At 73.0% G+C, this 112,946-nt stretch carries 102 protein-coding genes, 1 tRNA gene and 2 pseudogenes (2 of these 105 running past the window's edge); 25 read left to right on the top strand and 80 right to left on the bottom strand.

Annotated elements, in window-relative coordinates:
• The 13 genes from ADJ73_RS10455 to ADJ73_RS10400 form a co-directional block, all read right to left on the bottom strand.
• Positions 1-199 carry the beginning of a glutamine synthetase family protein gene (locus tag ADJ73_RS10455; protein WP_050348217.1) on the bottom strand. Its footprint begins 1,283 nt before the window's first position, so only the first 199 of its 1,482 coding nucleotides appear in the window; it begins with the start codon at positions 197-199; the stop codon falls past the left edge of the window.
• 130 nt (positions 200-329) lie between these two features.
• Complete coding sequence (locus tag ADJ73_RS17845; protein WP_050348216.1) at positions 330-1,199, bottom strand: ABC transporter ATP-binding protein; 870 nt, start codon at positions 1,197-1,199, stop codon at positions 330-332.
• Positions 1,196-2,167, bottom strand: coding sequence for an ABC transporter ATP-binding protein (locus ADJ73_RS17840; RefSeq protein ID WP_050348215.1), 972 nt, complete (start codon positions 2,165-2,167; stop codon positions 1,196-1,198). Before ADJ73_RS17840 ends, ADJ73_RS17845 begins: the two co-directional genes overlap by 4 nt.
• Positions 2,164-3,060: an ABC transporter permease gene (locus tag ADJ73_RS10440; protein WP_082176916.1), complete on the bottom strand. Its 897-nt coding sequence runs from the start codon at positions 3,058-3,060 to the stop codon at positions 2,164-2,166. Before ADJ73_RS10440 ends, ADJ73_RS17840 begins: the two co-directional genes overlap by 4 nt.
• A complete protein-coding gene (locus ADJ73_RS10435; protein ID WP_050348213.1) occupies positions 3,057-4,007 on the bottom strand; it encodes an ABC transporter permease in 951 nt (316 codons plus the stop codon). Before ADJ73_RS10435 ends, ADJ73_RS10440 begins: the two co-directional genes overlap by 4 nt.
• A 10-nt stretch (positions 4,008-4,017) precedes the next feature.
• A complete protein-coding gene (locus ADJ73_RS10430; RefSeq protein ID WP_050348212.1) occupies positions 4,018-5,556 on the bottom strand; it encodes an ABC transporter substrate-binding protein in 1,539 nt (512 codons plus the stop codon).
• A 159-nt stretch (positions 5,557-5,715) separates the two neighbouring features.
• Positions 5,716-6,912: a phosphoglycerate dehydrogenase gene (serA, locus tag ADJ73_RS10425; RefSeq protein WP_050348211.1), complete on the bottom strand. Its 1,197-nt coding sequence runs from the start codon at positions 6,910-6,912 to the stop codon at positions 5,716-5,718.
• Positions 6,913-6,990: 78 nt separating this feature from the next.
• Positions 6,991-8,082 carry a GNAT family N-acetyltransferase gene (locus ADJ73_RS10420; protein ID WP_050348210.1) on the bottom strand — a complete coding sequence of 364 codons (1,092 nt, stop codon included), beginning with the start codon at positions 8,080-8,082 and terminating at the stop codon, positions 6,991-6,993.
• Positions 8,083-8,187: 105 nt separating this feature from the next.
• Positions 8,188-9,855, bottom strand: coding sequence for a S8 family peptidase (locus tag ADJ73_RS10415; RefSeq protein ID WP_082176915.1), 1,668 nt, complete (start codon positions 9,853-9,855; stop codon positions 8,188-8,190).
• A gap of 84 nt (positions 9,856-9,939) precedes the next feature.
• Complete coding sequence (locus ADJ73_RS10410; RefSeq protein WP_082176914.1) at positions 9,940-10,992, bottom strand: oxygenase MpaB family protein; 1,053 nt, start codon at positions 10,990-10,992, stop codon at positions 9,940-9,942.
• A gap of 104 nt (positions 10,993-11,096) precedes the next feature.
• Positions 11,097-11,261: a hypothetical protein gene (locus ADJ73_RS16985; RefSeq protein WP_156188204.1), complete on the bottom strand. Its 165-nt coding sequence runs from the start codon at positions 11,259-11,261 to the stop codon at positions 11,097-11,099.
• 120 nt (positions 11,262-11,381) lie between these two features.
• The gene (gene metA, locus ADJ73_RS10405) at positions 11,382-12,332 is read right to left on the bottom strand and encodes a homoserine O-acetyltransferase MetA (protein WP_050348209.1); all 951 of its coding nucleotides are present in this window, start codon (positions 12,330-12,332) and stop codon (positions 11,382-11,384) included.
• Positions 12,333-12,567: 235 nt separating this feature from the next.
• Positions 12,568-14,259 carry a GMC family oxidoreductase N-terminal domain-containing protein gene (locus ADJ73_RS10400; protein ID WP_050348208.1) on the bottom strand — a complete coding sequence of 564 codons (1,692 nt, stop codon included), beginning with the start codon at positions 14,257-14,259 and terminating at the stop codon, positions 12,568-12,570.
• A gap of 182 nt (positions 14,260-14,441) precedes the next feature.
• Between ADJ73_RS10400 and ADJ73_RS10395 the strand changes: the two genes are divergently transcribed.
• Positions 14,442-15,728 (top strand): glycoside hydrolase family 32 protein, encoded by a 1,287-nt coding sequence (locus ADJ73_RS10395; protein WP_050348207.1) that lies wholly within the window; start codon positions 14,442-14,444, stop codon positions 15,726-15,728.
• Positions 15,729-15,913: 185 nt separating this feature from the next.
• Here ADJ73_RS10395 and ADJ73_RS10390 read toward each other — a convergent pair whose 3' ends face one another.
• The 7 genes from ADJ73_RS10390 to ADJ73_RS10360 all read right to left on the bottom strand — a co-directional run bounded on the left by ADJ73_RS10390 (position 15,914) and on the right by ADJ73_RS10360 (position 22,584).
• Entirely contained in the window at positions 15,914-17,185 is a 1,272-nt protein-coding gene (locus ADJ73_RS10390) for an alcohol dehydrogenase catalytic domain-containing protein (protein ID WP_050349382.1), read from the bottom strand.
• Between the two features lie 90 nt (positions 17,186-17,275).
• Positions 17,276-18,415 carry an ROK family transcriptional regulator gene (locus ADJ73_RS10385; RefSeq protein WP_050348206.1) on the bottom strand — a complete coding sequence of 380 codons (1,140 nt, stop codon included), beginning with the start codon at positions 18,413-18,415 and terminating at the stop codon, positions 17,276-17,278.
• A 79-nt stretch (positions 18,416-18,494) separates the two neighbouring features.
• Complete coding sequence (locus tag ADJ73_RS10380; RefSeq protein ID WP_050348205.1) at positions 18,495-18,743, bottom strand: hypothetical protein; 249 nt, start codon at positions 18,741-18,743, stop codon at positions 18,495-18,497.
• An 86-nt stretch (positions 18,744-18,829) separates the two neighbouring features.
• The gene (locus tag ADJ73_RS10375; RefSeq protein WP_050348204.1) at positions 18,830-19,609 is read right to left on the bottom strand and encodes an iron ABC transporter ATP-binding protein; all 780 of its coding nucleotides are present in this window, start codon (positions 19,607-19,609) and stop codon (positions 18,830-18,832) included.
• The gene (locus ADJ73_RS10370) at positions 19,606-20,574 is read right to left on the bottom strand and encodes an iron chelate uptake ABC transporter family permease subunit (protein WP_050348203.1); all 969 of its coding nucleotides are present in this window, start codon (positions 20,572-20,574) and stop codon (positions 19,606-19,608) included. The genes ADJ73_RS10375 and ADJ73_RS10370 overlap by 4 nt, the downstream gene beginning before the upstream one ends.
• A complete protein-coding gene (locus ADJ73_RS10365) occupies positions 20,564-21,571 on the bottom strand; it encodes an ABC transporter permease (protein WP_082176912.1) in 1,008 nt (335 codons plus the stop codon). Before ADJ73_RS10365 ends, ADJ73_RS10370 begins: the two co-directional genes overlap by 11 nt.
• On the bottom strand, positions 21,568-22,584 hold the full coding sequence (locus ADJ73_RS10360) for a siderophore ABC transporter substrate-binding protein (RefSeq protein ID WP_082176911.1): 1,017 nt from the start codon (positions 22,582-22,584) through the stop codon (positions 21,568-21,570). The genes ADJ73_RS10365 and ADJ73_RS10360 overlap by 4 nt, the downstream gene beginning before the upstream one ends.
• Before the next feature lie 214 nt (positions 22,585-22,798).
• On the opposite strand from ADJ73_RS10360, the gene ADJ73_RS10355 reads away from it, so the two are divergent.
• Positions 22,799-24,067, top strand: a complete 1,269-nt coding sequence (locus ADJ73_RS10355; protein WP_082176910.1) for a cytochrome P450 — start codon at positions 22,799-22,801, stop codon at positions 24,065-24,067.
• A 10-nt stretch (positions 24,068-24,077) separates the two neighbouring features.
• Positions 24,078-24,524 carry a hypothetical protein gene (locus ADJ73_RS10350; protein ID WP_050348201.1) on the top strand — a complete coding sequence of 149 codons (447 nt, stop codon included), beginning with the start codon at positions 24,078-24,080 and terminating at the stop codon, positions 24,522-24,524.
• A 7-nt stretch (positions 24,525-24,531) separates the two neighbouring features.
• On the opposite strand, the gene ADJ73_RS10345 is transcribed toward ADJ73_RS10350, so the two are convergent.
• From ADJ73_RS10345 to ADJ73_RS10275, 15 genes and pseudogenes are all read right to left on the bottom strand, one after another.
• A complete protein-coding gene (locus ADJ73_RS10345; RefSeq protein ID WP_050348200.1) occupies positions 24,532-25,683 on the bottom strand; it encodes an acyl-CoA dehydrogenase family protein in 1,152 nt (383 codons plus the stop codon).
• Between the two features lie 99 nt (positions 25,684-25,782).
• Positions 25,783-27,261 carry a PTS transporter subunit EIIC gene (locus ADJ73_RS10340; RefSeq protein ID WP_216593626.1) on the bottom strand — a complete coding sequence of 493 codons (1,479 nt, stop codon included), beginning with the start codon at positions 27,259-27,261 and terminating at the stop codon, positions 25,783-25,785.
• Entirely contained in the window at positions 27,261-28,181 is a 921-nt protein-coding gene (gene murQ / locus ADJ73_RS10335) for an N-acetylmuramic acid 6-phosphate etherase (protein ID WP_050348198.1), read from the bottom strand. The genes ADJ73_RS10340 and murQ overlap by 1 nt, the downstream gene beginning before the upstream one ends.
• Before the next feature lie 2 nt (positions 28,182-28,183).
• A complete protein-coding gene (locus ADJ73_RS10330; protein ID WP_082176909.1) occupies positions 28,184-29,176 on the bottom strand; it encodes a MurR/RpiR family transcriptional regulator in 993 nt (330 codons plus the stop codon).
• 103 nt (positions 29,177-29,279) lie between these two features.
• A complete protein-coding gene (gene rbsD, locus ADJ73_RS10325; RefSeq protein ID WP_050348197.1) occupies positions 29,280-29,672 on the bottom strand; it encodes a D-ribose pyranase in 393 nt (130 codons plus the stop codon).
• On the bottom strand, positions 29,669-30,622 hold the full coding sequence (locus ADJ73_RS10320) for a ribokinase (protein WP_253272543.1): 954 nt from the start codon (positions 30,620-30,622) through the stop codon (positions 29,669-29,671). Before ADJ73_RS10320 ends, rbsD begins: the two co-directional genes overlap by 4 nt.
• On the bottom strand, positions 30,619-31,578 hold the full coding sequence (locus ADJ73_RS10315; RefSeq protein WP_050348196.1) for a substrate-binding domain-containing protein: 960 nt from the start codon (positions 31,576-31,578) through the stop codon (positions 30,619-30,621). The genes ADJ73_RS10320 and ADJ73_RS10315 overlap by 4 nt, the downstream gene beginning before the upstream one ends.
• Before the next feature lie 68 nt (positions 31,579-31,646).
• Positions 31,647-32,636 (bottom strand): ABC transporter permease, encoded by a 990-nt coding sequence (locus ADJ73_RS10310; protein ID WP_050348195.1) that lies wholly within the window; start codon positions 32,634-32,636, stop codon positions 31,647-31,649.
• The gene (locus ADJ73_RS10305; protein ID WP_050348194.1) at positions 32,626-34,128 is read right to left on the bottom strand and encodes a sugar ABC transporter ATP-binding protein; all 1,503 of its coding nucleotides are present in this window, start codon (positions 34,126-34,128) and stop codon (positions 32,626-32,628) included. The genes ADJ73_RS10310 and ADJ73_RS10305 overlap by 11 nt, the downstream gene beginning before the upstream one ends.
• Positions 34,121-35,152, bottom strand: coding sequence for a LacI family DNA-binding transcriptional regulator (locus ADJ73_RS10300; RefSeq protein ID WP_050348193.1), 1,032 nt, complete (start codon positions 35,150-35,152; stop codon positions 34,121-34,123). The genes ADJ73_RS10305 and ADJ73_RS10300 overlap by 8 nt, the downstream gene beginning before the upstream one ends.
• A 540-nt stretch (positions 35,153-35,692) precedes the next feature.
• Positions 35,693-37,336: an NERD domain-containing protein gene (locus ADJ73_RS10295; protein ID WP_253272542.1), complete on the bottom strand. Its 1,644-nt coding sequence runs from the start codon at positions 37,334-37,336 to the stop codon at positions 35,693-35,695.
• A gap of 143 nt (positions 37,337-37,479) precedes the next feature.
• Positions 37,480-38,790, bottom strand: a complete 1,311-nt coding sequence (locus tag ADJ73_RS10290; RefSeq protein WP_050348191.1) for an MFS transporter — start codon at positions 38,788-38,790, stop codon at positions 37,480-37,482.
• Positions 38,791-38,919: 129 nt separating this feature from the next.
• A pseudogene (gene dgoD, locus ADJ73_RS10285) lies at positions 38,920-40,068 on the bottom strand (galactonate dehydratase).
• A complete protein-coding gene (locus ADJ73_RS10280; RefSeq protein WP_050348190.1) occupies positions 40,065-40,703 on the bottom strand; it encodes a 2-dehydro-3-deoxy-6-phosphogalactonate aldolase in 639 nt (212 codons plus the stop codon). Before ADJ73_RS10280 ends, dgoD begins: the two are co-directional and overlap by 4 nt.
• The gene (locus tag ADJ73_RS10275; protein WP_050348189.1) at positions 40,700-41,659 is read right to left on the bottom strand and encodes a 2-dehydro-3-deoxygalactonokinase; all 960 of its coding nucleotides are present in this window, start codon (positions 41,657-41,659) and stop codon (positions 40,700-40,702) included. The genes ADJ73_RS10280 and ADJ73_RS10275 overlap by 4 nt, the downstream gene beginning before the upstream one ends.
• A 103-nt stretch (positions 41,660-41,762) precedes the next feature.
• On the opposite strand from ADJ73_RS10275, the gene ADJ73_RS17565 reads away from it, so the two are divergent.
• Positions 41,763-41,954 (top strand): helix-turn-helix domain-containing protein, encoded by a 192-nt coding sequence (locus tag ADJ73_RS17565; RefSeq protein ID WP_253272541.1) that lies wholly within the window; start codon positions 41,763-41,765, stop codon positions 41,952-41,954.
• A gap of 63 nt (positions 41,955-42,017) precedes the next feature.
• A complete protein-coding gene (locus ADJ73_RS10270) occupies positions 42,018-42,566 on the top strand; it encodes an IclR family transcriptional regulator (RefSeq protein ID WP_253272540.1) in 549 nt (182 codons plus the stop codon).
• A 134-nt stretch (positions 42,567-42,700) separates the two neighbouring features.
• Here ADJ73_RS10270 and ADJ73_RS16980 read toward each other — a convergent pair whose 3' ends face one another.
• The 3 genes from ADJ73_RS16980 to nrdR all read right to left on the bottom strand — a co-directional run bounded on the left by ADJ73_RS16980 (position 42,701) and on the right by nrdR (position 46,707).
• Positions 42,701-42,853 (bottom strand): hypothetical protein, encoded by a 153-nt coding sequence (locus ADJ73_RS16980; protein WP_156188203.1) that lies wholly within the window; start codon positions 42,851-42,853, stop codon positions 42,701-42,703.
• Between the two features lie 295 nt (positions 42,854-43,148).
• Positions 43,149-46,064, bottom strand: coding sequence for a vitamin B12-dependent ribonucleotide reductase (locus tag ADJ73_RS10265; RefSeq protein WP_050348188.1), 2,916 nt, complete (start codon positions 46,062-46,064; stop codon positions 43,149-43,151).
• Between the two features lie 148 nt (positions 46,065-46,212).
• On the bottom strand, positions 46,213-46,707 hold the full coding sequence (nrdR, locus tag ADJ73_RS10260) for a transcriptional regulator NrdR (protein ID WP_050348187.1): 495 nt from the start codon (positions 46,705-46,707) through the stop codon (positions 46,213-46,215).
• A gap of 656 nt (positions 46,708-47,363) precedes the next feature.
• On the opposite strand from nrdR, the gene ADJ73_RS16975 reads away from it, so the two are divergent.
• The 3 genes from ADJ73_RS16975 (at position 47,364) to ADJ73_RS10250 (ending at position 49,091) form a co-directional block, all read left to right on the top strand.
• Positions 47,364-47,519 carry a hypothetical protein gene (locus ADJ73_RS16975; RefSeq protein ID WP_156188202.1) on the top strand — a complete coding sequence of 52 codons (156 nt, stop codon included), beginning with the start codon at positions 47,364-47,366 and terminating at the stop codon, positions 47,517-47,519.
• A 181-nt stretch (positions 47,520-47,700) separates the two neighbouring features.
• Positions 47,701-48,252, top strand: coding sequence for a DUF6318 family protein (locus ADJ73_RS10255; protein ID WP_050348186.1), 552 nt, complete (start codon positions 47,701-47,703; stop codon positions 48,250-48,252).
• 374 nt (positions 48,253-48,626) lie between these two features.
• Complete coding sequence (locus ADJ73_RS10250; protein ID WP_156188201.1) at positions 48,627-49,091, top strand: hypothetical protein; 465 nt, start codon at positions 48,627-48,629, stop codon at positions 49,089-49,091.
• Positions 49,092-49,216: 125 nt separating this feature from the next.
• Here ADJ73_RS10250 and ADJ73_RS10245 read toward each other — a convergent pair whose 3' ends face one another.
• Positions 49,217-49,609, bottom strand: a complete 393-nt coding sequence (locus tag ADJ73_RS10245) for a LysM peptidoglycan-binding domain-containing protein (RefSeq protein WP_082176908.1) — start codon at positions 49,607-49,609, stop codon at positions 49,217-49,219.
• 256 nt (positions 49,610-49,865) lie between these two features.
• Between ADJ73_RS10245 and lexA the strand changes: the two genes are divergently transcribed.
• Positions 49,866-50,564 (top strand): transcriptional repressor LexA, encoded by a 699-nt coding sequence (gene lexA / locus ADJ73_RS10240; protein ID WP_050348183.1) that lies wholly within the window; start codon positions 49,866-49,868, stop codon positions 50,562-50,564.
• Between the two features lie 84 nt (positions 50,565-50,648).
• Entirely contained in the window at positions 50,649-52,109 is a 1,461-nt protein-coding gene (locus tag ADJ73_RS10235; protein WP_050348182.1) for an aldehyde dehydrogenase family protein, read from the top strand.
• Here ADJ73_RS10235 and ADJ73_RS10230 read toward each other — a convergent pair.
• Both ADJ73_RS10230 and ADJ73_RS10225 read right to left on the bottom strand, forming a co-directional pair.
• The gene (locus tag ADJ73_RS10230) at positions 52,097-53,446 is read right to left on the bottom strand and encodes a patatin-like phospholipase family protein (RefSeq protein WP_050348181.1); all 1,350 of its coding nucleotides are present in this window, start codon (positions 53,444-53,446) and stop codon (positions 52,097-52,099) included. The two genes, ADJ73_RS10235 and ADJ73_RS10230, sit on opposite strands and share 13 nt — an antisense overlap.
• A gap of 63 nt (positions 53,447-53,509) precedes the next feature.
• Positions 53,510-54,391, bottom strand: coding sequence for an NAD-dependent protein deacetylase (locus ADJ73_RS10225; protein ID WP_253272725.1), 882 nt, complete (start codon positions 54,389-54,391; stop codon positions 53,510-53,512).
• A gap of 91 nt (positions 54,392-54,482) precedes the next feature.
• On the opposite strand from ADJ73_RS10225, the gene ADJ73_RS10220 reads away from it, so the two are divergent.
• Positions 54,483-55,400, top strand: coding sequence for a LysR family transcriptional regulator (locus ADJ73_RS10220; RefSeq protein WP_050348180.1), 918 nt, complete (start codon positions 54,483-54,485; stop codon positions 55,398-55,400).
• A gap of 38 nt (positions 55,401-55,438) precedes the next feature.
• Here ADJ73_RS10220 and ADJ73_RS10215 read toward each other — a convergent pair whose 3' ends face one another.
• From ADJ73_RS10215 to ADJ73_RS10175, 9 genes are all read right to left on the bottom strand, one after another.
• Positions 55,439-58,093 carry a DNA internalization-related competence protein ComEC/Rec2 gene (locus ADJ73_RS10215; RefSeq protein ID WP_156188200.1) on the bottom strand — a complete coding sequence of 885 codons (2,655 nt, stop codon included), beginning with the start codon at positions 58,091-58,093 and terminating at the stop codon, positions 55,439-55,441.
• Complete coding sequence (locus ADJ73_RS10210; RefSeq protein WP_253272539.1) at positions 58,090-59,076, bottom strand: helix-hairpin-helix domain-containing protein; 987 nt, start codon at positions 59,074-59,076, stop codon at positions 58,090-58,092. The genes ADJ73_RS10215 and ADJ73_RS10210 overlap by 4 nt, the downstream gene beginning before the upstream one ends.
• Before the next feature lie 232 nt (positions 59,077-59,308).
• Positions 59,309-60,169, bottom strand: a complete 861-nt coding sequence (locus tag ADJ73_RS10205) for a DegV family protein (protein ID WP_050348177.1) — start codon at positions 60,167-60,169, stop codon at positions 59,309-59,311.
• Positions 60,170-60,172: 3 nt separating this feature from the next.
• The gene (gene leuS / locus ADJ73_RS10200; RefSeq protein ID WP_050348176.1) at positions 60,173-63,106 is read right to left on the bottom strand and encodes a leucine--tRNA ligase; all 2,934 of its coding nucleotides are present in this window, start codon (positions 63,104-63,106) and stop codon (positions 60,173-60,175) included.
• A 314-nt stretch (positions 63,107-63,420) separates the two neighbouring features.
• A tRNA-Ala gene (locus ADJ73_RS10195) sits at positions 63,421-63,493 on the bottom strand.
• A 130-nt stretch (positions 63,494-63,623) separates the two neighbouring features.
• Positions 63,624-64,274: a histidine phosphatase family protein gene (locus ADJ73_RS10190; RefSeq protein WP_050348175.1), complete on the bottom strand. Its 651-nt coding sequence runs from the start codon at positions 64,272-64,274 to the stop codon at positions 63,624-63,626.
• Positions 64,275-64,277: 3 nt separating this feature from the next.
• Positions 64,278-64,718 (bottom strand): ribosome silencing factor, encoded by a 441-nt coding sequence (rsfS, locus tag ADJ73_RS10185; protein ID WP_082176906.1) that lies wholly within the window; start codon positions 64,716-64,718, stop codon positions 64,278-64,280.
• A complete protein-coding gene (nadD, locus tag ADJ73_RS10180; protein ID WP_050348174.1) occupies positions 64,715-65,368 on the bottom strand; it encodes a nicotinate-nucleotide adenylyltransferase in 654 nt (217 codons plus the stop codon). Before nadD ends, rsfS begins: the two co-directional genes overlap by 4 nt.
• Positions 65,369-65,385: 17 nt before the next feature.
• The gene (locus ADJ73_RS10175) at positions 65,386-65,604 is read right to left on the bottom strand and encodes a hypothetical protein (protein ID WP_050348173.1); all 219 of its coding nucleotides are present in this window, start codon (positions 65,602-65,604) and stop codon (positions 65,386-65,388) included.
• A 163-nt stretch (positions 65,605-65,767) separates the two neighbouring features.
• Between ADJ73_RS10175 and ADJ73_RS10170 the strand changes: the two genes are divergently transcribed.
• Positions 65,768-66,898, top strand: a complete 1,131-nt coding sequence (locus ADJ73_RS10170) for a glycosyltransferase family 2 protein (RefSeq protein ID WP_082176905.1) — start codon at positions 65,768-65,770, stop codon at positions 66,896-66,898.
• On the opposite strand, the gene ADJ73_RS10165 is transcribed toward ADJ73_RS10170, so the two are convergent.
• The 8 genes from ADJ73_RS10165 to ADJ73_RS10130 form a co-directional block, all read right to left on the bottom strand.
• Positions 66,867-67,559: a class I SAM-dependent methyltransferase gene (locus ADJ73_RS10165; RefSeq protein ID WP_050348172.1), complete on the bottom strand. Its 693-nt coding sequence runs from the start codon at positions 67,557-67,559 to the stop codon at positions 66,867-66,869. The two genes, ADJ73_RS10170 and ADJ73_RS10165, sit on opposite strands and share 32 nt — an antisense overlap.
• Positions 67,560-67,690: 131 nt before the next feature.
• A complete protein-coding gene (locus ADJ73_RS10160) occupies positions 67,691-68,983 on the bottom strand; it encodes a glutamate-5-semialdehyde dehydrogenase (protein WP_050348171.1) in 1,293 nt (430 codons plus the stop codon).
• A gap of 116 nt (positions 68,984-69,099) precedes the next feature.
• Entirely contained in the window at positions 69,100-70,233 is a 1,134-nt protein-coding gene (gene proB / locus ADJ73_RS10155) for a glutamate 5-kinase (protein WP_050348170.1), read from the bottom strand.
• A 6-nt stretch (positions 70,234-70,239) separates the two neighbouring features.
• Positions 70,240-71,763: a GTPase ObgE gene (obgE, locus tag ADJ73_RS10150; protein WP_050348169.1), complete on the bottom strand. Its 1,524-nt coding sequence runs from the start codon at positions 71,761-71,763 to the stop codon at positions 70,240-70,242.
• A gap of 151 nt (positions 71,764-71,914) precedes the next feature.
• Complete coding sequence (gene rpmA, locus ADJ73_RS10145) at positions 71,915-72,169, bottom strand: 50S ribosomal protein L27 (RefSeq protein WP_050348168.1); 255 nt, start codon at positions 72,167-72,169, stop codon at positions 71,915-71,917.
• 46 nt (positions 72,170-72,215) lie between these two features.
• Positions 72,216-72,524 (bottom strand): 50S ribosomal protein L21, encoded by a 309-nt coding sequence (rplU, locus tag ADJ73_RS10140; RefSeq protein WP_050348167.1) that lies wholly within the window; start codon positions 72,522-72,524, stop codon positions 72,216-72,218.
• Positions 72,525-72,716: 192 nt separating this feature from the next.
• Complete coding sequence (locus ADJ73_RS10135; RefSeq protein WP_082176904.1) at positions 72,717-75,953, bottom strand: Rne/Rng family ribonuclease; 3,237 nt, start codon at positions 75,951-75,953, stop codon at positions 72,717-72,719.
• Positions 75,954-76,302: 349 nt separating this feature from the next.
• On the bottom strand, positions 76,303-77,070 hold the full coding sequence (locus ADJ73_RS10130; RefSeq protein WP_050348166.1) for a TIGR03936 family radical SAM-associated protein: 768 nt from the start codon (positions 77,068-77,070) through the stop codon (positions 76,303-76,305).
• A gap of 112 nt (positions 77,071-77,182) precedes the next feature.
• Here ADJ73_RS10130 and ADJ73_RS10125 point away from each other — a divergent pair, with 112 nt between their 5' ends.
• From ADJ73_RS10125 to ADJ73_RS10115, 4 genes are all read left to right on the top strand, one after another.
• On the top strand, positions 77,183-77,959 hold the full coding sequence (locus tag ADJ73_RS10125; RefSeq protein ID WP_253272538.1) for an ABC transporter ATP-binding protein: 777 nt from the start codon (positions 77,183-77,185) through the stop codon (positions 77,957-77,959).
• Positions 77,956-79,284 carry a hypothetical protein gene (locus ADJ73_RS10120; RefSeq protein WP_050348165.1) on the top strand — a complete coding sequence of 443 codons (1,329 nt, stop codon included), beginning with the start codon at positions 77,956-77,958 and terminating at the stop codon, positions 79,282-79,284. Before ADJ73_RS10125 ends, ADJ73_RS10120 begins: the two co-directional genes overlap by 4 nt.
• A gap of 151 nt (positions 79,285-79,435) precedes the next feature.
• Positions 79,436-79,504 carry a putative leader peptide gene (locus tag ADJ73_RS17835; RefSeq protein WP_367379599.1) on the top strand — a complete coding sequence of 23 codons (69 nt, stop codon included), beginning with the start codon at positions 79,436-79,438 and terminating at the stop codon, positions 79,502-79,504.
• A gap of 45 nt (positions 79,505-79,549) precedes the next feature.
• Positions 79,550-80,458 carry a sulfite exporter TauE/SafE family protein gene (locus ADJ73_RS10115; RefSeq protein WP_050348164.1) on the top strand — a complete coding sequence of 303 codons (909 nt, stop codon included), beginning with the start codon at positions 79,550-79,552 and terminating at the stop codon, positions 80,456-80,458.
• A 150-nt stretch (positions 80,459-80,608) separates the two neighbouring features.
• Here the strand turns inward: ADJ73_RS10115 and ADJ73_RS10110 are convergent, their stop codons facing one another.
• A complete protein-coding gene (locus ADJ73_RS10110) occupies positions 80,609-83,467 on the bottom strand; it encodes an FAD-binding and (Fe-S)-binding domain-containing protein (RefSeq protein WP_050348163.1) in 2,859 nt (952 codons plus the stop codon).
• 72 nt (positions 83,468-83,539) lie between these two features.
• Between ADJ73_RS10110 and ADJ73_RS10105 the strand changes: the two genes are divergently transcribed.
• The 3 genes and pseudogenes from ADJ73_RS10105 (at position 83,540) to ADJ73_RS17310 (ending at position 84,951) form a co-directional block, all read left to right on the top strand.
• Positions 83,540-84,109: a YbaK/EbsC family protein gene (locus ADJ73_RS10105; protein ID WP_050348162.1), complete on the top strand. Its 570-nt coding sequence runs from the start codon at positions 83,540-83,542 to the stop codon at positions 84,107-84,109.
• Positions 84,106-84,720, top strand: a pseudogene (locus tag ADJ73_RS17560) (SDR family NAD(P)-dependent oxidoreductase). Before ADJ73_RS10105 ends, ADJ73_RS17560 begins: the two are co-directional and overlap by 4 nt.
• Positions 84,721-84,777: 57 nt before the next feature.
• Positions 84,778-84,951: a hypothetical protein gene (locus ADJ73_RS17310; protein WP_216593624.1), complete on the top strand. Its 174-nt coding sequence runs from the start codon at positions 84,778-84,780 to the stop codon at positions 84,949-84,951.
• Between the two features lie 11 nt (positions 84,952-84,962).
• On the opposite strand, the gene ADJ73_RS10095 is transcribed toward ADJ73_RS17310, so the two are convergent.
• Entirely contained in the window at positions 84,963-85,424 is a 462-nt protein-coding gene (locus tag ADJ73_RS10095) for a GNAT family N-acetyltransferase (RefSeq protein ID WP_050348161.1), read from the bottom strand.
• 40 nt (positions 85,425-85,464) lie between these two features.
• A complete protein-coding gene (locus ADJ73_RS10090) occupies positions 85,465-87,561 on the bottom strand; it encodes a TIGR03960 family B12-binding radical SAM protein (RefSeq protein ID WP_082176903.1) in 2,097 nt (698 codons plus the stop codon).
• A 166-nt stretch (positions 87,562-87,727) separates the two neighbouring features.
• Between ADJ73_RS10090 and ADJ73_RS10085 the strand changes: the two genes are divergently transcribed.
• From ADJ73_RS10085 to ADJ73_RS10075, 3 genes are all read left to right on the top strand, one after another.
• Positions 87,728-88,948, top strand: a complete 1,221-nt coding sequence (locus ADJ73_RS10085) for a toxic anion resistance protein (protein WP_050348160.1) — start codon at positions 87,728-87,730, stop codon at positions 88,946-88,948.
• On the top strand, positions 88,945-90,711 hold the full coding sequence (locus ADJ73_RS16670; RefSeq protein ID WP_253272537.1) for an AAA family ATPase: 1,767 nt from the start codon (positions 88,945-88,947) through the stop codon (positions 90,709-90,711). Before ADJ73_RS10085 ends, ADJ73_RS16670 begins: the two co-directional genes overlap by 4 nt.
• 65 nt (positions 90,712-90,776) lie before the next feature.
• The gene (locus tag ADJ73_RS10075; RefSeq protein WP_050348159.1) at positions 90,777-91,604 is read left to right on the top strand and encodes an SGNH/GDSL hydrolase family protein; all 828 of its coding nucleotides are present in this window, start codon (positions 90,777-90,779) and stop codon (positions 91,602-91,604) included.
• A gap of 51 nt (positions 91,605-91,655) precedes the next feature.
• Here ADJ73_RS10075 and ADJ73_RS10070 read toward each other — a convergent pair whose 3' ends face one another.
• The 5 genes from ADJ73_RS10070 to ADJ73_RS10050 all read right to left on the bottom strand — a co-directional run bounded on the left by ADJ73_RS10070 (position 91,656) and on the right by ADJ73_RS10050 (position 96,345).
• A complete protein-coding gene (locus ADJ73_RS10070) occupies positions 91,656-92,216 on the bottom strand; it encodes a DUF4442 domain-containing protein (RefSeq protein WP_216593623.1) in 561 nt (186 codons plus the stop codon).
• 51 nt (positions 92,217-92,267) lie between these two features.
• A complete protein-coding gene (locus tag ADJ73_RS10065) occupies positions 92,268-93,227 on the bottom strand; it encodes a bifunctional riboflavin kinase/FAD synthetase (protein ID WP_050348158.1) in 960 nt (319 codons plus the stop codon).
• Positions 93,228-93,236: 9 nt separating this feature from the next.
• On the bottom strand, positions 93,237-93,920 hold the full coding sequence (locus tag ADJ73_RS10060; protein ID WP_050349375.1) for an FMN-binding negative transcriptional regulator: 684 nt from the start codon (positions 93,918-93,920) through the stop codon (positions 93,237-93,239).
• A 16-nt stretch (positions 93,921-93,936) separates the two neighbouring features.
• Complete coding sequence (locus ADJ73_RS10055) at positions 93,937-95,781, bottom strand: AMP-dependent synthetase/ligase (protein ID WP_050348157.1); 1,845 nt, start codon at positions 95,779-95,781, stop codon at positions 93,937-93,939.
• Between the two features lie 159 nt (positions 95,782-95,940).
• Positions 95,941-96,345: an alpha-hydroxy-acid oxidizing protein gene (locus ADJ73_RS10050; RefSeq protein ID WP_082176902.1), complete on the bottom strand. Its 405-nt coding sequence runs from the start codon at positions 96,343-96,345 to the stop codon at positions 95,941-95,943.
• Positions 96,346-96,431: 86 nt separating this feature from the next.
• Here ADJ73_RS10050 and ADJ73_RS10045 point away from each other — a divergent pair, with 86 nt between their 5' ends.
• Positions 96,432-97,070: a GntR family transcriptional regulator gene (locus ADJ73_RS10045; RefSeq protein ID WP_172669716.1), complete on the top strand. Its 639-nt coding sequence runs from the start codon at positions 96,432-96,434 to the stop codon at positions 97,068-97,070.
• On the opposite strand, the gene ADJ73_RS10040 is transcribed toward ADJ73_RS10045, so the two are convergent.
• The 13 genes from ADJ73_RS10040 to rimP form a co-directional block, all read right to left on the bottom strand.
• Complete coding sequence (locus ADJ73_RS10040) at positions 97,027-97,779, bottom strand: NAD(P)H-dependent oxidoreductase (RefSeq protein ID WP_050348154.1); 753 nt, start codon at positions 97,777-97,779, stop codon at positions 97,027-97,029. The genes ADJ73_RS10045 and ADJ73_RS10040 overlap by 44 nt on opposite strands.
• Entirely contained in the window at positions 97,776-98,588 is an 813-nt protein-coding gene (locus tag ADJ73_RS10035; RefSeq protein ID WP_050348153.1) for an ABC transporter permease, read from the bottom strand. The genes ADJ73_RS10040 and ADJ73_RS10035 overlap by 4 nt, the downstream gene beginning before the upstream one ends.
• Positions 98,585-99,781 (bottom strand): ABC transporter substrate-binding protein, encoded by a 1,197-nt coding sequence (locus ADJ73_RS10030; protein ID WP_050348152.1) that lies wholly within the window; start codon positions 99,779-99,781, stop codon positions 98,585-98,587. Before ADJ73_RS10030 ends, ADJ73_RS10035 begins: the two co-directional genes overlap by 4 nt.
• Entirely contained in the window at positions 99,774-100,556 is a 783-nt protein-coding gene (locus ADJ73_RS10025) for an ABC transporter ATP-binding protein (protein ID WP_082176900.1), read from the bottom strand. Before ADJ73_RS10025 ends, ADJ73_RS10030 begins: the two co-directional genes overlap by 8 nt.
• Entirely contained in the window at positions 100,532-101,605 is a 1,074-nt protein-coding gene (locus ADJ73_RS10020) for an acyl-CoA dehydrogenase family protein (RefSeq protein WP_156188199.1), read from the bottom strand. Before ADJ73_RS10020 ends, ADJ73_RS10025 begins: the two co-directional genes overlap by 25 nt.
• 10 nt (positions 101,606-101,615) lie before the next feature.
• Positions 101,616-102,137 (bottom strand): DUF4242 domain-containing protein, encoded by a 522-nt coding sequence (locus tag ADJ73_RS10015; RefSeq protein ID WP_050348150.1) that lies wholly within the window; start codon positions 102,135-102,137, stop codon positions 101,616-101,618.
• Between the two features lie 115 nt (positions 102,138-102,252).
• The gene (gene truB / locus ADJ73_RS10010; RefSeq protein WP_050348149.1) at positions 102,253-103,233 is read right to left on the bottom strand and encodes a tRNA pseudouridine(55) synthase TruB; all 981 of its coding nucleotides are present in this window, start codon (positions 103,231-103,233) and stop codon (positions 102,253-102,255) included.
• Positions 103,226-103,855 carry a 30S ribosome-binding factor RbfA gene (gene rbfA, locus ADJ73_RS10005; RefSeq protein WP_082176899.1) on the bottom strand — a complete coding sequence of 210 codons (630 nt, stop codon included), beginning with the start codon at positions 103,853-103,855 and terminating at the stop codon, positions 103,226-103,228. The genes truB and rbfA overlap by 8 nt, the downstream gene beginning before the upstream one ends.
• 70 nt (positions 103,856-103,925) lie before the next feature.
• Entirely contained in the window at positions 103,926-104,936 is a 1,011-nt protein-coding gene (locus tag ADJ73_RS10000; protein WP_216593622.1) for a TRM11 family SAM-dependent methyltransferase, read from the bottom strand.
• 238 nt (positions 104,937-105,174) lie between these two features.
• Complete coding sequence (infB, locus tag ADJ73_RS16665) at positions 105,175-108,219, bottom strand: translation initiation factor IF-2 (RefSeq protein WP_082176898.1); 3,045 nt, start codon at positions 108,217-108,219, stop codon at positions 105,175-105,177.
• A 112-nt stretch (positions 108,220-108,331) separates the two neighbouring features.
• Positions 108,332-108,661, bottom strand: a complete 330-nt coding sequence (locus ADJ73_RS09985; protein ID WP_050348146.1) for a YlxR family protein — start codon at positions 108,659-108,661, stop codon at positions 108,332-108,334.
• A gap of 119 nt (positions 108,662-108,780) precedes the next feature.
• Positions 108,781-109,884 carry a transcription termination factor NusA gene (gene nusA, locus ADJ73_RS09980; protein WP_050348145.1) on the bottom strand — a complete coding sequence of 368 codons (1,104 nt, stop codon included), beginning with the start codon at positions 109,882-109,884 and terminating at the stop codon, positions 108,781-108,783.
• Positions 109,884-110,408 carry a ribosome maturation factor RimP gene (gene rimP / locus ADJ73_RS09975; RefSeq protein ID WP_050348144.1) on the bottom strand — a complete coding sequence of 175 codons (525 nt, stop codon included), beginning with the start codon at positions 110,406-110,408 and terminating at the stop codon, positions 109,884-109,886. Before rimP ends, nusA begins: the two co-directional genes overlap by 1 nt.
• Before the next feature lie 190 nt (positions 110,409-110,598).
• On the opposite strand from rimP, the gene ADJ73_RS09970 reads away from it, so the two are divergent.
• Positions 110,599-111,708 (top strand): hypothetical protein, encoded by a 1,110-nt coding sequence (locus tag ADJ73_RS09970; protein ID WP_156188198.1) that lies wholly within the window; start codon positions 110,599-110,601, stop codon positions 111,706-111,708.
• Positions 111,709-111,713: 5 nt separating this feature from the next.
• Positions 111,714-112,646, top strand: a complete 933-nt coding sequence (locus tag ADJ73_RS09965) for an aminoglycoside phosphotransferase family protein (protein ID WP_082177148.1) — start codon at positions 111,714-111,716, stop codon at positions 112,644-112,646.
• A gap of 39 nt (positions 112,647-112,685) precedes the next feature.
• On the opposite strand, the gene ADJ73_RS09960 is transcribed toward ADJ73_RS09965, so the two are convergent.
• Positions 112,686-112,946, bottom strand: the final stretch of a protein-coding gene (locus tag ADJ73_RS09960) for an energy-coupling factor ABC transporter ATP-binding protein (protein ID WP_367379582.1). The gene runs 642 nt beyond the window's last position; only the last 261 of its 903 coding nucleotides appear in the window; its start codon lies off the right edge, out of view; the stop codon is at positions 112,686-112,688.

The following is a 112,946-nucleotide window of genomic DNA, read 5'->3' as shown; positions in this document are numbered from 1 at the left end:
TCAGCACCCGGTCGAGGTGCTCCCGGGAGGTGATGACGATGTTGAGCTTCTTGAGCCGCCCGTCCCCCGCGACGTAGCGGAAGTTGAGCATCGTGATGCCGTGGCTCTCCACGAACGCGATGATGTCGGCCTTGGTGAGCTCGGCGGCGGGCTTGCCGGTCGCGCGGACCAGCTCGTGGGCGGTGAGGGCGTCGGCCATGGTGCGCTCCTGGTGAGGGGCCACGTCGTCGTGGCGGTGCAGGGGTCTCCTGTCCCCCTCATCGTGCCCACCCGCCTCTCCCGCTCCTCACCCGGGGTGGCCGTATGCCGGGCGCTGCGCGCCGCCGCCGTCACGCCTCGCGCGGGGATGTCCCGTGCGGGGATGTCCCGTGCGGGGACGCGAGGTCGGCCGCCGTGGTGCCGGCGAGCGCCCGGCGCACCGTCGGGACGGCCGCGACGAGGCGCCGGGTGTAGTCCTCGGCGGGGTGGCGGTAGACCTGCTCGGTGGGTCCGGCCTCGACGACCTGCCCGGCGTGCATCACGACGACGCGGGTGCACACGTGGCGCACGACGGACAGGTCGTGGGAGACGAAGACGAGCGTCAGCGCCAGCTCCTGCACGAGGGACTCGATGACCTCGAGCACCTGGGCGCGCACCGACACGTCGAGCGCGGAGACGGGTTCGTCGGCGAGCAGGATGCCCGGGGAGGGGGCGAGGGCCCGGGCGATCGCGATGCGTTGCCGCTGCCCGCCGGAGAACTGGTGCGGGTAGCGGGACGCCGCCGACGGGTCCAGGCCCACGGAGGTCAGCAGCTCGGCCACCCGTCGGGTGCGGTCGCCGGGGATCCCGAGGGCGTCCAGGGGTTCGGTGACGATGGTGCCGACCCGGTGGCGCGGGTCCAGCGAGCTCATGGGGTCCTGGAAGACGACCTGCAGGCGTCGGCGCAGCCACGCGAGCTGCCGGTCGCCGGCGCGGGTGATGTCCGTCCCGTCGACGCTGACCGAGCCGGAGGTGGCGCGGTCCAGCCCCGCCATGATCCGCAGCAGCGTGGACTTGCCGCAGCCGGACTCCCCGACGATCCCGAGCTTCTCGCCGGGCGCGACGTCGAGGGACACCCCGCGCAGCGCCGGCACGACGGGGGCGGGGCCGAGCAACCGGCGGCGGGGGCGCGGGTAGTCGCGCGTGACGTCGACGACGGAGACGGCGGGCGGGGTCGTCATACGAACATCTCCGTGCGGGCGGGGTGGTGGCAGGCGTATCCGGGCCCGTCGGGCACCCCGGTCCACGGCGGCGGCTGCTCGCAGGTCGCCGTGGCCTTCCAGCAGCGGGTGCGGAAGACGCAGCCGTGCGGGAGCTCCCCCGCGGGCGGGACGGACCCGGCGATGGTGCGCAGCCGGCCGGTCGCGGGCTCCACCGCCAGGTCGGAGGCGGCGAGCAGCCCCTGGGTGTAGCGGTGGCGCGGGTGCCGGAAGACCTGCTGGACGGGCCCGGCCTCGACGATGCGGCCGGCGTACATCACCGCGACGGACTCGCACACGGTCGCGACGACCGCGAGGTCGTGGGTGATGAAGAGCAGCGCGGCGTCGCGCGCCTCGACCCCGGACACGACGAGGTCGAGCACCTGCGCCTGGACCGTGACGTCGAGGGCGGTGGTGGGTTCGTCGCAGATGAGCAGCAGGGGGTCGTTGGCGAGCGCGATCGCGAGCACGACCCGCTGGCGCTGCCCGCCGGAGAGCTGGTGCGGGTAGGCGCGCATCGTGCCGGCCGGGTCCGGCAGCCGCACCGCGGCGAGCAGCTCGACCGCGCGGGCGCACGCCTCGTCCCGGGGCCGGCCGTGCACCGTCATGGCCTCGGCCACCTGGTCCCCGACCCGCATCGTGGGGTTGAGCGCGGTCATCGGCTCCTGGAAGACCATCGCCACGTCCCGGCCGCGCACCGCGGACAGCTCCCGCTCCCCCGCGCCGATGACGTCACCGTCGACCCCGGCGAGCCGGATGGACCCCGTGGCCTGCAGCGAGCGCGGCAGCAGCCCCATCACCGCGAGGCTGGTGATGGACTTGCCGGAGCCGGACTCCCCGATCAGCCCCACCCGCTCGCCGGGGCCGATGGTCAGGGACACCCCGTCGAGCAGCCGGGTGGGCCCGGCGGTGATGGAGAGGTCGCGGACCTGCAGGACGGGCTCGGTCATCCCCGGTCCTCCAGGGTGGGGTCCAGCAGGTCGCGCAGCCCGTCGCCGAGCAGGTTGAAGCCGAGCACCGCCACCGCGATCGCGAGCCCGGGCACCCACGCCAGCCGCGGGGTCTGCCACAGCGTGGCCTGCGAGTCGTAGAGCATCCGGCCCCAGGAGGGCACGTCCGGCGGAGTCCCCACCCCGAGATAGCTCAGCCCCGCCTCGGCGAGGATCGCCATGCCGAACGCCACCGAGGCCTGCACGATGACCAGGTTGGCGACGCCGGGCAGCACGTGGTGCACGGCGATGCCGAGGGAGGAGCGACCGGCGGCACGGGCGGCCAGGATGTACTCCCGGTGCATGATCGACAGCACCCCCGCGCGCGTCACCCGCGCGAAGCTCGGGATCGAGGCGATGCCGATCGCGACCATCGCCACCGTGGTCGAGCCGCCCCGGACGGCGGCCAGCATGATCGCGAGCAGCAGCGCCGGGAAGGCCAGCAGCACGTCGTTGGCCCGCATCAGCAGCCGCCCGAGCAGGCCGCCACGCATCCCCGCGACGATCCCGAGCGGCACCCCGACGAGCGCGGCCACCCCGACCGAGACGATGCCGACGAGCAGCGTGGTGCGCGCCCCCACCATGAGGCGGGACAGCTCGTCCTGCCCGAGCCGGTCGGTGCCGAGCGGGTACCCGGGCATCGGCCCCCGCAGCGCGACGGAGCCGTCGGTCAGGTCCGGCGGGTGCGGGGTCCACACGAAGCTGACCAGCGCCGTGACGACGACGAGGCCGACCAGGGCGGCGCCCACGAGCAGCGACGCGTCGACGCGGCGGGCGCGGCGCGCAGCGCCCGGCATACGGCCGCGGGCAGCAGGAGGGGTGCCGGGCAACGAGACCCGTGGGTCGAGGGTCATCGCGTGCCCGTCCGCAGCCGGGGGTCGAGCACGACGTAGAGCAGGTCGACGAGCAGGTTGACGACGAGCACCGCGACGACCAGGACCATCACGACGTCCTGCACGACGAGCAGGTCGCGGTTGCCGACGCTGTCCAGGAGCAGGGAGCCGAGGCCGGGGACGACGAAGACGCGCTCGACGACGACCGCACCGATGAGGGTCGTGGCGAGCTGCAGCCCGAGCACCGTCATCACCGGGACCGACGCGTTGCGCAGGCCGTGCCGGACCAGCGCGGGGCCCGGACGCAGCCCCTTGGCCCGGGCCGTGCGCAGGTAGTCCTCGTGCAGCACGTCCAGGACGGCCGAGCGCACGTAGCGCGACAGCACCGCCGCCTGGACCAGGCCGAGCGACAGCGCCGGCAGGGTCAGCTGGCGCAGGAACATCACGGGGTCCTCCGCCGGTGGGGTCCACCCGTTGGCCGGGAACCACCCGAGCCGCACCGCGAAGTAGCTGATGAGCAGCACCCCGACGAGGAAGGCCGGCACCGCCACCCCGAGCTGGGAGACCGCGGCGAGCACCACCCCGAGCGGGCGGCGGTGGTGGAGCGCGGCGAGCGTCCCGAGCGGCAGCGCGACGACCACCGCGACCAGCAGCGCCGCCAGCACCAGCAGCAGCGACACCTGCAACCGGTCGGCGACCTGCGGAGCGATCGGCGCGCGGGAGACGTATGACGCCCCGAGGTCGCCGGTGACCAGGCCCCGCAGCCAGTCGAGGTACTGCACCGGCAGGGCCCGGTCCAGCCCGAAGTCGTGCCGCAGCGCGGCGACGGCCTCGTCGGTGGCGCCGGTGCCGAGGGCGACCCGGGCGGGGTCGCCGGGCAGCAGCACCATCAGGCCGAAGACCAGGACGCTGCTCACCAGCAGCGAGGTCACGAAGACCCCGACGCGTCGCAGCAGGCCGAGCAGCATGGGGTCCAGGCTAGGACCGCGAGAGGCGGGCCAGGTCCAGCGTCTCGCCCACCGCGTTGGTCGGCAGGCCCTGGATGCCCTTGTCGGCGACCACGAGGTTGGGCATGAGGAAGAGCACGTCGGAGGCGGAGTCCTCGGCGACGAGCCGGGCCGCCTTCTTCATGTGCTCGACCTGCTCCTGCTCGGTGCCGGCGTCCGCCGCGGCCAGCTCGGCCTGCACGGCCTTGTTGTCGTAGTGCGGGTAGTAGGCGGGGTTGCCGAACATCCGGCCGATGTCGCGCGGCTCGACGTGGGCGACGATGGTCAGGTCGTAGCTGCCGCCCTTGAAGACGTCGGTGAGCCACGTCGGGAAGTCGATCTGGTCGACCTTGACCTTGAGGCCAGCCTGCTCCAGGTCGGACTTGACGACCTGCCCGCAGGTGGTGGCGTAGGGCGCCGACGGCAGCCGCAGCCGGATCTCCTTGCCGGCCGCCCCCGCGTCCTTGAGCGCCTGGGTGGCCTTGGCCCGGTTGAAGGGCAGCAGCCCGGTGAGGTCCTCGTACCACGGGTCGGTGGGCGGGACCATCGTGCCGAGCAGGGTGCCGTGACCGGCCCAGCAGGTCTGCAGCAGCGCCTTGTGGTCGATGGCCTGGCGGATCGCCTGGCGCACCGCCTTGTCCTTGAGCAGCGGCGTGGCGTTGTTCATGGTGAGCATGACCTCGCCGTTGGTCGTGCCCTCGATGACGTGGTACTTCGGGTTGGAGGTGAACTGCTGCAGCGACTCCGGGGACTGAACGGTCCCGATCACGTCGATGGTGCCGGACAGCAGCGCGTTGTTGAGCGCCGCGGGGTCCTTGATGTAGCGCAGCGTCACCTGCCGGAAGAAGGGCTTGGTGCCGTGGTAGGAGTCGTTGCGGCGCAACGTGATCGAGTCGCCGCGCTTCCACTCCCCGAGGGTGTAGGGGCCGGTGCCGACGGGCGTGGTGGCGAGGTCGGCCACCCCGGTGCGGGAGAACATCGCGCCCACCCGCGTGGTCATGGCGTAGAGCCAGGAGTTGCTGGGCCGGGACAGGGTCACCTGCAGCCGGGTCGGCGACAGCGCCGTGGCCTTCGCGACGACGTCCATGGACTTCTTGACCGAGACTGCCCAGTCCTTCGTGACGCGCTCGATGCTGAAAACGGCGTCGTCGGCGGTGAAGGGCGCGCCGTTGCTGAACTTCGCACCCTCGACCAGGTCGAAGGTGTAGGTCTTGCGGTCGGGGCTGACCTGCCACGCGGTGGCCAGGGCGGGCTGGATCTTGCCGGCGTCGTCGACGCGCACCAGGCCCTCGTAGACGTTGCCGAGGAGCGCCTGCGGGATGGCGGCGCCGTCGGCCTTGGTGAAGTCCAGGCTCGTCGGCTCGAGCACCAGCCCGATGGCGGCGGTGTCCTTGCCCTGGCCCTGACCCCCGTCCGATCCGCTCTGGCCGCTGCCGGACCCCTGGGTGCTGGACCCGGCGGAGCATGCGCTCGAGGCGAGCAGGGCGGCGGTCGCGAGGGCGACGGCGGCGCGGCGGATGGCGGTGGGCATGGCTGCTCCCGAGTGTCTTCGTCGGTCGCCCGGTGGCGTCCGTGCCCCGGGTGGGCTCAGTGTGGCACGGCCCCGCCGCTGCACCCGACCGTCCTGGGCGTCCGGCCGGGCCGCGTCGGCGTGGTTTTCCTCACGCGGAGCACCAGCCGGCCGGGGCGTTCAGTCGACGATGCGCAGCCGGATCGTCTCCGGGAGCGCCTCCAGCTCGCGCAGCGCCTGCTCGTTGACCGAGGAGTCCACGTCGGTCACGACGTAGCCGAGGTCGCCCTGGGTGCCGAGCAGCTGGCCGCCGATGTTGACGCCGTGGGAGGCGAGGATCTGGTTGACCTTGGCCAGCACGCCCGGGGTGTTGCGGTGGAAGTGCGTGACCCGGTGGTCGCCGGGGATGTGCTGCAGGGTCAGCTGCGGCAGGTTGACCGACAGCGTCGTGGTGCCGTAGGACACGTAGTCCCGCAGCTTGCCCGCCACGAACCGGCCGATGTCCTCCTGGGCCTCCTCGGTGGACCCGCCGATGTGGGGGGTGAGCACGGTGTTGGGCATGCCCTGCAGCGGCGACTCGAAGGGGTCGCCGGACGTCTTGGGCTCCTGCGGGAAGACGTCCACCGCCGCCCCGGCGATGTGGCCGGACTCGAGGCCGTCACGCAGCGCCTCGTAGTCCACGAGGAAGCCGCGCGACAGGTTGAGGAAGAGCGCCCGCGGCCGCATCCGTTCGAACTGCTCGCGCCCGAAGAAGCCGGCGTTGCCGGGCCGCCCGTCGACGTGCAGGGTCACGGCCTCGGCGATGTCGAGCAGCTCCTCCAGCGACGAGCAGCGGCGGGCGTTGCCGAGCGCGAGGCGGTCCTGGATGTCGTAGAAGTAGACCTCCATCCCGAGCATCTCGGCGACGACGGACAGCTGGGACCCGATGTTGCCGTAGCCCACGATGCCGAGCCGGCGGCCGCGGATCTCGTGCGAGCCCTTGGCGTCCTTGCGCCACACGCCGTCGTGCAGCGCCCGGTCCTTCTCGGTGAGGCGGCGGGCCATCACGATGATCTCGGCGAGCGCCAGCTCGACGACGGACCGGGTGTTGGAGTACGGCGCGTTGAAGGCCGGGACACCGCGCGACGCGGCGGCGCCGAGGGCGATCTGGTTGGTGCCGATGCAGAACGCTCCGACGGCCAGCAGGTCCGGGGCGGCGGCGACCACGCGCTCGGTCAGCTCGGTCTTGGACCGCAGCCCGAGCAGCTGCACCCCCTGCAGGGCGGCGATCAGCTCGTCCTCGTCCAGGGCGCCAGGACGGTGGTCCACCTCGATGCCGGCCTCGGTCAGGACGGTCGTGGCGAGCGGGTGGATGTTCTCCAGCAGCAGGGCCTTCATGGCGCCATGGTGGCAGCGGGTCCGGCCCGGGTGCGGGAGGCGTCCGGCATACGACTGCCGGGTCGGCCGCCGTGTGGCTCAGCCCGGCTCGCCGACCACGACGTCGCGGTGCCAGGAGCAGGTGCGGTAGGCGGTCTCCCAGCCCAGGGAGCGGTACAGCGCGTCGGCGCGGGTCGGCGAGTCGTCGTCCACCTCGAGGCCGACCCGGTTGCGTCCCTGCAGCGCGGCGTCCCCGATCGCGGTGTGCAGCAGCGCCTTGGCGACCCCGCGGCCCCGGGCCCGGCGGTGCACCCCGATGTAGTCGACGTAGCCGCCGAGGAAGCCCTCCCGGTCCGGGGCGAGGACCGTGCCGACGAGCGCGCCGCCGGCGAGCCAGCCGTCGTCCCCGGCGTCGTCGCGCACCTCCGCCAGCCACCAGGAGTCCCACCGGTGCCCCGGGTCCTCCTGCAGCCGCTGCACGAACTCCGGGAAGCTCTCCCGATAGCTGTTGAAGTGGTCCGCGAAGGACTCCTCGAGCATCTCGTGGATCAGCTGGATGTCCTCCGCGACGGGAAGTCCGTTGGTGTGCAACCGGACCCGTCGCACCCGCACCCCCTCGCGCGGCGCCGGGAGCAGGCTCGGGTGGTCGCGTCCGCGGTCCACGGGCCGGCTCATCTGCAGCCACGTGCGCGTATGCCGGAACCCCGCGTCCCGCAGCCAGCCGCCCTGACGGTCGTCGCCGGCATACGACCCGGTGTCGATCTGGGTGCTGCCCAGGCGCCGCAGGTGGGCGATGGCGCGGGCGGCCCGCTCCACCCAGGCGAGCAGGGCCCGGGCGACGGCGTCCTCGGTGCCGGCCCCCGCCTGCGCGTCCAGGTCGGGCTCGACGGTGACGTGGGCGAGCACCCGCCCGGCGGCCCGGTCGTGGGCTGCCGCCCAGCCGCGCACGCAGCCGCCCGGGTCGACCGCGACGGCCTGGCGGCGGGTCCACGAGGCCACCCCGGTGATCTCCAGCAGCACGGTGCGGGTGTCGGGCGTGGCGCCCCCGACGGCCCGGTCGGTGACGGCTGCCCGGAGCCCGGCGAGCCGGTGCACGTCCCGCTCGTCGGGGACCCGGAGCGTCCACCCGGGCGGGAGGCCGGTGAGGGGCAGCGTCGAGGGTCGCAGGGACGGTGGCGTCGTTGCGGGCATGGGCCCATCATCTCAGCCGGCCCGGTCGCGGTCGCTGCGACGCCGGCGTGGGCGCCCACCCCCGGATGGTCCGGGGGCGGGCGCCCACGTCGGTAGAGCGGTGGATCAGTGCTTCTTGCTGACCGCGCTCAGCGCGTCGACGATGCCGTCGCCGTAGAAGCTGTTGAACTCCGGCGTCCCGGTGCACGTCGCGGTGTACTTCGCGTTGACGCCCGGGTAGACCATCGTCGCCGGGGAGGGGCAGGCGTGGTCCGTCGCGGTGCGGGTGAGGATCTTCTCGGTCTGGTGGGGGTTGAGCGCCTGGCCGCCCTGCTTGGGGTCGCGGTGGCCCCACCGGTCGATGATCAGCGCAGCGACGCCGGTGGCGTGCGGCGCCGCCATGGAGGTGCCCTGCATGAAGGTGTAGTAGCCGTCGCCCTGCTTGATGACGAAGTCGTTGGTCGGCTCCCCCGTCACCGGGTCGATGTCACCCTCGGCGATCCCGACGTTCTTGGGCATCGCGGCGAGGATCAGGTTGGTGGGCTTGGCATAGCTGGGCGTGCCGTACCAGTCGCGGTAGTCGCCACCCGGCGCGGCCACGTCGACCGAGTGCAGGCCGTAGCTCGAGTAGTAGGCCTTGCGACCCGACGGCCCGACCGACGTGACCGTGAGGACGTGGTCGCCCTCGGTGGGCAGGTCGAGGCAGGAGTTGTCGATGACCCGGTGCTTGGCCGCCCCCTCGGGGTAGTCCGGGGAGGAGTCGTCGACGGTCGGGTTGTCCAGGTCGGTGGCGGAGTTGCCGGCCGCCGCGATCAGGGTGACGCCCTTGCCGCGGGCGTAGCGCAGTGCACGGTTGGTGGCCTCGATGGTGAGCCGCTGCTGCGCCTGCTCCTCCGGGGAGTCGGCGGGGTTGTTGGCGCAGTTGAAGGCCCACGGGTCGATGTAGTAGCTCATGTTGACCACGTCGATGCCGTTGTCGCCGGCGTAGGTCAGCGCCTTGACCGTCGGGGCCAGGAAGAAGTAGCCGGAGTCCTGACCGGCGCGCAGGTTGACGATCTCGGCCTGCGGGGCGACGCCGGCGATGCCCTGGCCGTTGACCGGGGAGGCGATCGTCGACGCGACGTGGGTGCCGTGGCCGCCCTCGTCGACGTCGGCCGGGTCGGTGCAGGAGCCGTCCGGGTCCTCCGCGCAGGGGCCGTCGATGTCGGGCATGTCGACGGTGAAGTTGCGCGACAGCGCGGCGTTGAAGTTGGGGGCGATGTCGGGGTGGTGGCCGTCGACGCCGGTGTCGATGACTCCCACCCGGACCCCGCGGCCGGTGGCGATGCGGTGCGCCTGCGCGGTGCGGATCATCCGCATGTCCCACTGGTAGCCGGCGAGCGGCTCGCCCTCGGTGTCGAGGGCCGGCGCGGGCGCCTTGCGTCCCTTGCCGCGCTGGGCCTTGAGCTTCTCGATGTCGGCGATGCTGGGCTTGGCCTCCTTGGGGGCCCGCCCGATCACCCGGTCGGCGCTGGCGGTGTCGACGGCGGCGTCGGCACGGACCGCGCCGGTGAAGTCGGTGCGGGTGGTCCGGACCGAGTAGAGGCCGATGGCGGCGTCGACCTCGGTCACCTCGCCCCCGGCCTTGCGGATGGCGGCGCGGACGGCGGCGTCCTGCGCGCCGTTCTTGGCGAGCACGAGGACCGACCGGGAGGGTCCCTCCTGGCCTGCGGTGGCGGGGGCTGCGGCGGCGAGGCCGGACAGAGCGGCAGCGGCACTGAGCGTGACGGCGATGGCACGTCGGTGTGTGGTCACGGGAGAGCTCCTGGCGGTGGCTAGGCAGTCATCCGTCCCGGGTTGGGTTGGATTGCCCGATCCTGTCGCGCAGGTCACACCCTGTCATAGCCCCATCTGGGTGGTGTCCCTCTGTTTGGCGTCACGCTCCGCAGTGAGGTCGGGGGCGGTGCGGTCAGGGGCGGTGCGGTCTCGCGAGCCCAGCGCCGACTGTGCCGACTGGGCCGCCTGCGCCGACTGGGCCGCCTGGGACCGGGACTCGTTGGACACCGCGGGGTCGGACATGAGCCAGCGCGCCACGGCGGTGGCGCCCCGACCGGCGGGCCGGCCCAGCACCAGGTCGACGCCGGCCTCCAGCGGCGGCGGCAGGACGCTCAGCCCGAGCATGCGCCGGGCCCAGCCCGGCAGGGTCGCGATGGCGCCTGCCGCGAGCATCCAGTAGCCGGGCCGCGAGGACCACCCGAGCGGCGGCGTCAGCAGCAGGAAGCGCGCAGCCTCGACCGCGGCCGGGGTGCGCCGCAGCTCGGGGCGGTAGGCGTCCAGGGTGGCGCGCAGGTCGGCATACGTGCGGGGCAGGTCGGCCACCCCCAGCTCCGCGGAGACCCGCGCCGCCTGGGCGGTGTACTCGTCCAGCTCCCGCTCCCCCAGGCGTCCCGCCCCGAAGGCCTGGTAGGTCGCGACGAAGCTGTCCGCCTCCGCGACGTGCACCCAACGCAGCAGGTGCGGGTCCGACGCGGCGTAGCGGCGTCCGTCAGGAGCGACCCCCACCACGCGCTCGTGCAGGTTGCGCACCCCGTCGACCATGGCCTGCGCCCGCCGCGCCGTGCCGTAGGTGGTGGTGGCGATGTAGTGGCTGGTCCGCTGCAGCCTCCCCCAGGGGTCGCCCTTGTAGCCGCTGTGCTCGGCCACCCCGGCCATCGCCAGCGGGTGCAGCGACTGCAGCAGCAGCGCGCGCAGACCCCCGCTGAACATCGACGTGTCGGCGTGGACCTGCCAGATCACGTCGTCGGGGCCGAACCACCGCTCCCCGACCTCGCCCCAGATCCGGTCCGCCCGCCTGTCGGCGTCCTCCCCCGCGATCCGCTGCCGCAGGCTCAGCGCCGCGTGCGTCCGCAGGCGCGCCAGCTCGTCCCGTGCCACTCGCTCCCCCGTAGCCATGCCCCCAGCATCTCAGCATCCGGACCGTCTCCGCGAGTGCGACGCACACCGGCGCGGCGCCGCCCCGGGTGGGGGTCGGCGCCGCTCCGGACAGGCTCAGCGGGTCACTGGTCTTCCTCGGGCTCGAAGGTCGAGCCCTTCTCGTCGGCGCCGGCGCCCGCGCCCGCGTCGTTGAGCTCGTCGAGGCTCGTGGTGCCGTCGCTGCCGCCGGTGGCCTGCTCGGCGTCGTCACCGGTCAGGCGCTGGTCCTCGGGTCGCTGCTCGGACATGGCGTGCTCCTTTCTGTCACAACACTTCTCTCGGTGGGCCACCGGCGGTCCTCCTCGCGTCGGACGCCATCGGCCCCGGGCTGTCGGCATACCCACCGGCCCCCGTGGCAGACGGCCGCGTCAGATCACGTAGGTGTCGGCCCGCCGCGGCGCCCGGCGCATCTCGGCCAGGTCGTAGGGCGTGCGCTGGTAGACGTAGTAGTTGAGCCAGTTGGCGTAGAGCAGGAACGCGTGGCTGCGCCAGGTGACCCGCGGTGGCTGCGTCGGGTCGTCGTCCGGGAAGTACCCCACCGGCACGGCGATGGGCAGGCCCTTGGACGCGTCGCGGTGGTACTCCAGGGCGAGCGTGTCGGCCTCGTACTCCGGGTGACCCGTCACGAAGAGCTGCCGCCCGTCGCGGGACTGCGCGAGGTAGAGGCCCGCGGTCTCGGAGGTGGCCAGCACCTGCAGCTGGGGGTGCGCCCGCACCTCCTCCAGGGGCGTGCCCGTATGCCGCGAGTGCGGCGCGGTGAAGGTCTCGTCGTAGCCGCTGACGATCCGCGCGCGGGGGTCGAGCACCCGGTGCTCGAAGACGCCGAACATCTTGTCCGGCAGCTCCACCTTGCCGATGCCGTAGTGCCGATAGAGCCCGGCCTGCGCGCCCCAGCACACGTGCATCGTCGAGTAGACGTGGTCGGCGCTCCAGTCGAGGATCGCGCACAGCTCGTCCCAGTAGTCCACCGCCTCGAAGGGCAGCTTCTCCACCGGCGCGCCCGTGATCACCAGGCCGTCGTAGCGCTCGTCCCGGATCTCCTCGAAGGTGCGGTAGAAGGTGTCGAGGTGCTCGGTGGAGGTGTTGCGGGACTCGTGCGAGCACATCCGCACCAGGGTGATCTCGACCTGCAGCGGGGAGTTGGCCAGCAGCCGCAGCAGCTGGGTCTCGGTGACGATCTTGGTCGGCATGAGGTTGACGATGGCGATGCGCAGCGGGCGGATGTCCTGGTGCCCGGCGCGCTCGGTCGACATGACGAAGACGTTCTCGGACTCGAGCGTGCGGCGCGCCGGCAGGGCGCGAGGGACGTTGACCGGCAACGGGATCGACCTCCTCGATCGGGATGGACCTCGACCGAGGCCCGCGTGACCGCGTCGACGGTGGCCGCGCGGCCGGGTCTGCCCTCGAGAGGCACCGGCGCGGAACCGGGTGCCGAGCGACCTCCTCGAGGTGATCGGTCGCTGCTCTGGACCCAGGGCCAGGGTGCCACACGCGCCCGCCGGCCGCCGGGGCGCGCCAGCCGTCGAGACGGCGCCGGCCGTCGAGACGGCGCGGCTACCGCAGGGCGCCGGTCGTGTCGAGGCGCACGTAAGCCTCGCCCTGCGCCGGCCGCCGGTCCTCCTCGTCGCGTCGGGGCCACAGCGCGCAGGCCCGCTCGGCCTGGGCGGTGATCGTCAGCGAGGGGTTGACGCCGAGGTTGGCGCTCACCGCGGCGCCGTCGAGCACCGAGATGCCGGGGTATCCCCACACGCGCTGGTAGGGATCCACGACGCCCGTCGCCGGGTCGTCGGAGATCACGGCGCCCCCGAGGTAGTGCGCGGTCATGGGCATGTCGACGACCTCCCCGACGCTGCCGCGGGCGTCCGCCGGGACCCCGGTCACGGCCTCCAGCCGCCGTGCGATCGCGCGCAGCGCCGTGTGCCCGACCGGGATCCACGTGGGGTTGGGCTCGCCGTGCCCCTGCCGGCTCGTCATGGAGTGGCCGCCGAGCAGGCCCCGCCGATAGCTGGTCGTCAGGGAGTTGTCGCGGCTCTGCATGACCAGCCCGATGACGGTGCGCTCGCTCCAGCGGCGCAGCCACAGCGACCGGGCGGCGCCGAGCGGGTCGCGGACCACCTCCCCCAGGTAGCGGACGTACCTCGGCACCCGCCCGCCACCCGGCACGAGCAGGGCCGTCAGGGCGCCCATGAGGTTGGACCCGACGCCGTATCGGCAGTTCTCGACGTGCGTGTCCTGGTCGGGGTGGAAGGACGAGGTGATCGCCACGCCCTTGGTCAGGTCCACGCCGGGCGGGACGCGGCGGGTGCCGGCGCCGCCGATCATCTCGGAGTTGGTGCGCGTCAGCCGTCCGAGGGCGGGCGACAGCCGGGGCAGGTCGCCGGTGTGCCGCAGCCGGTGCAGCAGGCGGCTCGTCCCGAAGGCGCCGGCCGCCATCACGACATACGTCGCCGTCGTCTCCTGACGGTCCCGGCCGACCCAGGCGCCGGTGCGCTCGTGCTCGACCCGGTAGCCGCGCTCGGGGCGCGCCGGGTCGATCGGCCGCACCCGCGTCACCGTCCGTCGCTCGCGCACGACGGTGCCGAGCCGCTCGGCGAGGGCCAGGTAGTTCTTGACCAGGGTGTTCTTGGCGCCGACGCGGCACCCGACCATGCAGCTGCCGCACTCGGTGCAGCCCGTCCGCGCGGGTCCCTCGCCGCCGAAGTAGGGGTCGGCCACCGTCTCCCCCGGCCGGCCGAAGTAGATCCCGACGGGCGTCTTGCGGTAGCTCTCCTCGACCCCCATCTCGCGGGCGACGTCGAGCATCAGCCGCTCCACCGGTCCGTCGCAGGGGTTGGTGACGACGCCGAGCATGCGCGTCGCCTCGTCGTAGTGCGGTGCGAGCTCGCTCTCCCAGTCGGTGATGTGCGCCCACTGCCGGTCGGCGTAGAACGGGCCGTGCGGGCGGTAGAGCGTGCAGGCGTAGTTGAGCGAGCCGCCGCCGACACCCGCGCCGGCGAGGACGAGCACGTCGGGCAGCCGGTGGATCCGCTGCACCCCGAAGCACCCCAGCCGCGGCGCCCACAGGAACCTCCGCACGTCCCAGCTGGTCCTGGCGAAGTCCTCGTCCTCGAACCTCCGGCCGGCCTCGAGCACCTCGACGCGATAGCCCTTGGCGGCCAGCCGCAGCGCCGCCACCGAGCCTCCGAAGCCGGAGCCGACCACCAGCACGTCGACGTCGGTCCCCTGGTCGTGGGTCACCTGGTCCATGCGGCACCTCTTCCCCGGGTCGACCCGGCCGTATGACGCGCCCCCCGTCGCGGGGTCGCCGTCCGTCGCGCGGTGACGACGTGCGGGGCAGGTTACGCAGGGGTAGCCGCCCTGCACAGCCCCGGGCCCGCTGGACGAGACACCCACGGGCCGGTCGCGGTCGGCTCGGGCATCCTGGACGCATGTCGCAGGTGCCACCCGTCGTCCCGACCCACCACGTCCGACCGCGCCGCGGCTGGCTCAACGACCCCAACGGGATGGTCCGTCACGGCGGCCGGTGGCACGTGTTCTACCAGCACAACCCGGCCGCGACGGTCCACGACCTCATCCACTGGGGGCACGCGTCCAGCCCCGACCTGGCGCGCTGGACCGAGCACCCGGTGGCGTTCGGCCCGACGCCGGACGGCCCGGACCGCTTCGGGTGCTGGTCGGGGGTGTTCGTGCCCGACCTGGAGCGGCCTGCAGTCGCCTACTCGGGGGTGGTGGACGCGACCTTCGCGAGCACCGTGTGCCTGCGCTGGGCCCTCGACGACGACCTTGACACCTGGTCCGAGCCGATCGTGGTCGGGCGGACGCCGTCGGCGGACGGGGTGGCCGTCATGCGGGACCCGTTCGTCTTCACCCACGGCGGGCGTCGGTGGGCCCTGCTGGGCGCAGGCCTCGACGACGGCACCCCTGCGGTGCTGCTCTACGGCTGCGACGACGTGCTGGCCTGGAGCTATGAAGGGCTGTGGCTGACGCACGCGGACCCCGTCGCGGCGGCGCACGCCCCGGGCGACATCTGGGAGTGCCCACAGCTGGTTCAGACCGAGGGCGGCACCGCGCTCGTGCTGAGCCTGCAGCACGACGGCGTCCTGGACCGCGCGGTCTGGCTCACCGGCGACCTCGGGACCGGCGCCGACGGCCGACCCACCTTCGCGGCGCGCCAGGGCGGACCGCTCGACACGGGCGACGCGTTCTACGCCCCGCAGGTGCTGCACGACGAGCCGGAGTCGCTGCTCATGGGGTGGGTGCGGCAGGACGACCTCCCCGCGGACCCGGTCGACCCGGGCAACCCGGGCAACCCGGACGACCCAGCCGTCGGGGACCGCCCGGGCGGCGACCTCGTGGCCGGGTGCCTCACCTTCGCGCGTCGCCTGCGCGTGGAGGGTGACGCCCTGCGCAGCCGGCTGGACCCGGCGGTCGAGTCCCTCCTCGGCCCCGAGACGGACTGCCCGGACCGTCCGGTCACCGTGGCCGACGGCAGGGTCCGGGTCTCGGGGTCCGGGCCGTGGCGGCTGGCCGGGCGCACCACCGTCATCGACGGCGCGGGTCCGGCGGACCTGTGGTGCGACGGCGAGGTCGTCGAGGTCTACCCGCACGACGGCTCGGCGCCCGCCACCTGGCGGGACGTGGGCACCCGCGGCTGGACCCTGCACGCCGAGGAGGGGCCGGTCCTCCTGCAGCCGCTGACCCCTGCCTCGCCCTGACGCCGCCCCCACAACGACCCTGGACGACCTGCTCTTGCCTCGCCTCGTGGACCGGGAGCGGGTGCAGGAGCACCAGCATCGGATGCTGGGCGAGGTCCGGGCCTACCAGCTGCGCGAGCCCCGTGAGAGCGCGGGCCATACGGCAGCGGCCCCCTCCGCAGGACGGAGGGGGCCGCGTGCACCGGTCAGGCGGTGTGCTCGGGGATCGCCTTGTGCTCGAGGAGGTAACGCTCGGCCTCCTCGTTCCAGATGTTGTTGTTGCGACCGCAGATCTCCGCGAGGCCCGCGAAGAACTCGTCGTCCTTGCCCAGCTCGGCGAAGTCCTCGATCGCGGTGAGCGGCATGCGGGCCCACGGGTAGATGAGCTTCTTGCCGCCCGGGATCGTCGGGTAGGTCAGCACGGTCTCCGGGACCGAGTCCAGGCCGCCGACGTGGGTGACCATGAAGGACGGGTTGAGCTCGCCGCGGGCCGACATCTCCAGGGACTCGACCATGTCGCCGGTCGAGCCGCCGGACGTGCCGACGATGTGGGTCGACTCGTAGTGCACGTTGTAGAAGTTGAAGTCGGCGACGAAGCTCTTGTCGGTGGGGCCGGCGAAGAAGTTGAGGCAGCCGTCGAAGCCGAGGATCTTGTCGCCGAGCTCGACCAGCGCGCGCACCGGGGCGAAGACGAAGACGTCGTCGAAGCCCTTGGCGTCCGGGGTGAGGGCCCGCAGCGTGTCGACCGGGTCGCCCTCGGAGGTGTTGACGTACTGCAGCTCGACGCCCTTGGCGCGGGCGTCCTCCACGGTCAGCAGCGACGCCACCCGGTCCAGGCGCGCCTGGTCGATGTCGACGACGACGACCTGGGCGGGCTTGTAGGGGCCGTTGATGGCGTAGTCGATCGCGCCGATCCCCATCGGGCCGGCGCACCCGAGCAGCGCCATACGGCCGCCCTTGACCGGGCCCATGAAGTGCTCGTAGACGAACGGCTTGGTGTGGTACTGCGCGTGGAAGGCGCCGATGATGCACGACATCGGCTCGGCCAGACCGGCATTCGCGAAGTAGGTGCCGTCGTAGGGCAGGACGCAGCCCTTGTCGATCGCGATCTTGGGGATGATCGTGTAGTGCGTGTCGCCCCCGAAGTAGGGGTAGGAGTAGCCGCTGGAGTAGCCGTTGGGCAGACCCATGGCGGGCTGGATCGCGATGCGCTGGCCGACCTGGTAGTCGTCCTGGTAGTCCGCGCCGACCTCGACGATCTCGCCGGCGAACTCGTGACCGGCCATCACCGGGACCTCGGCGATGTTGGGCGGGACGCGCTTGTGGTCCTCGCCGAGGATGGTGGCCTTGTAGGTCGACATGCAGATGCTGTCGGACATCACCTTCATCAGGATCTCGTCCGGGCCGATGGGCGGAAGCTCCACCTCGGCGACCTTGATCTTGCCCTTGCCGTGGATGACGGCGGCTTCGGTGCGCATGCTGTGCTCCATCCGTGGGGGGTGTCGTGCTCCGCTGACGACAACGGTAGGCGCCTCGACGGCTTTTGTCTATAGGTTGACTAAAGTGGCTCAGGCGAGGGACTCGACCAGCCGGGTCACCCGGGTCGGCTCCAGGAGCGCATCGGCCGCCAGGGTGACCGCGCCCGTCGTGCCGGCGCGCCCACCCAAGAGCGAACCACGGATCCGCAGCGTCTGCAGCGCATAGCTCCCCGCCCCCGCCTCGATCGCGGCGCGCAGCGGCGCCATCAGCACGCCGCCGGCGTCGGCCATCGCTCCCCCGATCACCACGGTGCTGGGGTTGAGCAGCCGCACGACCTCCGCGAGCGCGCGCCCGAGGGCGTCGCCCACCTCCCCGACCAGGGTGCAGGCGAGCGGGTGCCCGGCCTGCACCAGGTCGACGATCTCCAGACTGGTCGAGACGCGAGTCCCCTCTGCGGTCAAGCGATCTCGTATGACGTAACCGCTGGCCACCTCCTCGAGCCGCCGCAGCCGACCGTCCGGCCCGGGCAGCGTGAGGACCCCGACGCCGCCGCGCTCGCCGCGGTAGACGCGGCCGTCGAGGACGAAGGCGCAGCTCATCCCCATCCCGACGCGGACGACGACCGTGTGCCGCCCCTCGCCGACCGCGGCGTGCTCGGCCACCGCCATCAGGTTGACGTCCCGGTCGACCACCTGCACCTGCCCCCGCACGGCGAGCAGGTCGGTGAAGGCGACTCCCTCCCAAGCGGCCTCGCGCAGCGGTGCCCCGATGACCCCGGCCCGCATGTCGACCGGTCCGGGCACCCCGACCCCCACGGCGCGGACGTCGTCGACGTCCTTGCCGAGCCCCGCGAGGAGTCGGGCCGCCCGTTCGTCGGCCCAGCCGGCCACGCCGAGCGGGCCGGTGGCGAGGCCGATGTCAGCGGCGTCCTCGGCGAGGAAGCGCCCGCCCAGGTCGGTGATGGCCAGACGGGTAAAGGCGCCTCCGATGTCCAGCCCGAGCAGCAGCCCGTAGTCGTGGTTGAGCGCGAAGGTCTCGGCCGGGCGGCCGCCCTCGGAGGCGCCGTAGCCGGTGCTCACGACCAGCCCGGACGCCAGCAGCTCGTCCAGCCGCTTGCCGACGGTGACGCGGGACCAGCCGAGGGCGTCGACGAGGCCGCGGCGGGTCGTCGGGCCGAGGGTCCGCAGCTCGGCGAGCACCTCGCCGGCGCCGGTGTCGGATCGGGTCATGCGGCCATGCTGCCACCCCGGGGCGCTGCTGCGACCCACCTCCGCCGCGTTTTGCGTGCCGGTGCCCAGAAGTCGGCCGTCAGGCGGTGGTGAGGCGGCGGTGGCGCAGCAGCAGCAGGGCGAGCGCCCCGACGCCGCCGAGGAGCATCAGGATCACGCCGAACCAGTACATCCAGCCCACGTGCTCGGGGACAACGAGCCGCTCGGCGAGCAGCTCGTGCTCGAGGGCGTAGGCGTAGACCCAGCTGACGACCCCGACGACAGCCGCGGCGAGCAGGGCGGCCACGGCGAGGATCCACACGAGCGGTGGGCGAACGGTCTGGGACATCCATGCCTCCTGTCGAGCCGCGGTGAGCACCGGCGGACCGGACCAGTGAAGCACCTGGGTGCCGCCACGCGGAGGGCGGGGTCGCCTCAGCGACGCAGGTAGTGCCCGACCGGTCGGCCGTCCACGCGACCGACCGTCACGGGCACGGCGAAAACGTCCTCGAGCAGCGGCTCCTGCATCACCTCCTCCGGGGTGCCGGCCGCGACGACCCGCCCCCCGCGCATCGCCACGATCCGGTCGGCGAAGGCCGCGGCGGCGTTGAGGTCGTGCACCACCACGACCACCGTCTTGCCGAGCTCGTCCACCGCGCGCCGCAGCAGCCGCAGGATGCCGAGGGCATGCCGCATGTCGAGGTTGTTGAGGGGCTCGTCGAGCAGGACGTAGTCGGTGTCCTGGGCGAGGACCATCGCGATCAGGACCCGCTGCCGCTGGCCGCCGGACAGCTCGTCGACGAACCGGTCGGCGAGGTCCGCCAGGTCCAGGTAGTGCAGCGCCCGGTCCACGTGCTCGACGTCGATCGGCCGCAGCCGCCCCCCGCAGTGCGGGAACCTGCCGAAGCCGACGAGGTCGCGCACCCGCAGCCGCACCGCCAGGTGGTGCTCCTGCCGCAGGATGGCGAGTCGCCGCGCCAGCACGGAGGATTCGCACCGCGACACGTCCAGCTCGTCGACGTGCACCGACCCGGCGTCCGCGGCGAGCAGCCGCGCGACGATCGACAGCAGCGTCGACTTGCCGGCGCCGTTGGGCCCGACCAGGCAGGTCAGGGCCCCGGCGGGCAGGTGCAGCGTGACGTCGTCGACGACGGGCGTGTCGGCATACGCCTTGGTGACGCCGCGGACGGAGATCCCGGGGGTGGTGGTGGTCATGCGCGGGCCCTTCGGAGCAGGAGGACGAGGAAGACGATGCCGCCGAGCAGCTCGACCACGAGGGACAGCGATCCCTCCAGGCCGAGGAGCTTCTCGAAGACGAGCTGGCCGCCGACGAGGGTGACGACGGCGGCGCCGCAGGCGGCGGGGAGCACGCCGGCGTGCCGGTGCGTGCCGACGGTCTGGTAGGCGAGGTGGGCCACCAGCAGGCCGAAGAAGCTGGTGGGGCCGACCAGGGCGGTGGCGGCGGCGACGAGCAGCGCGACGACCGCGAGCACGACGAGCTGGGCACGCCGGTGGTCCAGGCCGAGGGAGACCGACAGCTCGCGGCCGAGGGCGAGCACGTCCAGCCGGGCGGCGCTGCGCAGCGCCCAGGCCAGCGCGAGCGCCACGATCAGCGCGCACACCCCGATGAGTCGCGGGTCGGCACCGTGGAAGTCGGCGAAGTAGCGGTCCTGCAGCACGATGAACTCGGTGGGGTCCATGGCCCGGGTCAGCAGCGTCGACAGCGCCCGGAAGAGGCCGCCCGCCACGACGCCGACGAGGACCACCAGGTGCAGGCTGCGGCCCAGCCCCACGAGCAGCCAGCGGTAGAGCAGCACCGCGAGCGCCGTCATGACGCCCGCCTGCACCCCGAAGCTCGCGACCGGGTCCAGCGAGGTGCTGGCCGTGATGCCGAGGCCGGCGACGGCGGCGGTCTGCACCAGCAGGTAGAGCGCGTCGAAGCCCATGATCGAGGGCGTGAGGATCCGGTTGGCGGTCACGGTGTGGAAGAGCACGGTGGCCAGCCCGACGGCGGTGCCCACCACCGTCATGGTCGCGAGCGTCGTCTGCCGTCGCGGCAGCACAAAGCTGACGACGGCGTCGGTCAGCCCGCCCGTCACGCCCCACAGCGCGTATGCCGTGGCGGCTGCCGCCGCCAGCACCCACCACCCGGCCACCCGCAGGCGTACCTCACCGGACACCGCGGATCCCTCGCACCAGCATCGTCAGGAAGGCGGCGGCGCCCACGACGCCCAGCACCGTGCCGATGGGCAGCTCGTGGGGTGCCACCAGGGAGCGGGCCAGCAGGTCGCAGCCGAGGACCAGCGCCGCGCCGCCGAGGGCGACCCACGGGACGGCGTGCCGGGCGTTGCCGCCGATGGCGAGGACGACGAGGTTGGGGACCACGAGGCCGATGAAGCCGAGCATGCCGACGGTCACCACGACCGCCGCTGTCGTCACCGCGACGATCGTCATGCCGAGCGCCATGGTGCGGCGGTGGTCCAGCCCGAGGCTCGTGGCCACCTCCTCCCCCAGCCCGGCGACGGTGAAGCGGTCGGCGACCACGGTCGCGACGACGGTGAGCGCCCCGGCCAGCCACAGCAGCTCGTAGCGCCCCTGGATGGTGGCGGAGAAGTCGCCGGTCAGCCAGGCGTTGAGGCTCTGCAGCAGGTCGGCGCGGTAGGCGACGAAGGTGGCGACGGCGCTGACGATCCCGGCGAGCACCAGGCCGATCAGCGGCACGACGAGGACGTCGCGGATCGTGACGGCGCGGACGAGACGCAGGAACACCGCGGTGCCGGCGAGGGCGCAGGCGGCGGCGATCGCCATACGGACCACGACGGGGGCCTGCGGCCAGGTGAGGGCCACGGCGAGCAGACCGAGGGAGGCGAACTCCATGGTCCCGGTGGTCGCGGGCTCGACGAAGGGGTTGCGGGTGAGCAGCTGCATGATGAGCCCGCAGACCGCGAGGCCGGCGCCGGCCAGCACGAGGGCGATCGTGCGCGGGATCCGGCTCACCGCCAGCAGGTCCAGCGCCTCGCCGCGCCGGGCCGGGTCGAGCAACGCGCCGGGGGTGACGTCCGCGACGCCGACGAAGAGGGACCACAGGGCGAGCCCGAGGACCACCGCGGCCCCGGCGAGCAGCAGCGCGCTCTGCCGGGGTCCGCGGCGCCCGGTGGCCGCGGTCGCGACGGTCACAGGCCGGCGGCGGCCTCGTCGACCATGGCCGCGAGGTTGTCCAGGCCGGCGCCGGTGACGTACCACCGCTGCCCGTCCAGGTAGGTGATCCGGCCGTTGGCGCCGGCCGGGGTGGCCTTGACGAGGGGGTTGTCCAGGATCTGCGCGGCCGCCTTGCCGCTCTCGCCGATCGCGGCGTCGCGGTCCACGACGAAGAGGTGGGCCGGGTTGGCGGCCTTGACGAACTCGAAGCTGGCGGCCTGGCCGTGGCGGTCCTCGCTGATCTGCGCCGCGGTGGGCTTGACGCCCAGCACCTGGTGGATCAGGCCGAACCTCGAGCTCGGCCCGAAGGCGCTGACCTTGCCGCCGCTGGTCATCAGGATCAGCCCGGTGCCGGCGTTGCTCGCCTTGGACCGGGCGCGCGTCACGGCCGCGTCGAGCTGGGCGTGCTTGGCGGCGACCTCCTTCTCCTTGGCGAAGATCCGGCCGAGGGTGGTGTTGGCGGCCTTGGCGTTGGTGACGAAGTCGCCCTTCGAGCTGATGGTCAGGTCGATGGTGGGGGCGATCTTGGACAGCTCGGGGTACTTCGCGGTGGCGCGGGCGCCGACGACGATGAGGTCGGGCTTGTCGGTCGCGAGCTTCTCCAGGTCGGGCTCCTTCATGGGCCCGAGGTCGGCGTAGCGGCCGGCGGAGAAGTCCTGCAGGAAGGTGGGCATCGCCTGCTTGGTGACGGCCGACACCGCGTCGCCCGCGCCGATCGAGCGGATGCTGTCGAGCACCCCCATGTCCAGGACGGCGACCTTGCGGGGCTGCACCGGGACCTCGGTGGTGCCCTTGGCGTGGGTGACGGTGACGGTGCGGCCCGAGGCCTGCGACGAGCCGCCGGAGGAGCCGCTCGAGCCGCTCGAGGAGCCGCCCGAGGCATCCGCGGAGCCGCAGGCGGCGGTGGCGAGCGTGGCGGCCGTGAGCACGGCGACCCCGCCGAGGGTGCGAGGGGTGAGGTGGCGCGCGGGGGCGGGCACAGGGGTAGGCATGGCACTCCGATCGGTCTGGGCTATCACGGGGATAGGTAGACCTTACTTAGGCAAACCTTAGTAGAGCCTGGGAGGGGGTCCGGGCGCGGGGAGAGATGGCTCACAGCACCCGGGGTCGAGGGCTGCCCGGGCGGGTAGCCGGTCCACCCGCGGGTATGCGCGCCGGTGATGCCCCGGCGACGCCGAGGCCGCCACAGCCGTGAGGAGAGCAGCGATGAGCACCACCCGGCAGGACCGCACCCTCGACTTCCTCCGACGGGGCTACGGCTTCTCGGACGCGTGGCGGCGTGAGCTGCGCGACCTCGACCCGCGCTCGGTGGCCCGGATCCCGATGCGGCTGCTGGGGCGGCGGGCGCTGCTGGTGCGCGGCGACGAGGGGGTCCGGCTGTTCTACGACACCAGCGCCGTCAAGCGGCACGGCGCGATGCCCCTGCCGATCCGCGGGCCGCTCTTCGGGGCCGGTGCCGTGCACGGCCTCGACGACGAGGAGCACCGGCACCGCAAGGCGATGTTTGTGGGGATCGCGTACGACGACGCGCAGGTGGCGCGGCTGATGCCGCTGGTCGAGCAGGAGTGGCGGCGCACCCTCCAGCAGTGGCGCCGGGACGGTGGGGGCGACGTCTACGACGCCGCGGTCGTCGCCTACGGCCGGGCCATCATGACCTGGGCCGGCGTCGACGTCCCGACCGCGGAGCAGGACCGCTGGGCGCGGCGGCTCGCGCAGATCGTCGACGGCTTCGGCTCGCTCTCCCCCGCCCACCTCGTGGCCTGGCTCAACAGGACGCGCTGCGACCGCTGGGCCGCGTCGCTGGTGCGCCGCGCCCGCAGCGGCGCGCTCCGGCCGCAGCCGGGCACGGCCCTGCAGGTGATCAGCGAGCACCGGGACCTGCGCGGGGAGCTGCTGGACGAGCACACCGCCGCGGTCGAGCTGCAGAACGTCATCCGGCCCACCATCGCGGTGTCGCGGTTCGCGGCGTTCGCGGCGCGGGCGCTGCACGAGAACCCCTGGTGGACCGAGCGGATCGCCCGCGAGTCCGCCGAGCGGGGCACGCTGGTGGGCGGCCGGGAGGCCACGGCCTTCGCCGAGGAGGTCCGCCGCGTCTACCCCTTCGTGCCGATGCTGCCGTCCATCGCGCGGCGGGACCTCACCTGGCAGGACCAGCAGATCCAGGCCGGGGACCGGATCTTCATCGACATCGTCGGCACCAACCGCGACGAGCGTCACTGGGACTCGCCGCGCACCTTCGACCCGCGCCGCTTCCTGGACGTGGACCGCGAGTCGATCGAGCACTTCGTGCCGCAGGGCGGCGGGGACGTCCGCACCGGCCACCGCTGCCCCGGCGAGAAGATCGCGGTCGGGGTCCTCGCCATCACCGTGGCCGCCATGAGCGAGCCTGGGCTGCAGGTGGATCCGCACAACCTGGCCTTCGACACCACCCGGCTGCCGACCAAGCCCCACCGGGCTCGCGTCGTCGCCGACTGAGGGGACCACCATGGCCGAGATCGCGATCACGCTCACCGTCCCGCTCCCCCGGGAGGTCGTATGGCGCCGCCTGTGGTCCCCGTCCCGCCACACCGCTGCGATCCCGCTGACGGTCGTCACGAGCACGAGCGACCCGATGGCCCAGCCGGGTTCCCGGGTCGTGGCGCGCACCTCCGTCGGGCCCGTGGGGTTCGACGACGTCATGGAGGTGGTCGACGTCGCCACCCCGCCGGACGGCGCCTGGGAGTGCCGGATCCACAAGCGCGGCAGGGTGATCCGCGGGGCGATCGCCGTCACCGTTCAGGACAGGACCGGGTCGCAGGACGGCGTCGTGAGCGAGGTCCGTTGGCGGCAGCGGATCTTCGTCGCGGGGCTGCCGGCAGTCCTGGACCCCGTGGTCGGCGGTGCGGCCTGGCTCGCCTACCGGACCGGCATACGGCGCATCATCGGGGGCTGAGGGCTCGTCAGACGAAGGCGTTGATCCCGGTCCGCGCGCGGCCGATGAGGAGCTTCTGGATCTGGGAGGTGCCTTCGTAGAGCGTCATGACGCGGGCGTCGCGGAGGTACTTCTGTGCGGGGTACTCGTCGATGTAGCCGTAGCCGCCGAAGCACTGGATGGCGCGGTTGGCCGAGCGCACCGCGGCCTCGGAGGCGAAGTACTTGGCGGTGGAGGCGGCGACGCCGAAGGGCTCGCCGCGGTCGATGAGATCCGCTGCGCGCCAGGCCAGCAGGCGTGACGCGTCGGCGTCGACGGAGATCTCGGCGATCATGTCCTGGATGAGCTGGTAGGACGCGATCGGCTTGCCGAACTGCTCGCGCTGGGTGGTGTAGTCCACCACGGACTCCAGGCACCCCTGGACGATCCCGACGCACCCGGCCGCGACCGAGACGCGGCCCTTGTCGAGGGTCTGCATCGCGACCCGGAAGCCCTGCCCCTCCTCGCCGAGCAGCGCGTCGGCCGGCACCCGCACCCCGGTGAGGAAGATCTCGGAGGTGGCCTGACCCCGCAGCCCGAGCTTGCCCTTGACCTCCCGGCGCTCGAACCCCTCGGTGTCCGTGGGCACCAGGAAGGCGGAGATGCCCTTGGCTCCCGGTCCGCCGGTGCGGGCGAAGACCAGGCACACGTCGGCCCAGGAGCCGTTGGTGATGAAGATCTTCTGACCGTCGAGGACGTAGTCGTCGCCGTCGCGAACCGCCTTGGTGGTCAACGTGGCCGGGTCGGAGCCGTTGCCCGGCTCGGTGAGGCCGAAGCAGCCGAGCGTGGTGCCGGCGGCGATGCCGGGGAGCCAGCGCTGCTTCTGCTCCTCGGTGCCGTAGCCCAGGATCGAGCCGCCGACGAGCCCGGCCGAGACCGACACGACGCCGCGCAGCGAGGAGTCGGCGCGACCGAGCTCCTCCAGGCCGAGGCAGTAGGTCACGTAGTCGCTGCCGAGGCCGCCGTAGGCCTCCGGGATCGTGAGGCCGAAGAACCCGATCTCACCCATCGCCGGGATGATCGCGGTGTCGATGGACTCGGCGCGGTCCCAGGCGATCCGGTGCGGCACGGCCTCCCGGTCGAGGAAGTCCCGCGCGAGCGCCTGAAAGCTGCGCTGCTGCTCGTCGAGCGACAGGTCCATGGGTGTGGCCCCCTTGGTGCGGTGAGACGACGGTGTCCGCGCTGCGCTGTCGCGGCGGCGTCCCTTGGACGGCTACGCGACGGCGTACCGCCGAGTAGATCACACGGTGGGCGGGGCTGGCTCGGTCGTCGCCTCGGCGTTGAGCCGCTCCAGGTCCTCCTTGCTCAGCCCGAAGAAGTAGGTCGCGAGGAAGCCGGCCAGGTAACCGACGAGGAGGCCGCCGGCATACACGGCGATGGCGGCGCCGATCCCCCGGCTGCCGTTGGTGAGCGGAAAGAGCGCCCAGCCGCTCGGACCGATGGCCGTGGACCCGACGGAGACGCCGAGCTGGTTGAACAGGCCCACGAACCCACCGCCGACCGCGCCCCCGATGCAGGCGGTCACGAACGGCCGCCCGAGCGGCAGGGTGACGCCGTAGATCAGGGGCTCTCCCACGCCCAGGAAGCCGGCGGGCAGCGCTGAGCGGATGGTCTGACGGATGCCGGCGTTGTGCTTGAGGCGCAGGTAGAGGGCGATGGCGGCGCCCACCTGACCGGCTCCGGCCATCGCCAGGATCGGCAGGAGCACGGTGTAGCCGGTCTGCTGGATGAGGGTGGTGTGGATCGGGATGAGCGCCTGGTGCAGACCGAGCATGACCAGCGGCAGGAAGAGGCCCGCCAGGACCAGCCCCGCGAAGGCGCCCCCGTGCTGGAGCAACCCGTTGGCCAGGGTCCCGATGCCGCTGGCGACCCAGCCGGACACCGTCATCAACGGGAAGATCGTGAGCACACCGGCGACCAGCACGACGAACGTGGGCACGAGGAGCATGCTGATCGAGGCGGGCGCCCATCGACGGGCCCAGCGCTCGAGGTAGGCAGCGAGGATCGCCGCGAGGAGCGCGCCGATGACCCCGCCCTGGCCGGGCGCCAGCTTCTCGCCCGCGACGGTGACCTTGGCGACCCCGGCGAAGGGGATGATGGCGGCCACCGCGCCGCCGAGGATGGGCGTGCCGCCGAACTCCTTGGCGGCGTTCATGCCCACGAAGACCGCGATGAGCGTCATGAATCCGCTGGCCACGGCGGCCAGCACCGGCGTGATCGGGGCGGCCCAGGGTGCCGCACCCCGGGTGACGAGGTTGATCAGCACCCCGTTGAGCCCCGCGATGATGCCGCACGCGATGAGGGCCGGGATCAGCGGCAGGAAGATGTTGGCGATGCGGCGCAGGAAGGCCTTCACCGGGGTCTGGTTGCGCCGCTTGCGGTCGCTGCGGATCTGCTGCCCCCGGTCGCGCAGGCTCGCGGCGTCGGTGCCGTATGCCGTTGTCGCGCCGGGCGCCTCGGCACGGTTGGGCTCGGCGCGATCTGCCTCCATGGCGGTGGCGACGTCGTTGACCAGTCCTGGCCCCAGCACCACCTGCACGGTGTCGTCCATGACGACGCCGAGGACCCCGTCGATGGCGCGCAGCCGGTCCTGGTCGACGGCGTCCTGGTCGCGGACGGTGACGCGCAGCCGGGTGATGCAGTTCTCCACGTCGGCGATGTTGCGCGGGCCGCCGAGGGCAGCGGCCGCCTGGGTGGCGATGGTGCGTGGGTCGGCCATCATGACTCCTTCGTCAGGGTGGTGAGGGTGGCCCGCAGGTCCCCGTCGTGCCGGGCGAGCGCGGCGTCGACCTGCGGCGGGGTGAGTCCCGTGAGGAGCGCGAGGGCGGCCGGCTTGGCCCGGCCGTCGTGCTCGTCGAGGGCACGCTCGACCGCTGCGGCAGGCGCCCCGGTGATGGTGGTGACGATCCGGTGGGCGCGGGCTCGCAGCTTGGCGTTGGTGGCGCGCACGTCGACCATGAGGTTGCCGTAGGTCTTGCCCAGCCGGACCATCGTCATGGTCGAGATCATGTTGAGCACGAGCTTCTGGGCCGTGCCCGACTTGAGCCGGGTGGACCCGGCGACCAGCTCGGGGCCGACGACGACCTCGATCGCGAGGTCGCCTGCCGCCGCCAGCGGTGACCCCTCGTTGCAGGCGAAGCCGACGGCGAGGGCGCCGCGCCGTCGGGCCTCCTCGACGGCACGGACGGTGTAGGGCGTGCGGCCGGAGGCCGACAACCCGACCAGGGCGTCCGCCTCGCCGAGCCCGATCCGGTCCAGGTCCTGGACCGCCAGGTCCTGGTCGTCCTCGGCGCCCTCGACGGCGGTCGTCAGCGCCACGTCCCCGCCGGCGATGAGGCCGACGACGAGCGACGGGTCGGTGTCGAAGGTCGGCGGGCACTCCGACGCGTCGAGGACCCCCAGGCGGCCGGCCGTCCCCGCACCGGCATACACGAGTCGGCCACCGGCGCGCAGCCGCTCGGTGACCGCGTCGACGACCGCGGCGATGGCGTCGAGCTGCCGGGCGACGGCGTCGGTCACGCCGGCATCGGCGGCGTTCATCGCGACGGCGAGCTCCCGGGTGGACAGGGTGTCCAGGTCGGCATGAGCGTCGTCGACGCTCTCGGTGGTGAGCGTCGACAGGTCGGGCTGCTCGGGCATCCTCAGGCCTCCTGGTGAGGGTTGCGGTCGGGGTCGGGGTCGGGGTCGGGGCCGCGGTGGCGCGTGGGGGCGGCTGCAGCGGCGCCGTGGCGGTGGCGCAGCGCCTGGTAGGAGTCCGCGATGGCCTCGCTGGCCTGGTCGAAGCAGCGCTGGGCGACCAGGGTGAAGAGGACGTCCACCACGAAGAGCTGGCCCGTGCGTGAGCTCATCGCCGCAGGACGCACCGGCTGCTCCCGGCCGGGCGCGCTCATCAGGACGTGGTGGGCGGCCGACACGGCGCTGCGGGGGTGGCACGTCAGGGCGACGGTGAGGGCACCGCGCTCCCGGGCGATGCGCAACGGCTCGAGGACGTCGACGGTGGAGCCCGAGGCCGAGACCACCACGAGGACGTCGCCCGGACCCAGCAGCACGGCGGCGGTCACTGCCTGGTGCACCTCGGCGGCGCCGCGGGCGGGCAGACCGATGCGCTCGAGCTTGGCCGACAGGTCCAGCGCGACGAGTCCCGAGGCACCGATGCCGACGATCACAGCGCGCCGGGCGGCCACGAGGGCGTCGGCGACGGTGGCGACCGCGTCGGGGTCGAGACAGGCCGCGGTGTCGGTGATCACGGCGCGTTCTTCCTCGGCGAGCGCCGCGAGCACCCGACCCGGCGGGTCGTCGCGGGTGATGTCGGCGGTGAGGTGCCCGTCCCTCCCGGCGGACGCCATGGACCCGACGGCCTCCGCAAGGCCGAGCCGCAGCTCGCGGTAGCCGTCCACGCCGATGGCATCGGCCAGACGGAGCACGGTGGCGTCGCTGGTGCCGGTCGCCCGGGCCAGCTCGCGCAGCGTCATACGAGAGACCGCGGCCGGGTCCTCGAGGATCGCCGCCCCGACCCGGGCGGGGCCCGCGGGCAGGGAGGGCAGGACACCGCGGAGGCGGGCGAGGAGGCCGGACCCGCTGCCGGACCCGCTGCCGTTGCCACTGTCAGAGTTTTGCTCCGCCGTTGGAGTCATGCGTTGGAGCATTGCACCATCGGGGCGCGGGGTCAATAATCGGGGCGCGGGGTCAATCAGGGGCAGCGGAGCATCGACCCTTGGAGCCGTCCGCGGAGCGGGCTCAGAAGGGGACGCCGGCCTCGAGGATCACGTTGGCATAGGGCGTCTGCTCGCCGGTGCGGATCGCGAAGGAGCACTGCGGGATTCGCGCCTTGAGCTCCTCGTGGGAGGCGCTGACGCGCTCGCCCAAGGCCGCCGCGCGATCGTCCAGCCACTCCCCGGCCGGCGAGCCCCACGCCTCCGTCGCCACCACGTGGCGCTGCACCACCACCTCGTGGAGGACGGCGTCCAGCACGGTCCGGAAGTCGAGCTGGCCACCCATGAGCGCCAGGTCGACGACGGGCAGCGAGCGGGGCAGCGGGAGTCCGCAGTCCCCTACCACGAAGGTGTCCGTGTGCCCCAGCAGGGAGAGCTGACGAGAGAGCTCGGCGTGGAGGATGCCTCCCTTCCTCATCGCGCCCTCCGGTCGGGATAGGAGTCCTGGGCGCCTTCGTGCTGGACGGCCTCGGACGCAAAGAGATTCGCCATCTGGGCCGCTTCTCGCAGCCCGATGCGGGACGCGAGTGCAGCGGCCAACGCCCCGACGAAGGCGTCACCGGCCCCCGTGGTGTCCACGACCGCCACCCTGCGGCCAGGCATGGTCGTGACGCCCTCGCTGTCGGCGACCACGGCGCCGGCGCCGCCCAGGGTCATCACGACGGACCGTATGCCGGTGTCCCGAAGCCCCTGCACGAGGCCCGTGGCACCGCCGGCGGACCGGCCGGAGGTCCCCAGGATCTCGAGCGCGCCCGCGCCCTCGTGCTCGTTGACCACGAGGGGATCGGCGAGTCGCAGCACCTCGGGGGCGAGGTCCACGACGGGTGCGAGGTTGACGATGACACGGGCGCCCGCGTCGGTCGCAGCGCGCGCGGCGGCGCCGACGACCTCGACGGGCACCTCCCCCTGCAGGATCAGCAGGTCGGCTGCCGACAACGTCGACAGGTGCGCCAGCTCGGGGTCGGAGACCTGCCCGTTGGCTCCCGGGATGACGATGATCGAGTTCTCTCCGTCGTCGGACACGGTGATGACCGCCAGCCCCGACGGGCCGGCCACACGGCGCACGCCCGAGACGTCGACGCCCGCGCGCTCGAGCCCCGACAGCGCGACCGCGGCATAGGGATCGGACCCAACGGCACCCACCATCGAGACGTCGGCCCCGCACAGGGCCGCCGCCACCGCCTGGTTGGCGCCCTTGCCGCCGGCGCGGGTCTCGCCCCCTGCCCCGATCACCGTCTCACCAGGCCGGGGGTGCCGTTCGACGCGGGCGAAGACGTCCGCGTTGAGCGACCCCAGGACCACGACCCGGCCGGGCGCGACGGGGGCGTCGGGCTCGGCCGGGTCGGAGGCGGCGGGCTCGTCGATCACTTGAGGTACTCGGCCACGTTGGCCGAGGTCACGCTCTTGACCGGGACCGGCACGGCCTTCTCGACGGACTCCTTGTTGGCTGCCTTGAGCGCCATCTGCACGGCCGTCTTGCCGAGCTCCTTGGGCTGCTGGGCGATGGAGCCGACCATCTTGCCCTCCTTGATCGCCTTGAGACCGTCGGCGGTGCCGTCGAAGCCGAACACCTTCACCTGCTGGCCGGCCTTGGCGCCCAGCGCCTGCACGGCCCCGAGGGCCATCTCGTCGTTCTCGGCGAAGATCGCCACGACGCCGGGGTGGCTCTGCAGCAGGTTGGTGGTGACGTTCAGCCCCTTCGTCCGGTCGAAGTCGGCGGGCTGCTTGCCGACCACCTTGATGTCCGGGAAGGCCTTGATGCCCTCCTCGAATCCCTGACCTCGGTCGCGGCTCGCCGACGTGCCCGGCACGCCCTGGAGGACGAGGATCTCGCCCTTGCCGCTGATCGACGCAGCCAGCGCCTTGGCCGCCTGCTTGCCGCCGTCGACGTTGTCGGACGAGACCGAACTGGCGACCTCGGCGCCGTTGACCGCACGGTCCACCGCGATGACCGGCACCTTCGCGTTGAGCACCGGCTTCACCGCGGCGGCTGCGGCGTCGGAGTCCACCGGGTTGATCAGGACCGCTGCCGGCGACTTGGTGGCGGCGTCGGCCAGCTGGTTGGCCTGCGTGGCGGCGTCGTTCTGCGCGTCGACCACGTCGAGGCTGACCCCCGCCGCCTTGGCTGCTTCCTGGGCCCCGTCGCGCACGTCGATGAAGAAGGGGTTGTTCAGCGTGGACAGGGCGAGCGTCATGGACTTGCCTGCCCCGCCGCCCGAGCCCCCCGCGCTCGAGGAGTCGCTCGAGCTCCCCCGGTTGCAGGCGGCGGTGAGGGTGAGCGCCGCGGCGACGGCGACGGCTCCAGTGATCTTGATGAGGGACATGGGTCAGACTCCTTGACTCTTCGTTGAGGTGGATCGATACGTATGCCGACAGCCGGCGCTCGACGGGGTCACCGCTTCTGGCGCAGGACGTCGATGCCGACGGCCAGGGCGATCACGAGGCCGATGACGACCTGCTGCCAGAAGGCCGTGACGTTGAGCAGGTTGAGGCCGTTGCGGATGACGGCGAGGACGAGGGCGCCGACGAGGGTGCCCGACGCCTTGCCGACGCCACCGGACAGGCTGGCGCCCCCGATGACCACCGCGGCGATCGCGTCGAGCTCGTATCCGCTGGCGGCTTGGGGCTGGGCGGAGGCGAGTCGCCCGGCGAGGACCAGGCCCGCGATCCCTGCGAAGAGGCCGGACAGGGCGTACACCGCTGCGGTGGTGCGCTTCACCGGCAGCCCGGCGAGCCGGGCAGCCTCTTCGTTGCCGCCGATGGCGTAGAGGGAGCGGCCGAAGACCGTCCGGTTGAGCACGAACGCCGTCACGAGCGCCGCCACGACGAGCACGAGGATCGGGACGGGCACGGGTCCGAGGTCGCTGCCGAGCCACGAGACGGCGGCGGGCATCTCGATCGGCCGTCCGCCGGACACCACGAGGGCCAGACCGCGAGCGACGGAGAGCATCGCGAGGGTGGCGATGAAGGCCGGCAGCTTGCCGTAGGCCACGGCCGCCCCGGAGACCAGGCCCGCCGCGAGACCGACGAGCGGTCCGACGATCAGGGCGAGCCAGCCCGGCATCCCGCCGCTGGTGACGGCCCAGCCGGCACAGATCGACGACAGGGCGGCCACCGAGCCGACGGACAGGTCGATCCCGGCGGTCACGATCACGAAGGTCATGCCGAAGGCGAGGATGGCGGTGACCGCTGCCTGCACGCCGACGTTCAAGAGATTCTGGGTGGTGAGGAAGGTCGGCGTCGCGATGAACATCACGAGGCAGACCAGGGCAAGGCCGACCAGCGCGCCGTTGTCGGCGAGGAAGTCGGTGGCACGGGCGCGACCGCGGCGTGCCGACGGGGCGGGCGCGTTGGTGGCCGCTGCTGGCGTGTTAGTGGGCACGGGTGGACTCGACCTCCTTGACGGCCAGGGACATGACCGCGTCTTGGGTTGCTTCGGCGGCGGGCAGCTCGCCCGTGAGGCGGCCGCGCGCCATGACGAGGACGCGGTCGCTCATCGAGATGACCTCGGGGAGCTCGCTGCTCGCGAGGACGACGGCGCCGCCGTTGCTGGTGATGGTGTTGATGAGCTCGTAGATCTCGACCTTGGCGCCCACGTCGACGCCGCGGGTCGGCTCGTCGAGCAGCAGGACCCGGGACCCGGCCATGAACCACCGCCCGAAGACCACCTTCTGCTGGTTGCCGCCGGACAGGCCCTTGACGGCCTGGTCCATGGAGGCGCGGCGCAGCCGGAGCGTGTCGGCGACCTCGGTGCCTCGACGGCGTTGCCCGCCCCGGTCCTCCAGGCCGCCCTTCGACGAGGAGCGCAGCGTCGCGTATCCGAGGTTGTCGACGATGGACGCCCCGAGGACGAGGCCGGAGGACTTGCGGTCCTCGGGCACCAGACCCACGCCGGCCCGGACCGCGGCGGCCACGTCGTGCTGCGGCAGGGGGCGGCCGCCCACGGTCACCGTGCCGCCGTCATACCGGTCAGCACCAGCGATCGCCCGGAGCACCTCCGTGCGCCCGGCACCCACCAGACCGGCCAGACCCACCACCTCACCGGCGCGGACCTGGAAGCTGATGTCCTCGAAGAGCCCTGGGCTGGTGAGGTTCTCGACCGACAGGAGAGTCTCCCCGAGCTCGCTGACGCGACGCGGATAGAGATCGTCGATGCTGCGACCGACCATCAGCCGGACCAGCTCGGGCTCGCCGGTGCCACCCGCGACGGTGTCGACATAGGCGCCGTCGCGCAGGACGGTGATGCGGTCGCCGATCTCCTCGATCTCGTCGAGGTGGTGGCTGATGAAGACCATGGCGACTCCGGCCTCGCGCAGCTCGCGCACGATGTCGAAGAGGACGTCGGTCTCGGTGCGGGTGAGCGCCGCGGTCGGCTCGTCCAGGATCAGGATGCGGGCGTCCTGCGAGAGCGCCCTGGCGATCTCGACGAGCTGCTGGCGGGCGATGCCGAGGGTCCCGACAGGCCGGTCGACGTCGACGTCGAGGCCGACGCGGGCCACGGCCTCGCGCGCGATCCGGCGCATGGCGGCGCGGTCGACGAGGCCGTGCTTGCGGGGCGTGCGCCCGAGGGTGAGGTTCTCGGCCACCGACAGGGTCGGGACGAGGTTGAGCTCCTGGTGGATCGTGGCGATCCCCAGCCGCTCCGCCGCCCTGGTGTCTGGGATGCGGACCTCGTTGCCGTCGACCAGGATCCGTCCGCCGTCCGGCTCGTGCACGCCGGCGATCATCTTGATGAGCGTGGACTTGCCGGCGCCGTTCTCGCCGAGGAGGACGTGCACCTCACCGGCGCGCACCTCCAGGTCCACGTCCCGCAGCGCGGGCACGCCCGCGAAGGACTTGCTCACACCCTCCAGCTGGAGCACCACGTCACCCATGCGCCCCCTCCTTGTCTTCAGGTCGTATGCCGCTCGGCTGCCGCTCGCCGCAGGACGCCCGCGCGATGAGCCGCATCGGGACGACTGCGGACGGCGCCGGCTGGTGATCTATCTGGTGCACCAGGCTGGTGACCGCGGCCTCCCCGAGTCCGGCGATGTCCTGGGCGACGACGGTGAGGGCCGGGTCGACCAGCTCGAACCACTCGATGTCGTCCACGCAGGCGAGGGCCATGTCGACCCCTACCTGGATGCCGTGGCGACGGAGCACCATGAAGGCGCCCATGGCCATGAGATTGTCGGCCGCGACGATCGCGTCGAGGGCGGCGCGACGGAGCAGTCGCTCGGTCGCGAGGACCCCGCTGTCGAGCTGGAAATCCCCCTCCACGATCTGGTCGTGCTCCAGCTCGATCCCGTGCTCGGCGAGCCGGTCCACGATGGCCAGGAGCCGCTCGCGGCCGGTGCTCGTCGACTGGGGACCGGCGACGACACCGATCCTGCGACGCCCCAGCCCCACGAGGTGGTCGACCAGGGCGCTCATGCCCGCGCGGTTGTCGCTGGTCACGGTCGGCGTCCCAGGCACCCCCGGGTCGCGGTCCATGAACACCGTCGGCATGCTCGCCGCGGTCCGTCGCAGGACCTCGCTCGCCTCGCCTTGAGGGACCGCGATGATGCCGTCGACCTGGTGGCGGACGAGGACATCGAGGTAGCGATCCTGCTGCTCGGTCTGCTCGTCGGCGTTGCCGATCATGACCGTCAGCCCGTGCTCGGCCGCAACCTTGTCCACGTGGTAGGCCAGCTCGGTGAAGAAGGGGTTGCGCACGTCCGGGAGCAGCAGGCCGATGGTGTGGGTGCGCTGCGTCCGCAGTCCTCGGGCGAGGACGTTGACCTGGTAGCCGAGGTCGGCGGCCGCCTTCGCCACGCGCTCCTTGGCCGCGTGGCTGACCGAGCCGCCACCGGCGAGAGCGCGCGAGGCCGTGGCCGGGGACACCCCCGCTGCCTGCGCCACGTCCCGCAGCGTCGCCATGCCGGCACCTCCTCGAGCCAGACGTTTGGAATCGATTCCATGAAATCGATTCCACATTTTTAGTCCCCTCACAAAGTCGTGTCAAGACGTGAGGGTTCGGCCGGGCGCCGTCGTCGACCTTCGGAGTGCGTTGCGTCGCCAAGGTCGGTCGCGCCGCCCTCGACCACTCGACGACTGACACTCCCGCAGCTGCCCCTCACGCCGGGGAGCGCTTACACGCCGCGGCGGAGTGTCGGACGACGCCGTCTCGCGAGTCCGCTGCCACAGCGCCCAGATCGACCCTAGGATCGTCCCTCGCTCGAGCTTCCGGTCGACCCCCAGCAGCCCGGCGCACTCACAGTGAGCCAACGCCATTGACGTTGCTGCTCGGCCGCGGCGAACGCCGCCTCCAGCAGCTGGCGGCCGACGGTGCTGCGCCATACGCACGTGCCCTCGGTCCCGCCGAGAGGGCGCGGGCACCAGTGAAGCCCAGACCAGACGTCGCGAACGTCCTTGCGGTGCAGGTTGACCCGCGGGGTCAGCGTGCGCTGAGCGCCCAGGTCAGGGCGCGAGGAGGCGGTCCAGGACCGCGTTGCCGGCCGCCTGGCGGATGACCTCGGGGTCGCCGACCACGACCAGCTCGTCGGTGGCTCGGGACATCCCGACGTAGAGCTTCTCCCGGGCACGGTCGCGTGGCTCGGACTCGTTGACGCAGAGCACCACCACGCGTCGCTCGAGCCCCTTGCAGCCCAGCACGTGGCCGTAGAACACGTCGTCGTCCTCCCAGAACGACCGCCAGTAGGCGCGCGGATCCGCCTCGTCGAACCGCTCCACCTGCACGGGGTGGCGCGAGCCCGTGGTGATGAGCGCGACGTCCTGCTGACGCCACCCCCGGTCCAGGAGCTCCTCGACGACGTCGTCGGCGCGACCGACCGCCTCCTCGGCGGAGCACGGCACGAGACGGGCGGCAGGCCCGTCCCCACCCATCGGGCGCATCCGCATGGGCGTCAGCGGCGCGAAGACGTCGGCGATCTGGCGGGTGTTGCGCAGGTTGTGGTCCAGGACCAGGGGCACGAGAGGCACCGGCGGCCGGCCGAATCGCGCGAAGACGCGCTGGTTCTCGTCGGTGTAGACGTACAGCCCGCCGGTCTCCTCGTCCCTCAGCGCGTTCATGAGTGGCCGCCACCACCCGTCGGCGAAGTCCTGCGCCTCGTCGACGATGACGGCGTCGAACCTCTCGTGGTCGGGCAGGGCGGCGGCCAGCTCCGTCATACGGTCGGGCAGGCGACGCTCCCAGAAGTCACCGTCCTGCCGGGTGCCGCCCTCGGCGCCCCAGGACCGACCCAGCTCCTCGAAGGTCCCCACGAAGGCGGGAGCCCGCTTGCGGCTCAAGCCTTTCAGCTCTCGACGGAAGTACTCCGCCAGACCGATCGAGTAGCACAGCAGGGCCACCCGCTGTGGGGCCCGCTCCTCGCGGCCGCGCGTCAGATCCTTGGCCTGGGCGAGCGCCAGGACGGTCTTGCCGCTCCCCGCGCCTCCGCGCACCTCGACCCGGTTGAGCAGCCGCGTCACCCCCAGCAGCGTCGCCTGCTCCACGGTGAGTCGGTCTGCGCGAGAGGCGCGCTCGTCCGCGTCGGCGGTGACATCCTCGACGGGGAGCCTTCTGCCGCGCAGGATCTCGACGATCAGGTCGATGTCGGCGGAGGTCGGGGCACGGCGCCCGGAGTCACGAGCAGGTATGGCGCGCAACCGATCTGCCAGGCCGCCCAGATCCTGACGGCCGTGGATGAGCCACCGCGGGCAGTCCGGCGTCGCGAAGTCGTCGTCGATCGACGTGTAGGGCATGACCACGGCATGGCTCCACCGGATCCGGGTGCGCAACGAGTCGCGCCACCGTGGGTCCTGCTCGACATAACGCCTGATTGCGTATCGGGTCTGACGCGCCTGATCGACGGGGTAGATCCGTCGACGGCCGTGACCCGAGGTCGTCCACCACCGGCCCTCGTCGTCCAGCGAGCAGCTGCCTCCCTTGACCTCGACCACGACGACCCCCTCCCCGGGCAGCAGCAGGATGAGATCGGCCTCGTGGTCCTTGTCCTCGTCGGTGAGCCGCAACCCCGACAGGACCACCGCGTCGTCGGGCAGGGTGCGGACCAGCCGCTCCCACACCTCCCGCTCGCTGTTGGTGTCGTGCTGCGGATCCACCGGAATCGTCCGAGCCGTCATCGCTGCCCCCTCGCAACCCTCGTTGCGTGCAGGGTAGGCAGGGGCGGGGGTCACCCGTGCGGAAACGGCCGGATCGGCCCACCTGTCCTCAGCCCGTCGCGTTCACGGCGTACGACGATCCGTCAGCACTCGATGCGCTCCACCCTGCCAACGAGCAGCAGGTAGGACAGCGCCCCCAGAGCGGACAGCACGGCGACATAGACCAGTGCGGGCGTGAAGTCGGTCTCGGTGACCAGCGCACCGATGATCAGAGGCGTGGCGATGGAGGACAGGTTGCCGATGAAGTTGAAGACACCACCGGTCAGCCCGAGCAGCCGGGCCGGCGCCAGGGCGGAGACCAGCGACCAGGTGATGGAGGCGAGCCCGTTGCCGAAGAACGCGATCGCGAGGAAGACGATCACCAGCGTCGTGCTGTCGGTGTAGTTGGCTCCGATCATGGCGATCGAGATCAGCAGGCCCGTGATGATCGGCACCTTGCGGGCGGTGCCGAGGGAGGCACCACGACGGATCATCCAGTCGGACAGCACTCCGGAGAACAGCACGCCGACGAAGGCGGCCAGGAAGGGCAGCGACGCGAGGAAGCCGGACTTGATGAAGTCCATGCCGCGGTACTTCACCAGGTAGGTGGGGAACCAGGTGAGGAAGAACCACAGCGTGGACGTGAGGCAGAACTGGCCGAGGTAGACGCCCCACAGCTTGCGCTTGGTGAGCACCACCCCGAGGTCGCTCCACCGGAAGGGCTCCTTAGCCTTGCCCTCTTGGTCGACCTCGATCAGCCCGCCGCCCGCCGCGATGTGGTCGAGCTCGGCCTGGTTGGTGCCGCGGAAGTCGCGCGGCCCGCGGTAGACGACGAACCACACGACGCCCCAGACGATCCCGACCAGGCCGGTGACGACGAAGATCATGTGCCAGCCGAAGGTCGTCTGCAGCCAGAGCAGCACGGGCGTCAGCATGGCGAGCCCGACGAACTGGCCGGAGGTGTAGAAGCCGATGGCGCCGGCGCGCTCCCGCTCAGGGAACCACGCCGTGACGACCTTGTTGTTGATCGGGTAGGCCGGTGCCTCGAAGGCCCCCACGGCGAGCCGCAGGACGATCAGCCCCACGAAGCTCCCGACCACGCCCATCAGGCAGGTGGCCAGCGACCACAGGATGAGGGCGGCGGGATACAGGATCCGCGGCGGGACGCGGTCGACCAGCCACCCGCCGGGGATCTGCGCGGCGGCATAGGTCCAGCCGAAGGCCGAAAGGATCAGGCCCTGCTGGAAGGTCGTCAGGTGCAGGTCCTTCGCGATCCCCGGCGCGGCGACGGACAGGTTGCTGCGGTCGAGGTAGTTGATCACCACGGTGACGAACAGCATCACCATGATCAGGTAGCGCTTCCTCGTGGGGCGCTGGGTCATGGGGTCGGCAGCGGTGCGGGCGGCGGTGCTCATGCGGCTTCTCTCTGGAGGGCGCGCGTCTTCGTGCGCACGACGGCAAGGTCGTATGACGCAGCGGCCGACCGGATGCGGCCGCGGCGTCGTGAAGGGTGCTGGTCTAGCGGGCGGTTGACGTCATACGGCTCACCACTCGGCGAAGCTGCTGTCGCGGTGGCGCCAGACCGGGTTGCGCCAGCGGTGGCCCACGGCGGCGCGCTCCTGGACGAACTCCTCGTTGACCTCGATGCCGAGGCCGGGTCCCGTGGGGATACGGACCATGCCGTCCTCGTAGGCGAAGACGCTCGGGTCGACCAGGTAGTCGAGGAGGTCGTTGGTGGTGTTGTAGTGGATGCCGAGGCTCTGCTCCTGGATGAACGCGTTGTAGCAGCCCGCGTCGATCTGCAGGCAGGCGGCGAGGGCGATCGGCCCGAGGGGGCAGTGCAGCGCGAGGGCGATGTCGTAGGCCTCGGCCATCATGGCGATCTTGCGGGTCTCGGTGATGCCGCCGGCGTGGCAGGGGTCGGGCTGGATGATGTCGACGGCCCCGCTGGCGAGGACGTCCTTGAAGTCCCAGCGGGAGAACAACCGCTCGCCCAGTGCGATCGGCGTCGAGACGCCGTGCAGCACGTCGATCATCGCGTCGAGGTTCTCCGAGAGGACGGGCTACTCGATGAACAGCAGGTGGTAGGGCTCGAGCTCCTTCATCAGGACCTTGGCCATGGGCTTGTGGACGCGGCCGTGGAAGTCGACGCCGATGCCGATCAGCGGCCCGACGGCCTCACGGACCGCGGTGACGTTGTCCAGGCACAGCTGCACCTTGTCCCACGAGTCGATGAACTGGATCTCCTCGGTGCCGTTCATCTTCACGGCCGAGAAGCCTCGCTCCACCGCGGCCTTGGCGGCAGCGGCGGTCTCGGCGGGGCGGTCCCCACCGATCCACGAGTAGACCTTGATCTTGTCGCGGACCTGACCACCGAGCAGCTCCGAGACGGGCACGCCGAGGGCCTTGCCCTTGATGTCCCACAGGGCCTGGTCGAGGCCGGCGATCGCGCTCATGTGAATCCCCCCGCCGCGATAGAACGCGCTGCGGTACATCAGGGTCCACAGGTCCTCGATGTGGCGCGGGTCCTGCCCGATCAGCAGGTCCGCAAGCTCGTCGACGGTGGCGGCCACGCTGGCTGCCCGCCCCTCGAGGACCGGCTCTCCCCAGCCGACGACGCCCTCGTCCGTCTCGACCTTGACGAAGCACCAGCGGGGTGGCACCTGGTAGGTCGTGACCTTCGTGATCTTCATGACTGCTCCTTGCTGGTGAGCGCGGCGAGTGCCGCGACGAAATCTGTTGCGCGGTCGGCCACCTCGCTCGGCGTCAGGCCCGCGCGATAAAGCGCCGACCCGATCCCGAACCCGGTGACCCCGATCGGCCACGATTCCTCCATCGACGCCGGGGTGATGCCGCCGACCGGCACCACCGCTGTCCCCTTGGGCAGCACCGACATCCACGCCTTGACGCCTGCGATGCCGACCTGCTCGGCGGGAAAGACCTTGAGCACGTGGGCTCCTGCGGCCAGGGCAGCGAACGCCTCGGTGGGGGTGGCGACTCCGGGGCAGCTGACCAAGCCGGCATCGACCGTGGCGCGGATGATGCTCTGGTCCATCGCGGGCGAGACCACGAGCTGGCCCCCCGCCTCGTGGACGCGCCGGACGTCGTCGACCGTCAGCACCGTGCCCGCCCCCACGAGCGCGTCGCCCGGCAGCGCGTCGCGGATCGCGGTGATCGAGTCGGTGGGGTCCGGGGAGTTGAGGGGGACCTCGATCACGCGGATCCCCTTGTCGTAGAGCGCGGTCGCGACGTCCACTGCCTCGGCGGGGCGGACGCCTCGCAGGATCGCGATGAGACCGTGTCCGGCTCGGGTGGTATCGATGGTCATGCGAGTCCTCCTGCAGGAGTGCGGTTCACCAGCTCAGCGGCCGTGGCGATGCGCCACAGGCCGCGCTGGGCGGACGCGGCACCGAGCGCGGCCGGCGGCCAGCCCAGCTCGGCAGCCGCGAGCTGATAACGGCGGCACAGCTCGTCGGAGCCGGCCAGCGTCCAGACCTCCGGTGCGCCGCAGACCCGCTCGCGGTCCAGGAGCTCGTGCCCGATCAGCAGCCCGGAGAGGTGATCCGCCTGCTGGCCGGGCGCCAGGCGCTCGAGGAGCCCGAGGCTGCGGGTGGAGAAGACGGTCGAGGTGGCCCCCACCCCGGAGTCCCGGGCCAGGTGCACGGCGGCCCGGAAGACCTCGTCGTACGGACGATCGGCGTCCTCCATGGTGCTGGCGAGGATGCTGCCGGAGCGCAGGAGATCGTAGATCTCCCCGGTCATCGTGGTGGCGATGCTGACCACGGCCGGGCCCTCGAGAGACACCCACTTGGTGTGCGTCCCGGGCAGCACGACCAGTCGGCGGGAGGAGTCAGCGCCCGCCCAGACGTGCTCGGCCAGGACGCCCACCAGCTGGGTCTCCTCACCGCGCATGACCGACGGGAGGGGTCCGGCGTCGACCATCCCGGGCACGATGAGCACTCGGGCGCGGGCATGAGGCGCCCGGGCGAGGCGGTCCGGGATCAGACGCAGGTCGGCCGGGGCCGGGACGTAGGGCGTCTCCAGCCAGCCCTGCCGGCTGCCCACCATGCCCGCAGCGAGGATGGGGATGTCCATCGCGTCCGTCAACCACCGGCCCACGAGGCGGTCGAGAGCCTTGGCGAACTCCTCACGCCCGTGCCGCTGCAGGGCGTTGATGCCCTCGCAGGAGGCGGCCTGGTCAAGGACGGCGCCGTCGCTGGCGAAGAGGTAGGCCCGGAAGGCGGTCGTGCCCCAGTCCAGGCCGATCAGTGCTGCAGTGCTCATCAGGTCCCTTCCTCCAGCCCGCGACCGTCGCTGGCCTGACCCGAGCCTGATGCGGCCGTCCCACACTCTCAAGGCGCATCCCTTTATGTGGGATATTTGGCCCGTGACCACGGGACCAGCGAGCCAACCCCTCTCCTCCCCCGAGGCGCGCGCCCTCGCCGCGGACCCTCAGGGGGCACAGACCCTCATGCGTGGACTCGTCCTGGTGCGAGCGGTCGCGGTGGGCGCGCGGACCCTGCAACGCGCGAGCGACGCCACCGGCATCACCCGGTCGACCTGCCACCGGCTGCTCTAAGCTCTTACTCTCGCAGGGTATCTGCGCTACCAGGACGGTGAGTACTCCCTTGGGCCCACTCTGATGGAGCTGGGTTTCCGGGCCGTCGAGGCCAACCCCGTCACGGCCCTCGCCCGCCCCATCCTGCAGGGGCTCGTGGACGCCCAGCACGACACCGTGCACCTGGGTGTGCGCGACGAGGACGCCGTCCTCTATCTGGACAAGATCTCGGGGTCCCGGGGTGCCGAGATGCGCTCCCGGGTCGGCCAGCGCATGCCCCTGACCCGGACCGGTGTCGGCAAGGCCCTGCTGATCGACGCCCCTGGCCAGTGGGCCGACCTGCACGACCGCGACCACGCCGGGCCGGTCACCGCACAGTCACGCGAGGACTTCCTGCGGCGGATGAGCACGTATGCCGATGCCGGCGTCGCCTGGGATCTGGAGGAGAACGAGGTGGGCATCCGTTGCGTCGCCGCACCTGTGCGCGACGCGTCGGGATCGATCGTGGCCGCGATCAGCATGTCCGCGACCAATCCCTACATGCCCGCCGCGCGGATGCGCGCGCTGAGCGGCGTCATGCGGGAAACCGCGCACGCCATCTCCCGGACCCTCGGCCATCAGGTGCACACCTGAGCCGAGCAGGTTCAACCAGACCTCAGGGCGACATGACGTCGGTTGCCGGTCGCCACCTGGGCCCGCAGCACTGAGCCCCCGTCGTCGACGGGGGCCTCAGTGGTCCGGTGCGCTCGGGGCGCGCCTGGCTCGGCTCAGACGGGCTCGACCTCCGGTGCGGTGCGGGCCCGCGCGTGGGCGTAGCGCTCGTAGTGGTCCAGCACGTCGTGGCAGACCTGCTCGCCGGTGTAGCCGAAGACGTCATACGTGACGCCGGTGCGCAGGGCGACCTGCAGCTGCGTGATCATGTCGTCCGCCTTGATCATCCGGGAGCCAGAGCTCGGACACAACGCGTGGCCTGTGGTTACCAGTTTCGCCAAAACTGGTAACCACAGGAACTGAACGACGCCAGTATCTGGCCTGCGGTCGAGCACGAGACCGTGCCCCGGGGTCATGTGCGGCGTCACATGGTCCGTCTCGTCGCGTCGGGGTCGTGGTCGAGTCGCGGGTGCAGGCGGTGGACCTTGCTCAACCGTCAACGTGGCACTGGGCCCCGCGGGAACGAATTCCCACGGGGCCCAGGGCGATCGGCCTGGTCGGCGATCAGCTGCAGCCGGAGGTGCTGCCGCAGCCCTCGCACACGTAGCACGAGCCGGCGGGACGCATCTTGGTGCCGCAGGTCATGCAGATCGGCGCGTCGGAGGCCATGCCCTGCAGCTTCTCCATCAGCTCGGCGGACGAGTGGATCTCCTGGGAGACCTCACGGGCGTCGGCGGCGCCGGCACCGGACTTCACCTCGGCCGGGCGGGCGTGCGAGGCGCCGAACCGCTCGCTCGCCTCGCGGGCCTTCTCCTGGGGCGTCTTGGAGGTGGCGACGTCCTGCTGGATCTCCTCGTCGTACTCGCTGTCGTCCTCGTCGGAGGTCGGCTCGTAGGACCCGGTCTCGAGCTGGCGGGCCCGCTCCTCCGCGGAGTAGATGCCCATCATCGAGCGCGTCTCGAAGTCGAGGTAGTCCAGCGCCAGGCGACGGAAGACGTAGTCCATGATCGACTGCGCCATCCGGACGTCCGGGTCGTCGGTCAGGCCGGCCGGCTCGAAGCGCTGGTTGGTGAACTTGTCGACGTAGGTCTCCAGCGGCACGCCGTACTGCAGGCCCACGGACACGGCGATGGAGAAGGCGTCCATGACACCGGCCAGGGTGGAGCCCTGCTTGCCGAACTTCAGGAAGAGCTCACCGAGGCCGTCGTCGGGGTAGGACCCGGCGGTGAGGTAGCCCTCGGCCCCGCCGACGGAGAACGAGATCGTCTGCGAGGGACGACGCTTGGGGAGGCGCTTGCGGGTCGGGCGGTAGATGACCTTCTCGACCACCTTCTCCTCGGCGCGCTCCTCGATGCGGTCCTCGGTCTTCTTCTTTGCGTCGGACAGCGGCTGACCGACCTTGCAGTTGTCGCGGTAGACGGCGAGCGCCTTGAGGCCGAGCTTCCAGCCCTGCACGTAGACGTCCTCGATCTCCTCGACCGTGGCGGACTCGGGCAGGTTGACGGTCTTGGAGATCGCGCCGGACAGGAACGGCTGGCACGCGGCCATCATGCGCACGTGGCCCATCGGGGAGATGGCGCGGGCGCCCATCGCGCAGTCGAAGACCTCGTAGTGCTCCGGCTTGAGGCCGGGGGCGTCGATGACGTGGCCGTGCTCGGCGATGTACTCGACGATGGCCTCGATCGACTCCTGCTGGTAGCCGAGCTTCTTGAGAGCGCGCGGGATCGTGAGGTTGACGATCTGCATGGACCCGCCACCGACGAGCTTCTTGAACTTCACCAGGGAGAAGTCGGGCTCGATGCCGGTGGTGTCGCAGTCCATCATGAAGCCGATGGTGCCGGTGGGGGCCAGCACGGAGGCCTGAGCGTTACGGAAGCCGTGCTTGTCGCCGAGCGCGAGGACGTCGTCCCACGCCTTGGTGGCGAGGTCGTGGATGGAGGAGTCCATCTCGTCCAGGGTCTTGACCTCGGCGTTGGCGTCCCGGTGCTGGGCCATGACCCGCTTGTGCGCGTCGGCGTTGCGGGCGTACCCGGCATACGGCCCGACCACGGCGGCGAGCTCGGCGGAGCGCTTGTAGGAGGCGCCCGTGAGCAGGGAGGTGATGGAGGCGGCGAGGGCGCGGCCCCCCTCGGAGTCGTAGCCGTGGCCGGTCGCCATCAGCAGGGCGCCGAGGTTGGCGTAGCCGATGCCCAGCTGACGGTAGTCCCGCGTCGTCTCGCCGATCGACTCGGTCGGGAAGTCGGCGAAGCAGATGGAGATGTCCATCGCGGTGATCACGAGCTCGGCGACCTTCTGGAAGGTGCGGGCGTCGAAGGTGTCGTCCTCGCGGAGGAACTTCAGCAGGTTGAGGGAGGCGAGGTTGCAGGAGGAGTTGTCGAGCGACATGTACTCCGAGCAGGGGTTGGACGCGGTGATGCGGCCGGTCTCGGGGTTGGTGTGCCAGGCGTTGATGGTGTCGTCGTACTGGATGCCGGGGTCGGCGCACTCCCAGGCGGCCTTGGCGATCTTCTGCAGCAGCGCCCGGGCGTCGACACGTTCGATGACCTCGCCGGTCATCCGGGCGCGCAGGCCGAAGTCGGTGCCGTCCTCGACGGCCTGCATAAACTCGTCGGAGACGCGGACGGAGTTGTTGGCGTTCTGGTACTGCACGGACACGATGTCCTTGCCGCCCAGGTCCATGTCGAAGCCGGCGTCGCGCAGCGCGCGGATCTTGTCCTCCTCGCGCGCCTTGGTCTCGACGAACTCCTCGATGTCGGGGTGGTCGACGTCCAGCACGACCATCTTGGCGGCGCGACGGGTGGCGCCGCCCGACTTGATGGTGCCGGCGGAGGCGTCGGCGCCGCGCATGAAGGAGACAGGGCCGGAGGCGGTGCCGCCGGAGGACAGCAGCTCCTTGGAGGAGCGGATGCGGGAGAGGTTGAGGCCGGCGCCCGAGCCGCCCTTGAAGATGAACCCCTCCTCCTTGTACCAGTTGAGGATCGAGTCCATCGAGTCGTCGACCGACAGGATGAAGCAGGCGCTGACCTGCTGCGGGCTGGCAGTGCCGACGTTGAACCACACCGGGGAGTTGAAGCTGAAGACCTGGTGCACCAGCGCGTAGGTGAGCTCGTGCTCGAAGATCTCGGCGTCCTCGGGAGTCGCGAAGTAGCCATGATCCTTGCCCGCCTTGGCGTAGGTGAGCACGACGCGGTCGATCAGCTGCTTGAGGCCCTGCTCACGCTTGTCGGTGCCGACGGCGCCGCGGAAGTACTTGGTGGTGACGATCGTCGACGCGTTGACGGACCAGAAGTCGGGGAACTCCACGCCGTGCTGCTCGAAGATCGTCTCACCGGTCTTCCAGTTGGTCTGGACGACGTCGCGCTTCTCCCAGGTCACCTCGTCGTAGGGGTGGACGCCGGGCGTGGTGAAGATGCGCTCGATGGTGAGGCCCTTCTTGGCCGACTTGCGTGCTCCGGAGCGTGCGCCGACGGTCTCGGTCATGGTCCTGACTCCCTGGTTGAAGGTGGCGGTTGGTCTGGTGCGGGTCCCCGTCACACGGCGTGGCGAGGCTGTGGAGCTGGGGTGGAGGCGGGCTCTGGCGTCATACGGTCAAGTGTGGGGGTGACCACTGACAAGCCCTGCTGACCTGCTAGGACGTGCTGGGTGGACGGGTCGGGGTGGGTTCGTGGCCGGTCGGCTCACGCTCGGCGCGCAGCACCGCGATCGCCGCCTCGAAGTCCTCGAGCGACTCGAAGGCCTGGTAGACGCTGGCGAACCGCAGGTAGGCGACCTCGTCGAGCTCGCGGAGCGGCCCGAGGATCGCCAGCCCCACCTCGTGGGCGTCGATCTCGGCGTGACCCTGGGACCGGATGGACTCCTCCACGCGCTGCGCCAGGCGGGCGAGGTCGTCCTCGTTGACCGGGCGCCCCTGGCAGGCCTTGCTCACGCCGTCCTGGATCTTCGCGCGGCTGAAGGGCTCGCTGGCCCCCGACCGCTTGATGACCGTCAGGCTGGCAGACTCCACCGTGGTGAACCGCCGCTGGCAGGCGGGGCACTGACGGCGGCGACGGATGGCGGAGCCGTCGTCCGTGGTGCGGCTGTCGATGACGCGGCTGTCGGTATTGCGGCAGAACGGGCAGTGCACGGTGACTCCTCCCCCGGGTGGCCTGTGGACGGTGCTGTGGATGTCCTGTTGACAACCTGTGGTTAACGAGCCCCAGCCTGGGGACTACATGTGGACGACTTACATCCGTGTAACCACTAGATGTAGTGATCTTATGCCCGTGATGCGCACGTGATCAAACAGGTCACCCGCGTGCCGTGTCGCCGCAGGTCATGCGGCGTGTTGCACCCATCGTGGCTGCGGCTTCACTCTGCGTGATGGGTTGGTGTGGTCGGGCTGGACCGCCTGGGGGGCCAGGTGCGGCGAGGGGGTTGGGCGGCGGGCGCCACCGCACCGGGTGGGAAGCACCACCGACGACGGCGGTCGAACCCACCCAGTGGCGTCGGGGCGCCATCTGGCCGGCCTCCGCGGCCGGACCGGGTGGGAAACACCACCGACGACGGTGGTCGAACCCACCCAGTGGCGTCGGGGCGCCAGCTGGCCGGCCTCCGCGGCCGGACCGGGTGGGAAACACCACCGACTACGACGGTCGAACCCACCCAGTGGCGTCGGGGCGCCAGCTGGCCGGCCTCCGCGGCCGGACCGGGTGGGAAACACCACCGACTACGACGGTCGAACCCACCCAGTGCTGCGGGGCGCGCCGGACTGTCCGGACCCGGGCGTCGTACGCTGCCGCCATGGACCGTCGAGCCACGACCCCGCTCCTGATCGGCCTGCTCTGTTTCGCGGCGGCCATGCTCATCCGCAACAGCGGCATGCGCGGGCTGCTCGTCATGGTTGCCGCTGGGTGCCTCATCTACGCCGTCTCGGTGATGACCAAGGACCGCCGCTAGCCCGCACGTCCGAGTTATCCACAGATGCCCGTATGACGACAACCCCGCCGGCCGCAGCCCGTCTAGGCTCGCTGACATGCGTGGACATCGACGTCGTGGCACCCTCACCGCCCTGGCCCTGACTGCTGCCCTGACAGCATGCTCGAGCACCTCCGCCCCACGGTCGAGCCCGACGCACGAGATGCCGCCGACCACGGCCGGCAAGCCCGTGAGCGCCAGCGCATCCGCAAGCCCCAGCGGGAGCGCCAGCACGACCCCGACCGCCAGCGCTACCATCAGCGGCGCCGCCGGGTCATCCTCGCCAGCTGGCGGGCCGGCCGCCATCCCCGCAGCCGCCCGCGCGCACACCCCCGAGGGCGCCGAGGCGTTCACCCGGTACTGGGTGACCACGGTCAATTCCTCCTGGCGCTCCGCGAACGGTGCAGCGATTAGGGCATTGAGCGCTGGCGACTGCGCGGGATGCACCAGCCTCGCCAAGGACGCAGATCGCTTCATGATCGAACATCGCCGGGTGGAATCGGACCCGTTGTCTCTCATATCGATCAAGCCCCTGGGGACGGACGAGCTCGACCGGACGCGGATACTCCTTGTCACGGAGCAACTGCCAGTCAAAATCATGAACGCGGACGGATCGACCTATCAAACGCTGCCTAGGACGATCAACAAGTCTGACCTGGCGCTCCAGTACACCGGTTCCGGTTGGCGAGTCGCGGAAGTCGGGAGCCCAGGATGACGGCCTGGGTGGTCGCCTTGGTGAGCGCTGATGGTGGGGGGTGGTCAACGCATGGGTCATTGACAGGAGGGGGCGCACAGATCCGCGCTCGAATCACCAAACCAGCCGAGATCGCTCATCGTCCCGCGCCGGCCAGATCTAGCGACAACGTCGCCCCGGAGGCGACACCACGCCAACCGACGTACAGCACCCATAGCGCCCTGGTAACGCCGATCGCCCCATATCGCCTGAGCAGGCCGCTGTTGAAGGCGGACAGCCCGTCGGAGTGGACGCTGGCGGTCCCCGGTTCCATCCCCGACCCCGCCACGCCCGCAGCACCAGGGCCTGCCCCCGCGCCGGCGGCGCCAGGCCAGCCCGCTCCCCCGCCCCAGCCGGTGCTCACCGAGGCAATGATCGTGCAGGCCTTCACCAACACGCCGTTCGCCAAGCCGCAGGCCAACGTCCAGCCGGTGGGTGGACGCACCCTCGTGACGCTGCCCACCTACGTGGAGCTCACCTGGGAGGCTGCGGGATACGAGCCCGGGGAGGTGAACACCGTCGGCCTCCTCGGCCACCGCGTGGCGATCCGGCCGGTGGGCGTCCGCTACGTCTACGACTTCGGTGACGACGGCGTGGTGGGACCCACGCCCAGCATGGGAGGCACCTACCCGAGCGGCGACGTGAAGCATGCCTACACCAAGGCGGGACGCTTCGAGATCGGCATCACCGCCACCTATGCCGGGGAGTACAGCGTCGACGGTGGCGCCTGGACACCCATCGCCAGCACCGTGGACATCCCCGGCCCCGCGCAGCCGATCGACGTGCGCACCAGCCGCAACGAGCTCGTGGACCAGGGATGACGACCCGTCGCGTCGCGGCGGTCACACCCCCTGATGTGACCGCCACGACGCAGGTCCTCGCCCTGACGGCGCGTCAGGTGGTCCAACGCGCGGCCTTCCGCCGGGAGTTCCCGGCGACGATGCGGCTACGGCGCAGGGACGACCAGCCGCTGACCGGCCATGACCTGGTCGGACGGCAGGTGGTTGGCCGCGACGAGCTGGAGCACTGCCTGGTCGGTGCGGACCGAGGGCATCTCCCGAGCCGCGATCTGCGACAGCGACTCCCCCGTGGCGACCGTCACGGAACGGGCGGGGCCGGCAGGCGCCGCAACCGCCCAGGCGCTCCACGCCGAGGCTGCGGCCAGGGCGATCAGCACCAGCACGGTCATGGTCAGGGCAAGACGACCGCGACGGGTGATCCGAGGACGGCGGCGTGCCCGCTCGGTCACGTCGTCACCGGTCGGCACCAGACGCAGGTGGGGACGACCGGGCGCGCATGCCGGGGCGACCGGGTCGCTCCACGCAGCTGCTGCACTCATCGTGTCCTCCTTCTCCGGCGAGCCGGGGTGGCTCGCTCATTCGTTCGATAGAACGCGTGTACGAACGTACCGCATTCCCGGGGGCGAGGGGAAGACTCGCGTCGAACTTGTGTTTGAAACGTCCAATCGACCCCGATAGCCTGGTGGCCACGGGAGATACTCAAGCAGGGACCACTGACATACCCCCTCGGAGAGTGCTTCCGAGACACGAGATCCGCAGGTCAGAGCCCTGTGGCGACAGCGAGGAGCGAGACCCATGGCCAAGGTGACGACCTTGCCGGACCGGGACGGCCGCGACGGCCTGACCGCCCGGCAGCGCAAGATCCTGGAGTTCATCCGCAACACGGTCGAGCGGCGCGGTTACCCGCCGAGCATCCGCGAGATCGGTGACGCGGTGGGCCTCGCCAGCGTCAGCAGCGTCTCCCACCAGCTGCTCACCCTCGAGCGCAAGGGCTACCTGCGGCGCGACCCCAACCGCCCGCGCGCCATCGAGGTCGTGGCCCCCGAGTGGGCGCCGGAGGCCTTCCACTCCACGATCGACGACAGCGTGGACGTCACCGCGTCGGGGGACCAGCGGCCGGAGGCGTCATACGTCCCGGTCCTGGGTCGCATCGCCGCCGGTGTCCCGATCACGGCGGAGGAGGTCGTCGAGGACGTCTTCCCGCTCCCCCGTCAGCTGGTGGGCGAGGGCCAGCTCTTCCTGCTCAAGGTGGTCGGCGACTCCATGGTCGACGCGGCGATCTGCGACGGGGACTGGGTCGTGGTGCGGCAGCAGCCCGACGCGGACAACGGCGACATCGTCGCCGCCATGCTCGACGGCGAGGCGACCGTTAAGACCTTCAAGCGCAAGGACGGTCACGTGTGGCTGCTGCCGCACAACCCCGCCTTCGAGCCCATCGACGGCGACCAGGCCACGGTGCTCGGCAAGGTCACCGCGGTCCTGCGCGCCGTCTGATCCGTCCGTCGGCACCCGCGACGAGCCGGGCCCGCGGATGGCAGGCTGGGCGCACACACCCACCCGACGATGAGTGAGGCCCGCATGACCAGCTCCACAACCGCGCCGTGGGAGCGCGCCATCTGGACCGGCTCCTGGACGGACGGCTCCGGGGAGCCGTCACCCGTGACGGACAAGGCCACCGGCGAGACGCTCGGGCACGTGGGGACCGCCTCCCCCGCCGACCTGGACCACGCCGTCGAGCGTGCCCGGGCGGCGCAGCGCGCCTGGGCCGCCCAGCCCTACCCGGCCCGAGCCGCCGTGATGCTCAAGGCCGCCCAGCTCCTCGAGGCCGAGCCCGAGCGGCTGCAGCCCTGGCTGGTCCGCGAGGCGGGATCCGGTCAGGGCAAGGCTGCCTTCGAGGTCGGGCTCGTCGTCTCCGAGCTGCAAGAGGCCGCCGCGACCGCGTCGGCGCCCTACGGCGAGGTCCTGCGCTCGATGAAGCCGCGCCTCTCCCTCGCGCGCTACGTCCCGTATGGCGTGGTCGGCGTCATCTCGCCGTTCAACTTCCCGGCCATCCTGTCGATGCGCTCGGTCGCTCCGGCGCTCGCGCTGGGCAACGCGGTCGTCCTCAAGCCCGACCCGCGCACCAGCGTCGCCGGCGGTATGGCGCTCGCCCAGCTCCTCGCCGACGCCGGGCTCCCGGAGGGGCTGCTGCACGTCCTGCCCGGCGGGGCCGACCTCGGGGAGGCCCTGGTCGCCCACCCGCAGGTGCCGTGCCTGTCCTTCACGGGGTCCACCGCCGCCGGCCGGCGGATCGGCCAGGCCGCGGCCGGCCTGCTCAAGCAGGTGCACCTCGAGCTGGGCGGCAACAACGCGCTGCTCGTGCTGCCCGACGCCGACGTCGAGGCCGCCGCGTCGGCCGGCGCGTGGGGCTCGTTCCTGCACCAGGGCCAGATCTGCATGACCGCAGGCCGGCACCTCGTGCCGTCCTCCCTGGCCGAGGACTACGCGCGGCTGCTCGCGACCAAGGCCGACGCCCTGACCGTCGGTGACCCCACCGACCCCACCAACGCCCTGGGCCCGATCATCGACGAGCGCCAGCGGGACCGCGTCCACGACATCGTCCGGCGGGCGGTCGACGCCGGCGCCCGCGTCGAGGCCGGCGGCACCTACGACGGGCTGTTCTACCGCCCCACCGTCCTGACGCATGTCGCGCGGGACAGCGTCGCCTTCACCGACGAGATCTTCGGCCCGGTCGCCCCGATCACCACCTACGACACGGTGGACGAGGCCATCGAGCTCCTCAACGCGAGCGAGTACGGCCTGTCCGTCGGGGTGCTGACGGGGGACGCGATGGCGGCATACGAGCTCTCGGACCGCATCGAGACCGGCATGCTGCACATCAACGACCAGACGGTCGACGACGAGGCGGTCATCCCCTTCGGCGGGATCAAGGCGTCCGGCAGCGGCGGTCACTTCGGCGGCGCGCGGGCCAGCCTCGACAGCTTCTGTCACCTGCAGTGGGTGACGATGCAGAGCCGGATCGCGACCTACCCCTTCTGACCGGCCCGATCGGCGCGCCACGGGCCTCGGCCCAGCACGGTGCGCCGGTCGGACCCCCGCACCGCCGCGAGGGCGACCTGCGGGGATGCGACCTCGGGGTGCGGCGCCCGCGCGGGGACGTCGCTCGCGATCAGCTCGGGGGCGTGCTCGCGCACCAGCGCGTCGGTCACGAGGTAGCCGTGCCGCTCCAGCACCTGCTGCTCGCCGACGCTGAAGCCGTCGAGGTCGGTGCGGATCGCGTTGACGGCCTCGACGACGTCCCGCGGGTAGCCGATGACCTCGTCGAGCCCCCAGGTCGCGCCCGCGATCTCGCCGCGCTGCATCGAGGAGTGCAGCCAGCGGACGCGCACCGACGTGCCGCCGTCGCCGGCGATCTGGACGGTCCGCAGCATCAGGCCGAACGGCGTGCGCGTGGACCGCGCCCGGAAGACCCCGCCTCCGTCGGACACCAGCACGGTGGCGTGGTCCTTCCACACCGGCTCCAGCCCAAGGTTGTCGTAGACCCCGCCGTCGGACAGCGGGATGCCGGCCAGGATCGCCTGGCGGGTGGCCGCGGTCTCCCGCCCCGGCGTGCCCCCTTGCAGCCCCAGAGCGCGTCCGTCGATCCGTCGTGGGCCGAAGACCGGCGGGAACGCGCAGGACGTCGCCACCACGTCAGCCACCCGCAGCCACGCCGGCGGCGGGGCGAAGCCCACGCGGTAGTCCCCCATCCAGCCGTACGGCGCGACCGCAGTCGGGTCCCAGAAGCGCCAGTCGACGCCATACGCGATGTCCGTGGCGCCCGTCACCGTGGCCGGTCCCGCGACGCCGACCTCCGCGAGCGGGGTGCTCCACCACTCCACCGCCTGCGCAAACCGGTCGGCCATCGCCCGCACGCCCCCGTCCTGCACGAACCACCGGTCGGGTCGCAGCCGCCCGAGGATCGCGGGGGTGCGCACGTTGGTGCCGGCGAGGCGCCGCAGCGGCTCGGCCACGTGGTCCTCGAAGCCCCCCACACGCGGGTCCGCGGAGCCGGGTCCCGGCCACCGCAGCCGCGGGTCGCACAGCAGGTTGGCGATGATGGAGCCTCCGGACACCCCCGAGACGGTCCGCAGGCCGCCGAGGATGCCCAGCTCGTCGAGCCGTCGCAGCGACCCCAGGTGGAACAACGCGGCCCGGAAGCCGCCCCCGGACAGGCACAGCCCGGCGCCGTGCCGCCCGGCCCACGGGACGACGGGCGGCTGCCCCAGATCCACGCCGGGACGCTGGTGCTTGCCCGCCTCCACCTGGTCCGTGGCGGCCCGCACGGCCTGCGGCGCCGGCTCGAAGCGGTAGCGCTCCCTAGCGGTTTCGCTCATGGGGTCACCTCATCACACGGCACCGACAAACCCCGCGTATGCCGCTTCGCCCGTCACTCGGCGTCAGGTCAGGCCGAGGGGCAGGCCGGTGGCGTACTCCCCGTCCACCACGGGCCCGAAGTCCTCCTCGATGCCGAGCCGCGTCGCGATGCCGGTGAGGGCGGGGCCGAGCGGCGCGTCGAGCTGCCAGGACGCCTCGTCGTCACCCCGGGTGCGGCCCCGGGTGATGATCGCCACCGGGATCCCGAGGGCGTGCGCGCGGCGGACGAACCGGTAGCCGCTCATCACCTTCAGGCTCGACCCCAGCACCAGCAGCGCCTCGGCCGCCTCGACCCGGCGGTAGGACTCGTCGACCCGGTCGCGGGGCACGGGTTCGCCGAAGAACACGACGTCCGGCTTGAGGGTGTCGGCGCCGCAGACGACGCACCGGGCCAGGTGGAACCCCCCCACGACGGCGTCCGGCAGCGCGATGTCCCCGTCCGGGCGCACCTCGTCGCTGCGGACCTGGAAGCCCGGGTTGGCCTCCGTCAGCCGCCGCTGGACCTCCTCGCGGCTGGTGCGGTCCTCGCAGGTCAGGCAGCGCACCACCGCGAGAGTGCCGTGCAGCTCGAGGACGCGGGTGGACCCGGCCTCCTGGTGCAGACCGTCGACGTTCTGGGTGATGACGTCGGTGATCAGGCCGGTCCGCTGGAGGGCCGCGAGCGCGCGGTGCCCGGCGTTGGGCCGGGCCGCCGAGAACCGCTCCCACCCGACGAAGGCCCGCGCCCAGTACCGCTGCCGGGCGGCGCTGGTGCCGGTGAACTCGGCATACGTCATCGGCTGCACGCGGCGCTGACCGTCGGGGCCGCGGTAGTCCGGGATCCCCGACTCGGTGCTCATCCCCGCCCCCGTGAGGGCGACGACGCCACCGCTGTGCACCAGGCGGGCGAGCTGGTCGAGGATCATCGCGTGCACGGCTCCATTATGAGCACGCCGATCCATAGGCTGACGTGCAGATCACAGACGATTTTATAACTCACCGTTATAGACTGGCCTCATGATCGATGCCGCGGGACTCCGAGTCATGAAGGCCATCGCCGACGAGGGCAGCTTCACCGGCGCGGCGGCCGCCCTGGGCTACACGCAGCCGGCCATCTCCCAGATGGTGCGCCGCCTCGAGCAGCGCACCGGCACCGTCCTGATCGACCGGATCGGCCGGCAGGTGCGGCTGACCGAGGCCGGCCAGGTCCTGGCCCGGCACGCCGGCGGGGTGCTGTCCGCGCTCGACGCCGCGGAGGAGGAGGTCGCCGCGATCGCGGGGCTGCGCGCGGGACGGGTGCGGCTGATGTCCTTCCCGTCGGCGACCGCCACCATCGTCCCCGGCGCTCTCGCGGAGGTGCACCGCGCCCACCCGGACCTGACCGTCACCTTCAGCGAGAACGAACCCCCCGAGGCGATCGCGGCACTGCGGGCCGGGGAGTGCGACCTGGTCGTCGGGTTCACCTACGAGGGCACGTCGGTGCCGGCGGACGACGCGGACCTGGACCTGCTCGTCACCACTCCCCTGCTGGTCGACGAGGTGCGGCTGGCGATGCCCGCGGACCATCCGCTGGCCCGGCAGCAGGTGGTGCGGATGGCCGATCTCGGCGACGAGGCGTGGATCGCGGGCTGCCCGCGATGCCGGGTGCACATGGTCGGGCTGGCCTCGGACTCGGGGTTCACGCCCAACCTGAGCTTCGAGACCGAGGACTACGTCGCGCAGCTCGGGCTCGTGGGAGCCGGCCTCGGCGTCGCCCTGATCCCCGACCTGATGCTGCGGCGCGCCAGCAACCCCGACGTCGCGATCCGGGACATGGAGCCCGCGTCCCGGCGCCACATCCTCGCGATCACCACGCCGGACCTGCAGAAGGTGCCTGCGGTCAAGGCCACGATCGAGGCGTTGCAGCACAGCGCCTGCGCGTTCCAGCAGTCCTGACCCCGAGGATCCGGCCTTCACCACCGGGCCGCCCCACCTCACCGGCCACGCCGGGCCAGCCGCAGCGTCGGGCCGTGGCCCAGCACCGCGAGATCACCCGACTCGTCCGTGCGCGCGACCTGGTAGCCGCCTCGACGCAGCGTCTCCAGCGCTGAGGGCGCCGGCTGACCGTAGTCGTTGTCGAGGCCGACGCTGATCAGCGCCAGCGGGGCGTGCAGCTCGGCCAGCAGCCGCTGGTCCTGCTTGGCAGACCCGTGGTGCGCGACCTTGAGCACGTCCAGGTCGGGGTGCCGGGCCAGCTGCGTCCACGCGGTCCGCACGTCCGCAGCGGCCTCGGTCTCGATGTCGCCGGTCAGCAGCAGGGTGGTCCCCGCGACGTCCGCGAGCAGCACGACGCTCGCGTTGTTGGCGACCGATCCCTCCCGGATCTGCCGGCGCGGACCGAGCACGGTGGCCTGCACCTCCCCGAACCTCAGCTCGTCCCCCGCCCCGACCACGACCGGCGTCAGGTGGTGCGCGGCTGCGGCCCGGTCCACGATGCGCGCCTGTGCCTCCGGGTCGCGCGTGGCCGTCACCAGCAGCGTCGACACCGGCCAGCCGTCGAGCACCTCCTCCGCCCCGCCGCTGTGGTCGTTGTGGAAGTGCGTCAGCAGCAGCGCGTCGATCTGTCGGATCCCCAAGCGCCCCAGACAATCTCGTATGCCGGATCGCGGCGTGCCGGTATCCACCACCACCGCTCGTCCCTCACCCGACCGCAGCACAATGGCGTCCCCCTGGCCGACATCGCAGACCACGGCCCGCCAACCGGCGACCGGCCAGGTCGCGCTGGTGGTCGGCATGGTGAGCGCGACGACGAGCAGCACCAGCGCCACGACGAGCACCGGGCGGGCACGCCCCCACCAGGCGATCCGCGGCCCCCCGACCACGGCGACCAGGGTGATCGCAGCCAGCAGCGCAGCGCCCGGTGGGCCGCCGGGCCACGGCACGGCGTTGTGCGGCACGTCGGCCGCCAGCCGGGCGATGCGGGCGATCAGCCACGCCGGCAGCGCCGCCGGCCACGCGAGCAGGTGTGCCACGGGCACGCTCACCACCGCCACGAGCGCGGTGGCGATGCCGAGCACCGTCGTCGGTCCCACGAACGGCGCCGCCGCCAGGTTGGCGGGCACCCCGACCAGGCTGACGCTGGGCTGCAGCAGGATCGTCACCGGGCCGCACATCACTTGGGCCGCGAGCGGGATCGCCAGCGCCGGACCCCAGCTCCGGATCGGGCCGGGCAGGAACCGTCCGATCGCCTCGCCCCACGGGGTGGCGAAGAGCAGCAGGCCGAGCGTCGCCAGCGTGGACAGGGCGAAGCCGTAGGAACGGGCCAACCACGGGTCGTAGCACAGCAGCACCACGATGGCGGCCCCGAGGGCCGGAAAGGCCGCCCGGTGCCGGTTGGCCGAGATGCCGATCACGCCGACGGCGCCCATCGCGGCAGCGCGCACCACGCTCGGCTCGGGCCGTGCCAGCACCACGAACCCGGCCAGCCCGACCAACGCCACCACCGGCCGGAGCCGCCGAGGCAGCCCGACCACCCCGCACAGACCGGTGAAGGCCGCCAGGACCACGCTGACGTTGGAACCCGACACGGCCGACAGGTGGCTCATCTGCACGGCCGTCATCGCGGTCACGAGGTCGGGCGGTGTCAGGGAGGTGTCGCCGATGACGAGCCCCGGGACGAGACCGGCCGCATCCTCGGGAACACCGGCGACCGCGTCCCGCAGCCCGGCCCGCACCCGCTCGGCACCCTGCACCACCGCCGACGCCTCGACGGTCACCCGGGGCGGGCCCCGGACCTGCACGATCGCCGTGACGTCATCACCGGGCTGGGCCGGCTGCAGCCTGCCCAGCACGTCGACCTGCTGCCCCCACCGGACGGCCTTCCACCGGTCGTCACCGAAGGCCAGCACCGGCGTCGACAGCTGGCTGGTCGCGCCGCGGGCGGTCAGGGAGGTGAGACGCAGCCGGACCATCGTCTTGGACGCCCGCTCCGACCCGCCACCGACCGTCCGGGGGTCGGAGACCACCTCGGCCTGCAGCCTGCCCACGGCCCGCTGGTCCGCGAGCTCGTCCAGCGAACCCGCGCCCCGTAGCCCCCGGTGCCCCGCCACGGCACCAACGGTCAGGGCGACCACGACGCCGCACAGCGCCACGGTCGCGGCCCCCCGGGCGGAACGCCGACGAGCCACGAGCAGCGCCCCGCCGGCACTCGTGGCGACGACCGCGGCCAGCAGCCAGGGCGGAGCCGCGAGCAGCGCCGCGGTCGTGGCCCACGCCACGCACGCCGGCAGCAGCAGTCGCAGGTCCGACGGGGTGGAGGGACGGATGTCCTCCAGCCACCGCGACGGTCTGCGCGGCCCGGACGAGGCCGGGCTCAGGCCCGCGGCCTTGCGGACCATCCGGCGGCGCTCCCGGCGACGCACCTCGGCGATCTCCTGGGCAGCCCGCTCCTGGGCGGCCCGCTCGTGCGCGGCTCGCTCGCGGCCAGCCCGCTCTTGGGCGGCCCGCTCCTGGGCGGCCCGCTCGTGCGCGGCTCGCTCGCGGCCAGCCCGCTCTTGGGCGGCCCGCTCGTGGACACCTCGTTCGTGAGCGTCTCGCTCCTGCGCGGACGCGTCAGCCGGCGCCCTCCCGGGGGATCGTTGCCCCCTCATGTCCGGACCAGGGCGCGCAGCCGCTCCAGCATCTTGGGCCCGATGCCCTGCACCTCGCCCAGCTCGTCGACGCTGCTGAACCGACCGTGCTGCGCGCGCCACTCGAGGATGCGCGCGGCGATGGCCGGGCCGACGCCCGGGAGCGCGTCGAGCTGCTCGGCGGTGGCTCGGTTGAGGTCCACCGGGGCGCCCGCCCCGGGCGGTCCACCCCCGGCCGCTCCGGGGACGCCAGTGGCGCCGGTGCCGGAGGCCGGTTGGTTCGCGCCAGCCGGGGGCGCCTCCCCCGGCCGCGGCACGAAGACCAGCTCCCCGTCCACCAGCACCCTGGCCTGGTTGAGCGCCGCCAGGTCGGCGCCGGGCAGCGGTCCCCCGGCCGCGGACAGCGCGTCCACCACTCGGGACCCGGCTCCCAGCCGGACCACCCCGCGGCGACGCACCTGACCTCCGACGTCGACCACCACGCCGGTCGTCGTCGCTGCCGGGGTGGCACTCCCCGACGCGGGCGCGCCCGGCGGCGTCGCCTTGTGGACGCCCTCCGTGGGGGCCGCTACCGACGTGGCCGGCGCCACCGGCTGCGGCTCGCCCTGGCTGCGCGCCAGCGCGACCCGGATGCCGAACCCGACCCCGGCCACGACCAGGACGAGCAGCACCGCCAGCACCGCCGTCCACCGCGGTTGCCACCGGGCATCGGCCAGGCGTGAGGGCCAGCTGAGCGCCGGCGGGGCGGGCGGCCGGTGCCTGCCTGGGTCGGCCGGTGGTTGCGGCGAGCGGCGACCTCGAGCCGCTAGGGCCTCGGCACCGTGCAGCTTCTCCAGCACGTTGTCCGGCATGGTCGCCGGCCCGACCGGGGTCTCCTCCAGGTCGAGCCACCAGCGAGGCGCACCCGGCACCTCGCGCGAGGCCCGTTCGGGCTCCGCCGGCGACCGAGGGCCCGCGAGCCGCGCCAGGCGGTCGAGGTCGGGAGGAGGCGGTCGTCGTCGCATGCTCACGACGCTAGGGACGGACTCGGCGCCTCACCACGGCGGCATCCGGGGCTGTGGACAGCTCGACGGTGGTCGCGGCCGCCTGTGGACAACCACGCTCAGGTGCGAGGTCGGAGCCCGCAGACCGGCCCGCCCCGCAGACCGGCCAGCCCTGCCGAGCGTCCCGCCCCCGCAGAGCGGCCCGCCCCCGCAGAGCGACTCACCCCGGCAGAGCGCCCCGCCCCCTCACGTGTCAGGGACGAGGCGCCACGACCACCGCGGTCGTGCCGGGCCCGACGTGGCAGGCCGCCACCGGTCCGAGGACCTCGACCCCGATGCTCGTGCCCTCGGGGCAGCGCGCGGTCAGCGCCTCCACGATCTCGTCCGCCCGCAGGTCGGCGTCCAGCTGGTGCACGGTCACGTCCGCCCCGTGCGGGGCAGCCTCGGTCGCGGCCACGGACCGGTCGATCATCTGCTTGACCGCGCGCGTGGCGGTGCGGACCTTGGCCACCGGCTCGATGCGCCCGTCGTCGAGGGAGAGCAGCGGCTTGATGGCCAGCGCGGTGCCGAAGAACGCTGCGGCGCCCCCGATCCGGCCGCCCTTGCGCAGGTAGTCGAGCGACTCGACGCAGAAGGTCAGCGTCGTGTCCTCGGCCCGACGGCGCGCGGCACGACCCGCCTCGGCCGCGCTCGCCCCCGTCTCGACCAGCCGGGCTGCGGTCAGGATGGCGTGCCCCATCCCCATGCCGATGGAGCGGGAGTCGATCACCTCCACCGGGATAGGGGCCCGCGAGGCGGCGAGGACGGCGGCCTCGATGGTCCCGGACAGCTCCGAGGACAGGTGCACGGACAGCACCTCCTCGCAGCCCCTCTCGGCAGCGCGGCGGTAGGCCTGCAGGAAGTCCGCCGGCGACGGCCTCGAGGTGCCGAGCTTCTTGGCCTTGCGCAGGATGTCGGGCAACGCGTCCGGGGCGATGGTCCCCTCGACGTACTGCCGCCCGTCGGCGACGAGCACCAGCGGCACCACGTCGATGCCGTGGTCGGCCACCGACTCGGCCGCCAGGTAGGCGGTCGAGTCGGTGACGAGCCCCACGGAGGGGAAGAGCGTCGTCATGGGTCAGCCTGCGACGATGTTGACCAGCTTGGGGGCCCGCACGATGACCTTGCGCACGGTCTTGCCCTGGAGCAGCTCCTGGATGCGCTCGCTCGCGAGCGCCGCCGCCTCGAGGTCGCCCTCGCTGATGTCGGCGGCCACCTCGAGCCGGTCGCGGACCTTGCCCAGCACCTGCACGACGCAGGTCACGGTGTCGTCGACGAGCAGCGCCGGGTCGGCCTCCGGGAACGGCTGGTGCACCACCGACGACTCGTGCCCGAGCCGGGACCACAGCTCCTCGGCGAGGTGCGGGGCCACCGGCGCCACCATGAGCACCAACGCCTCGGCGGCCGCGCGGGGCACGGCGTCCAGCTTGGTGAGCGCGTTGTTGAGCTCGATCAGCCGGGCGATGGCGGTGTTGAAGCGCAGCCCGTCGTAGTCGCGCGCCACCTGGTCGATCGTGCGGTGCAGCAGGCGGCTCGTCGCGAGGTCCGGCTCGCCGGGGCCGACGTGCACCTCCCCGGTCTGCTCGTCGACGACGTTGCGCCACAGCCGCTGCAGGAACCGCTGCGACCCGACGACCGCGCGGGTCTCCCACGGCTTGCTCAGCTCGAGCGGTCCCATGGCCATCTCGTAGACGCGGAAGGTGTCGGCGCCGTACTCGTCATACATCTCGTCCGGGGAGACGACGTTCTTGAGGGACTTGCCGATCTTGCCGAACTCGCGGTGCACGACCTTGCCATGCCAGGTGAAGACGCCGTCGGCGCTCTCGGAGACCTCGGTGGCCGGCACGGGCTGACCCCGGTCGTCGCGGTAGGCGGCGGCCTGGATGTAGCCCTGGGAGAAGTAGCGCCGGAACGGCTCCTCGGAGGTCAGGTGGCCGAGGTCGTGCAGCACCTTGACCCAGAAGCGGGCGTAGAGCAGGTGCAGCACCGCGTGCTCGACGCCACCGACGTAGAGGTCCACGCCGCCTGGGTCGAGCGCACCCTCGGGTGCGCCGGCGACGGGGGTCGGCCGCGGCCCCATCCAGTAGCGCTCGACCTCGGGGTCGACGAGAGCGGCAGCGTTGGCCGGGTCGAGGTAGCGCAGGAAGTACCAGCACGAGCCCGCCCAGTTGGGCATGGTGTTGGTCTCGCGGCGGTAGCGCTGCACGCCCCGCCCGTCACCGAGGTCCAGCTCGACCTCGACCCAGTCACGAGCTCGCGACAGCGGCGGCTCCGGCTCGGAGGAGTCGTCGTCGGGGTCGAAGGTCTTGGGCGCGTAGTCCGGGATCTCCGGCAGCTCCAGCGGCAGCATCGACTCGGGCAGCGCGTGGGCCACGCCGTCCTCGTCGAAGACGATGGGGAACGGCTCGCCCCAGTAGCGCTGCCGGCTGAAGAGCCAGTCGCGCAGCCGGTAGGTCACGGTCCCCTGCCCGCGACCCGTGCGCTCCAGCCACGCGATCATCGTCGCCTTGGCCTCGTCGAGACCCATCCCGTCCAGGCTCACCTCGTCGTTGCGGGAGTTGACGGCGACCCCGGGAGCGACATACGCCTCGCCGTTGTTGACCGAGCCGGGCCAGGGGTCGCGGTCCGCGGGCGCGACCACGTCCACGATCGGGATCATGAACTCCGTCGCGAACTCGAAGTCCCGCTCGTCGTGCGCGGGCACCGCCATGATCGCGCCGGTGCCGTAGCCCATCAGGACGTAGTCGGCGACGAAGATCGGGACCTGCCGCCCGTCGACCGGGTTGGTCGCGTAGGCGCCGGTGAACACGCCCGTCTTGGTCTTGTCGTCCATCTGTCGCTCGACGTCGCTCTTGCGCGACGCCGCGAGCTGGTATGACGAGACCGCCTCGCCCGGCGTGTCCGCACCACCGGTCCAGTGCACGGGGATGTCGCTCGGCCACCGGTCGGTGACCAGCTCGGCGAGGAGCGGGTGCTCGGGCGCCAGCACCATGAAGGTGGCGCCGAAGAGCGTGTCGGGACGCGTCGTGAAGACGTCGATGGGCTGGCCGGCCGGGCCCGTGAAGGTGACGCGCGCGCCGTGCGAGCGGCCGATCCAGTTGCGCTGCATGGTCTTGACCTTCTCGGGCCAGTCCACGCGGTCCAGGTCGTCGGCGAGCCGGTCGGCGTAGGCGGTGATCCGCATCTTCCACTGGCGCAGCGCCTTGCGGAAGACCGGGAAGTTGCCCCGCTCGGAGCGGCCGTCGTTGGTGACCTCCTCGTTGGACAGGACGGTCCCGAGGCCGGGCGCCCAGTTGACGGGCGCCTCGTCGGCGTAGGCCAGGCGGTGGCCGTCGACCACCGTCGCCCGCTCGGCCTCGCTCAGCTCGCCCCAGGCGCGGCCCGCGAAGTCGCCCGTCAGCGGGCGCGACCCGTCGGCCAGCGACGGCAGCAGCTCGGCGATGGGGCGCGCCTTGCCGAGGCCCCCGTCGGGCCGGACGGCGGACTCGTCATACCAGCTGTTGAAGATCTGCAGGAAGATCCACTGGGTCCAGCGGTAGTAGTCGGGGTCGATGGTGCGGATCGCGCGCCGGTCGTCGTGCCCGAGGCCGAGGCGGCGCAGCTGGCGCGCCATGATGACGATGTTGTCCTCGGTCGTCTTGCGGGGGTGCTGGCCGGTCTGCACGGCGTACTGCTCGGCGGGCAGGCCGAAGGCGTCGTAGCCGAGGCAGTGCAGGACGTTCTTGCCGGTCATGCGGTGGTAGCGGGCGTAGACGTCGGTCGCGATGTATCCCAGCGGGTGCCCGACGTGGAGGCCCGCGCCGCTCGGATAGGGGAACATGTCGAGGACCAGCAGCTTCTGCGCGTGGGTGAGCGGATTGTCCGGCTCGGCCCACGGACCCGCCGGGTTGGGCGCGTGGTAGGTGCCGTCCTGCTCCCAGCGGTCCTGCCAGCTGGTCTCGATCTGCCCGGCCAGCGCGGCGGTGTAGCGGTAGGGGTGCTCGTCGCGCGTCGTCTCGGCCGTGTCCGTCATCGTCTGTCTCCCTGGGTCCTCGGTGTGGCTCGCTGCTCCGGACACACAAACGCCCCTCGCTCAGGGAGGGGCAGCCGCGCTGGTCGTCCGACGTGGTCAGCGCGGCCCGACAAGGAGCTGCTGATGGGCCACCGGCCCAGGCTACCGCAGGGTGCGGGTCGGCCTCGTGGCGCGCCCGTATGCCGAACCGCCCGCCCCTCCCGACCACCGTGTCGGCCCGGAGCGCTTCGGCCCGGGGAACTTCGGCCCGGAGAACTTCGGCCCGGAGAAAGACGAATGCCCCGCCGAGGCGGGGCATCTGTCGTGCTGGTGGGTGGAGCTGAGGGGATTCGAACCCCTGACCCCCTCCATGCCATGGAGGTGCGCTACCAACTGCGCTACAGCCCCTCACAGGACGGATCCCGTGGGTTGACGCTCGCGGGCTCACGCTCGCGGCGACTGGATTACTTTAGCCAGAGTTCACCGCCGCGACCAAATCGACCGGCCGGTCGGGAGCCACGCCCCGCCGGCCACCTCCTCAGCGCTCGGTCGGCCAGGGCGCGCCCTCGACCGCGTCGGGGGCGCCGAGGTTCCAGGCGTCGATGCGCCAGCCGCCGGAGCGCACCTGGCCGAGCTCGGCCCAGTGGCAGTTGCGCAGCCCCCCGAGCTGCAGCCAGGCCTGCTTCTGCGGCAGGCCGACGAGCTCCGCAGCGAGCGCCCGAGCGGCGACGCCGTGCGAGACGATCACCGCGATCCCGTCCTCGGGGAGGCGGTCGATCACGTCGAGGGCGCCCGCGAGGGTCCGGGTTGCCACCTCGGCCACCGACTCCCCCGTGCCGCCCCGCCTGAAGTCGTCGCCGGTGAGCATCCGCTCGGCCTCGACGGGATACTCCGCCCGCACCTCGTCCCCCGAGCGGCCCTGCCACTCCCCGACGTGGATCTCGCGGAACCGCTCGTCCCGCTCCACCTCGACGCCCAGCAGCTCCCCCACCAGGTCGGCGGTGGCGGCGGCCCGCGCCAGGTCCGAGGAGACGACGAGGTCGGGTCGTCGCGCCGCGATCAACGGCGCCGCGGCTCGCGCCTGCGCGACGCCGACGTCCGACAGCGCCACGTCCAGCTGCCCCTGCCAGATCCCGGCTGCGTTGTGCCCGGTCTCGCCGTGGCGCAGCACGATGAGTCGACGCGCCATGGGTCAGTCGCGCAGGCCCGGCCACCCGGTGAGGCGGGCGGGGGCGTCGGCATACGGGTCGTCCTCGTCCTCACGACCGGAGGGGTCGGGGAGCTCGAGGTCGACGACCGGGCAGTCCTTCCACAGCCGCTCCAGGCCGTAGAACTCGCGCTCGTCGGTGTGCTGCACGTGCACGACGACGTCGACGAAGTCGATGAGCACCCACCGACCGTCCTTCTCGCCCTCGCGGCGCACCGGCTTGGCGCCCAGCTCGCGGAGCTTGTCCTCGACCGCGTCGACGATCGCGCGGACCTGGCGATCGTTGGGCGCGGAGGCCAGGACGAAGATGTCGGTCAGCGCCAGCTGGTCGCTGACGTCCAGGGCGATGATGTCGCGGGCACGCTTGTCGTCCGCCGCGAGGGCGGCGGCCTTGGCGAGCTCGAGAGCACGCGGGGTGGCGGTCACGCAGGATCCTCCGTGGTGGGTGTGCTGGTGGGGCGCGGCCCCGTGGAGATGCCCGACAACGCCGGGTCGCCGGACACCGAGGGCACCGCGCTGGCGTAGAGGGTGTACTTGTTGATGTGCTGGACGACGCCGTCGGGCACGAGGTACCACACCGGCTTGCCCTCGGCCACGCGCTGGCGGCAGTCGGTCGAGCTGATCGCCATGGCCGGGACCTCGGTGAGGCTCACCCGGTCCTGCGGCAGCCCGGACTCGCTGAGGTGGTAGCCGGGCCGGGTGACCCCGATGAAGTGCGCCATGCCGAACATCTCGTCGACGTCCTTCCACGACAGGATCTTGGACAGGGCGTCGGCGCCGGTGATGAAGAACAGCTCCGCGTCGGGGTTGAGCCGGCGCAGGTCGCGCAGCGTGTCGATGGTGTAGGTCGGCCCCTCCCGGTCGATGTCGACCCGGGACACCGAGAAGCGCGGGTTGGAGGCCGTCGCGATGACGGTCATCAGGTAGCGGTGCTCGGGGGGCGAGACCGACGCGGCGTCCTTCTGCCAGGGACGACCCGTCGGGACGAAGACGACCTCGTCGAGGTCGAACAACGCCTGGACCTCGCTCGCGGCGACCAGGTGACCGTGGTGGATGGGGTCGAAGGTCCCACCCATCACGCCGATGCGCAGGCTCAGGAGTGCGCTCCCGGCGAGGTGTGGCTGCCGTGCGTCGCGTCGCTGACCCCACCCTGACCGAGCTTGGCGGCGGTGTTGCGGAACGCCCAGGTGATGGCCAGCAGCGCCATGAACACGGTCAGCGCCAGCACGCCGAACCAGAAGTCGGCGAAGGGCAGGGTCATGGCGTTCTCGGCGTGGTGCTCACCCTCGGCGAGGATCAGGGCAGAAGTCATGGGGTCATGTTACCCGTATGCCGCAGCCACGCCGCGAAACGCCGGGGCTGGATCGAGGCGGGATCGGGGCGGGCGGCATACGGGCCGGACCCGCGCGACGACACAGGCGGCGCACCGGCGCCCCACAGCGTCGGCACCGCCCCAGGGTCCTAGTCTGGTCGGCATGGTCCCTGAGCTGTCCGTCGTGATCCCCATGTACAACGAGGAGCAGGTGCTGCCCCTGCTGGTGCAGCGGCTGCGCCCCGTGCTCGACGGTCTCGGCACCACCTATGAGGTCGTTGCGGTCGACGACGGCTCCAAGGACCAGACGGCCCTGCTGCTGCAGCGCTACCGCCGCGAGTGGGAGCAGCTGCGCGTGGTGCGGCTGCGCGCCAACTCCGGCCACCAGGCCGCGATCTCGGCGGGGCTGGTGACCGCGCACGGCGACTACGTCGTCACCCTGGACGCCGACCTGCAGGACCCCCCCGAGACCATCGAGGACATGCTGCGGGTGGCCCGGGAGGAAGGGGTCGACGTCGTCTACGGCGTCCGCGCGGACCGCTCCACCGACACCGTCTTCAAGCGCGAGACCGCCAAGGCGTTCTACTCCGTGCACTCCCGGCTCACCGGCATGGAGACCGCGGGCAACGCCGGCGACTTCCGGCTGATGTCGCGCGCCACGGTCGACGCGATCAACGCGCTGCCCGAGCACGGCCGGGTGCTGAGGTTCGTGGTGCCGGCGCTCAACTTCCCCTCCGCGAGCGTGTCCTACAAGCGCGAGGAGCGCGCCGCCGGCGAGTCGAAGTACCCCTTCATGAAGATGGTGATGCTGTCCGTCGACTCCATCATCGGCTTCAGCCTCAAGCCGCTGCGGCTCGCGACGTGGTTCGGCTTCGGCGGCTTCATCGCCTCGCTGCTGCTCATCGCGTATGCCGTGATCGGCCGCTTCACCGGGCACGCCATCGCGGGCTGGGCCTCCACCGTCGGGATGATCGCGCTGGTGGGCGGGCTGCAGCTGCTGTGCCTCGGCATCCTCGGGGAGTACCTCGGGCGGATGTACCAGCAGATGCAGGACCGCCCCACCTACTTCATCGCCTACGACTCCGCGCGGGACCACGACGAGCACAGGTTCGCGCTCCCCCGTCACGCCCGTATGGCGACCGGCCGCCCCGCGGGCGCGACGTCGGCGTCAGCACCGGCGTCGGCACCCGCGACTTCGCCTGCATCGCAATCGTCGACGGCGTCGTCAGCAGCGCCGCTGGACGAGCCGCTGGACGCGCCCTTCATCGACGGCGTGCCACCACGAATTCCGTGACGCCGGGCAGGTCCTTGATCGGCAGGTAGCGCTCGGCGGTGATGATCGAGCGCAGCGCCGCGTTGACCGCCCAGTGGGTGTCCTGCAGGTCGCTGCCCTGGCTCGTGCGGCGGCGCAGCGCGACGACGGGGCGGAGCAGGACGTTCCAGGCGAACCGGCGCTCGATGTCGAAACCGTTGCGCCGCAGCAGGTCCAACAGCTCCGGGCGCAGGTAGCGACGGACGTGGCCCACCGCCACGTCGTGGTCGGACCAGAGCTTGGGGTCCACCGGCACGGCGACGAGGAAGGGCGCCCCCGGCTTGAGCAGGCGGTGCGCCTCGCGCACGCAGGCGTCGTCGTCGACGAGGTGCTCGAGCAGGTCGAAGGCCATGACCAGGTCCAGCGACCCGGACTCCAGCGGCAGCTCGGTCGCGTCGGCGCGCATCACCGGGACCCGCCGGTCGGCGGCCGCGAGGGCCCCGTCCTGGGTGTACTCCAGCGCCACCGCCTGCCACCCGGCGTCGAGGAGGACCCGCGTGTTGCCGCCCCCCGCAGCCCCGATGTCCAGGGCGCGGCCGGGCGTCATACCGCTGATGAGCCTCCCCAGGATGTGCCGGCGCTCGCGGTACCACCAGTGCGCGTCCTCGAGCCTGGCCAGCTTGCAGACCTCGTGACCTTCCACCTGTGCACGTCCTCTCTCGACTCCGGTGCGCCCAACCTAGAGCAGACGGGCCGCGTCCGCCGACACGTCGAGGAGCAAGTCCAGGGGCAAGTGCAGGCGCACGTCAGGCCGCGGGGTGGCGGCCGGCCGGCTCAGGCGCGCACCTGGCCGTCGCCCTCGACGACCCACTTGGTGCTCGTGAGCTCCTGCAGAGCCATCGGCCCACGGGCGTGCAGCTTCTGCGTGGAGATGCCGATCTCCGCGCCGAACCCGAGCTCGGCGCCGTCGGTGAAGCGGGTGCTCGCGTTGACCATGACCGCCGCCGAGTCGACCTCGGTGACCCAGCGCCGGGCGGCGGCGCGGTCGGCGGTGACGATCGCGTCGGTGTGGCCGCTGGACCAGCGTCGGACGTGGTCGAGGGCCTCGTCGAGGCTGGGGACGACGCGCACGGCGAGGTCGAGGGAGAGGTACTCCGCGGCCCAGTCGTCGTCGGTCGCCTCCACCCACGTGGCGCCGGCGCGCTCGGTGACCTCGCGCAGCGACGGCTCGGCGTGGATCGTCACCCCGGCGGCCCCGAGAGCCCCGAGCAGCCGGGGCAGGGCCTGCGGCGCCACGTCCTGGTGCACGAGCAGCGACTCGGCGGCGTTGCACACGCTGGTGCGGTGCGTCTTGGCGTTGAGGACGATCCGCTCCGCCATCTCCAGGTCGGCCGCGGCGTCGACGTAGACGTGGCAGTTGCCCACGCCGGTCTCGATGGTCGGCACGGTGGACTCGGTGACGACGGTCTGGATGAGCCCCGCCCCGCCACGCGGGATGAGCAGGTCGACCTCGCCCCGGGCCGTCATCAGGGCACGCACGGCGTCGCGGCCGGGAGCGTCGAGCAGCTGCACGGCGTCCGGGGTGATGTCGAGGGTGGCGAGGGCTCGGCGCATCACCGCGACCAGGACCCGGTTGGTGTGCTCCGCCGCGCTGCCGCCGCGCAGGATGGCCGCGTTGCCGGACTTGAGGGCCAGACCCGCCGCGTCCACGGTGACGTTGGGCCGCGCCTCGTAGATCATCCCGACCACGCCCATCGGCACCCGCACCTGGCGGACCTGCAGGCCGGTCGGGGACGTGCTGCCGCGCACGACATCACCCACCGGGTCGGGCAGACCGGCGACGTCGCGCAGCCCCTGCGCCGCGGCCGCTACCCGGTCGGGGCCGAGCGTGAGCCGGTCGATGAGGTTGGGCCGCATCCCCGCGGCGGTCTCCCGCTCGACGTCGCGGCCGTTGGCCGCGACGATCTCGTCCGTGGCGTCGACCAGGGCGTCGGCCAGGGCCCGCAGCGCCTCGTCCTTGCGGCCTCGGGGCAGCAGCGCCAGCTCGCGCGCGGCGGCGCGGGCGCGGGTGGTCAGGGCGGTGACGAGCTCGCGGGCGGCGGGGTCGATGGGGTCGGTGGGCGGCATACGGCCATCCAACCGCACCGGACGAGGACCCGTCGCCCCGTCTCGGGGCCGCCCTGCCGGATGCGTCGGGCGCGCCGGCACGAGCCACCCCGGCGGAGGCGACCCTCCACGGCCGGTCAGAGCAGGGCGAGGTCGTCGCGGTGGATGACCACCCGGCGGTACTGCTCCCCCAGCTCGGCCCCCAGGTCCTGGGTGGACCGTCCGAGCATCGCGGGCAGCTCGGAGGACGCGTAGTTGACCAGGCCCCGCCCGACGACGTGGCCGTCCTCGGCGACCAGGTCGACGGCCTCGCCCTCGGCGAAGTGCCCGGACACGGCGAGGATCCCGGCGGGCAGCAACGAGGTCCGCCGGCGCACCACGGCGTCGACCGCACCGGCGTCGAGCACCAGCCGCCCCTGCGCCGCGGAGGCGTGCCGCAGCCACAGCAACCGGCCCCGGGGGCGCAGGTCGGGCGCGGCGAAGTAGGTGCCCACGTCCTCCCCCGCGAGCACCTCCGCCGCCCGCTCCGCGGACGTGACGATCGCCGGGATCCCGGCCCCCGTCGCGATCCGCGCCGCCTCGATCTTGGTGGTCATGCCCCCGGTGCCGACCTTGCTGGCGGACCCGGCGACGACGACGCCCTCGAGGTCGCGCTCGTCGCGCACCACCGGGATCCGTCGCGCCCCGGGCCGCGACGGCGGCCCGTCGTAGACCGCGTCCACGTCCGAGAGCAGCACCAGCGCGTCCGCCTTGACCAGGTGGGCGACCAGCGCTGCGAGGCGGTCGTTGTCCCCGAACCTGATCTCGTGGGTCGCCACGGAGTCGTTCTCGTTGACGACGGGCACGACCCCGAGGTGCAGCAGCCGGACCAGGGTCCGGCGGGCGTTGACGTAGTGGGAGCGGCGCGTGACGTCCATCTCGGTCAGCAGCACCTGCCCGACCCGCGCGCCGTGACGGGCAAAGGCAGCGGTGTATGCCGCCACCAGCGCCCCCTGCCCCACGGCCGCCGCGGCCTGCTGGGTGGCGAGGTCGCGGGGTCGCTTGGGCAACGAGAGCGGGTTGAGGCCGGCGGCGATGGCGCCGGAGGACACCAGCACCACCTGGCAGCCGTCGGCGCGCCGGGCCGCGAGGGCGTCCACGAGCCGCCCGATCGCACCCGGGTCCAGGTCACCGTCGCTGCCCGTGAGGGAGGACGAGCCGACCTTGACCACGAGGCGCCCGGCCGCCGTGATCGTGTCGTGGACCGGCCCCCGGCCGCCAGTGTGGCTCACGAGGCGTCAGTCCTCGTCGTGCAGCGTCGCCCAGTGGCCGGCGCGGCGCTCCGCGTCCAGCTCGGCGGCGGTGGCGCGGCGGGCGGCCTTGAGGTCCGCGAGCTCCTCGCGCTTCTCGGCGCGGGTGGGGCGGGGGGCGCCCTCGGCCTGCTCCAGCCGCAGGTCGGTGCCGCGTCGACCGAGCAGCTCGGCCCCGGAGGCCACCGTGGGCTCCCAGTCGAAGACGACGGCGTCGTCCTCGGCACCGATCACGACGGTGTCGCCCGCGACGGCCCCGACCTTGTAGAGCTCCTCCTCGACGCCCAGCCGCGCCAGCCGGTCGGCCAGGTAGCCGACGGCCTCGTCGTTGGTGAAGTCGGTCTGGCGCACCCAACGGGTCGGCCGCTCGCCGGCGACGCGGTAGAGCACGCCGTCCGAGGTGTTCTCCCGGCGGACGGTGAAGCCGGTGTCGTCCACGGCGCGCGGACGCAGCACGACGCGCTTGGGCTCGACCTGCTCGACCTCGCGCCGGGCGGCCTCCACGTGCCGGGCCAGGGCGAAGCCCAGCTCCTTGAGGCCGGTGCGGGCCACCGCCGACACGACGAAGACCTCGAGGCCCCGGGCCTCCAGGTCCGGCTTGACGAACTCCGCCAGCTCCTCCGCCTCGGGCACGTCGGCCTTGTTGAGCACGATGATGCGGGTGCGCTCGGTGAGCGGTCGGCCGCCGAGCGTCTCGTCGGGGACGTAGAGCGACAGCTCGCGCTCGATCGCCTCGAGGTCGGACATCGGGTCCCGCCCGGGCTCGAGGGTGGCGCAGTCGACGACGTGGACCAGCACGGAGCAGCGCTCCACGTGCCGCAGGAACTCCAGGCCGAGGCCCTTGCCCTCGTGGGCCCCCGGGATCAGCCCGGGCACGTCGGCGACGGTGTAGCGCGAGGACCCGGCGGTGACCACCCCGAGGTTGGGCACCAGCGTCGTGAAGGGGTAGTCCGCGATCTTGGGGCGGGCGCTGGACAGCACCGACACCAGGGAGGACTTGCCCGCCGAGGGGAACCCGATCAGCGCGACGTCGGCGAGCGTCTTGAGCTCGAGCACCACGTCGAGCTCGTCGCCCGGCTCCCCCAACAGCGCGAAGCCCGGCGCCTTGCGCCGGGTCGACGCCAGCGCCTTGTTGCCGAGGCCACCCCGCCCCCCGGCCGCGACGACGAACTCCTCGCCCTGGGTGACCAGGTCGGCCAGCAGCGCCCCGCGGCGGTCCTTGACGACCGTGCCCGCCGGCACGCCCAGCACCAGGTCCTCCCCGTCGGCGCCGTTGCGCTCACCGCCCTCGCCGGGCTTGCCGTTGCCGGCCTTGCGGTGCGGGCTGTGGTGGTAGTCGAGCAGCGTGGTCTTCTGCGGGTCGACCCGCAGCACCACCGAGCCGCCGCGGCCGCCGTTGCCGCCGTCGGGGCCGCCCAGCGGCTTGAACTTCTCGCGGTGCACCGACGCGACGCCGTGGCCGCCGTTGCCGGCCTGCACGTGCAGGGTCACGCGATCGACGAAGCTCGCCATGTGAAGGGGTCCTTCCGGGTGGGCGCCTGCGGGAGGCAGGGGCCACGATATCGGCATACGGCCTGGTGGCCTGTGGACAGACCGCGAGGGTGCAGGCCCGTGAGCCTGCACCCTCGCGTCAGTGGGTGAGCGGGCCCAGGGCCCGCGGTCGTCACTCTCCGGCGACGATGTTGACGACCTTGCGGCCGCGCTTGGTCCCGAACTCGACGGCGCCGGCGGACAGCGCGAAGAGCGTGTCGTCCTTGCCGCGGCCGACGTTGGCGCCGGGGTGGAAGTGCGTGCCGCGCTGGCGGACGATGATCTCGCCGGCGTTGACGAGCTGGCCGCCGAACCGCTTGACGCCGAGGCGCTGCGCGTTGGAGTCGCGACCGTTCTTGGAGCTGGAAGCACCCTTCTTGTGTGCCATGACTAAGCCTGCCTTCGTGTCTGCGTTAGCTGTGGGGCGATGAGGCTCAGGCCTCGATCGCGGTGACCTTGATCTGGGTGGTCGGCTGACGGTGACCCTGGCGCTTGCGGTAGCCCGTCTTGTTCTTGTACTTCATGATCGTGATCTTGGGGCCCTTGGTCGCCTTGACGACCTCGGCCGTGACCTTGACCTTGGCAAGCTTGGCCGCGTCACTGGTGACGGTGGAGCCGTCAACGAGCAGCAGGGGCTGGAGCTCGATGGACTCGCCGGGCTTGTCGTTCACCTTGTCGATGATGAGGACGTCGCCGACGGAGACCTTCTCCTGGCGCCCGCCTGCGCGAACAATCGCGTACACGTTGCAGACTCGCTCTCTGATGAGGGTGTGGAACCGGTGGCCGCTTCGGGGACCGGCCCCCGGTCGCGCCGGACACCTCGTCGAGGCAGCGCAGGGGACGGTGGACGCACCGACTCACCAGGGTATCCCGCGAGCAGCGGCCCGGCCAAATCCCCCAGGGATCCGACCGGGCCGTGCGGGCTGACCGTCAGGTCACTCGTCGTGCGGGCGGGGCGGCCCGGCGGGCGCCACGACCCGGCCCCGCCGGCGCCGCTTGGGCTGCTCGGTCGGCGCGGTCTCCTCGGTCAGCGGGATGGCCGGTATGACGACCGCCCGCTCGTCGTCGCTCTCCGACGCGTCCTGCTGCGGGGCGTCCTGCTGCGGGGCGTCCTGCTGCGGGGCGGCTGCCTCCGGGCCGAGCACCGAGGACATGGCCTCGTCGATGGCCTTGGCGACCTCGTCGGGGGTGGCCGGCGCTTCGTCCTCGACCACGGCCTTGGAGGCGGCCATGGCCGCGGCGTGCGCGGCGGCAGCGATCTGGGCCGGGGTGGGGCCGGACTCCTCAGCGGGCTGGCTCTGGGTGCCCGCGTGGTCGGCGTCGCGGCCCTGGGAGCCGTTGCCGCCACCGTTGCCGTTGCCGCCGCCGTTGCCGCCGCCGTTGCCACCCTTGCCGCGACGACCTCGACGGCCGCCGTTGTCGTGGGAGTGGTCGACGCCGGACTCGGTGCCCGGGGCGACCGGGGTGGAGCTGATGAGGATGCCGCGGCCGTTGCAGTGCTCGCAGGTGGTGGAGAACGACTCGATCAGGCCGGTCCCGACCCGCTTGCGGGTCATCTGGACCAGGCCCAGGGAGGTCACCTCGGCGACCTGGTGCTTGGTGCGGTCCCGACCGAGGCACTCCACGAGCCGGCGCACGACCAGGTCGCGGTTGGACTCGAGGACCATGTCGATGAAGTCGACGACGATGATGCCGCCGATGTCGCGCAGCCGCAGCTGGCGCACGATCTCCTCGGCCGCCTCGATGTTGTTCTTGGTGACGGTCTCCTCGAGGTTGCCGCCCTGGCCCACGAACTTGCCGGTGTTGACGTCGACGACCGTCATCGCCTCGGTCCGGTCGATGACCAGCGAGCCGCCGGAGGGCAGCCACACCTTGCGGTCCATGGCCTTGGCCAGCTGCTCGTCGATGCGGTGACCGGCGAAGACGTCCTTCTCGCCGGTCCACCGCTCGAGGCGGGAGGCGAGGTCGGGGGCCACGGACTCGACATACGACGACACCGTGTCCCAGACGGCGTCGCCCTGGACGACCAGCTGGGAGAAGTCCTCGTTGAAGACGTCGCGGACCACGCGGACGGTCAGGTCCGGCTCCCCGTGGAGCAGGGCGGGGGCGTGGGTGCTGCGGGCCTTGGCGCGGGTCTGGATCTCGTCCCAGGTCTTGGTGAGGCGGGCGACGTCGGCGCGCAGCTCCTCCTCGCTGGCGCCCTCCGCGGCGGTGCGCACGATGACGCCGGCGTCGGCGGGCATGACGTCCTTGAGGATCTTCTTCAGGCGCGAGCGCTCGGTGTCGGGCAGCTTGCGGCTGATGCCGGTCATGGAGCTGCCCGGCACGAAGACGAGGTAGCGACCCGGGAGGGAGATCTGCGACGTCAGCCGCGCCCCCTTGTGCCCGATCGGGTCCTTGGTCGCCTGGACGAGCACGGTGTCGCCGGACTTCAGGGCGTTCTCGATGCGCTTGGCCTGGCCGTTGTCGAGGCCGGCGGCGTCCCAGTTGACCTCACCGGCGTAGAGCACGGCGTTGCGGCCCTTGCCGATGTCGACGAACGCCGCCTCCATCGAGGGCAGGACGTTCTGGACGCGCCCGAGGTAGATGTTGCCGGCGATGGAGGTCGAGCTGGCGGACTGCTCGCGGGAGACGTAGTGCTCGACGAGGACGCCATCCTCGAGCACCGCGATCTGGGTGCGGTCACCCGAGTCGCGCACGACCATGGTGCGCTCGACGCTCTCGCGGCGCGCCAGGAATTCCGCCTCGGTGATGATCGTGCGACGCCGGCCGGCCTCGCGGCCCTCGCGGCGGCGCTGCTTCTTGGCCTCGAGGCGGGTCGAGCCCTTGATCCCGGTGGCCTCGCCGCGGCGGGACTCGCGGACCTTGGTCACGGTGCCGGGCGGGTCCTCGTCGCCACCGCCGGACCCCGAGCGGCGGCGCCGGCGACGGCGCCGGCTGGAGCTGCTGCCCTCGTCCGCGTCGTCCTGGGCGCCGTTGTCGTCGGAGTCGGCCTCGTCGGCGTCCCGGTCGTCGGAGTCGTCGGCGTCCGTGTCGCCGCCCTGGTCACGGCCGCCCTTGCGGCCACGGCGGCGACGCGAGCGACGCGAGCCGCCGGAGGTCTCCTCCTCCTGCCGGTCCTGCGGATCGGCATCGGAGTCAGCGTCCGCGTCGGTGTCGTCGTCCTCGGACGTGGCCTCGTCGGTCTGCTGGTCCGCGTCGTCGCCGCTGCGACGGCGGCCCTTGCCCCCGCGGCGGCGACGGCGGGACGAGCGGCCCTCGTCCTCGCCCGCCTCGGGGCGGTCCGCGTCGTCGGCGCCCGAGCCGGTGCCGGTGTCGCTGTCGCTGTCGAGGTCGGCGTCGAGGTCGTCTTCCTCGTCACGCTCGTCGTCGCGGCGGATGCTGGAGGGGTCGACGCTCGGGGAGGTCGCGCGGCGCGGGCGCCGGGAGGCGGTCGGCTCGGGGGCCTGGAAGAGGAGCCCGAACGGCGAGCCGCCCGCCTGCGGCGCCTCGTCGGCGGCGGGGGTGGCGGGGATGGTCGCGATGAGGTCGTTGAGCTGGTCGCTGTCGAGCACGGCCAGCGCCATGTCCGAGATCTCGTCGTCGCTCTCGTCGGCGTCGATCGCGGCGGCTGCGGCCGAGACCCGCAGCGCCTGGTCCGCGTCGGCGGCAGCGTCAGGGGCGGGGGCGTCGGCAGCGGGGGCGTCGGCAGCGGGGGCGTCGGCAGCGGACGCGTCGGCCTCCTCGCTGCCGGCCGGGGCGGGGGTGGTCGCCTTGGTGGTGGCGCGACGGGTGCGCTTGGCGGCCTTCTTGGCGGGGGCCTTCGCCGCGGTGGTCGTGGCGTCGCCACTCGCCGCGTCGGCGGCCTGCGGGGCCACGGCGGACACGGCAGCCGCCGCGGCCTGCGCGTCCTCGGCGTCGAGGTCGGCCGTGGGGGTGCCGACGAGGTCGTGGGCCTGGCCCGCCTCGGCGTCGACCGAGGTCGGCTGGGCGGGGGGCGTGGCGGCCTTGGCCGTCGCCTTGCGGGGGGCCCGCTTGGTGGTGGTGGCCTTGCGCGCCCGGGTGGCCCGCTTGGCCGGGGCGGTCGAGGTGTCCGGCGCGTCGGGGGCCGGCGTCGCCTCGGACGCTGCCGGGGTGTCGGTGCTGCCGCCGGCCTGCTCGTCGGCGGGGAAGGTGTCCTGGTCGGGTGCCATCGCGGCGGTCCCTTCTCGACCACGGGCCGCGTCCACCCGTGGCGCCGGGAGCGCCTCGCCGCCGCGTGGTGCGGTCGTCGTCGTCGACGAGGCGGGTGCCCCGACGACGGAAGTCGTCTGCTACACCGGTCGGCTCGCGCCAGGCGCGTCACTCGTCCGGTGCCGGCGGCACTGCACGACAGGACCGGTGTCCCGGGCGAGGCGGGCGACCGGGTGGTCACCTCGCTGCAGCTCGCCACGGAGTCGTCGCTGCGATGTCGTCGGGTCGGCGGCGCGGAGTGGACGCGCCGTGACCTCGGCCAGTATCGCACAGCGCGGCCGCGCCCCCCTGGCGCCGCGCCATCGTGCGTCAGCGCAGCGGGTCGGCGATCCGGCGGGTCTCCTCCTCCAGCGGCCCCTGCACCAGCCTGGTCATGAGGGGGGTCACGTCCGGCAGCCCCTCACCCGTGACCCGCAGGGCGGCCACCACGTCGTCCGGTCGCACCGCGGGAGTCGTATGCCGCACGACCGCCCGCAGCAGCACCGCCCCCTCGCTCGTGGTGACGCCGGCCTCGCGGGCCCGCGCGACACCGGGCTCGACGCCGAGCTCGAGCACGGCCGACCGGACGTCGAAGGTGCGGTTGCCGCTCTTCGTCATACGGCTGATCTCCACCGAGCCGGCCGCGAGGAAGGCCGACACGGTGCGCTCGACCCGGGCTGCCTCGTCGGCGGGGAGGGCGCGCAGCTCGACGAGCCACTCGGAGGCCTGCAGCCGGTCGGCCAGCGAGCCGGGCAGCGCGTCCGCCGCGTCCAGCACGTCGATGCCGTCGGGCAGCGCCTCGTCCAGGGCGCGCGCGACCTCGGCCGGGTCGAGGCGCTCGGTGAGCGCGATCTCGAAGTACTCCGCCTCGGAGGCGGTCCCGGTGGGCGCGGCGTTGGCATAGCTGATCTTGGGGTGCGGGTGGAATCCCGCGGAGTAGGCCATCGGCACCCCGGCGCGGCGCAGCGCCCGCTCGAGGGCGCGCTGGAAGTCGCGGGAGGAGGAGAAGCGCAGCCGACCGCGCTTGGCGTAGCGCAGCCGGATCTTCTGGACCGCCGGGGGCGGAGGGGGGCCTTCGGGGGTGCGCTGACGAGCCATGGGGCCCAAGGGTAGGGGAATCCCGGGGGCGCCCCGTAGGCCGCCGGTATGACCCCGACCGGCTCCCGTGGTCGGATGTGCGCGACGTCGCGGCCCGCGCACCATCGACGCCATGGAGAAGATCACGTCACCGCACCCCGGGTCGGTCGCCACGCAGGGCGCCCGACCGATGCCCTCGCTCGTCGCCGAACACCTCGTCAAGTCCTACTCCCCCGGCCGCCAGGACGTGCCGCCCGCGCTGGCCGGCGTGGACCTGGCCGTGTGGCCGGGGTCCACGGTCGCCATCATGGGGCCGTCCGGCTCCGGCAAGACCACCCTGCTGCACCTGCTGGCGGGCGTGGTGCGCCCCACCTCCGGCACCGTGTCCTGGCAGGGCCGGGACCTGTCCTCGCTGGGGGACGCAGCCCGGAGTCGGCTGCGGCGCAGCGACTTCGGCTTCGTCTTCCAGTCCGGTCAGCTGCTGCCGGAGCTGCCCGCCGTCGAGAACGTCGCGCTCCCGCTGATGCTCGCCGGCACGTCCCGGCGCGAGGCCGAGTCACGGGCCGCCGGGTGGTTCGGGCCGCTGGGCCTGCAGGGTCTGGAGCGCCGCCGCCCGGGCGAGCTGTCCGGCGGCCAGGCGCAGCGCGTCGCGATCGCGCGAGCCCTCGTCGGGTCGCCGGGGGTCGTCTTCGCCGACGAGCCCACCGGCGCGCTCGACCAGCACACCGGTCACGAGGTCATGGACCTGCTGACCCGGGCGTGCGCCGCGCAGGGGGCGGCGCTGGTCGTCGTCACCCACGACGCCGCCGTCGCCGGCTGGTGCCAGCGGGTCGTCCGGCTGCGCGACGGCCGGGTCGAGAGCGACCAGGCCCGGGACACCGAGGTGCACGGCGCCGAGGTGACCCGATGAGGGGCGCGGAGGTCGTATGGCGCCTGGCCCGCCTGCTCGCCGCCGGACGCCGCGAGACCGACCACCTCAGCGGCCTGCTGTCGGTGGTCGCGTTCGCCGTAGCCACGGCGTCGCTGCTGGTCACGGCCGGTGGGCTGCAGGCCTTCGTCGAGCGCGGGCAGCGCGCCGGTGCCCACCAGCAGGACCCCGGCGGCACCTACGTCGCCCTGGCGCTGCTGGCCACCGCGCTGCTCGTCGTGCCCATCCTCACCCTGGGAGGCGTCGCCGCCCGGCTGGCCCTGGCCCGGCGCGACCAACGCCTCGCCGCGCTGCGCCTGGCCGGCGCGACCTCCGGCCAGGTCACGGCCCTGACCTTGCTCGAGGCCGCGACCCAGGCCACCGTCGGGGCGCTGATCGGCGTGGTCGGCTACCTCCTCGCGCTCGTCCCGGTGGGGCTGCTGCGCTTCGAGGGCGCCCCCCTCGGCGCCGGGTCGCTGTGGCTCGGCCTCGGCACGGTGGCGGGGGTGGTGCTCGGCATCGTCGCGCTGGCGGTGGCAGCGGCCACCTCCACGCTGCTGCGGGTCGTCGTGACGCCGCTCGGGGTGACCGCCCGGACCACGCCGCGGGCCCAGTCGGTGCTGCGTCTCGTGCTCGGGCTCGGGCTGGGGGTGGCGTGGGTGCTCGGCTTCAAGGAGATCGGCGAGGCCGGCCCGGCCGTGGGGATCCTGATGCTCGTGGCCGTGGTGGCCGCGGTCAACGTGATGGGCCCGTGGTGCGTCCAGCTCGCCGCGCGGATCGCCGCTCGGCTGGCGCGGCGTCCCACCACCCTGCTCGCCGCCCGGCGCATCCAGGACGACCCCAAGACCACCTGGCGCTCCGTGGGGGCCCTCAGCCTGGGCGTGCTGGTCGCGGCGCTGGGTGGCGCGATGGCCGCAGCCATGAAGGCGCACCCCAGCCCGGAGACCCCGCACCTCGCCACCGACCTCGTCACCGGCTGCGCCGTCGCCCTGACCATCCTGGCGCTGGTCGCCGCCACCACGAGCGGGGTCGTGCACGCCACGGCCGTCTACGACCAGCGCGAGACGCTGCGGGCCCAGTCGCTGGCCGGCACCACCCTCGGCCAGCTGCGCGCCGTCCGCCGCCGCGAGGTGACCCTCCCCCTCGGCGTCGGGGTGACCGTCGCGACGCTGCAGGGACTGCTGCTGCTGGTGCCGGTCGCCGCCTCGACCCTCAACGCGGGGGCGTTCGGGCTGCTCGGCGCCTCGGTCGTCGGGTCGTTCGTCGTGGCGCTGGCCGCGGTGCGGGCGAGCGACGGGCTGGTCCGGCAGGCGGTCGACACGCGCTGAGACGCCCCCGGGCGCTGGCCTGCCGGCGGGGCGGGGCGGGGTCGGTGGTGCGGACGGTGGCCGGGAGGGCGTGGGGCGGCATACGACCAGCTGGTGAGATCCATAAGGTTTGGTTATTGACGGCATAACGTGCCGACCCTAGGGTCGGGCCATGCACCTGATGCGCATCGAGCGCCGCCACGTGGACCTGCAGCGGGTCGCCAGCCAGCTCTGTCGCTGAGCCCGCGCCCGCCCACCCCACCCGCTCGACCCCAGGAGCTCCACCGTGCCCACCCTCATCATCCTCGCGATCGTCGGCCTGATCGCCCAGCTCATCGACGGCAGCCTCGGCATGGCGTACGGCGTCACGTCGTCCACCCTGCTGCTCGCCGCCGGCATCAACCCCGCCTCGGCCTCCGCCACCGTCCACCTCGCGGAGATCGGCACCACGCTGGCGTCCGGCGTCAGCCACTGGAAGTTCGGCAACATCGAGTGGAAGGTCGTCGGACGGATCGGCCTGCCCGGCGCGGTCGGCGCCTTCCTCGGCGCCACCGTCCTGTCCTGGCTGTCCACCGAGATCGCCGCCCCCGTCATGTCTCTCGTGCTGCTGACGCTGGGCGTCTACATCCTCGTGCGCTTCACGATCCAGAGCGTGACGACCGAGCACCTCGGCAAGCCGCTGCGTCGGCGGTTCCTGTCGCCGCTCGGCTTCGTGGCGGGGTTCGTCGACGCGACGGGTGGCGGCGGCTGGGGCCCGATCGGGACGCCGGCGATCCTCGCCAGCGGCCGGCTCGAGCCGCGCAAGGTGATCGGCTCGATCGACGCGTCGGAGTTCGCGGTGTCGGTGGCGGCGTCGGCGGGCTTCTTCCTGGGGCTCGGGGGCGGTGCGATCGTCCCGGGGATGGCGCTCGCGCTGCTGCTCGGCGGTCTGGTCGCCGCGCCCATCGCCGCGTGGCTGGTGCGCCACCTGCCGCCGCGCATCCTCGGGTCGGCCGTCGGCGGCCTGATCGTGCTGACCAACGTCCGGACCCTGCTGCGCAGCGACTGGATCGGCGCCTCCGGGACCGTCCAAGCCTTCTCGTATGCCGCGATCGCCGCCGTCTGGGTCGGCGCCGTCGCCTGGTCGCTGCGCGAGCACCGACGCGAGCTGGTCGACACCGACCGCCGCCGGGCCGAGGCGCTCGACCCGGCCTGACGCCGCCGCAGGATCTGCCTGAGGTCGTCACGTCCGCCCGGCGCGCGAGGGCGGGCGGACGTGACCGCTACGGGCAGGTGCGTCACCGCAGGGCACAGACCCGCCGGGGGCCGAAGGATCAGCCTGGTGAAGGACGGCCGGTCGATCCCGCTACCGCAGGTAGGTCGCGAGGAGGGTGGCGAGGTGCACGCCCTCCTGGTCCGCGAGGTCGTCCGCCTGCGTCCGGCACGAGAAGCCGTCGGCCAGCAGCACCGCTCCCGGGGACATCGACCGTATGGCGGGCAGGAGCTGCTGCTCGGCGACAGCCACCGAGACCTCGTAGTGGCCCTGCTCGACCCCGAAGTTGCCGGCCAGGCCGCAGCATCCCCCGAGACGGGTCACGTCGGCACCCGCGCGGTCGAGCAGCTGGGCGTCCGCCGACCAGCCGAGGATCGACGCGTGGTGGCAGTGCGGCTGCGCCACCACCTCGACCCCGGTGAGGTCCGGCGGCGTCCAGGTCTCGTCGGCGGCGAGCAGCTCCGCGAGGGTCACGACGCCGCCCGCGACCCGCCGGGCGGCGTCGGTCTGCAGCAGGTCGACGGCGTCGTGGCGCAGCGCCGCCGTGCAGCTCGGCTCCAGACCGACGATCGGGATGCCTTGCACGACATAGGGATCCAGCTCACGCACCGCCTTGGTCAGGATGCGTCGGGCGCTGTCGAGCTGCCCGGTGGAGATCCACGTCAGGCCGCAGCACACCTGCCGACCCGTCACGATCGGCGTGTAGCCGGCCGCGCGCAGGACCGTCACGGCGTCGATCCCCACCTGCGGCGAGAAGTGCTCGACGAAGCTGTCGACGAAGAGCACCACGGGCTTGCCGGGCGAGCCGTCCGCCGACGCGTCGACGCCGTGCTCGGCGAACCACCCCCGGAAGGTCTGCTCGGCGAACCGCGGCAGCGAGCGCCGCGGGTCCACCCCGGCGGCCCGCATCCCCACCCGCGCGACCCCGGGCGCCGCCATGAGGGCGTTGGCCAGGCGGGGGCTGCGAGACGCCATACGGGACCAGGCGGGGAGCCAGCCGAGGGCGTAGTGGGACGGCGGGCGCAGCCGGCCGCGGTAGGTCTGGTGCAGCACCTCGGCCTTGTAGGTCGCCATGTCGATGCCGGTCGGGCAGTCCGAGGCGCACCCCTTGCACGACAGGCACAGGTCCAGCGCCTCGTGCAGCTCCGGGCTGCGCCAGTCCTTGATCGCGGAGAAAGGGCTCAGCATCTCCTGCAGGGCCCGCGCGCGCCCCCGCGTGGAGTCCTTCTCCTCCCGGGTGGCGAGGTAGGACGGGCACATCACCGACACGGCGCCCGGCGCGTGGTCGGCGCGGCACTTGCCGACCCCGGTGCACCGGTGCACGGCCTGGGAGAAGTCGCCCTGGTCCGCGGGGTAGCCGAAGGCCAGCCCCGAGACCTGCTGCGCCGCCGGCACGCGCAGGTAGGCGTCGGCCGGGTCGGGGTCCACGAGGACGCCCGGGTTGAGCAGGTTGTCCGGGTCCAGGGCGCACTTGACCCCGGCGAAGAGTTCCAGCGCGGCCGCGGAGTAGATCCGCGGCAGCAGCTCGGACCGGGCCCGGCCGTCGCCGTGCTCCCCCGACACCGATCCGCCGAAGCGCCCCACCAGGTCCGCCGACTCGAGCAGGAACTCCCGGAACCGCCCGGTCCCCCCGGGGCGGTCGAGGTCGAAGTCGATCCGGATGTGCAGGCAGCCGTCGCCGAAGTGGCCGTAGGGCAGGCCGGTCAGGCCGTGGTGCTCCAGCAGCCGGTCGAACTCGCGCAGGTAGGCGCCGAAGGACTCCGGCGGCACCGCCGCGTCCTCCCAGCCGGCGTAGCCGGGCCGGTCTCGCGGGGTGCGCCCCGACAGCCCGGCGCCGTCCTCCCGGATGCGCCACAGCGCTCGCGCCTCGACCGGGTCGTCGACCACGCGGTGCGAGCGGGCGTCGACCGCGTCGATCAGCGCCTGCGTGCGCTCGCGGACCTCCTCGACCGTCTCCCCCACGGGCTCGACGAAGAGCCACGCGTCGCCCTCGGGCAGGTCCGGCACGGCGGCGTCCCCGAGCCGCGCCCGGACCACGTCGATGATCCGCCGGTCGATCCCCTCGGAGGCGACCGCGCCGAGCTGCTTCATGAGCGGGGCGACGTCGCCTGCGGCGTAGATGTCGTCGAACCCCAGGACGAGCAGCGAGGTGACCGCCGGGTCGCTCAGGAGGGTCACGGTCGCCTCGGTGACCACCGCGAGGGTCCCCTCGGAGCCGACGAGGGCGCGCCCCAGGTCGAAGCCCCGCTCGGGGAGGAGGTGCTCGCAGGCGTAGCCCGACACCTGCCGGCCGAACCTGCCCAGCTCGGTGCGGATGGTCGCCAGGTGGGACTGCGTGAGGGCCCGCACCGCCTCGACCGGTCCGGGCGCCCCGCTCACCGTGGGGGCGCCCCCGCCCACCCCGGTCGTGAGGCGCAGCTCGTCCCCCGCCGCCGTGAGCGCCACCATGCCGGCGATGTTGTCGGAGGTGCGGCCGTAGCCCAGCGCCCGGTTGCCGCACGCGTTGTTGCCGATCATCCCGCCGACGGTGGCGCGGGTGTGGCTCGACGGGTCCGGCCCGAAGCGGACCCCGTGCCCCCGCACCGCCCGCTGCAGCGTCGCGTGGACGGTGCCCGCCTCCACCACGGCGGTGCGGGCCGCCGGGTCGACCGAGAGCACCCGCCCCATGTGGCGCGAGAAGTCGAGCACCACCCCGGGCCCGACGGCGTTGCCGGCACAGCTCGTCCCGGCGCCGCGGCTGGTGAGCGGCACCCCGGTGCGCCGGCACACGTCCAGCACCGCCGCCACCTCGGCCGCGTCGTGCGGCATCACCACGACCCGCGGCAGCACCCGGTAGAGCGACGCGTCCGTGGAGTACAGGCTGCGCGTCAGGTCGTCCCCCCGCACGTCGCGGACCCCGGCACGCTCCAGCTCGTGCACCAGGTCGGTGGTCAGGGATGCGGCGGTCGTCATACGGCCATCCTGGCCGATCACGGGCCGAGACGGGAGGGCGGACCCGGTCGGTGGGACGGCTACCGTCGGCCCATGCCCAGCGCCGAAGGAAACCTGACCTGGCTCCCGCTGACCGACCACGGCGACCTGGTGGCGCCGCCCGTCGCCGCGGCCGCGCCGCTCGTGCCCGGCGCGCGGGTGGCCCCGATCGACCCGCACCTGGCGGACACCGCGACCTTCTGCGAGACGTATGCCGTCGCGCCCGACGCCTCGGCCAACTGCGTGGTCGTCGCGGGCCGCCGCGGAGAGACGGTGGTGCACGCCGCGGTGATGGTGCTCGCGACGGACCGCGCCGACATCAACAAGGTCGTGCGCAAGGAGCTCGGGGTGCGCAAGGTGTCCTTCGCCGCGCAGGACGAGGCGGAGGCCCTGACGGGCATGATCCAGGGCGGCATCACCCCGATCGGGCTGCCCGAGGACTGGGTGATCCTCGTGGATGACGCGGTGGTCGCGGCCGGCCCGGTGGTGGTGGGCGGCGGGGTGCGCGGGGCCAAGATCCTGGTGGACGGCGCTAGCCTGGCGTCGCTGCCGGGCGCCCGCGCCCTGCCCCTCGCGCTCCCCCGCCACGACCCCACCACGCACCACGAGGAGTCCCGCCCATGACCCGCACCCGAGGCAAGGTCGCCGTCGTCACCGGAGCGGCGTCCGGCATCGGCCAGGAGCTCTCCCTCGGCCTGGCCCGCCGCGGCTGCCGCCTGGCCCTCGCCGACGTGGACCAGGACGGCCTGGACCGGGTCCGGCAGCAGGTGGAGGCGCTGGGCGTCGAGGCGGTGGCGCACCGCGTCGACGTGCGCGACCGGGACGCCGTCCGGCGGCTCGCCCAGGACGTCAGCGGCCACTACGGCGAGGTGCACCAGCTCTACAACAACGCCGGCGTGACCACCGGCGGCACCACCCTGCTCTAGAGCTTCTACGAGGACCTGGAGCGCGCCATCGACATCAACCTGTGGGGCGTCATCCACGGCACCAAGGAGTTCCTCCCCCACCTGGTCGCGTCCGGCGCCGGCCACCTGATCAACCTGTCCAGCCTCAACGGCGACCTCGCGCTGACGAGCCTCGCGGGCTACTGCACCTCGAAGTTCGCGGTGCGCGGGTTCACCGAGAGCATCCGCTGCGAGATGATCGCGGCCCGCGCGCCCGTGCGGGTGACGGTCGTCCACCCCGGGGGCGTCCGCACCAACATCATCGGGGCCGCCCTCGCGCACGCCCGTTAGACCGGCCGCCCTCTCGCGGACGAGTAGGAACGCGCGCTGCGCGACTACGAGGGCAAGGTGCTGATCACGACGGCCGAGGACGCCGCCACCGCGATCCTGGACGGCGTCGCCCGGGGCCGTGGGCGGGTGCTCATCGGCCGGGACGCGCGCGGCGCCGACGCCATCGCGCGCCTGGTGCCCGCCCTGGCGCCGCGCATCGGCGCCTGGCTCGGCTCCCGCACCCCCTCCTGAGGCAGACCCCGTCAGAGCAGCGGGAGGAGCATCAGCTCCTGCGCCGGGCGGTAGCCGAGCGAGGCGTAGAACGGCACCGACTGCTCGCTGGGGTGCAGCACGAGCCGGTCCAGCCCGGCGTCACGCGCATGCTCCGTCAGCGCCGCCATCAACGCCGTCGCCACCCCCCGGCGCCTCGCGTGCGGCCGGACGTACAGCTGCGCGACGTAGCCCCACCTGCCCTGGGGGCGGCCGAGGTCCGGCATACGGCTGTAGACGAGAAGCGACACCATGCCGACCGGCTCGTCGTCGTCGGACGCCGCCCAGATCCGCCGCGACTCCCCCTCCGCGGTGAGCCAGTCGATGATCTGCCGCCGCAGCTCGGCCAGGTCACCCTCGCGCCCGCGATCGGCCGCCCACGCCGCCCTCAGCTCGACGAGGACGTCGAGGTCCGCGGGGTCGCGGCGCGGGTGCAGGCGGCAGACGGTGCTCACCCGTCGAGCCTAGAGGCCGTATGCCGGCTGCCGCGGCGCCTCAGTCGTCCGAGCCGTCGTCGGTCGAGACCCGCATCCCCGCGCCCCCCGCCCCGGAGGCGGGAGCCGCCCCGGCCGAGGCCGCCCGCAGCGCGGACGTGCCCGGGTTGGCGACCGACAGGGGCAGCAGGGTGCGGCCCGTCGGCCCGGTCTCGATCGTGGTGCCCATGGAGGGGCAGACCCCGCAGTCGAAGCAGGGGGTCCACCGGCAGTCGTCGACCTCGGTGAGGTTGAGCGCGTCCTGCCAGTCGTCCCACAGCCACTGCTTGTCCAGGCCGGAGTCGATGTGGTCCCAGGGCAGCACCTCGTCCTCGTCGCGCTCGCGCTGGGTGTACCACGCGACGTCGACGCCGGTCCCCTCGAGGGCCGTGCCGGCGCAGCGCATCCACCGCTCGTAGGAGAAGTGCTCGCTCCACCCGTCCATCCGGCCGCCGTCGCGGTAGACGGCCTCGATGACGGCGCCCACGCGCCGGTCGCCGCGCGAGAGCAGGCCCTCGACCTGGCCGGGCTCGCCGTCGTGGTAGCGGAAGCCGATGGAGGAGCCGTAGCGCTTGTCCGAGCGGATCGCGTCACGCAGCTTGGCGAGGCGCGCGTCGATGCCCTCCGGCGACAGCTGACCGGCCCACTGGAAGGGCGTGTGCGCCTTGGGCACGAAACCGCCGATGGACACGGTGCACCGGATGTCCTTGCGCCCGCTGACCTCGCGCCCGGTCTCGATCACGCGCTTGGCGAGCTCGGCGATCTGCAGGACGTCCTCGTCGGTCTCGGTCGGCAGCCCGCACATGAAGTAGAGCTTGACCTGCCGCCACCCCGCCCCATAGGCCGCGGCGACGGTCTTGATGAGGTCCTCCTCGGTCACCATCTTGTTGATGACCCTGCGGATCCGCTCGGAGCCGCCCTCGGGGGCGAAGGTCAGCCCGGAGCGCCGGCCGTTGCGGGTGAGCTCGTTGGCCAGGTCGATGTTGAAGGCGTCCACGCGGGTCGACGGCAGCGACAGGCCGGTCTGGGTCCCCTCGTAGCGGTCCGCCAGGCCGCGGGTGATGTCCCCGATCTCGGTGTGGTCGGCCGACGACAGCGACAGCAGCCCGACCTCCTCGAAACCCGTGGCGGCCAGGCCGCGCTCGACCATCTCGCCGATGCCGGTGATGGACCGCTCCCGCACCGGCCGGGTGATCATCCCGGCCTGGCAGAACCGGCAGCCGCGGGTGCACCCTCGGAAGATCTCGACGGACATCCGCTCGTGCACCGACTCGGCGAGCGGGACCAGCGGCTGCTTGGGGTAGGGCCAGGCGTCGAGGTCCATGACCGTGTGCTTGGAGACGCGATCGGGCACCCCGGGGGCCGTGGGCGTGACCGCCTCGATCCGGCCGTCGGGGCGGTAGGAGACGGCATACAGGCTCGGGACGTAGACGCCACCGGTCCGGGCGAGCTGCAGGAGTATGCCGGACCGCCCGCCCGGGCGACCGGCAGCCTTCCAGGCCCGCACCAGCTCGGTCGCCGCCAGCACCGCCTCCTCGCCGTCGCCGACGATGGCGCAGTCGACGAAGTCGGCCATCGGCTCGGGGTTGAAGGACGCGTGGCCCCCCATCACGACGATGGGGTCGTCCTCGCCGCGGTCGGCGGCGTGCAGCGGGATGCCGGCGAGGTCCAGCGCCGCCAGCAGGTTGGTGTAGCCCAGCTCGGTGGAGAACGAGATGCCGAAGAGGTCGAAGTCGCGGACCGCCCGGTGGCCGTCGACGGTGAGCTGGGGGATGCCCGCCGCGCGCAGCTGCTCCTCCATGTCCCGCCAGACCGAGTAGGTGCGCTCCGCGAGCGCGTGGGGCTGCTCGTTGAGGACCTCGTAGAGGATCATCATCCCCTGGTTGGGGACACCGACCTCGTAGGCGTCGGGGTACATGAGCGCCCACCGGACCGTCAGCTCCTCCCCGCCCGGCCCGTGGCCACCGCAGTGCCAGTCCTTGACCTGGGAGTTGAGCTCGCCGCCGACGTACTGGATCGGCTTGCTGACGTGCTCCAGCAGCGGCTCGAGCGCCTCGTAGTAGCTGGTGCCGGGCGCCCCGCGGCGCGCGACGGCCGGTGCGATCTGGGTCACGGTCATGCCTTCCAGGGTAAGAGACGCCACCGACAGACCCCTCATCGGCGAACCAGCTCCCCCGCTTCGCGACGTCTGTCGGTGGTTCGTGCCAAGGTGGAGCCAGGACGCGCGGGGGGTCGTTGTACGACCGCCTGGCACGCACACGTCACGCACCAGCCGAGGAGACCTGATGACCGAGCCGCTCACGCCCCCTCCTGCCACCGCTGCCGCCGAGCAGCCGGCGCTGCGCCTGGAGGCGCCGCCCGCGCCGGCCCCGGTCCAGGCCACCCAGGCCCCCGCGATGGCGCCGGCGGTGCCGCAGGAGGCGATGCCCGGGCTGGACGCCAAGGTGGAGGACTACCTGCAGGCGCTGACGAGCGCGCAGCCCAAGAGCCCGGAGTTCGAGGCCAAGGCCACCGACGTGCGCACCATGGGCGACGTGGAGATCCGCAAGGCGGCCGAGACCTCCAACCGGCTGCTCAAGACCCCGGTCAAGGCGCTGCAGGAGGGCGGGCTGTCCAAGGAGTCGGGGGTCGGCAAGACGCTGCTGGACCTGCGCCGCACGGTCGAGGACCTCGACCCGAGCCAGGCCCGCGGCTCCAAGAAGCTCCTCGGCATGATCCCGCTGGGCGACAAGGTCACCGACTACTTCCGCAAGTACGAGTCGGCCCAGGGGCACCTGGACGGCATCCTGCAGGCGCTGAAGAACGGCCAGGCCGAGCTGCAGCAGGACAACGCCGCGCTCAACCAGGAGAAGCAGCAGCTCTGGACCACCATGGGCATGCTCAACCAGTACATCTACGTCGCCGAGCGGCTCGACGCCAAGGTGTCCGCGCAGATCGCCCAGCTCGACGTCAGCGACCCCGACAAGGCCAAGGCGCTGCGCGAGGACGTCCTGTTCTACGTCCGACAGAAGCACCAGGACCTGCTCACCCAGCTGGCCGTGTCGATCCAGAACTACCTGGCCATCGACATCGTGATCAAGAACAACATCGAGCTCATCAAGGGCGTCGACCGCGCGTCGACGACCACCGTGTCCGCCCTGCGCACCGCGGTGATCGTCGCCCAGGCCCTCAACAACCAGAAGCTCGTCCTGGAGCAGATCACCGCCCTCAACCAGACCACCTCCACGATGATCGAGCGGACCTCCGAGCTGCTGCGGGACAACTCCGTGGAGATCCAGCGCCAGGCGGCCTCGGCCACCATCGGCCTGCCCCAGCTGCAGGCGGCGTTCCAGAACATCTACGCGACCATGGACGCGATCGACACCTTCCGCACCGAGGCCCTGGACTCCATGGCCACCACCATCGGCACGCTCGAGGGCGAGGTCGCCAAGTCGCAGGACTACCTCCAGCGCGTGCGCCGGACCGACGAGCGCCGCGCCGCGGGCTCGCTCGAGCTGGGCCAGTGACCGCGACGTCGCTGAGCACGGCCCTGGAGTCCCTCGTCGCGGCCGGCCGGGGCGCCGGGCTCGACGAGGGGCGCGTGCGCGACGAGGGGCTGGCGCTGTCGGCCGCCGTGCTGCAGACTGCGGCCCCGAGCCAGGTCCACGCGGCGTGGGCGGAGGCGCTCGGGCGGTCCACCGCCGAGTTCTTCGACCTGGCGCCGCGTGGCCGGCGCTACGCCAGCAGCCCCACCCCGCTGCTCGACCAGCTGACGCGGGACGCCTCCGCGCACGCCGCCGCCTACGCCCACGCGCTCGCGGAGGTCGCAGCCGCCGCCTGCACGGTGGCCGGCGCCGACGCCGGCGCGGTCGGGCGCGCCACGACGACCGGGCAGGCGCAGCTGGCGGCGGCCGGCGCGAACGTGCCCGGGGGCCGTATGCCGACCGCCCCCGCCGCTCCCCCAGCCCCGACCACGTCCCCCACCCCCGCCTCGGGCGTGGGCGTGGGCCGGGCGCCGGGGACTACGAGCGACGCCCTCCGGGAGCAGCTGCGGTCCCTGGAGGAGGCGACGCTGCAGGCGCTGCGCGGGCTGCCGAGTCTGCCTGGCCTGCCGGGGCTGCCGGGGCTGCGCAGCCCCGGTGGCACCGACCCGTCCCCGACCGCACCCCCGGCACCGACGTGGCCGTCGCCGCCCGGCGGGTCGGAGCAGAGCGGGCCGCAGCACGACCTCCCGCAGCCTGGTGGGCCCCAGCCCGGCCCCGGGGCGGCGCCGGGCGGGGTGGCCGGGCCGGTCCCGGAGGGACCCGGCATACGGGCTGGTGAGGCGCAGCCGTCGACGCCCAGGGAGCCGGACAAGTCGGTGGACGAGCTGCTCGCCGAGCTCGACGCCCTGGTCGGGCTGGCTCGGGTCAAGCGGGAGGTGCACCGACAGGTCGCGGTGCTGCAGATGGAGGCCAAGCGGGACAAGGCCGGGCTGCGCACCGCGACGCTGACGCGGCACCTGGTCTTCACGGGCAACCCCGGGACCGGCAAGACGACCGTGGCGCGGCTCGTCGGCGGGATCTACCGTGCGCTGGGGCTGCTGAGCCAGGGGCAGCTGGTCGAGGTGGACCGCTCCGAGCTGGTGGCCGGATACCTCGGCCAGACGGCGACCAAGACGGCCGAGGTCGTCGCGAGCGCGCTCGGCGGGGTGCTGTTCATCGACGAGGCCTACTCGCTGGGCGGGGACCAGTACGGCAAGGAGGCGGTCGACACCCTCGTCAAGGAGATGGAGGACCACCGCGGCGACCTCGTGGTCATCGTGGCGGGCTACCCGGAGCCGATGGCCGACTTCATCGACACCAACCCGGGCCTGCAGAGCAGGTTCAGCACGGTCATCGAGTTCGAGGACTACACCGACGACGAGCTCGTCGGGATCCTGCGGGAGCTCGCGGCCAAGAACGACTACGACCTGTCCGACGGGGCGATCGAGCGGTTCCGGGAGATCCTGGCCGCGACGCCGCGGGGGCCGGCGTTCGGCAACGGGCGGTTCGCCCGCAACATGCTCGAGGCCGCGATCGGCCGTCACGCGTGGCGGTTGCGCGATGAGGACGAGCCCTCGCTGGAGCAGCTGCGCACCCTGGAGCCGGCCGACCTGGAGGATCGCGACGCCATCGACCTGACCGTCGACGCCCTCGGCCCGGCTGATCCCGCCCAGCCCGCTGATCCCCTGACCCCGGAGGTCGGACGGCCGGCCAGCCCGAAGGGCTCCGCAGGGGGCGCACCGACCCCCGGCGACCGCGACGCCTGAGGTTGTCCGACGCAGGGTGACCGGTTGCTCACCATCTGGGCCCACAACCCCCTATCCTGGTGGGGATGCGCCCCAAGGTCCCCCTCCTCGCCGGCGCAGGCATGGCGACCGCCGCGGTCGTGATCATGCCTGCGTTGCACCATGCTGGTGCCCTCCCCCACCCGAGCGCCGCCCGCGTCGCCGCGGCGGCGGTCCGTCCTGTCGTCCCGGTCGTCCAGCCGGTCGCGCCCGTGCGCCACATCGTGGTCCTCGGTGACTCGGTGGCCGCGGGCGAGGGTCAGAGCGGCCCGGACTACGGCGCGCTCGTGGCGCAGCAGCTGTCCCGTCCGGGCGTGGACGTCAGCAGCACCAACCTCGCCCAGGACGGCCTCACCGCCGTCCAGCTCGCCGACCAGGTGCAGCACGACGCGGCCACGCGCGAGGCGATCCGCACCGCCGACGTCGTCGTCATCACCGCTGGCGCCAACGACGCCTTCGAGGACGTCGGTGACGACCCGGGCCAGGACTGCGCCGACGCGTGCGTCGCCGCGGTCACCCGCCGCGTGAGCAGCAGCCTGGACAGCACGCTCGCCCAGATCAAGGCGCTGCAGCAGCGCCCCGGGGCCTGCGTCCTCACCACCAGCTACTGGAACGTCGGGCTCGACGGCCAGGTCGCCCACAGCACCGAGGACCAAGCCTCCTACGCGTGGTTCGAGCGCACCACGCTGGCGATCAACGACGCGATCCGCGGGTCGAGCGCCCGCGCCGGCGCCACCATGATCGACCTGCGGCAGTCCTTCCGCGGCGACGGGTCCAAGGACGCGACCCCGCTGCTCTCCCCCGACGGGGACCACCCCGACGAGGACGGTCAGCAGCTCATCGCCGGCCAGATCGTGGCCGCGCTGCAGCGCTGACCGATCCGGTCAGGGCTCACCGGTCAGCGTTCACTGGTCACCGGTCACCGGTCACCGGCCAGTGCTCACTCCCCGCCTGTCACGGTCACTGCCCGGCTTGCGGCGGACGTAGACCTGCTTGCGGACCCGGGCCACGACCGACCCGTCCGTGGCCACCACCTCGTTGTCGAACCACACCAGGCACTTGCCACCGTCGGCCGTCTCGCGACGGATCTGCGCGAGGTGCTCCTCCGTGAGCCGGAACTCGGTCGACACCTCGGTGCGGCCGGGCGAGACGAACTCGATCTCCGCGGCCTTGTCCCACACCACGTAGCCCGGGCCGAGGTTGCGGAGCACCATCAGCATCCAGAAGGGGTCGGTCATGGAGTAGAGCGACCCGCCATACTGCGTCCCCACGTAGTTGGCGGTCAGCCGGTGCTTGCGCAGCCGCACCCGGACGTGCCGGAAGTCGGCGTCGATGGCCGTGATGTGGATGCTGGAGCACAGGAAGGGCGGCCAGAGGTTCATGAACCGGCGCATCGCCTCCGCGGAGCCGAGGAACCCGGCGAGGTCGGCGTAGGTGCGCGGCACGCGCGCGGTCAACGAGGCGGGCAGCTTGTCCGTCAGGGCCATGTGCCCAACCCTACCTACTCACGAGTAGGTAGGCGACCCGGGGAGCCGGGCTCAGCTGGGCACGAAGGAGGAGAGCACCTCACGGCAGCGGGCCACGTCGTCGGCCATGACCGCGAGCAGCTCGTCGACGGAGCTGAACCTCAGGGTCGGGCGCAGCCGCTCGACGAACTCGACGGCGACCTGCTCGCCGTAGAGGTCCAGGTCCGTGCGGTCCAGCACGTAGGCCTCGACCCGCCGCTGCGTCCCCTCGAAGGTCGGGTTGGTGCCCACCGAGATCGCCGCCGGCAGCAGCCGGTCGACCGTCTCGGTGTCCAGGTCCAGCCGCAGCAGCCAGCCGGCATACACGCCGTCCTCGGGGACGAGGCCGTAGGCGTCCTGGCTGAGGTTGGCCGTGGGATAGCCCAGCTCCCGGCCGCGGTGGTCGCCGTGGACGACCCGGCCGACGACCCGGTGGGGCCGCCCGAGGACCGCCGCGGCGCCCGCGACGTCGCCGTCCAGCACGCGCTGACGCACCATGCTGGAGGACCACCGCTGCCCGTCCCCGATGTCGCTGAGCGTCACGACCTCGAAGCCGTGCTGCTCCCCCAGCGCACGCAGCGTCGCCGCGTCACCGGAATTCTTGTGGCCGAACCTCGTGTCCTCCCCCACCACGACGGCGCACGCGTGCAGCGCGTCGACGAAGACGGCCTGGACGTAGTCCTCCGGCGACATCTGCGCCAGCTCGTGGGTGAACTCCTGCACCAGCACCGCGTCGATGCCCACCTGCTCGATCAGGTCGAGCCGGTGCTCCAGCGAGGTGACCGGGACCGGCGCCCGCTCCGGGTGCAGCACCGCCACCGGGTGCGGGTCGAAGGTCACGGCCACGGTGGTGGCCCGGCGATCGGCCGCCAGCTCCAGGACGCGCTGCAGCACCGCCTTGTGCCCGCGGTGGACGCCGTCGAAGTTGCCCAGGGTGACGACGGTCGGGCCGAGGTCCGGGGGGATCTGAGACAGGGCGTTCCATCGATGCACGCGCCAACTCTAGTCGCCCGCGCGGCGCCTCCGGCCCACGTCGGCCAGCAGCTGCTCCCGGCGCCGGGCTGCCGGCAGGGAGACGACCTGCTTGTATGCCGCCGCCCCCGTCATCCCGGCCCGGCGCAGCTGCGTGATCTCCGCCTCGACGTCGGCGGCCGCCTTGTTCTGCGACATCTTGGCCTTGGCGACCCACCGGGTGATCGGCACCTCCACCCGCACGATGGCGCGCAGCTGCCCCTCCAGCCACGGGGCCGGGGCCTCGTCGGGGGTCCACGGCTGCGACCGCCCGGACTCGTGCCGGGCGGTCAGCCGGGTCACGGCGTCCCGCACCGGCTCCGGCTCGTCGACGGCCAGCAGCGGCCCGTAGGCGTGCACCGTGACGTAGTCCCACGTCGGGACGACGCGGCCGTGCTCCGCCTTGGACGGCAGCCAGCCCGGGCTGACGTAGTGGTCGGGACCACGCAGCAGCACCAGCACCTCGCTCGAGCCCGCGTGCCGCCACTGTGGGTTGGTGCGGGCGACGTGGGCGACCAGGGTCCCGAGCGGCCCGGCCTGCTCGTCGTAGAGCCAGGGCAGCGGGGTGGCGTGCAGCCCCTCGTCGTCGTGGGTGACCAGCTCCCCGAGCTCGCAGGTGCGCAGCAGCCCGCGCACCTGGTCGTCGGTCATGGCGAAGTGGGCGGGGACGTACATGACCGCCATGCTCCCACTAGGCGCGGTAGTTGCCCTCGATCTGGTCGGCGAACCGCTCGGCGACGACCTTGCGCTTGAGCTTGAGGCTGGGGGTGAGCTCGCCGGACTCGACCGACAGGTCCCGCGGCAGGATCGAGAAGCGCTTGATCGTCTCCCACCGGTTGAGGCCGGCGTTGAGCTGGTCGACGTAGCCCTGCACGAGCTGCTCGACCTCGGGAGAGGCGACCACCTCGGCATACGACCGGCCGGCGAGGCCGTGGTGCTCGGCCCAGGGCATGATCGTCTGCTCGTCCAGCGCCACGAGCGCCGTCACGTAGCTGCGCTGGGCGCCGTAGACGATGAACTGGCTGGCGTAGGGGCACAGGCCCTTGAACTGGATCTCGATCTGCGAGGGCGCGACGTACTTGCCGCCGGAGGTCTTGAAGACGTCCTTCTTGCGGTCGGTGATCCGGACGAAGCCGCGCTGGTCGATCTCGCCGATGTCGCCGGTGTGGAACCAACCGTCGACCAGGACCTGTGCGGTCAGGTCGGGGTCGTTGTGGTAGCCGCGCATCACCCCCGGGCCCTTCATCAGGATCTCGCCGTCCTCGGCGGTGCGGAACTCCGTGCCGGGCACGGGCCACCCCACGGTGCCGAAGGAGTAGTTGCCGGGGCCGGACCGGTTGACCGAGGACGCGGAGCTCGTCTCCGACAGCCCGTAGCCCTCGGTGATGAGCAGCCCGACGGAGGCGAACCAGCGGGAGATCTCCGGGTCCAGCTTGGCCGACCCCGAGATCATGAAGCGGATCCGGCCGCCGAAGCGGGCCCGGACCTTGGACAGCACGAGCCGGTCGGCGAGCTGGTGCTGCAGCTGCAGCGTCGCGGGGACCGGCTCGCCGGCCTCCTGCAGCGCCGCCACCTGACGGCCCACCTTGAGGGCCCAGCGGGCGATGGCGACCTTCTGCGGCGGCCCCTCCATGAGCACCGTGGAGATGCGGGCGTAGGCCTTCTCGAAGATCCGGGGGGCGGCCCCCATGAAGGTGGGCCGCACGATCGCCATGTTGTCGACGATGCGGTCGATGCGCCCGTCGATCGCGGTGGGGAAGCCGATCTGGTAGGCGAGCGCCAGCAGCAGCTTGCCCATGACGTGCGACAGCGGCAGCCAGAGGTACTGCAGGTCCTCGCGCGAGAGCGTGTGCATGGCGTCGACGGCGGCGCCCTCGTAGACGAGGCTGTCGTGGGTGAGCACGGCGCCCTTGGGCCGCCCGGTGGTGCCGGAGGTGTAGATCAGGGTGGCCATGTGCTCGCGCCGCACCGCGTCGATCCGGCGGTCGACCAGCTCGGGGTCCTCCGCGAGGGCGGCCCGGCCACGCTCGGCCAGCTCGTCGAGCGTGATGACCCAGTCGCCGTCGGGGGTGCCGTCGAAGGTGACGACGGCGAGGACGTCGGGCAGGGAGTCGCGCTGCTCGCGCAGCTTGGCGATCTGGGCGTCGTCCTCGGCGAAGATGACCCGGCTGCCGGAGTCGCTGATGATGTAGGCGACCTCGCTGGCGATGGTCGTCGGGTAGACCGTCGTGGTGGCCGTGCCGCTGCACATGATCGCGAGGTCCGCGAGCGCCCACTCCACGCGGGTGGTCGACGCGACGGCGACCCGGTCCTCGTGCTCGACGCCCAGCGTCAGCAGCCCGGCCGCGAGCTCGTAGCCGCGGGTCTTGACCTCCTGCCAGGTGAGCGTGACCAGCTCGTCACCCGAGAAGTACTGGAACGCAGCGCCGCTCGGGTCCTGGGCGACCCGGTCGCGGAAGACGTGGCCGATGCTCTCGGCGCGGCCCTCGATCAGCGGCCAGTCGACGATCTCGTCGTGGGCGGAGTGCAGCGGCATCGGTGCTCCTCGTCGGTGAGGTGGGGGCGGCAGCAGGTGACCCGCCGGTAGGTTTCGGGAGAGTCTGCCTGGTGAGCCTGGGAAAAGGAAGGACCCAGGTCACACTGCCGGCGCGTCCCGGCCCAGCCCGTATGCCGGACCGGGTCGCTGCCCGGTGGGTCAGGGGTGCAGCAGGCGGGCGTGCTCGGGCCCGAGCTCGTCGACGGCGCCGACGCTGAGGAGCTGCAGCGTGACGGTGAGCTCGCGCGCCAGGACGGCCAGCACCCGGTCGACGCCGCGCTCCCCTCCTGCCATGAGGCCGTAGAGGTAGCTGCGCCCGATCATGGTGAAGTCGGCCCCGAGCGCGAGCGCCGCGACGACGTCCCCGCCCGAGGTGATGCCCGAGTCGAGGATGAGCGGCACGCTCGGCCCGACCGCGGCCCGGACGGCCGGGAGCTCGCGCAGCGGCACCGGGGGCCGGTCGAGCTGCCGCCCGCCGTGGTTGGATCGGGCGGGGTCTGCGTCGACCTCGAGGTGCGTGAGGACATCGTTGTCTGCTCCTGCTGCGGGGGGTGGTGCAGACATATTGCAGATATATGACACGGATCCGTAAGGGGCGGTCACGGATGGTCCGGCACCACCGGCCCGCCCGCACCTGCCAAGATGGCTCCATGCCCCAGGAGTCCATGGCCGAGCGCCTGCGCGACGAGATCCGCGCGCGCATCGTCGAGACGACCTTCCACCCCGGGGACCTGCTGATCGAGAAGGCCCTCGCCGACACCTACTCCGTCTCCAAGACGCCGGTGCGCGAGGCGCTGCAGATGCTGGCCGTCGAGGGCTGGGTGACGGTCATCCCCCGTCGCGGATACACGGTGAGCAGCATGGGTTTTCACGACATCCGCGAGGTGATGGAGCTGCGCCGGGCGGTGGAGCCGACGGTGGCGGCCGCGGCCGCGGCGGGGGTGACGACGGCGCTGGTCACCGAGCTCGAGGAGCTGCTCGACCAGCAGGTCGCAGCCACTGACCACGCCGCTGCCGTGCAGGCCGCCTCGCTCTTCCACCGCCGCATCGCCGCGGCCGCCCGCAACCGACGCGCCGAGGCCACGCTGGCGCACCTCTACGACGAGACGACCCGGGCCCACGCGCTGCTGCCCCCGCTCGCGACCTACATCGCCGCGGACAGCGAGCATGCCGCGCACCGCGACATCCTCGACGGCATCCGCGCCGCCGACCCCGCCACGACCGAGCGGCTGATGCGCGAGCACCTCACCGAGGCCGAGAGCGCGATGATCGCGGCGTTCTACCGCTGACCGTCGCCGGCGGGCGCGCCGACCCGGCCCGGCCGTATGCCGTGAGCGGGGTCACCCGCTCACGGCTCGTCGACCCCGCGGGTGCTGCCGGTGCGGCGCCGCGGTCCACGGCGCACCCCCGGTCCACCTCCACCAGCGCCAGCAGCTGCGCGGCCGCCTCGGCCGCCCGGTCGGCCAGCGCCGGCGTCGGCGAGCCGTCCTCCTGCCAGTCCGGGGGCGCGGCGAAGACGCTCGTCGGGGCGACGTGCAGCCGCAACGCCGTTAGCAACGGCCGCACCGCAAGGTCGGGCACCGACGTGTGCCGCAGCGACCCGCCGGTGCCGGCCACGATCGCCGGGGTGTGCCGCAGCCGGGTGCGGTCCGCGACGTCGAGGACCAGCTTGAGCAGCCCGCTGAACGAGCCGTTGTAGGTGGGGGTGACGACCACGAGCGCGTCGGCGCCGCCGAGCTGTCCCAGCGCGGCGTCCAGCTCGGCCGACGGGGCGCCGGTCATGAGCCGGTCCAGCGCCGCGTGGGCGACGGGGGCGAGCTCGACGACGGCGGTCCGGACGTCGTCGTCGCCCGCCCGGTGCTCCGACAGATGCTGCTGCCGCTGCTCCGGTCGCCGCCGCAGCTGCTCCTCGCAGGCCCGCAGCAGCAGGTCGGCGAGGCGGCGGGTGGCCGACGTGGGCCGCAGTCCCGCGCTGACGGCGACCACGCGGATCGTCATACGAGAGCCTCCAGGGGGTCGTGGGTGGGCCGGGTGACCGAGCGGCGCTCCTCGTCGCGCTCCCGCCGGCTGCGCAGGGCCCGGCGCGCCACGAGGTCCACCGCAAAACCGATCGTGCCGATGACCACGATCAGGGCGGTGACGTGGTGGTAGGCGAGCTGGTCCTTGGAGTTGAGGATCTCGTAGCCGAGCCCCGAGGTGACCCCGAGCATCTCGGCGGGCACGAGCACCACCCACGCGATGCCGATGGCGGCGCGCAGACCCGACAGCACGAAGGGCTGCACCGACGGCACGACCACCGAGCGCACCGTCTCGCGTCGGGAGGCGCCGAGGGTGCGAGCCACCTCCAGGTGCCCGGCGTCCACGCGTCCGACACCCTCGACGGTGGCCATCAGGACCGGCCAGACGGCCGTGGCCGCGACCAGGGCGATTACGGGCACGTCCCCGATGCCGATGAGCGCGATCGCGACGGGTGCCCAGGACAGCGGCGACACCATGCGCAGGAAGAGCAGCACCGGCCGGGTCGCCGCGTCGATCCACGGGACCAGCCCGACGAGCGCGCCCACGAGGACGCCGACCGTGCCGGCGATCGCGAGACCGCTGGCGAGCCGGAAGACGCTGATCGAGGCGTCGGTCAGCAGCCGGCCGTCCCGGGCGAGCTCGACCAGCCCCTGCCAGGTGCGCACCGGCGAGAACTGCGGGATCAGCGGCCAGCTCGCGAGCAGCACGTCGGTGATGAGCCACCACACCGCGACCGCGGCGAGGAGGCCGACCACGGCGGGCAGCGCCCGGTGACGGGGATCGGTCATGGGGCGACCTCCTCGGGGGTCGTGGTGGGCAGGGGCAGCTGCAGGTCGCGGGCCGCCTGCCGCACGAACCGGTCGTCGACGAGGCCGGCGTGCACGGTCGCCGCGTCGATCCCGCTGAGGAATCCCCGGTCGCCGTCGACGGCCGTGGCCTGCATGAGGGTCGCCAGCTCCCGGGTGTAGCCGGGCCGGGGGAAGGCGCTGAAGCCCAGCCGTTGACCCTGCCAAGCGGGGTGGCGGGTGATCGCGGCAGCCGGCCGCCGTCCGGTGATCACACGGGACACCGCGGCGCTGGGCTGGGGCAGGTACCCGCCCTCGGTCCCGAGCACCGACGCGGCCTCGGCACGATGGCCCTCCAGCCACTGCTGGGCCCGGACGACGCCGGTGGTGAGCGCCTGGGCAGCGGCCGGGTGGGCGTCGACGAGGTCACCCCGCACCGCGATGCCGCAGCAGGCGTGGTCGTGCCAGACGTCGCCGAGGAAACGCAGGACGTGCCCGACCCCCCGTACTTCCGCGACCGAGCAGAACGGCTCGGCCACCACGAAACCACCGACCCGTCCGGAGGCCAGCGCGGGCACCATCTCCGCCGGGGACATCACCACGAGCTGCACCGTGCCGGCGGTCACCGACGGCGCCTGGCGCACCACGGCCCGCAGCCCCGAGGCCGCGAGCAGCCGCTGCAGCAGCACGTTGTGCACGCTCCACCAGTAGGGGATGGCCACGGTCGTCCCGGCGAGCTGCTCGGTGCGGGTGATGGACGGGCCCACGGTCAGGGCCGAGCCGTTGGTGTGCCCCCAGGCCAGCACGCGGACGTCGGCGCGCTGCGCGAGGCGCAGCTGCAGCGCGAAGGGCATGAGCAGGTGGACCACGTCGACGTCCCCGACGAGGAACGCCTGGGCGAGGGCCTCCCAGCCACGGAAGAGCACCGGGCGCGCGGAGGGCAGCCCGGCCTCGGCGAGGAAGCCGCGCTGGTGGGCCGTCAGCAGCGCCGCGGCGTCGGTGATGGGCAGGTACCCGATGCGCAGCTCTCGGCCCAGCGCACCCCCGTCGTCGAGCCAGCCGGACACCGTGGGCGCCAGGGCGATCCGGGCGCCGTTGGCGGTGAGGCCGGCCAGGCCGAGCGCCGCGCTGCCCCGCGCGGTGGCCAGGAGGAGCTCGCGCCGGGTCAGCGCCGTGCGGTTGCGGCCCTCAGACATGGGTCAGCCGGCGCCCGCGCCGCCCGCGGTCGGCGCCGGGCTCGGGCGCGCCGGTGTCCTGGGCGGGTTCGTCGTATGCCGCGCGCAGCTGCGCCCGCAGCGGGTGGCCGGCCGCCGCCACGTGGTCGGTCGCGGGGGTGATCGACCAGCGACGCGCGACCGTGCCGCCGGGCCGTAGCACGACGACCTGGTCGGCGAGGACGAGCGCCTCGTCGATGTCGTGCGTCACGACGACGCTGCCGAGACCGCGCTCGGTGAGGTGCCGGCGCAGCCAACCCTGGAGCTCCCCGCGGGTCGCCGGGTCCAAGGCGCTGAAGGGCTCGTCGAGCAGCAGCAGGTCGGGGCGCACCGCCAGGGCGCGTCCCAGCGCGACGCGTTGCGCCTGGCCGCCGGACAGCTGGTCCGGGTAGGCGCCGGCGTGCCCGGCGAGGCCCAGCAGGTCGAGCAGCTCCTCGACCAGCGGGAGGCTGCGGACGTCGGCGTTGGCCGCGTAGGCGTGGCCGAGCGCGAGGTTGTCCCGGACGGTGAGCCAGGGCATGAGCCGCGCCTGCTGGAAGACCATGCCGATGCGCGGCGTCCCCGGCCGGTGCACCGTGCCGGCGCTCGGGTGCTGCTCCCCCGCGAGGACGTGCAGCAGTGTGGACTTGCCGGCCCCGCTCGGGCCGAGCAGGGCCAGCTGGCGGCCCTGCTCGACGTCGAGGTCGACCTCGCGGACGGCGACCCGTGACCCGTAGGACACGCCGACGCCCCTCAGCTGGACGAGGAGAGTTCCCACCGCAGGTGTCCTTCCGAGGGCGACTGGACGGGCAGGAAGGCGGCTTCCCGCAACCGGCGCGAGGCGGTGCTGGTCGCGACATAGCCCCGGCCACCCGCGAGGGTCGCCGCCAGACGCGTCGCGTCCTGGCACACGTGGCTGGCGTCGAGGCGCAGGCGCAACAGCTCGTGCCTGGTCACCGGGGCCGGGTCGGCGACGGCCCGCTGCCAGCGCCGCTCGACCTCGTCGGCGCGGGCCGCCAGCTCGTGGACCTCGCCGTCCAGAGCGCGGGTCTCCGGGCGCCCCAGCCCGGCCAGGGCATCGGCCACGCAGCGCCGGGTCAGCCCCACGCAGAAGGCGCTCTGCAGGAGCAGCAGGGTGGGCCGGAAGCCGGCGGTGAAGCTGGGCAGGTCCTCGGACAGCACCGCCGCCACGGGGGTGCGCACGTCCTGCAGCACCACCCGGCCGGAGGCGGTGCTCTCGAGCGCGAGCAGGCCCCGGGCGGGCTGCACCTGCACGCCCGCGCTGCCGACGGTGAACCACGTGACGACCGGCGGCTCCCCTGCCAGGTCCACCGCGGTCACCACGACGGCGCCGGGGACCAGGTTGGAGGCCCAGGCGATCGACCCGTCCAGGACGATCTCGTCGCCCTCGCGCCGCCCGGTGACGCCGAGGTCGCCGAGGCCGGAGGCCTGCTTCATGGCTGCCGCCATCGCGGAGCACCCGACGAGCCGGCCGGAGCGCAGCTCGGCAAACGCGTCCTCGGACAACGCCGAGCGGCGACCGCGGGCGAGGTACTCGATGGCCATGCGGTGGGCCCAGACGCTGAAGGCCGAGCTCAGGCACTCCTCCGCCACGGCCGCGATGACGTCGCCCATGGACCGTAGCGACACGGCCGCCGTGGGCCCGCCGGCCGCGACCGCCGCCGCGGTGTCGTCGACGCCCAGGTCGAGCAGCCCGTCGGCCGCCAGCAGCGCGACCGCCTCGGAGGCGGCCAGCTCCCCGCGGTCCACCTGATCGGACCGCTCCGCGGCCCAGGCCCGGACCGGCTCCAAGGTCACTGTCGTCATCGGTCGACGCTCAGGCGAGCTGGTGCAGGCGGTCGATCGGCGTCTGCACGACCTCGCGGGCCCGGACCACGGTGTCCTGGTCGGGAGCGTCGTAGAAGCACAGGCACTTGAGCATGTCCTCGCGCACGTAGGTGCGCAGGAAGGCCACCTCGGGGACCTGGGCGTAACGCGGGGACTTGGCCTTCTTGTTGGCCAGGTAGGTGTCCATGTCAAGGGTGGCCGGCAGGTCCCACTCGACGAGGTAGCCCGCGTGCGGGCGGGCCGCCTTGATGTCGGCGAGCTCGGCGCCGACGAGCCGGACCTCCGCGGGGGCGGTGACCTCGGCGGCACCGTCGACGCTCGCGAGGGGCGCGAGGGCGTCGGCGTCGTCCGCCTCGAGCACCGCGAAGACCCGGCCGGCGTCGGCGGTCACCTGGGACTCGATGAGCTCGGCGCCGGTGCCCGTACTCCGGGCGGCCAGGGTCTCGATGAGCGCCTGGGCGCCCTCACGGGTGGCGTCGGCGGGGACGAGCTCGATGAGGAACAGCGACATGGGGTGGTCTCCTGATCGGTGGTGGATGGGTGCCCACGCCAGGATGTTGGCTTTGGACACCCATAACCATTCCTTATAGGAGACCTACCTCGCAGACCGTCTCGACGGGCGGACGTCAGGTCCCGGCAGGCGCCAGGACGACGTGGCTGCGGGCCACCGGCCGCGACTCGTCGAGCACCGCCACCAGGCGGCCGTCCGGGCCGATGCCCGCCACCACGGACTCCCCCGTCAGCGCCGACTCCACGCGCTGGCCGTAGCCGAGCGCCCGCGCCTCCGCCTCGGTCAGCTCGTGGACGGGGAAGGCCGCGCGCGCCGCCGTCGCCAGGTCGAGCAGCGGCAGGGCCGGCAGGTCCCCGCGCGCGAGGCGGTCCACCCCGAGACGGGAGCGCGCGTCGTCATACGCCTGGCTCGCCGAGGCCAGGTCGATCGCCTGGTCCAGGCCGTAGCCGCCCACGCGGGTGCGGCGCAGCGCCGTCAGGTGGCCGCCCACCCCGAGGGACTCCCCCAGGTCCCGGGCGAGGGCGCGCACGTAGGTGCCGGAGGACACGTCGACGGTGACGTCGACGTCGTAGGCGACCTCGCCCGCGACGCGCTGGTCGTGGATGTCGAAGCGGGACACCGTGATCGGTCGCGCCGCCAGCACCACGGCCTCCCCGTCGCGGACCCGGGCGTAGGAGCGCCGCCCGTCCACCTTGATCGCGGAGACGGCGCTCGGGACCTGCTCGGTGCGGCCGCGCAGCCGCGCCACGGCGGCGGAGACGATCTCGGGGGTGAGCTCGGCGACAGGGGCGCTGGCCGTGACCTCGCCCTCGCTGTCGTCGGTCACGGTGGCCTGCCCGAGCCGGATCGTCGCGTCGTAGCTCTTGTCGCACCCGACCAGGAAGGTGAGCAGCCGGGTGCCCCGGCCCACGCCGAGGACGAGCACGCCGGTGGCCATCGGGTCCAGGGTGCCGGCGTGACCGACCTTGCGGGTGCCCGCCAGCCGTCGGACCCGACCGACGACGTCGTGGCTGGTCCAGCCGGCCGGCTTGTCGACGACCAGCAGCCCGTCCGGGCCGGCGTCACCGCCGGCCCGGACCGCAGCGGCGTCAGCCATCGGCACGGCCGGTGCCCTGGGCCGCGTCCTGGTCCTGGTCGGTCAGGTCGAGCGCCGCGACGTCCTCGAGCTGGGCCGCCTCCTCGGCGTCCACCCCGCCGTCGCGGACCGAGGCGGGCGGCGGGACCGGGGCGTAGCCGTCGACGGTGTCGTCGCGCTCGGCCTCGTGGGCGTCGTCGGCGGGCTCCGCCGGGGCCTCGGCCTCGGCGGGCTTCTTGTAGGGGTCCGCGTCCCCGGCATACGCGGCCTGGGCGCGCTGCGCCGCCAGCTCCTGGTCGCGCTCGCGGGCCTTGCGCAGCGCCTCCTCCAGCTGGGAGGAGGTCTCGGGCAGCGCGTCGGCCACGAACTCCAGGCTCGGGGTGAGCCGGATCCCGAGGGCCTTGCCGACGTGGGACCGGATCCGGCCGAGGTTGTCCTGGACGGCCTCGGCGGTCGCGGCGCGCTCCTCGTCGGAGCCGAAGACCGTGTAGAACACCGTGGCGTGCTGCAGGTCGCCGGTGACCCGCACGTCGGTGAGGGTGATGAAGCCGAGGCGCTCGTCCTTGAGCCGGTGCTCGAGGTACTCGGCCGCGACGACCTTGATGCGGTCGGCGATCTTGCGTGCGCGTGCCGGGTCTGCCATGGGAGTGCCCCTTCGTCGTGGGTGGTGGGCCGGCGGCGGGGGTGCCGGGGCCGGTGGTGCTGGCTCGGGGTCAGCCCTTGCGGGCGACGACGACGTCTCGGTCGATGGAGGCGTCGACGCGGTGACGGAGTCCACCGTAGCCACCGCTCTCGACCACGGTGAGCCCGTGCCGGGTCAGGAGCTCCGCGACGTCGTCGCGGGGGGCCACGTGGCGGTTGATGGCCAGGCCGATGGTCCCGCCGGTGCGCAGCGCGCGCAGCCACCCCGGCAGGGCCCGGTCGAGCAGGTCGACGGGGCTGCGGTCGAGGCGGTCGCCGTGGCTGCCGTGCTGCACGCCGTAGGGCGTGTCGGCCACGATCACGTTGGTCTGGGCGGCGGGCAGCAGGCCCTCGAGCCGGGTGGTGTCGAGGTTGAGGTAGGTGAGGTGCTGCAGCCGCCCGGCCTTGTAGTCGGCCTTGTCGGCCGCCAGCTCCACGTCGTAGCGCCGCCCCAGGGTCTTCCCTTGGCGGCGGACGGCCCCGGTGGTCGCGCGGTGCTTGATGCGGTGCCGGCGCAGGTAGGTCGTCAGGAACGCCTGGTAGGCCTCGAAGTCCTTGCCGTCCAGGTCGATCCCGGTCGCGTCGAGGCCGAGCGTGAGGGCGGTGCTGAGGGTCGTGCCGCGACCGCACATCGGGTCCAGCACCGTCATGGTCCCGTCGAGGTAGCGCTCCGGCCACGCGCCGGCCATCGCGGTGACGGTCAGCAGCGTGCGGGTGAACTGCTCGTTGGTCTTGCCCTGGTACTTCGGGATCGTCACCAGGTCGCTGCCGAACCGGTCGGGTCGCTCGAGCGCGACGGGCCGCAGCAGGTCACCCTCACGCTGATAGAGAGCCTGTATGCCGGACAGCACGCTCACCGCCCGGAGCCGGTCGCCGGTCAGCGGGGCCGCCGTCTCGAAGCCCAGGTAGTCGACCCCCGCCACCTGGACGGGCGTGACGTCCCCGACCCCGTCGGGCAGCAGGGCCCGGGCGACGCAGTCGAGCTCGGCCCCCATGAGGCGGGCGGCGTCGGCGGCATACACCCGGTTGTGCGACGGCGACACCAACGCAACGTACGACGACAACTGCTTGACCTCCTGCCCTCTTGCGCGGCAGGTGCACCGGAGGGAGAACGTGGGAAACGGGGCGCAGGGACGGCTCGCCCGACCGTGGCGGGTCCGGTCACTGCCCCTGTGCAGGGACGGACGGCGGGACGAGCGGGCGGGCCGTGGCGGGCCTGGCGGGAGCCGCGAGGGACGAGCGGCGGATGGTAGGTCCGGCCCGCTCGTCCCCGCGGTCTCACTAGTCGCGAGGCTTCTCGCGCATCTCGTAGGTGGCGATGAGGTCACCGAGCTGGAGGTCGTTGAAGGACCCCAGGTTGATGCCGCACTCGAAGCCGTCGCGCACCTCGGTGACGTCGTCCTTGAAGCGTCGGAGGCCGGCGACCTCGACGTTCTCGGCGACGACGACCCCGTCGCGGGTGATGCGGGCCTTGGCGCCACGCCTGATCTCGCCGCTGCGGACGATCGATCCGGCGATGTTGCCGAACTTGCTGGAGCGGAAGATCTCGCGGATCTCGGCGGTGCCGAGCTCCACCTCCTCGAACTCCGGCTTGAGCATGCCCTTGAGGGCAGCCTCGATCTCCTCGATCGCCTGGTAGATGACCGAGTAGTAGCGGATCTCGACGCCCTCGCGGTCGGCGTACTCGGCGTTCTGGCCCTCGGCGCGGACGTTGAAGCCGATGATGACCGCGTTGGAGGCGACGGCGAGGTTGATGTTGTTCATCGTGATCGCGCCGACGCCGCGGTCGATGATCCGCAGGTCGACCTCGTCGCCCACGTCGATCTGCAGCAGGGCGTCCTCCAGGGCCTCGACCGAGCCGCTCGCGTCACCCTTGAGGATGAGGTTGAGCGTCTCGACCTTGCCGGCCGCGAGAGCCTCGTTGAGGTCCTCGAGGGAGATGCGCTTGCGGGCCTTGGCCAGGGAGGCCTGGCGGTCGGCAGCCTCGCGCTTCTCGGCGATCTGGCGGGCGGTGCGGTCGTCCGGCGCGACGACGAAGGTGTCGCCGGCGCGGGGCACCGACGCGAGGCCGAGCACCTGGACGGGACGCGACGGGGTCGCCTCCTTGACCTGCTTGCCGTGCTCGTCGAGCATCGCGCGGACGCGGCCGTGGGCCGACCCGGCGACGATCGCGTCTCCGACCCGCAGGGTGCCCTGCTGGACCAGGACGGTCGCCGTCGCGCCGCGGCCACGGTCGAGGTTGGCCTCGATGGCGACGCCGCGGGCGTCGGTCTCGGGGTTGGCGCGCAGGTCGAGGGCGGCGTCCGCGGTGAGCAGGACGGCCTCGAGCAGCTGGTCGATGTTCTGACCCTGCTTGGCCGAGATGTCGACGAACATCGTGTCGCCGCCGTACTCCTCGGCGATCAGGTTGTACTCGGTCAGCTGCTGGCGGACCTTGGCGGGGTTGGCCCCGTCGACGTCGATCTTGTTGACGGCGACCACGATCGGCACGTCCGCGGCCTGGGCGTGGTTGAGCGCCTCGATGGTCTGCGGCATGACGCCGTCGTCGGCGGCCACGACGAGGATCGCGATGTCGGTGACCTTGGCCCCACGGGCACGCATGGCGGTGAAGGCCTCGTGACCGGGGGTGTCGATGACGGTGAGCTTGCGCTCCTGGTCCTCGTGCTCGACGGTGACCTGGTAGGCACCGATGTGCTGGGTGATCCCGCCGGCCTCGGTGTCGATGACGTTGGCGTGCCGGATCGCGTCCAGCAGCCGGGTCTTTCCGTGGTCGACGTGGCCCATGACCGTCACGACCGGCGGGCGCGCCTGGAGCTCCTCGTCGGAGTAGTCCTCGCCCTCCAGGTCGATGTTGAAGGACGCGAAGAGCTCCTGCTCCTCCTCCTCCGGGGAGACGACCTGGATGTCGTAGCCGAGCTCGGCGCCGAGCACCTTGAAGGTGTCCTCGTCGAGCGACTGGGTGGCCGTGGCCATCTCACCGAGGTGGAAGAGCACGGTCACCAGCGACGCCGGGTTGGCGTTGATGCGGTCGGCGAAGTCCGTCAGGGACGAGCCGCGACGCACCCGCACGACGGTGGAGCCGTCGCCACGGGGCACGGTGACGCCGCCGATCGACGGCGCCTGCATCTGCTCGAACTCCTGGCGCTTCGCGCGCTTGCTCTTGCGGCCGCGGGCGGGCTTGCCGCCACGACCGAAGGCGCCCTGGGTGCCACCGCGACCGGCGCCACCACCGGGACGGCCGCCGGGGCGACCGGCGAAGCCGCCGCCACCACCGGGTCCGCCGGTGCCGCCGCCGGGGCGGAAGCCGCCGCCACCGGCGCCAGGACGACCGCCACCGCCGCCGCGGGCGGGGCGCTCACCGGGACGCGGGACCGACGACCGGCTCGGCATGGCGCCGGGCGTCGGGCGCGGGCCGCCCGGGCGAGGTCCGCCGGGACGGGGTCCACCCGGGGCGGCTGCGCCACCCGAGCCGCCCGGACGGGGGGCCTGCGGGCGGGGCATCCCCTGGGAGGACGCGAAGGGGTTGTTGCCGGGCCGAGCGGCGCCGCCGCCGGGGCGCTGACCGCCCGGACGAGGGGCCGCACCGTCACGGCCGGGGCGCTCGGTGCGCTCAGAGCGCTCCGGGCGCTCGCCGCGCTGACCCATGCCCTGGGACGGCGCGAAGGGGTTGTTGCCGGGACGCGGCGCGCCACCGCGACCGCCCTGGGCGGGGCGACCGCCGGGCTGGCGCGGGCCCGGTGCCGCGGGACGCGGGCCGGGAGCGGCAGGACGAGGGCCGGGGGCGGCCTTCGCAGCGGGCGACGGGCTGGTGCTCGACGCCGGGGCGCTCGGCGCCGGGGCGCTCGGCGCCGGGGCGCTCGGCGCGGGGGCGCTCGGCGCCGGGGCGCTCGGCGCCGGGGCGCTCGGCGCCGGGGTGCCGGCGGCGGGAGCACTCGCAGACGGCGTGCTCGGCGCCGCGGCAGCGGGGGTGCGGGACGCGTCGTCACCGGACGGGGACGCGGGCGCCGCGGGCCGCTGCTGGGTGGGAGCGCCGGGCGCCGCCGGCGCGGCCTTCTTGGCCGGACCCGGCGTCGGGCGCGAGGGGGCGGGTGCGCTGGAGCGCGAGGGGGCGGGCTTGTCGCCCGCGGGGGCGGCCTGCTTGGCGGGCTTGGACCCACCGCCGGCCAGCTCGGTCGGGAAGGACTCCCGGATGCGGCGCACGACAGGCGCCTCGATGGTGGAGGACGCCGCGCGGACGAACTCTCCCTGGTTCTTCAGGTGCTCGAGCAGAACCTTGCTCTCGACTCCGAGCTCCTTGGCGAGCTCGTAGACCCGGACCTTAGCCACAATTCTCCTTGATCTCGGTCCGGGCGGGCGCGGAGATGTCCTCCGCCGGTCACGGACCGTTTTTACTGCTGGGGGCTGCTCATCGCTGAGTACTCATCGGGTGCTCATAGCGTCAAACCCGCTTTCGGTTCTCGGACGGTGCTGGCAGGGGCGACGACGGGGTGTCGACGCTCCGGCTCCTGCTGGCGGCCTGCTCCTCCACCCAGGCGCGCAGCGCAGGGGCGTCGACCGCCACCTCCGCTCGGAGGGCGCGGCCGAACGCCTTGCGACGCACGGCGAGGTCGAGGCACGCGGGGTCGGGGTGGAGCCAGGCTCCGCGCCCCGCCCTGCGCTTGTGCGGGTCGGCCGCGACGTGCCACTGCCCGTCGTCGTCCGACTCCGCGACCACTCGCAGGAGAGCCGTCCGGGCCGCGACCTCACGGCAACCCACACAGGTACGCATCGGCTGCGACGGGGAGTCGCCGCCGGCACCGTCGGAGGGCGATGTCGAGGTGGTCGAGGGACCGGACCCGTCCAGTCTACCGCGTCCCCGGGCGTGTCGCCGCACCGCGACCGGGTCGGTCACCCCTGCTCGGGGGCGCCGCTGCCAGGCTCCTGCGGCCCCTCGGCGCGGTCCGCCGCCTCCACGGCGCGGCCCTCCGCCTCGGCGTCGCCGCCGCGCGGGGGCGGCGCGACCCCGCCAGGCGTGTCCGGGTGGATGTCGATGCGCCACCCGGTGAGCTTGGCCGCGAGCCGGGCGTTCTGGCCCTCCTTGCCGATGGCGAGGGAGAGCTGGTAGTCCGGGACCACGACGCGGGCGGCCCGGGCCCGCTCGTCGACGACGTCGACCGACACGACCCGCGACGGGGACAGGGCGGCGGCGACGAAGGTGCGGGGATCCTCGGAGAAGTCGACGATATCGATCTTCTCGCCGTGCAGCTCGGTCATGACGGCCCGGACCCGGGCGCCCATCGGGCCGATGCACGCACCCTTGGCGTTGACGCCGGGCGCCTTGGCCGCCACCGCGATCTTGGTGCGGTGGCCGGCCTCCCGGGCCAGCGCGGCGATCTCGACGCTGCCGTCGGCGATCTCGGGGACCTCGAGGGCGAAGAGCTTGCGCACGAGGTTGGGGTGGGTGCGCGACAGCATGATCTGCGGACCACGGGGGCCGCGCTTGACGCTGACGCAGTAGCACCGGATGCGCTCGCCGTGCACGTAGCGCTCTCCCGGCACCTGCTCGGAGACGTGCAGCTCCCCCTCGACGCCACCGCCCAGGGCGACCTGGACGACGCGGGGGTTGGAGCCCTGCTGGATGATGCCGGAGAGGATGTCCCCCTCCTTGCCGCGGAAGTCACCGAGGACGCTCTCGTCCTCCAGGTCGCGCATCCGCTGGTGGATGACCTGGCGGGCGGTCGAGGCCGCGACGCGCCCGAAGTCGGCGGGGGTGTCGTCATACTCGCGCGGCTCGGGCCGCTCCTCGCCCTCGGCGACGGGGCCGAGGTCCTCGGTGGCCCAGACCGTGACGGTGCCGGTCTTGCGGTCCAGCTCGACGCGGGCCCGGCGGGCGGCGCCCTCGGTCTTGGAGTAGGCGAGGAGCATCGCCTCCTCCATCGTCTTGACGAGGACGTCGAGGGGGATCTCGCGCTCGGTGGCGAGCATCCGCAGGACCGCCATGTCGATGTCCATCAGTTCTTCTCCTCCGTGGCGCGGGTGAACTCCACCTGCACCTGGGCGCGGGTGATGTCGGCGTAGGGCAGCTGGCGCGTCCCCGCGCCGCTGGAGTCGGACACCTCCAGGGTCACGGCCTGAGGCCCCGCCGCCCGGATGCGCCCGATGACGGCCCCGTCGGCGGTGGCGGCCTTCACGAGGCGACCGACGTTGCGCCGGAAGTGGCGGGGCTCGGTCAGCAGCCGGTCCACCCCGGGCGAGCCCACCTCGAGGACGTAGGGCTGGTCGCCCATCACGGCGGACTCGTCGAGCAGGTCCCCCACGACGCGGGTCGCGTCGGCGACCAGGTCCAGGTTGAGAGGCTCCACGGGAGTGGTCTCGTCCGCGGGCGGCGCGGAGACGAGGTCGGTGTCCACCGTCAGCCGGACCAGGCGGCGCTTGCCGACCTGCTGGACGGTGAGCTGCTCGACCATGAGACCCAGCTCGGCGAGCGAGGGGGCGAGCAGCTGGCGCACGTCCTGCTCGGTGCCCTTGGTGACCATTGGTGCCTCCGCTGTGATGGTGTGTCGCCCGAGCGGTGGTGGCGCTGGGCAAGGCTCACACAGTAGTGCCTCGGGGCGCGCCGCCACGACTCCCTCACTCTATCGAGTGGCCCCGTCCGGTCTCACGGCATACGGCCTCGAACCTCCGTGGTCGCTCGGCGGGCGGCGTGCGGGTGGCAAGATCGCCGTCATGGTGCAGCCTTCGCCCCCGCCCGCCGGCCGGGCCCCTGAGCCGTCGCGGCGCCTGGTGCTGGGCGCGGCGGCGCTGCTGCCGCTGGGTCTGCTGACCGGCTGCCGGGTGCGGCTGGAGGACGACGCGCCGCAGGTGCCGCTGATCCCGACCCGCGAGCCGACCGAGGACGAGGCACTGATCCTGGCCGCGTGGCGCGACGCCACCGACCTGGCCCGTATGGCGAGAGCCCTGGGCGCCCCCGGGGCCACCGCCGCGCGGCTGCACGAGGCGCACGCGCGCGTCTTCGACCAGGAGCTGCGCGACCGGCGGGTGCCGCCGCACGTGCGCAACGCGGTGGGCGCCCTGCCGACGGGCTCGTCCACCTCGTCAGGCTCGTCCGGCTCGGCGGGCTCGTCGGCTGCGACCACTGCACCCACTGCGCCGCCGGTCACCGCGGCCTCCCTGGCCCAGCGGGAGGCCGCCGCGTGGGGCGGCGAGGCAGTGGCCGGGCTCGGCACCGCCCACGAGCGCCGGGTGGCGATGCTGGCCTCCTTCGCGACCTGCCGCGCGCGGCTGGCCGCCGGGCTCGGCGGCAGCGTGCCGTGGCCGGCCTGGGGCGGCACCGCGACCGCCGCCGACGCGGCGCTGGTCGCGGCGCACCGGGAGGCCAGGTTCTTCCTGGAGGTGGCGGCCGCGCGCACTCCCCCGGCTGACCGGGCGCCCGTGGCGGCGCAGCTCGACCGGGTGGAGGCGGTGGTCGTGCGGCTGCAGTCACGATCCGGCGGCACCCCGTCGCCGTCGACCGGCGGCGGCCCGACCAGCAGCGCGACCGACCCGACCAGCAGCGCGACAGACCCGACCGGCAGCACGACCGGGCCGACCGGGGGCGCGACCGGGGGCGCCTCCCCTGGCCCGTCGCTGCCCTTCGCGGTCCCGGACGCGGCGGCGGCACGACGTCTGGTGACCCATGCCCTGCGCACCCTCGAGCTGCGGTGCGGTGCCGCCTGGCCGGACGCCACGGGCAGCCCGGAGGGCGTCGTGACCGTGAGCCGGCTCGTGGCGGACGCCCTCGCCGCGGGGGCGGAGTGGGGCGTCCCGCTCCGGGCGTTCCCCGGCCTGGTGCCGTGACGGCGATGCCCGACGACCTCGTCCCCACCTCGCTGGCGGACCTGGTCACCGGTCGACCCGCCGAGCCGGGCCCGGGGCTCGGGGTCGACGGCGACACCTGGCTGCGTCGGCTGCCGGTCCACGTGGCCGAGCTGCTCGACCGGTGGGACCTGCGGCCCGACGGGGCGCCCCTGCACGGGGTGTGCGCCCTGGTCCTCCCGGTCGCGCGGCAGGGCGAGCCGGCGATGCTCAAGGTGACGTGGCCGCACGAGGAGGCCCGGCACGAGCACCTCGCGCTGCGTGCCTGGGCCGGTCGCGGAGCCGTCCGGCTGCTCGCCGCCGACCCGAGCCGGTGGGCCGTGCTGCTGGAGCGTCTCGACCCCGATCGCGACCTGAGCTCGCTCCCGGTCCTCGACGCCTGCGAGACGGCGGGGGCGCTGCATGCCGCGCTGGACCGGCCGGCGCTGCCGATGCTGGGCACCGCGTCCGCGTGGTGCGGGCGGATCGGGGCACGGTTGGCGCAGAGCCCGCCGCCGGTGCCGCCGAGATTCGTGGACCAGGGGCGGCGCCTGGCCGCGGACCTGGCGGCCGACCCGCAGGTGGACGCCCGGCTCGTGCACGCCGACCTGCACTACGGCAACGCGCTGGCCGCCGACCGGCCGGGGGCGGTGTCAGGGTGGCTGGCGATCGACCCCAAGCCGATTGCCGGGGAGCCTGCGCTGGCCGTCGCCCCGCTCCTGCACAACCGGTGGGACGAGGCGGTGCGCGCCTACAGCCTGCGCAACCACCTGCGCTTCCGCGTCGACTACGCCTGCGAACCCGCCGGGGTGGACCCCGCCCGAGCGCGGGCCTGGACGATCCTGCGCGAGCTCGACGACGCCTGGTGGGCCGCCCGGGAGCCGGACGGGGGCGAGCGCGTCACCCAGGCAGTCGCGATCATCAAGGCGATGCAGGGCTGAGCGGCGCCCGCCATCCCCTCACGCGTCACCGACGCCGGGTCAGCGCGGAGGCGGCGGCATCGCAGCGTGCCGGGCCGCGAGCAGGGTGCTGACGAGGTCGTCCACGGTGCGCGGTCGCGATCCTGCGGGCAGCAGCCCGGCGTGGACGAGCCGGTCGGTCAGGTCGAGCTGCCAGGGCCGCCGCAGCCGGGCCCGCGCCACCAGCTCGTCATCCCCCAGGAGCTGGGCGACGGGCCCCTGGCGCACGAGGCCGTCGACGACCACGGCCGCCTCGTCGGCCCAGGCGAGCGCCAGGTCCAC

It is taken from the genome of Arsenicicoccus sp. oral taxon 190 (assembly GCF_001189535.1).
GTDB lineage: Bacteria > Actinomycetota > Actinomycetes > Actinomycetales > Dermatophilaceae > Arsenicicoccus.
This window is presented reverse-complemented; position numbering and strand designations above follow the sequence as displayed.

Coding starts and splice junctions, on each gene's coding strand:
- ADJ73_RS10210 (WP_253272539.1), bottom strand. CDS start 59,076: ATGCGACGACGACCGCCTCCTCCCGACCTCGACCGCCTGGCGCGGCTC.
- ADJ73_RS10055 (WP_050348157.1), bottom strand. CDS start 95,781: ATGCCGCTGCACTCCGCCCACGACGAGATCGTCGACTGGCCGCTGATC.
- ADJ73_RS10360 (WP_082176911.1), bottom strand. CDS start 22,584: ATGCCTACCCCTGTGCCCGCCCCCGCGCGCCACCTCACCCCTCGCACC.
- ADJ73_RS10280 (WP_050348190.1), bottom strand. CDS start 40,703: ATGACCATCGATACCACCCGAGCCGGACACGGTCTCATCGCGATCCTG.
- ADJ73_RS10305 (WP_050348194.1), bottom strand. CDS start 34,128: ATGGGTGACGTGGTGCTCCAGCTGGAGGGTGTGAGCAAGTCCTTCGCG.
- serA (WP_050348211.1), bottom strand. CDS start 6,912: ATGAAGGCCCTGCTGCTGGAGAACATCCACCCGCTCGCCACGACCGTC.
- rimP (WP_050348144.1), bottom strand. CDS start 110,408: ATGGTCACCAAGGGCACCGAGCAGGACGTGCGCCAGCTGCTCGCCCCC.
- ADJ73_RS10040 (WP_050348154.1), bottom strand. CDS start 97,779: ATGACGATCCGCGTGGTCGCCGTCAGCGCGGGACTGCGGCCCACGTCG.
- ADJ73_RS10205 (WP_050348177.1), bottom strand. CDS start 60,169: ATGACGACGCTCTTCCCCTCCGTGGGGCTCGTCACCGACTCGACCGCC.
- ADJ73_RS10020 (WP_156188199.1), bottom strand. CDS start 101,605: ATGACGACAGTGACCTTGGAGCCGGTCCGGGCCTGGGCCGCGGAGCGG.
- ADJ73_RS10125 (WP_253272538.1), top strand. CDS start 77,183: ATGGAGAAGATCACGTCACCGCACCCCGGGTCGGTCGCCACGCAGGGC.
- ADJ73_RS10315 (WP_050348196.1), bottom strand. CDS start 31,578: ATGTCCCTCATCAAGATCACTGGAGCCGTCGCCGTCGCCGCGGCGCTC.
- ADJ73_RS09985 (WP_050348146.1), bottom strand. CDS start 108,661: ATGCGTACCTGTGTGGGTTGCCGTGAGGTCGCGGCCCGGACGGCTCTC.
- ADJ73_RS10075 (WP_050348159.1), top strand. CDS start 90,777: ATGCGCCCCAAGGTCCCCCTCCTCGCCGGCGCAGGCATGGCGACCGCC.
- nadD (WP_050348174.1), bottom strand. CDS start 65,368: ATGGGTGGGACCTTCGACCCCATCCACCACGGTCACCTGGTCGCCGCG.
- ADJ73_RS10420 (WP_050348210.1), bottom strand. CDS start 8,082: ATGCCCGCAACGACGCCACCGTCCCTGCGACCCTCGACGCTGCCCCTC.
- ADJ73_RS10275 (WP_050348189.1), bottom strand. CDS start 41,659: ATGAGCACTGCAGCACTGATCGGCCTGGACTGGGGCACGACCGCCTTC.
- ADJ73_RS10300 (WP_050348193.1), bottom strand. CDS start 35,152: ATGGCGACGCTGCGGGACGTGGCGCAGGCAGCGGGGGTGTCCCCGGCC.
- ADJ73_RS16975 (WP_156188202.1), top strand. CDS start 47,364: ATGGACCGTCGAGCCACGACCCCGCTCCTGATCGGCCTGCTCTGTTTC.
- ADJ73_RS10350 (WP_050348201.1), top strand. CDS start 24,078: ATGGCCGAGATCGCGATCACGCTCACCGTCCCGCTCCCCCGGGAGGTC.
- ADJ73_RS10015 (WP_050348150.1), bottom strand. CDS start 102,137: ATGTCGCTGTTCCTCATCGAGCTCGTCCCCGCCGACGCCACCCGTGAG.
- ADJ73_RS10110 (WP_050348163.1), bottom strand. CDS start 83,467: ATGACGACCGCCGCATCCCTGACCACCGACCTGGTGCACGAGCTGGAG.
- ADJ73_RS10085 (WP_050348160.1), top strand. CDS start 87,728: ATGACCGAGCCGCTCACGCCCCCTCCTGCCACCGCTGCCGCCGAGCAG.
- ADJ73_RS10175 (WP_050348173.1), bottom strand. CDS start 65,604: ATGACTTCTGCCCTGATCCTCGCCGAGGGTGAGCACCACGCCGAGAAC.
- ADJ73_RS10385 (WP_050348206.1), bottom strand. CDS start 18,415: ATGACCCGATCCGACACCGGCGCCGGCGAGGTGCTCGCCGAGCTGCGG.
- ADJ73_RS10390 (WP_050349382.1), bottom strand. CDS start 17,185: ATGCGCACCGAAGCCGCCGTCATCCACGGCAAGGGCAAGATCAAGGTC.
- ADJ73_RS10070 (WP_216593623.1), bottom strand. CDS start 92,216: ATGGCCCTGACGGACAAGCTGCCCGCCTCGTTGACCGCGCGCGTGCCG.
- ADJ73_RS10410 (WP_082176914.1), bottom strand. CDS start 10,992: ATGGCTACGGGGGAGCGAGTGGCACGGGACGAGCTGGCGCGCCTGCGG.
- ADJ73_RS10160 (WP_050348171.1), bottom strand. CDS start 68,983: ATGCCGCCCACCGACCCCATCGACCCCGCCGCCCGCGAGCTCGTCACC.
- ADJ73_RS09965 (WP_082177148.1), top strand. CDS start 111,714: ATGCCCGACGACCTCGTCCCCACCTCGCTGGCGGACCTGGTCACCGGT.
- ADJ73_RS10255 (WP_050348186.1), top strand. CDS start 47,701: ATGCCGCCGACCACGGCCGGCAAGCCCGTGAGCGCCAGCGCATCCGCA.
- ADJ73_RS10430 (WP_050348212.1), bottom strand. CDS start 5,556: ATGCCCACCGCCATCCGCCGCGCCGCCGTCGCCCTCGCGACCGCCGCC.
- ADJ73_RS10215 (WP_156188200.1), bottom strand. CDS start 58,093: ATGAGGGGGCAACGATCCCCCGGGAGGGCGCCGGCTGACGCGTCCGCG.
- ADJ73_RS10375 (WP_050348204.1), bottom strand. CDS start 19,609: ATGACCACCACCACCCCCGGGATCTCCGTCCGCGGCGTCACCAAGGCG.
- ADJ73_RS10035 (WP_050348153.1), bottom strand. CDS start 98,588: ATGACCGATCCCCGTCACCGGGCGCTGCCCGCCGTGGTCGGCCTCCTC.
- ADJ73_RS10345 (WP_050348200.1), bottom strand. CDS start 25,683: ATGGACCTGTCGCTCGACGAGCAGCAGCGCAGCTTTCAGGCGCTCGCG.
- nusA (WP_050348145.1), bottom strand. CDS start 109,884: ATGGACATCGACATGGCGGTCCTGCGGATGCTCGCCACCGAGCGCGAG.
- ADJ73_RS10265 (WP_050348188.1), bottom strand. CDS start 46,064: ATGACCGAGACCGTCGGCGCACGCTCCGGAGCACGCAAGTCGGCCAAG.
- ADJ73_RS10290 (WP_050348191.1), bottom strand. CDS start 38,790: ATGAGCACCGCCGCCCGCACCGCTGCCGACCCCATGACCCAGCGCCCC.
- ADJ73_RS10090 (WP_082176903.1), bottom strand. CDS start 87,561: ATGACCGTGACCCAGATCGCACCGGCCGTCGCGCGCCGCGGGGCGCCC.
- ADJ73_RS10245 (WP_082176908.1), bottom strand. CDS start 49,609: ATGAGTGCAGCAGCTGCGTGGAGCGACCCGGTCGCCCCGGCATGCGCG.
- ADJ73_RS10050 (WP_082176902.1), bottom strand. CDS start 96,345: ATGTCTGCACCACCCCCCGCAGCAGGAGCAGACAACGATGTCCTCACG.
- ADJ73_RS16980 (WP_156188203.1), bottom strand. CDS start 42,853: ATGATCACGCAGCTGCAGGTCGCCCTGCGCACCGGCGTCACGTATGAC.
- ADJ73_RS10220 (WP_050348180.1), top strand. CDS start 54,483: ATGATCGATGCCGCGGGACTCCGAGTCATGAAGGCCATCGCCGACGAG.
- ADJ73_RS10045 (WP_172669716.1), top strand. CDS start 96,432: ATGCCCCAGGAGTCCATGGCCGAGCGCCTGCGCGACGAGATCCGCGCG.
- ADJ73_RS10380 (WP_050348205.1), bottom strand. CDS start 18,743: ATGTCCCAGACCGTTCGCCCACCGCTCGTGTGGATCCTCGCCGTGGCC.
- murQ (WP_050348198.1), bottom strand. CDS start 28,181: ATGCCCGAGCAGCCCGACCTGTCGACGCTCACCACCGAGAGCGTCGAC.
- ADJ73_RS10190 (WP_050348175.1), bottom strand. CDS start 64,274: ATGGCGCGTCGACTCATCGTGCTGCGCCACGGCGAGACCGGGCACAAC.
- ADJ73_RS10030 (WP_050348152.1), bottom strand. CDS start 99,781: ATGTCTGAGGGCCGCAACCGCACGGCGCTGACCCGGCGCGAGCTCCTC.
- ADJ73_RS10170 (WP_082176905.1), top strand. CDS start 65,768: ATGGTCCCTGAGCTGTCCGTCGTGATCCCCATGTACAACGAGGAGCAG.
- truB (WP_050348149.1), bottom strand. CDS start 103,233: ATGGCTGACGCCGCTGCGGTCCGGGCCGGCGGTGACGCCGGCCCGGAC.
- ADJ73_RS10435 (WP_050348213.1), bottom strand. CDS start 4,007: ATGCTGCTCGGCCTGCTGCGACGCGTCGGGGTCTTCGTGACCTCGCTG.
- ADJ73_RS17845 (WP_050348216.1), bottom strand. CDS start 1,199: ATGACGACCCCGCCCGCCGTCTCCGTCGTCGACGTCACGCGCGACTAC.
- ADJ73_RS10355 (WP_082176910.1), top strand. CDS start 22,799: ATGAGCACCACCCGGCAGGACCGCACCCTCGACTTCCTCCGACGGGGC.
- ADJ73_RS10270 (WP_253272540.1), top strand. CDS start 42,018: ATGGAGCTGGGTTTCCGGGCCGTCGAGGCCAACCCCGTCACGGCCCTC.
- obgE (WP_050348169.1), bottom strand. CDS start 71,763: ATGGCGAGCTTCGTCGATCGCGTGACCCTGCACGTGCAGGCCGGCAAC.
- ADJ73_RS10230 (WP_050348181.1), bottom strand. CDS start 53,446: ATGAGCGAAACCGCTAGGGAGCGCTACCGCTTCGAGCCGGCGCCGCAG.
- ADJ73_RS10395 (WP_050348207.1), top strand. CDS start 14,442: ATGTCGCAGGTGCCACCCGTCGTCCCGACCCACCACGTCCGACCGCGC.
- ADJ73_RS17840 (WP_050348215.1), bottom strand. CDS start 2,167: ATGACCGAGCCCGTCCTGCAGGTCCGCGACCTCTCCATCACCGCCGGG.
- rpmA (WP_050348168.1), bottom strand. CDS start 72,169: ATGGCACACAAGAAGGGTGCTTCCAGCTCCAAGAACGGTCGCGACTCC.
- ADJ73_RS10400 (WP_050348208.1), bottom strand. CDS start 14,259: ATGGACCAGGTGACCCACGACCAGGGGACCGACGTCGACGTGCTGGTG.
- rbfA (WP_082176899.1), bottom strand. CDS start 103,855: ATGGCAGACCCGGCACGCGCACGCAAGATCGCCGACCGCATCAAGGTC.
- ADJ73_RS09970 (WP_156188198.1), top strand. CDS start 110,599: ATGGTGCAGCCTTCGCCCCCGCCCGCCGGCCGGGCCCCTGAGCCGTCG.
- lexA (WP_050348183.1), top strand. CDS start 49,866: ATGGCCAAGGTGACGACCTTGCCGGACCGGGACGGCCGCGACGGCCTG.
- ADJ73_RS10440 (WP_082176916.1), bottom strand. CDS start 3,060: ATGACCCTCGACCCACGGGTCTCGTTGCCCGGCACCCCTCCTGCTGCC.
- ADJ73_RS10340 (WP_216593626.1), bottom strand. CDS start 27,261: ATGGCCGACCCACGCACCATCGCCACCCAGGCGGCCGCTGCCCTCGGC.
- ADJ73_RS10105 (WP_050348162.1), top strand. CDS start 83,540: ATGCCCAGCGCCGAAGGAAACCTGACCTGGCTCCCGCTGACCGACCAC.
- ADJ73_RS10130 (WP_050348166.1), bottom strand. CDS start 77,070: ATGGCTCGTCAGCGCACCCCCGAAGGCCCCCCTCCGCCCCCGGCGGTC.
- ADJ73_RS10120 (WP_050348165.1), top strand. CDS start 77,956: ATGAGGGGCGCGGAGGTCGTATGGCGCCTGGCCCGCCTGCTCGCCGCC.
- ADJ73_RS16985 (WP_156188204.1), bottom strand. CDS start 11,261: ATGTCCGAGCAGCGACCCGAGGACCAGCGCCTGACCGGTGACGACGCC.
- rbsD (WP_050348197.1), bottom strand. CDS start 29,672: ATGAGGAAGGGAGGCATCCTCCACGCCGAGCTCTCTCGTCAGCTCTCC.
- leuS (WP_050348176.1), bottom strand. CDS start 63,106: ATGACGGACACGGCCGAGACGACGCGCGACGAGCACCCCTACCGCTAC.
- ADJ73_RS10135 (WP_082176904.1), bottom strand. CDS start 75,953: ATGGCACCCGACCAGGACACCTTCCCCGCCGACGAGCAGGCCGGCGGC.
- ADJ73_RS10330 (WP_082176909.1), bottom strand. CDS start 29,176: ATGACTCCAACGGCGGAGCAAAACTCTGACAGTGGCAACGGCAGCGGG.
- ADJ73_RS10060 (WP_050349375.1), bottom strand. CDS start 93,920: ATGTACGTCCCCGCCCACTTCGCCATGACCGACGACCAGGTGCGCGGG.
- ADJ73_RS10235 (WP_050348182.1), top strand. CDS start 50,649: ATGACCAGCTCCACAACCGCGCCGTGGGAGCGCGCCATCTGGACCGGC.
- ADJ73_RS10225 (WP_253272725.1), bottom strand. CDS start 54,391: ATGATCCTCGACCAGCTCGCCCGCCTGGTGCACAGCGGTGGCGTCGTC.